Genomic DNA, 115,343 nt, shown 5'->3' with positions numbered 1-115,343 from the left:
TTAAAGTAACAGGTCAAGATGACAAGTTCATGAGCAGTATTGTTGCTTTTAATAATTATAATATATAAGTTTATAATTAATATAAAAATCCCCTATTTTTTGCCAAAAACAGGGGATTTTTTTTGAAAGAGTTTTAAATCAGTTTAAGCGATTTTAAGCCGTGTGTTGCAACGCTTGAATGAGTTTTTGATGTAAACCACCAAATCCACCATTTGACATAATCACCACTGCATCGCCCTCACCTGCTTGGCTCACGATTTTTTGAATAATTTCATCCAAAGTATTGGCCACCACCGCATGATTGCGAGCAGCCGCAACCACAGGCTGTAAATCCCAGTCTAAACCTTCAGGTTGATACCAAATCACAGCATCCGCCAAACGTGCTGAATCTGCCAAGCCCTCTTTATGACTGCCCATGCGCATGGTGTTGGAACGTGGTTCAATAATCGCCCAAAGCTTACGCTCACCCAAACGCTTACGTGCGCCGTCCAGTGTGGTTTCAATTGCGGTTGGATGGTGGGCAAAGTCATCATAGACTTCAATGCCGCGTATGGTGCCTAATAACTCCATACGGCGTTTCACCCCACCAAAATTGGACAGCGCTGCACATGCGGTTTCAATTGCAACCCCAACATGCTCTGCTGCGGCGATGGTTGCCAAGGCATTGGCGACACTGTGTTGCCCAGTCATATTCCAGCGCACTTCACCTTGTAGCACACCATTTTTCAGAACTTTAAAATGTGAACCATCTGCTGCAAGTTGTTCTGCATACAGTTCCGCTTGTGGATCTGCATTGAGCGAAGTACGTAGCACAGGTGTCCAGCAACCCATTTCTAACACTTCATCAATATGGGTTTCTGTAATTGGGGCAATAATGCGCCCTTCACTTGGGATGGTACGCACCAAATGATGGAATTGTTTTTGAATTGCGGCCAAATCATCAAAAATATCGGCATGGTCAAATTCAAGGTTATTTAAAATGGCGGTTTTAGGATGGTAATGTACGAACTTGGAGCGTTTATCAAAAAACGCAGAGTCGTATTCATCGGCTTCGACACAGAAATACTTGCCTGCACCCAAACGTGCACTTTCACTAAAGCCTAAAGGAACGCCGCCAATTAAAAAGCCCGGTTCTAAGCCTGCCTGATCCAATACCCACGCCAACATGGTGGTGGTGGTGGTTTTGCCGTGCGTGCCTGCAACGCCCAGTACGTGTTTGCCTTGCAAGACATGATCGGCCAAAAATTGCGGGCCAGAAATATACGGTAAACCTGCATTCAGCATGTATTCAACCGCATCAATCCCACGTTTCATGGCATTGCCCACAATCACTAAATCTGGATGCGGTTGTAAATGGCTGCGGTCATAACCTTGCATTAAGGTAATGCCTGCATTTTCCAGTTGAGTCGACATCGGTGGATAGACGTTTTGGTCTGAACCTGTGACGGTATGTCCTAAATCGCGGGCCAAAAGTGCCAATGAGCCCATAAATGTGCCACAAATACCCAAAATATGCAGATGCATTCCGCCTTACTCCACTGCTTTTTATAGACACATCACGTATTTTTGTGCTGTTGTCGTGATTAACTTGATTTGAAGCAACGATAGCAAGGGTTTTGGCGAAAAGATAGTGATTCTTGTATCTCATTTCAGGGATTTTTCTGAGCTGAATCTGCGCCAAAGGATGTAAAAAATTGCTGCTCTTGCATTTTTTATGGCAAATAGCTCGTAAAATAAAACTGAATTTTTAAGATAGTACGACACAATGTCTTCAGCACTTTTACTTTTGGTGATTGCAAACTGTTTTATGACCTTGGCGTGGTATGGTCATCTCAAGTTTTTACCACATGATGCTCCGCTGTGGCAGGCAATTTTATTCAGTTGGGTGATCGCCCTATTTGAATACAGTTTGATGATTCCTGCTACCCGTTTGCTGGCGCAGCATGGCTGGGCGGTAGGTCAAATGAAAATTACCCAAGAAGTTGTGACTTTATTGGTGTTTGTCCCGTTTATGATTTTTCTGTTTAAGCAACCTTTTAAACTGGATTATTTATGGGCAGCCTTATGTTTATGTGGTTGCGTGTATTTTGTATTTCGTGCGCCTTAAAGACGAGTTTTAGCTCGCTTGAATAGCTTTAGGTTCACCTATTTTGTTTAACTGTTTTCAATTCTTTAAAATAACCCGATAAAAATAATCAAAAAAGTCGGTTGAGTCGCCGTGTTCAATTTTAACAAGTCGAAAAATCAGTCTATAATGTGGAGTTCTTATTCAAGCTTGGCTTTCTCGCCTGAATTTCTCTTTCCTTAGTTTCGTTTCTGGAATATTTGTAATGAACGCGGCCGCTGCACAAGACGCTCCTCTCGTTGGAATTATCATGGGTTCTCAATCGGATTGGGCAACTCTCGAACACACTGCCAATATGCTGAAGCAGCTTGGTGTCCCATTTGAAGCGGAAGTCGTTTCTGCACACCGTACCCCAGATCGCTTATTTGAATATGCTGAACAAGCGCGTGATCGTGGCATTCAGGTGATTATTGCAGGCGCTGGTGGTGCCGCACACTTACCAGGTATGTGTGCAGCTAAAACTGATTTACCTGTTTTGGGTGTGCCAGTGAAATCTTCAATTTTAAATGGTGTCGATTCATTACTTTCAATTGTGCAAATGCCTGCAGGTATTGCCGTAGGTACATTGGCGATTGGTCCTGCGGGAGCAACCAATGCGGCAATTATGGCAGCCCAAATTTTAGGTTTAACCCGTCCAGAAATTGCACAAAATGTTGCCAATTTCCGTGCCGCGCAAACTGAGAAAGTTTCAAGCAACAATATTCCAGGTCAGGCTTAAGCGGGACAATTACTATGGATAAGACCATCGGTATTTTTGGTGGCGGTCAATTGGGTCGCATGATGGCACAAGCGGCTTTACCCTTAAATATTCAATGTACCTTTTTTGAAGCCAGTCCAGATTGCCCAGCGGCAACCTTGGGTCAGGTTTTTGCCAGCAAAAGCGAAAATAGCCTACAAGATTTTATACACAGTGCCGATGTATTCAGCCTTGAGTTTGAAAATACTCCGTTGGCTGATGTTGATGTATTGATTAAGCACAAAGACTTGCATCCACCACGTCAGGCTTTGGCAATTGCCCAAAACCGCTTGCTGGAAAAAGGCTTATTTGATGAATTGGCGATTCCTGTTGCGCCGTATAAAGCGGTCAACTCGCTGGAAAGTTTACAGGCTGCTGTAGCTGAACTTGGTCTGCCAATTGTGCTAAAAACCGCAACAGGCGGCTATGATGGCAAAGGTCAGTTTGTCTTGCGCAGTGCAGATCAGATTGAACAAGCATGGGCAGAACTTGGCCCTGCAGGCAGCTTGATCGCAGAAAGTTTTGTTACTTTTTCACGTGAAGTATCTATTATTGCGGTGCGTGGTCAAAATGGTGAAGTAAAAACTTGGCCATTGGCAGAAAACCATCATCACAACGGTATTTTGTCGCATTCGATTGTCCCTGCACCAAACAGCGCTGACTTGCAGCCTGCGGCACAAGACTATATCACTCGCCTGCTCAATCACTTGAATTATGTAGGTGTGTTGACGTTAGAGCTATTTGTCACTGACAAGGGCTTGTATGCCAACGAGATGGCACCTCGTGTGCATAACTCAGGTCACTGGTCAATTGAAGGCGCGGTGTGTTCGCAGTTTGAGAACCATATTCGTGCTGTAGCAGGTTTACCGTTAGGCTCAACTGAAGTGGTACGTCCAACGGTGATGGTCAATATTATTGGTCAGCATCCCAAAACTGAAGATGTGTTGGCATTGAATGGCGCACATTTGCATTTGTACAATAAAACTGAGCGTGAAGGTCGTAAAATTGGGCATATTACTTTAATGCCGAATGATGCTGCTGAGTTGACAGATTTATGCCGCCAATTGGCAAAAATTTTGCCAAATCCATTGGCGCTCAGTGCTGATATGAGCTTGTAAATTTAAAAATGACGCCAAAGCGCTCATCACGATGAGCGCTTTTTTATGCTCTCACATTTTTTATTCTGCCCATTTTTAAGGTGTTCTACCGTTAATCTGTCTAGGATTGACGCTGTAATTTTAGGTTGATTAAGATAGATCAGGCTGAATAAGCAACCATCACCGTAGCAAAGCAATACTTAAAATAAAAATGCGCACAAGTCTGATGGGAAACAGATGATAATTATGAATTCAAAACTTTAAATTCAAATAGCGCGTTTTAAATTTAAAGCGATGCTTCAACTTTGAATTTAAATATCAGAAATGAATTTAAAGATAGATCTGCAGTTTTGAATTTAAATAAAGTAGCGGCTCTTTTGATCTTTAAATTTAAAAAGCTACTTTTAAATTCAAAGTAATACATCGTAAATATGCAGTGAATGTCGTGTTTTGTGGGTAACTTGGGTTGGTTTAATTTGAATTTAAACTTTTAAATTTAAAAGTCTTATCATGTGTTGTGATTTTGAATTTAAAAATGTGAGATGCTGTACTTGTGGATAAGTGTTTTAAATTTAAAACGAGAAAATGAATTTAAAACTGTGTAAATGAATTTAAAGTTACAGATTTTCATCTGATCTCTGTGGCTGAAGGTGTTATGGTAAAGCCAAGATTTAAATTCAAAACACATCAAAGGGTATTATGCATCGTTTCGCTGTGATTTTTGCGACAGCTGCAATGGCAGCTACTCAGGTTCAGGCAGAACTGATTATCAATGGAAAATCTGTCACCGTAACACCAACGGTCAGTACATCTGCAAATTTTCAACCACAAAACCATTTTCAAAGTTGTTTGGCCAATTTACGCAGCCAAGCCATTGCCAAAGGGGTGAGTGGCAGCAGTTATGATCGCTATACTCAAAATCTCAGCCCAGATTATTCCGTCATTGAGCGTTTAAATTACCAACCTGAATTTTCTACGCCAATCTGGGATTATCTCTCAGGCTTGGTCGATGATGAGCGCGTGCAGGCAGGACAGCAGAAATTGGCACAGCACCGTGATGTGCTCAATCGTGTTGCAGCAGCCTATGGCGTACCTGCAGAAACCGTAGTGGCGGTTTGGGGTGTAGAAAGTAACTTTGGTGCGATTTCAGGATCCTATCCATTATTGCAAGCGCTAGGTACCTTGAGCTGTGAAGGACGCCGTCAAAGCTATTTCCGAGGTGAGTTTTTTACCACCATGCGTTTATTGCAACGTGGTGATGTCACTGAATCACAATTAAAAGGCTCATGGGCAGGGGCGTTTGGGCATACTCAGTTTATGCCATCGACCTATGATGAGTTGGCGGTCGATTTTGATGGTGATGGTCGCCGTGACTTAGTATCTAGTATTCCAGATGCTTTGGCTTCCACCGCTAACTTTTTAAAACGTCGCGGCTGGCAAACAGGGCAGCCGTGGGGCTTTGAAGTCAAAGTGCCTGCAGGCATGTCTTTGAGTGGTGAAGGGCGACGCAATAAAAAATCCCTCAGCAGTTGGGTTAATCGTGGGTTGACTCGTGCAGATGGTTCGGCATTAATTCAGGGCAATTTATCGGGCAGTAGTCAGGCAGGCTTGATGGCACCTGCAGGTGCGAATGGCCCTGTATTCTTAGTGTTTAGAAACTTCGATGCCATTTATAGCTATAACGCAGCAGAAAGTTATGCCTTAGCGATTGCGCATTTATCAGATCGTTTAATGGGGCAGTCTGCATTCCGCACCGCTTGGCCAACCGATGATGCAGGTACATCCCGCGCAGAACGCCGTGAAATTCAACGCTTTTTGTTAAGCCGTGGTTATGACATTGGTGAAGTGGATGGTTTAATTGGCGACAAAACCCGTCAAGCGATTCGTCAGGAACAGACTCGACTCGGCTTGGCTGCAACAGGTCGGGCAGGGCAGCAAATTTTAAGAGCGTTTCGTAATGAAGCGGCCAAACAAATGATGCAATAAGTTGTTGTGATTGCATTAAAAAGGTCTGCAAATGTGCAGACCTTTTTAATTTTTGTCTTAAAATAGGGGATTAAGGTTCAATTTTCACTGCTTCAAGCAAATCAAAAATCACAGTCGTGACATCTTGGCTTAATTCTTTGTTATTAAAAATTTCATAAGCTGAAATGGTGATGTCGGTATCACTTGGCAGCAAACGCTGTTCTTCTTCAATCAGGTGTTCAATTGGTAATAAGGTCTGTCTAACCTCAAGATGCAAAATATCTTTGTATTCAATATTTTCATCTTCAAGTTCAATCACTTGCTCATTAAAATACGGCAATAAAATCGAGTGGAGACAAGGTTGAAGCTCAACAATATCAAAAATTTCGATATCACGGCTTTGTTCAATCGTGCTGATGTGGTCATTTACTTCAATCAGGATATGGTAGTAACTCACATGAATCTCCACAGATCGTTCAGGGTTATACAGAGCCTTCACAATAACATGAAATGAGTAAATTTGCTGCCTTTGCACGTGTAATGGATATGCAACTATCGTACAGGGTGAGGGGAGTTTTGTGTTTTAGTCACTTCAGTTTGCCAGATTGCTCAATGCCGTGCATGGAGTAAATCGAGATCGGCAGGGCGCAGTTGGAAATTCTGCAACTGCTGATCTTTTAGCATTGGATACATTAAGGCATAAGGGTCGTTATGGTGTGCTAAACCCAAAGCATGACCAAATTCATGCGCCAAAGTTAGACGTAAATCATCTTTAGATTGAAACTCATAAATCCGAATGGCCTGACCATCAAAGCTGCCTTTATCAAATAAACGTGGTTGAAAACGTGCATTAAATTGCTGGATGGATACATCAATGTCTTGATTAAGTTGATTGAGGGCATCGACTTGTTGATTGAGCTGGTTAATTTGCTGATTAAATTGCGCTATTTCGTGTTCTAAACTCCACATGTGTTGCTGGATTTCTTGTTTTTTGGCTGCAAAAATTTCCTGTTGCGAAGGATGTAGCCCACCACTTTGGTTAATTTGCTGTACTTGACGATTGTATTGTTCAAGTTGTTGTTCAAATAGCATTTTTTTTGCATCAAGTTGTTGATTTTTATCTGCAATTTCTTGTTTTAGTGCTTGAATATTTTGGTTTTGATTGTTCCAGTGTTGTTGGCGTTGTTCAATGGCTGTAAGTTGTTGTTGGCGTTGGTTTGATTCATCTTGACGTTGATCATAAATCAAGTGAATGGCGAGCTTGGCGTTCGGGTCATATACAAAATAATCTTGTCCCGTTCCTTGTTTCCAAATATAGGTGGCTTCCTGACTCAGTTGCAGTAAATCGGCATGGCTTAAGCCAAAACGCGGGTCGACTTCAGCAATACGATAACGTAGGCGAGTATCTAAAGGATATTGTAAACGATTTAGTGCAGTATTGTGCCGTGTGTGCGGATGTTGAATATTTTGATAAATCAGCAAGATAGAAAACAGTATGATTGCACCCAATAGAAACAAACGCATTGCTAGCGGCATCCTTTTTTGGGTTTACTGTAGCCGAAAGTAGGGCAGAAACTCAATCTATTTGCAGTTAGAGCATCATTTTATCTATTGTACTCGGTTGAGCGTCCAATTGTCTGTGCTCTTTCATTTAAATCTTGAAGTCAGTGTATGGATATCGAAAAGAAAAACCGCGCTGCAATTGCTTGCAGCGCGGTTTTTGATGTGCGTTAAAGCGACAAATTATTTTTTATCATCTTTGACTTCAGTGAATTCAGCATCCACAACGCCATCATCGGCTTTTTGTTGACCTGCGTCACCGCCAAATGCATTTGGGTCGAAACCTTGTGCACCGCCTTGACCTTGTGCAGCTTCATACGCACGTTGCGTAATTGGCATGATGATGTTTTGCAATGCTTCAGTTTTTGCTTTGATTGCATCTACATCATTTTCTTTGGTTGTCGCTTCAAGCTCAGTGACTGCAGTTTCAATCGCAGTTTTTTCATCGGCAGTCACTTGTTCACCAAGGTCTTTTACTGCTTTTTGAGCAGAAGAAACTAAAGCATCCGCTTCGTTACGTGCTTTTGCAAGTTCTTCAAACTTACGGTCTTCTTCAGCATTTGCTTCAGCATCTTTAATCATCGCTTCAATTTCAGCATCGCTCAAACCAGAGTTTGCTTTAATTTGAATCGATTGTTCTTTGCCTGTGCTCTTGTCTTTTGCAGACACTTTCAAGATACCGTCAGCGTTAATGTCGAACGAAACTTCAATTTGTGGCACACCGCGTGGCGCTGGTGGAATGTCACCTAATTGGAAGTTACCCAACAATTTGTTTTGTTGAGCCATTTTACGCTCACCTTGGTAAACTGAAATGTCTACTGCAGGCTGGTTGTCTGCCGCTGTTGAGAACACTTGAGATTTCTTCGCAGGAATCGTGGTGTTTTTCTCAATGATTGGCGTCAACACGCCACCCATAGTTTCAATACCAAGCGTTAACGGAGTTACGTCTAGAAGCAATACGTCAGTTTTGTCACCAGACAATACGGCACCCTGAATTGCTGCACCAATTGCAACAGCTTCGTCTGGGTTTACGTCTTTACGTGGCTCTTTGCCAAAGAATTCTTGTACTTTTTGTTGTACAAGTGGCATACGTGATTGACCACCCACCAAAATCACGTCAGAGATGTCAGAAGTTGAAAGTCCTGCATCTTGTAGCGCAACTTTACATGGCTCAATGGTACGAGCGACTAAATCAGCAACCAAACCTTCAAGTTTGGCGCGAGTCACGTTCATCACCAAGTGCTTCGGACCTGTTGCGTCTGCAGTGATATATGGCAAGTTGATTTCAGTCGCATTTGAAGATGAAAGCTCGATTTTTGCTTTCTCAGCCGCTTCTTTCAGACGTTGTAATGCCAATGGATCTTGTTTCAAGTTGAAGTTTTGCTCTTTTTTGAACTCTTCAACCAAGTATTCGATCAAGGCATTGTCAAAGTCTTCACCACCAAGGAAGGTATCACCGTTGGTTGATAACACTTCAATTTGTTGGTCGCCATCAAGGTCTGCAATTTCAATGATCGATACGTCAAAAGTACCACCACCCAAGTCATATACAGCAACTTTACGGTCGCCTTCTTTCTTGTCCATACCAAATGCAAGCGCAGCAGCAGTTGGTTCGTTGATGATACGTTTAACTTCTAAGCCTGCAATTTTACCCGCATCTTTGGTTGCTTGGCGCTGTGCATCGTTAAAGTACGCAGGTACAGTAATCACGGCTTCAGTAACTGTTTCGCCCAAATAATCTTCGGCAGTCTTTTTCATCTTTTTCAAAGTTTCTGCAGAAATTTGCTGTGGTGCAAGTTTCTTGTCATTCACTTCAACCCAAGCATCGCCATTGTCTGCTTTGATGATTTTGTAAGGCACAAGACCAATGTCTTTTTGTACCGCTTGGTCTTCATAACGACGACCAATCAAACGCTTAATTGCGAATAATGTGTTTTTCGGGTTAGTTACAGCCTGACGCTTTGCAGATTGACCTACAAGAATTTCGCCATCTTTATAAGCAATAATAGATGGAGTTGTACGTGCGCCTTCTGCGTTTTCAATTACTTTAACTTTGTCGCCTTCAAGTACCGCTACACATGAGTTAGTTGTACCTAAGTCAATACCAATGATTTTAGCCATTTGGATGTTTCCTCAAAAATTCTTTTGCAATGTTTTCACTTGTTATTCGATATGAGAGCCAATCAAAATTTTTCAAGTTGTTTAGATGAAAATTTTTTATCAACTCTCGATTTTATAAGGCTTAAGCGCCAACCATCACCATTGCAGGGCGGAGTAAGCGACCATGTAAGGTGTAGCCTTTTTGTAATACGTTGCCAATTTCATTGGCTTTTGCATTTGGATCAATCCCTACGGCTTGATGCAGGTCTGCATTGAAACCATTGGCTGTATCAATCACCACCACACCAAACTTTTCTAAAGTGGTCAGTAATGATTTCAAGGTCAGTTCCACACCTTCAGACAAGGCAGTTTTTTCATCACCATTGGCGGCAATAGCACGCTCAAGGTTGTCTACAGAATCCAATAATTCTTTAGCAAACTTTTCTAAAGCAAACTTTTTAGCTGTATCTGCTTCACGTTCTAAACGCTCTTTGGTTTTTTCCGCTTCGTAAACTGCATTGGCAGTACGTGCTTTTTCCAATTTTAGGTTTTCTTCAAGTTTGCTCAGTTGTTCTTGTAAAGACTCAACGGAAACTTCTGCTTGCTCAGTATCTTGCGCTGTTTGTTGTTCCGTCTGCTCTAGCTCAAGGTCTTGAGTTTGTTCGTTCTGCTCAGTTGCCATTGATTTACTCCGTTTAAATGGGTTTTTAAACATGTACAGTCCTTTGGCGTCAGTGCTAACTGCGTTATTGCTGAACTGCCATGGTTAGAGAAGTTCGTAATTAGCTAAGAAATCGGGGCAGGGCAGGCAAAATTCAAGCGTGCCAGTAGATTAATTTTCATTGCCATGAAATTTGGTCAAAAAAATACATTTTGAATCAAGATGTCGGCGGATGAATGAAGCAAATTAAACTTTGAAACTTATAATATTTTTTTGTTTAAAAAAGTATGGTAATAGGGAGCTGATTATTCAGCTAAACCAGTGCTTTTATTACGGAGATAGCTAAAAACACTGTTTTATCAACAGGATTCGACTGGGTGTTTGTTCACTATATTGTGCATGCGTATGATTAGAGTTTTTAAGTTTTGGTTGATTAATCGCTAAAACAGCTTAATCGAGAGTAATTATATATTTTACACAAAACCTAACACTGCTTATTCTTTGCGCATAGATGCTATATCGCTGTAGTTTCTTGTGTATTGCTAAATGTGTTTTCGGGGCTTATCTAACTTCTGAATAAGCCCTTTTTTTACCTCATTTGTTTTGCTTTGCTGCAAGACTCAATCACGATCACGTCGTTGTTCACGGTCTTTACGGTTTTCCTGCCAGCGCTTTTGTTGTGCATCACGTTGTTGTTGCCAGCGTTTACGTGCTTCCTCACGCTTTTTTTGTTCAGCTTCAATTTGCTGCTTACGCTTTTGCTCAAGCTGTTTACGCTGCTGTTCCGATAAGCGTTTACGCTGCTCTGCTAAACGTTGTCGCTCTTGTTCATAGCGTTGTTGCTGTAATTGCTGTTGTCGTTTTTGTTCCCATTCACGACGTTCTAGTTCACGTTTACGACGCTCTAACTCAACCCGATTTTTACCTTGTTGATATTCCCAACGCTGCCGATCATTGTCATAACGTCGATGATCATCATCATAGCGTGGCTCATATCGTCCATCGTAGTAACCTTCGTCAGGCACGACTACGCAACCTACGGCTAAAAAAGCAGTCGCACATGAAAGTAAGATTAATTTTTTAGTCATGCTCTGCCTCCTGAGCTGATGAGGTGAATTTGTCTGAAACATCAAACATAGACTGCAATAGTGTCAATGACAGCGTCATAAAAGCAGGGTAGCGTATAGGTAATTTGAATGTGTATAACGATTGAAGCACTTGTATAACAAAATGGTCACTGTGCTGTTGATCATGAAGAAATTATGAAGCGTTTAGGCAAATCATGCAGACATATAAAAAGGAACAGGCATGCAAATTTTGAATTCATCTCTCAAAAATAAATTGCACAAAGGACAAGGTGCTGCTGCACGTGCATTAAATAAGTTACCAAGTCGAGTACATCATACTTTGGCTCAAGCTTTGGGTTATCCGTATCATTATCCAGACCTTGATCCATTTATTAAATGCATGATGGCGGCACAATTAAAACAAGGGAAAATTGGTTTTATTGGTGCTGACCCTGTACAGTCTAGACAGGCATTTGATCGACAAATGCAATCTATTCTGAGCACTCCAACTGCGGTCAAACGAGTTGAAGAAATCCGTTTAAACTTAGCCAGTGGCAATATCGCAGCGCGTTATTATCATCCTGCACCACATAAAAAATTGCCTTTAATCGTGTTTTATCATGGTGGTGGTTTTGTGGTGGGTGGTTTAGACAGTCATGACGAATTTTGCCGCTTAATGGCGGTACATGCCCATGCACAAGTGTTGAGTGTGGAATATCCACTCGCGCCTGAAGCTAGTCCACAGCAGATTATTCAAGTCTGTGAAGATGCTTTGGCATGGGCATATCAACATCGTCGAGAAATGAAAATTTTAAAAAATCGCATAGCGGTGGCAGGCGATAGTGCGGGTGGTAATATTGCAGCGGTGGTTGCACAGCGTAGTGCTCATTCAGCCTATGCACCTGACGCACAATTTTTAATTTATCCAGCCTTAGATTTTAAGAGTCGCCATCCTTCATTCTTTGCTTATAAAGATGGTTTGGTGTTGACGGGACAAGATATTGATTTTGTCACCCAGCACTATGTCACACAGCATCAGGTCGCTTTGGATGATCCAATCATTTCGCCAACTTTTGGCAAATTGAAAAAACTAGCGCCTGCCTTTGTGGTCACAGCAGGGCATGACGTTTTGCATGATGAAGCTGAAATTTATGCACATAAATTACGTCAACATGCTGTCACGGTAAAATATGTAGAATATTTAGATCAAACACATGGTTTTATTAGCATGACCTTTGTGTCGCGTCGCGCCAAAAAAATCAGCATTGAAATGTGTAAAAACTTTAGAAAATTTTGGGATCGACCACGTAGCTAAACCTTGGGTTGTCTTTGTTAATCTGTTTCACGTGGAACGGTTAAACCAGAGTAGAGATTTCGGCTTCTGGAAAAGTCAGTTCGAACTCAGGCACGTAAAAACCATTGATGAAGCGTGCCTGATTAAAATCAGGAAACAAACTTGGATTCGATTGCCAAGACGCATGTTTGAGTGGGATTAATCTGCCGCGAAAAGAAGGATTAAATTGATAAGATTTCCCTTGCCATGTTTGCTGAATTTTTAAAAGCGCAGCAGGGATGTAATGACTATCAATAAAGCTACGTTGCGTATTGCATTTTTCAAGTTGAATGGCGAATTGCAAATCTGCGTGTTGTATTTTGCAACTCATCTGTCGATCTTGAATATCCCAATCAAAGCTTGCCAGTTCTTTCGGAATACCCCAAAGCTGTTGTCCGTGTTGCACAGAAGACTCAGTTGAAACAAAAATTTTAGGAATGGTAGATAAACGACGCTGCCTAAATAGAGGATGATCTAAAATCAGCAGCTCATCATAAGCGCCAATGGGGCTAGCGTTATAACGTACCCACATGACTTGAACAAGACGCCCTAAAAAAGAAGGTGCTAAGCCAAAAGGCTGTGCCAGATTTAAAAAATGCGGGCTGAGCCAATAATTTAAAATATAGGCTTCACCTTGAAGTTGCCAAGGTGCTGGACACAGTCGGATCTGATCTGAATTATTTTTATCAAATGGAGCGTAAAACTCAGTCCTTCAGGTCAGAGATATAAGCGACACGACATGAAGTGTCGTTTGATTTAACTAAGGGCTATTTTCCTTGAGTTTTGATTGTTAATATAAGTACATGAAAACCCTTAAATTACGTATAAAAGACAAACATTGCAAGGTGTTAGACCAACTAGCATCAGAAGTGAACTTCGTCTGGAATTATGTCAATGATTTAGGGTTTAGGCATTTGAAGCGGAAAGGTGAATTTCTCTCTGCTTTTGATATTGCCAAATATACGAAAGGCACATCCAAAGAATGTAATTTACATAGTCAAACCATTCAGGCTGTAACTGAAGAATTAGTCACCCGAAGAAAGCAATTTAAAAAGGCAAAGCTGAAATGGCGTATCAGCAATAAAAAATCAGCAAGGCGCTCTTTGGGATGGGTTCCCTTTAAAAAGGTGGCTATCAAATATGCCACTGGATATGTCCAGTATGGAAAACACCAATTTAAGCTTTGGGATAGCTACGGTTTAAGTAAATACACGTTAAAAACAGGTTCATTTGTAGAGGATAGCCGTGGGCGTTGGTATGTATGTCTTGTTGTTGAATCGCCTAAGCAAGATAAATCGACAGCAACCAAATCGATTGGTATTGATCTAGGCTTAAAAGATATTGCCACCTGTTCTGATGGCACTGTAATTTCAAATCCAAAATTCTATCGAAAATATGAGCAGAAATTATGTATTGCTCAGAGAGCCAGGAATAAGAAGCGTGTTCGTGCATTACACGCCAAGATTGCAAATAGTCGAAAAGATCATTTGCATAAAGCAAGCACCAAGCTTGTGAATGAAAATGCATTGATTATTGTAGGTGACTTGAGTGCTAAAAAATTAGTAAAAACCAAAATGGCAAAATCTGTTTTGGATACAGGATTTTCGGCACTAAAAACAATGCTCAAGTATAAATGCGAGAACGCAGGCGTATTGTTTGAAGAAGTCCAAGAAGCCTATACCACCCAAATCTGTTCGTGCTGCGGTGAGATCACCTCAAGTAGTCCCAAAGGTAGTACAGATCTTGGAATAAGAGAATGGGAGTGCATGAGCTGTGGTACAGCTCATGATCGAGATATAAACTCAGCTCTAAACATTCTTGCGCTTGGGCATAAGCGTCTAGCTGTAGGAATCACCCTCTTTTAAGGGGGGGAGGATGTCAAACATAAGTTTTCCAGCGTGATAAAAAATAACCACTGATTTAGTCGCATAATCTTATTAATATAACCCCAGTTACGGATAAGCCAAAGATTTAATCACATGAATTTTAGGCTTATTCTTTTGGCAAAGTTGATACGCACATAGTGAAGAAAATACGCTTGCTAAAAAACCAGCAATCGAACGATGTTTACTCGTAACTAAGTGATATTTTTCTTTCAATAATCCTATCAATGTTTCAATTCTTTTACGTTGTCGTAGATGAAATTCATCAGAAAATGGCAATAAGGTCACTCTCATATTTTTTCTTGGATAAGTAATTAAATCAATGCCTTGCTCTTTAAGTGTTTCTTTCAATGGTTGGCTAATGTAGCCTCTATCACCATAGACCGTTGCTGATAAGCCATTCACTAAATCCTCAACTTTTTTAAGATCAGCAATATGTCCGTTTGATAAATCTGAATTTACAATTTCACCCTCTTGATTCATCAGCAAGTGTAATTTGCAACCATAAAACCAGCCCATCGTACTTTTACCACGAGAAGCAATCTCATCTAAAGCATGATGACCTTTAGGGATTCTTTTATTTTTACAAACAGGTAAAGGTGTTGAATCAATCCATAAATATGAACTTTCATCTTTTTGGCTCAACGCATAAAGCAAAGCATGAATAGCAAGTTGGTGCTGATTGATGAGGGTAATCAGGTTTTTATAACAAGGCAAGTCTTTAAAGAGTTTGCTTTCAAACTGACAAAGCAAGTTAAAAAACATCTTAAAATTATGTACTTGAGATGTTTTATAGTAGATGGAGATAGCCACAATTTCTGATAAAGATAGCGTTGCTTGTCTGATACGTTGACGTTTGTTTTCTTGCTTGAGAAATTGCCAATAGATGGGTTCAAATTTTTTGAAAAAATCATCAACAATACAAAAAATTTCTGTAAAATCGTACATGGTAGTTAGAGCCTTTGGGTTGTGTCGTAACTTTCTAAATGGCTCTAACTACCTTTTTTTCAAGGGCTTTTCTTATCCGTAATTCGGGTTAATATAGATGCAATGCAAATACAACACAGATGGATTGGTCAGCAAATGTTAAAACAAAGTGTGTTTACCATGGCAGCAATGCTTATCAGCTTCAATACGATGGCAGCCAACACCGTGGTAGAAATGACAACCAGCATGGGCAATATTGAAATCGAACTGTTTAATGACAAAGCCCCAGTTTCTGCAAAGAACTTTGAAAACTATGCCAAGTCAAACTTCTATAACGGTACGATCTTCCATCGTGTTATCCCAGGCTTTATGGTGCAAGGCGGTGGTATGGATGCCAATATGCAAGAAAAGCCAACCAAAGCGACCATTCGTAATGAATCAAGTAATGGATTGAAAAATACCCGTGGTACCTTGGCGATGGCACGTATGAATCATCCTGATTCTGCCAGCAGCCAATTCTTTATTAATGTGGTAGATAACGATTTCTTAAATCGAAGTCCACGTAACGCAGGCTATGCGGTATTTGGTCAAGTCACTAAAGGTATGGATGTTGTCGATAAAATTGTAAAAGTACCAACAGGCAACTATGGCATGCATCAAAATGTACCGAAACAAGCGGTAAAAATACTCAGTGTGAAAGTGAAAGAGGCTGCCCCAACAAAATAAGCGGATTTAGATTGCAAAAATATGAAAAACATATTTTTAATTTAAAATTATAGGGTTAGTGCGAGTTTTGTGTGTTTTTGAACCAAAATAGTGCGTAAAAATCCAACACTCGTGAAAACAAGCAGTTAAAAGCACTTGCACGTGTAGGAAATTGCCCTATAATGCACCCATCCCGACGCGAAACAGCCTACGAACTTAGCTTACAAGGTTGAGTTGTTAGAAGTGTTTTGCGTTAAAATTTCTGCTGACGAGGCAGAAATTGAGATCATTAAGAGATTATGAAGAACAACTTGTGTGGATTTTTACTGATTGATTGATCGAAAATATTTCATTAATTGATTGGTTTAAATTACTCGAAGTTTATTTGAGCGAAATTTAAGTCAGAAAATTGATGAGCCAGATTTGGAAGTTTAGATTAAAACTTCAAAATGATTTTAACTGAAGAGTTTGATCATGGCTCAGATTGAACGCTGGCGGCAGGCTTAACACATGCAAGTCGAGCGGGCGAGGTTGCTTCGGTAACTGAGCTAGCGGCGGACGGGTGAGTAAAGCTTAGGAATCTGCCTATTAGTGGGGGACAACATTCCGAAAGGGATGCTAATACCGCATACGTCCTACGGGAGAAAGCAGGGGCTCTTTATGACCTTGCGCTAATAGATGAGCCTAAGTCGGATTAGCTAGTTGGTGGGGTAAAGGCCTACCAAGGCGACGATCTGTAGCGGGTCTGAGAGGATGATCCGCCACACTGGGACTGAGACACGGCCCAGACTCCTACGGGAGGCAGCAGTGGGGAATATTGGACAATGGGGGGAACCCTGATCCAGCCATGCCGCGTGTGTGAAGAAGGCCTTTTGGTTGTAAAGCACTTTAAGTGGGGAGGAGGCTTACCTGGTTAATACCTGGGCTAAGTGGACGTTACCCACAGAATAAGCACCGCTAACTCTGTGCCAGCAGCCGCGGTAATACAGAGGGTGCGAGCGTTAATCGGATTTACTGGGCGTAAAGCGCGCGTAGGTGGTTAATTAAGTCAAATGTGAAATCCCCGAGCTTAACTTGGGAATTGCATTCGATACTGGTTAGCTAGAGTATGGGAGAGGATGGTAGAATTCCAGGTGTAGCGGTGAAATGCGTAGAGATCTGGAGGAATACCGATGGCGAAGGCAGCCATCTGGCCTAATACTGACACTGAGGTGCGAAAGCATGGGGAGCAAACAGGATTAGATACCCTGGTAGTCCATGCCGTAAACGATGTCTACTAGCCGTTGGGGGATTTGATCCTTTAGTGGCGCAGCTAACGCGATAAGTAGACCGCCTGGGGAGTACGGTCGCAAGACTAAAACTCAAATGAATTGACGGGGGCCCGCACAAGCGGTGGAGCATGTGGTTTAATTCGATGCAACGCGAAGAACCTTACCTGGCCTTGACATAGTAGAGACTTTCCGAGAGATGGAAAGGTGCCTTCGGGAATCTACATACAGGTGCTGCATGGCTGTCGTCAGCTCGTGTCGTGAGATGTTGGGTTAAGTCCCGCAACGAGCGCAACCCTTTTCCTTACTTGCCAGCATTTCGGATGGGAACTTTAAGGATACTGCCAGTGACAAACTGGAGGAAGGCGGGGACGACGTCAAGTCATCATGGCCCTTACGGCCAGGGCTACACACGTGCTACAATGGTCGGTACAAAGGGTTGCTACCTCGCGAGAGGATGCTAATCTCAAAAAGCCGATCGTAGTCCGGATCGCAGTCTGCAACTCGACTGCGTGAAGTCGGAATCGCTAGTAATCGCGGATCAGAATGCCGCGGTGAATACGTTCCCGGGCCTTGTACACACCGCCCGTCACACCATGGGAGTTTGTTGCACCGGAAGTAGGTAGTCTAACCGCAAGGAGGACGCTTACCACGGTGTGGCCGATGACTGGGGTGAAGTCGTAACAAGGTAGCCGTAGGGGAACCTGCGGCTGGATCACCTCCTTAACGAAAGATTGACGATTGGTAAGAATCCACAACAAGTTGTTCTTCATTGATGTATCTGAGGGTCTGTAGCTCAGTTGGTTAGAGCACACGCTTGATAAGCGTGGGGTCACAAGTTCAAGTCTTGTCAGACCCACCACTACTGACGAAGCAATTATGCAGAAGAAGATACATCGAATCACAGATGATAAGCTGGGGACTTAGCTTAGTTGGTAGAGCGCCTGCTTTGCACGCAGGAGGTCAGGAGTTCGACTCTCCTAGTCTCCACCAAATTTTAAGATCAGAAAAGCACTGTTTTTCCTTAAAATTTAAGCAAACAGCTATGCTGTGCGCAGGCACACATATACTGGAGCTTTAAGCTAAAGATTGCAGAACTTAATAAAAGATCGAATGATTAGATTTGATGGTTTATTAAGTTCTGTGATTTAAATATCACAGTATTTAGTGCGATCTGACGAAGACGCATTAATTCATTAACAGATTGGCAAAATTGAGTCTGAAATAAATTGTTCAACTCATTTAATTCAAGATTGACAGTAATGCTTCGGTGTTACGGTTTAATTACGAATTGAAATGAGAACTAGCAAATTAACTGAATCAAGCGTTTTGGTATATGAATCTAATTGAAGCTGTACAGTGCTTAAGTGCACAAGACATCAAACTGTGAATTAAATAAATATTTTATATTTATTTAATTGTCTTAATCCTACTTGTAGGGATTAACGACTGTTTGGGGTTGTATAGTCAAGTAATTAAGTGCATGTGGTGGATGCCTTGGCAGTCAGAGGCGATGAAAGACGTGATAGCCTGCGAAAAGCTCCGGGGAGGCGGCAAATATCCTTTGATCCGGAGATTTCTGAATGGGGAAACCCACCTACCTTAAGGTAGGTATCGTATGATGAATACATAGTCATACGAAGCGAACGCGGGAAGTGAAACATCTCAGTACCCGTAGGAAAAGAAATCAATTGAGATTCCCTCAGTAGCGGCGAGCGAAAGGGGAAAAGCCCATTAAGTTATGTGTGTTTTAGTGGAATGCTCTGGGAAGTGCAACCATAGTGGGTGATAGTCCTGTACACGAAAGGGCACACATAATGATGACGAGTAGGGCGAGGCACGTGAAACCTTGTCTGAATATGGGGGGACCATCCTCCAAGGCTAAATACTCCTGACTGACCGATAGTGAACCAGTACCGTGAGGGAAAGGCGAAAAGAACCCCTGTGAGGGGAGTGAAATAGATCCTGAAACCGCATGCATACAAGCAGTGGGAGCCACTTCGTGTGGTGACTGCGTACCTTTTGTATAATGGGTCAGCGACTTATATTCAGTAGCAAGGTTAACCGAATAGGGGAGCCGTAGAGAAATCGAGTCTTAATAGGGCGTATAGTTGCTGGGTATAGACCCGAAACCGGGTGATCTATCCATGAGCAGGTTGAAGGTTGGGTAACACTAACTGGAGGACCGAACCCACTGTCGTTGAAAAGCCAGGGGATGACTTGTGGATAGGGGTGAAAGGCTAATCAAACTCGGTGATAGCTGGTTCTCCCCGAAAGCTATTTAGGTAGCGCCTCGGACGAATACCATTGGGGGTAGAGCACTGTTTCGGCTAGGGGGTCATCCCGACTTACCAAACCGATGCAAACTCCGAATACCAATGAGTACTATCCGGGAGACAGACTGCGGGTGCTAACGTCCGTAGTCAAGAGGAAAACAATCCAGACCGCCAGCTAAGGCCCCAAAATCATAGTTAAGTGGGAAACGATGTGGGAAGGCATAGACAGCTAGGAGGTTGGCTTAGAAGCAGCCACCCTTTAAAGAAAGCGTAATAGCTCACTAGTCGAGTCGGCCTGCGCGGAAGATGTAACGGGGCTAAAACTATGTGCCGAAGCTGCGGATGTATACATTGTATACGTGGTAGGGGAGCGTTCTGTAAGCCGAAGAAGGTGGATTGAGAAGTCTGCTGGAGGTATCAGAAGTGCGAATGCTGACGTGAGTAACGACAAAACGGGTGAAAAACCCGTTCGCTGAAAGACCAAGGGTTCCAGTCCAACGTTAATCGGGGCTGGGTGAGTCGACCCCTAAGGCGAGGCCGAGAGGCGTAGTCGATGGGAAATTGGTTAATATTCCAATACTTCAGTGTAATGCGATGAGAGGACGGAGAAGGTTAAGTCAGCCTGGCGTTGGTTGTCCAGGTGAAAGGAAGTAGGCATGCATCTTAGGCAAATCCGGGGTGCTCTATGCTGAGATCTGATAGCAAGCTGTACTTGTACAGTGAAGTGGCTGATACCCTGCTTCCAGGAAAAGTCTCTAAGCTTCAGTTACACTGGAATCGTACCCGAAACCGACACAGGTGGTCAGGTCGAGTAGACCAAAGCGCTTGAGAGAACTCTGCTGAAGGAACTAGGCAAAATGGTACCGTAACTTCGGGAGAAGGTACGCTGTTGATGGTGATAGGACTCGCTCCTTGAGCTGTCGACAGCCTCAGAAACCAGGCCGCTGCAACTGTTTATTAAAAACATAGCACTCTGCAAACACGAAAGTGGACGTATAGGGTGTGATGCCTGCCCGGTGCTGGAAGGTTAATTGATGGGGTTAGCGTAAGCGAAGCTCTTGATCGAAGCCCCAGTAAACGGCGGCCGTAACTATAACGGTCCTAAGGTAGCGAAATTCCTTGTCGGGTAAGTTCCGACCTGCACGAATGGCATAATGATGGCGGCGCTGTCTCCAGCAGAGGCTCAGTGAAATCGAATTCGCCGTGAAGATGCGGTGTACCCGCGGCTAGACGGAAAGACCCCGTGAACCTTTACTGCAGCTTGACATTGAACTTTGACCTTACTTGTGTAGGATAGGTGGGAGGCTTTGAAACTTGGACGCTAGTCCGAGTGGAGCCGTCCTTGAAATACCACCCTGGTAATGTTGAGGTTCTAACTCTGTCCCGTTATCCGGGACGAGGACCATGTCCGTGGGTAGTTTGACTGGGGCGGTCTCCTCCTAAAGAGTAACGGAGGAGTACGAAGGTGCGCTCAGCGTGGTCGGAAATCACGCGTAGAGTATAAAGGCAAAAGCGCGCTTAACTGCGAGACCCACAAGTCGAGCAGGTACGAAAGTAGGTCTTAGTGATCCGGTGGTTCTGTATGGAAGGGCCATCGCTCAACGGATAAAAGGTACTCTGGGGATAACAGGCTGATACCGCCCAAGAGTTCATATCGACGGCGGTGTTTGGCACCTCGATGTCGGCTCATCTCATCCTGGGGCTGAAGCAGGTCCCAAGGGTATGGCTGTTCGCCATTTAAAGAGGTACGCGAGCTGGGTTTAGAACGTCGTGAGACAGTTCGGTCCCTATCTACCGTGGGCGCTGGAAATTTGAGAGGATCTGCTCCTAGTACGAGAGGACCAGAGTGGACGAACCTCTGGTGTACCGGTTGTGACGCCAGTCGCATCGCCGGGTAGCTATGTTCGGAAGGGATAACCGCTGAAAGCATCTAAGCGGGAAGCCTACCTCAAGATAAGATTTCCCCGAGGCTTTATGCCTCCTAAAGAGCCGTTGAAGACTACGACGTTGATAGGTTGGATGTGGAAGCATAGCGATATGTGAAGCTGACCAATACTAATTGCTCGTGAGGCTTGACTATACAACACCCAAACAGTTGGGGTTGTATGCTCAATCGATTCAAATCCAATCAGTCAATTCAGACTGATCTTGATTTAGTTAACGCTAAACAATAAAATTCAGACCCAATACAGCCCAATCTGTTACAGATTCGGAAAACGCAGTGCATCACAGTCGTGAATAAGACCAATGCAAGTCTCCGTAAACAGTTGTGCTGGCGACCATAGCAAGAGTGAACCACCTGATCCCTTCCCGAACTCAGAAGTGAAACCTCTTCGCGCTGATGGTAGTGTGGGGTTACCCATGTGAGAGTAAGTCATCGCCAGCTCATTATTCAAAGCCCCCTTGACATAAACGTCAAGGGGGCTTTTTTATACGGAAAGGAAAATATTAAGAAGAAAAGTAGAAGAAAGAAGTTTAAAACAATATATTTACAATAATAAATTATGTGAAAAATATAGCATATATCAAAATATCATAAATTACTGCAAGTCTATTTAGTCGAATTTATCTACAACTTTAGTCTAGGTTTTTAAGAAAATTAACCAGAGTTAAGTTTTTGCTGTAGACAAAAAGTGAATATTGATTCATTTTATATACAAAAGTGAATAACCATTCATTTTTTATAAAATAAAAAGCTCACAATTGGAGGTGAGGGAAAAATGACAGCAACAACAATGAATGTGAATGCTGTAGTGGATCAAGCAAAGTTTAAACCTTTTCATTTAAAAATTGTACTTTGGTGCGTATTTGTCGTTATTTTTGACGGTTATGATTTGGCGATTAACGGTGTGGCTTTACCACTACTGATGCAAGAATGGAATATGACGGCTGTACAGGCAGGTATGCTTGCGAGTACGGCACTGGCAGGCATGATGTTTGGCGCCATGCTGTTTGGCATGTTGGCAGACAAAATTGGCCGTAAAAATGTCATATTAATTTGTGTGACGTTATTTAGTGGCTTTACTTTTTGGGGCGGCTTTGCATCCAACCCAACAGAGTTTGGTATTTTACGTTTTATTGCAGGTTTAGGGATTGGCGGGGTATTGCCTAACCTCGTGGCTTTAACCTCTGAATATGCACCACAAAAAATGCGTAGTACCTTAGTTACCACCATGTTCAGCGGCTATGCCGTGGGCGGCATTATGGCAGCCTTACTTGGTGCATGGTTGACGCCTAGCTTTGGCTGGGAAGTGATGTTCTATATTGCGGGATTACCGTTACTTATTTTGCCTTTATTGTGGTTTTTCTTACCAGAATCTTTAACTTTTTTGGTGAAAAAACAGCAACATGAAAAAGCGCGTCACATCGTCCAGCAAATTAGCCCACAAGAAAATATCAGCCCACAAACACAATTTGTATTAAATGAAGTACAAACCGCAGATGCCTCAATTGCAGCCTTATTTAAAAATAACCGTGGCATGAGTACTTTGCTGTTTTGGTGCTGCTTCTTTATGTGTTTGTTGATGGTTTATGCTTTGGGCAGTTGGTTGCCAAAACTGATGATGGCAGCAGGTTATTCGCTGGGTAACAGTTTAATGTTCTTAATGGCGATGAACATTGGTGCTGTGATCGGAACCATCAGTGGCGGGATTTTAGCAGACCGTTTCCACTTAAAACCTGTGATTATTGGCATGTTTTTATTGGGCGCATTCTCTCTAGTGGGTCTAGGCTTTAATTCACCACAGCCTGTGATTTATTTATTGGTGGGCTTAGCAGGTGCTTCTGCCATTGGCAGCAGTATTTTATTGTATAGCTTTGTTGCTCAGTATTATCCACTTACGATTCGTTCTACAGGTATCGGCTGTGCTTCTGCGGTGGGGCGTGTCGGTGCGATTGTAGGCCCTATTATTATTGGCGTACTTTTGGGCATGGATTTACCACATAAAATGAACTTTTTGGCGGTGGCGATTCCTGCAGTGATTGGTGCAATTGCAGTAGCACTGATTCGTTTACAAAGTACATCACAGGTGGTGAGTGAGCCAAGCGTGGTTAAAAAAGCCAGCCGATCTTATAGTTAATTGATCGTTAGTGTTTTGGGACTTTGAAATTAAGGAGCATTGCTCCTTAATTTTTTGCCTATTCACTTTGTAGAAGATTTAAGTAAGAAAGTGTGTATCGCTACATTTCTACTGTGCACGAGGTACATTTCATTGATTATGATGTCTTGATTAGCACAAGCAAAGATTGAATGAATAGAGGAGCAATTAGGATGCTCAAGATAAATCGGCAATACTATGGATTTATATGTCTAGTTGTATTGGGTTTAACTACAGGGTGTAATGCGCAAGTTGAGCCGAAACAGAACACGGCTGCTTTAGAGTCAAAATCAACTTCTGCACAAAATTTACAACGCTATCAAATACAGCCAATTGCAGATTTTAATGAGCCGTGGGCATTGGCAGAATTACCCGATGGACGCCTATTAATTACAGAAAAAGCGGGGAAATTAAAACTTTTTGATCCAAAAACAGGTCAAAGCTTAGATGTTCAAGCTATCCCTGAAGTCGCCTATGGCGGACAAGGTGGTTTGGGTGACGTCATTTTAGATCCTGACTTTAAACAGAATCAGCAGATTTATTTAAGTTATGCCGAAGCGGGTGCGGGTGGTTACGGTGCAGTCGTGATTCGGGGCAAGCTTGTATTAGATGCTAAACCCACGCCAAAACTCACCGAAACTCAAAGAATCTGGCAGCAAGTGCCGAAAGTATCGGGACAAGGACATTATGCGCATCGTATAAAGTTTGGGGCAGATGGCAAATTATGGATAAGTTCTGGTGAGCGACAAAAGTTTGAACCTGCTCAGGATTTAAAATCTAATTTAGGTAAAATTTTACGTTTAAATACAGATGGTACAACACCTTTAGACAATCCATTTCAAACACATGGAGAGATTGCCAAGCAAGTCTGGAGTTTGGGGCATCGCAACCCTTTAGGCATGGCATTCGATTCTACAGGGCAGCTTTGGGTTGCAGAAATGGGACCTAAAGGGGGTGATGAGTTGAATCTGATTGCCAAAGGCGAAAACTATGGCTATCCGTTGGTGTCGAACGGTGATCATTATAATGGTTTGCCAATTCCAGACCATGCGACTCGTCCTGAATTTACAGCCCCAGTGCTGGATTGGACGCCTGTCATCTCTCCCTCAAGTTTGATGTTTTATACGGGAGATGTATTTCCACACTGGAAGCATAAAGCCATTCTTGGTGGTTTATCTTCAAAAGCAATTATTGTGGTGGATACGCAAGCACAGCCTGTTCGGGAGTTACAGCGTATCGAGATGGGTCAGCGGATTCGTGGCGTACTTCAAGCACAGGATGGCAATATTTGGGTGATTGAAGATGGTCAATCTGCCAGATTGCTTAAATTGGTGGCTCCATAAAATAAATTTCTTCAGGTCTAAACTTATTTCAAAGTAGGACAAAAAACAAATAGAAAAAAGCCCCAACATCATGTCGGGGCTTTTTCAGATTTATGTTTAGGTATTACTCCTGTTATACCTTTCAGCGTCCTGCCGTTATATTATTTATTATTGTTATTCTTGCTTTTAGAAACATCCTGTTTCTGTATGTGTTAAATATAAAATGAAAGCTGATCTTTGCCTAGCGTCAATTTTCTGCAGTGCATGTAAGCTAAAACGTACAACGATATATCGGTAAAATATAGATCAATAAACTGGATTTATTTAATTTTAAGTGTTTGATTATATTTAATAATTATCTTATTCAATAAAAAATCTCCCAAATTCATTTTCTTGTACTTGGGAGATTTGAACAGCAGAAAGATGCAGTAAGTATGCAAATTGATTACATCAACTTAATACCTTGTTGTCCTGCTGGGGTCACTCTAAAGATTTCAACTTCAAAGGTAATATTTTTACCCGCTAAAGGGTGGTTAAAGTCTACTTCAGTCACATCATCGTTGACAGATTTCACCACGCCATAGAGGCTTTGTTTGGCTTTATCTTCAAACTCAATCATGTGTCCTTCAACTGGACGTTGCTCAAATTTAACCGTATCAAAAGTTTGTACGTTTTCAGGATTCCATGGACCAAATGCTTCTTCAGGTGGAAGACTCACGGTACGACGGTCACCTGCACGTAAACCAAATAATGACTTTTCAAAACCAGGTAATAGGCTGCCATCGCCCATGACCAAACTTACAGGTTCAGCGCGGCTACGGGTGTTGTCAATTTCTACACCATTTTCAATGGCGACAGAAAAGTGCAATTCGACTTTTGAGCCATCTTCAATACGAGTTTCATCATTTGGATTAATAATTTCAGTCATGTTGCGCCTGCGCTCGTTCAATTCGGTGCTTTTCTAGGAAAAACGTATCAATTAACAGCAGAATGGTGCCAAGTGTGATGGCACTGTCTGCAATATTAAAGGCAGGGAAGTGGCTGTTGTTGTAGTACACGTGAATAAAATCGACCACGTAGCCAAGACTGACCCGATCAATTAAATTCCCAATCGCACCGCCTAAAATCAAGGCAATCGCCAAAGGCAGTACGATGACATTTTTTGGCATACGCATTAGCCAAAATACAAAAATTACAGACACTAAACCTGCCAGTGAGGTAAAGAAATAACGTTGCCATCCACCTGCATCGGACAAGAAACTAAAGGCAGCGCCATAGTTATGCAGTAAAGTCCAATTCAAAAAGGGCAATACAGGCACTGGATCTGCGTAATTCAGATGCGATACTGCAATCCATTTGGTCCATTGGTCGAGAATAATCGCGACAATGGACAAGCCCACCCACCATAAATTATGTGGATAGAACTGGAATAAGCCCTTTTTGTGTTGTGGATTAGGCATATTTTCTCTCTTCGCCTTGACCTGTTGGAAGGTTGATAATACAACGTGAGCATAAACCTGGGTGTGCAGAATGTGTATTCACATCAGGAAGTACATGCCAGCAACGTACGCATTTTTCGCCATCTGCTGCAGAAACTTTCACGTTCAAGCCGTCTAAATCAGAGGCTTCACCTTGTGCAGCATCAAAGCCATTCACAATTACTTGTGAGGTAATGAGGACAAAACGCAGCTCATCGCCTAGTTTATCCAATACGGCTTTGAGTTCGTCATTCGCCCAAAGTTCAACTTTAGCAGATAAGTTGGAACCGACTGTTTTGGCGGTACGTGCTGCTTCAATGAATTTATTGACGGCAGATTTCACTGCAATCAGGGTTTGCCATTCCGCTTCTGCCAAGATGTTAGCTTCAGAAGCCACTGGAATGTCATACCATTCTGCAGTGAAGACATATTTTTCTGATTGCTCAGGAATTAGCGGCCATGCTTCTTGTGCAGTAAAGCTTAAGATTGGCGCCATCCAACGAACGAAAGCCTGAACCAAGTGATACAAAGCAGTTTGTGCAGAATGACGTGCTTGCGAGTCTGCTTTGGTGGTGTACTGACGGTCTTTGATGATATCGAGGTAGAAACCACCCAAGTCATTAATACAGAAGTTGGTCAGTGCGCTGGTCACGATATGGAAGTTCATATCTTCATAGGCTTGCTGAATGGTTTTCTGTACTTCTGCGGCACGTTGCAGGATGTATTGATCCAGTGCAATCAACTGATCTACAGGCAGAGCATCTGTAGCGGGTTTGAAACCATTTAAGTTAGCCAACAAGAAACGCAAAGTATTACGGATACGACGATAACCGTCAGAGGCACGGCTAAAGATTTCCTTACCTGCGGTCATTTCATAGCGGTAATCTGCCGATGCAATCCAGAAGCGTAAGCCGTCTGCACCCATGTCTTTAATAATGTCTTGTGGAGTAATGATGTTACCCAACGATTTCGACATTTTGCGACCTTTTTCATCCACTACAAAGCCGTGGGTTAACAAGCCTTTGTATGGTGCGCGTTCATTGATCGCAATTGAGGTGAGCAATGAAGACTGGAACCAGCCACGGTGTTGGTCTGAACCTTCAAGATATAAATCGGCTGGGTCTTGTAACTCTTCACGCTCACGTAGAACTGCATAATGCGTCGTACCTGAGTCGAACCAAACGTCTAAGGTGTCGCGTACTGCATTGTAGTGCTCGGCATCCTCGCCAATGAAGTCTTTGGCTTCACGGTTGTACCAGCCATCAATCCCTTCTTGTTCGATCAGTTTCGCAACTTCTTCGATCAATTCAGGTGTGCGTGGGTGCAATTCGTTGGTGTCTTTATGTACAAAGAATGGAATTGGCACGCCCCAAGTACGTTGACGTGAAATACACCAGTCTGGGCGACCTTCAATCATCGCTTGGATACGGTTTTTACCCCAATCAGGTACAAAGCTGATGTCATTTTCAATCGCATTCAGTGCGCCTTGACGTAAACCTTTGGCATCCATGCTGATAAACCATTGTGGTGTAGCGCGGAAAATAATTGGAGTTTTATGACGCCAGCAGTGCGGATAGCTGTGTTTGATTGGGTGATGTGCCCACAGCTTATTGTTTTCTGCCAAAGTCGCAATAATTTGTGGATTGGCTTTGTAGATGTGTTCGCCTGCAAAGATTGGTGCAGTAGGTAAATATACGCCATTGCCACCGACAGGATTGTCAACTTTTAGGTTGTATTGTAAGCCAACTTTATAGTCGTCCACACCATGTCCAGGCGCGGTATGTACTGCACCTGTACCGCTTGTTGCGGTCACGTGTTCACCTAAAATCACAGGTACTTGGCGTGCTTGAATCAGTGGATGTTGTAAGATCAGGTTTTCGAGTTTGTCACCTGTGAAGTCAGCCAATACTTCATAGCTGCTAAAGCCATAGCGTTCAGTTGCTGACAGTACCAATTCTTTGGCCAAAATAAAGTTTTGTGGTGCTTTTTCATCGGCACGTGCCTTCACCAATTGGTATTCAATTTCGGCATGTAATGCAACGGCTTGGTTCGCAGGTAAAGTCCACGGTGTAGTCGTCCAAATGACGATGTCAGTGGCATCATTCACTTGCACATCCAAACGTGCAGATAAATCGGCTAAATCGACCACAGCAAAACCGACATCAATTGCATCGGATTTTTTATCTTCATATTCAACTTCGGCTTCTGCCAATGCAGAACCACAGTCCAAACACCAGTTCACAGGTTTAAGACCCGGTTCAATATGACCTGCTTTGGCAATTGCACCCAATGAACGCACGATATCGGCTTCTTGCTTGAAGTTCATGGTGAGGTAAGGATTGTCCCAATCACCAAATACACCCATACGCACGAAGTCTTTTTTCTGTAATTCGACTTGGGTGTAAGCATATTCGCGACAGGCTTTACGGAAAGTCGAAGCATCGACTTTTACACCCACCTTACCCACTTTTTCTTCTACTTTAAGTTCAATTGGTAAACCGTGACAGTCCCAACCCGGAACGTAGGGTGCGTCAAAACCATCCATGACACGGCTTTTAATAATAATGTCTTTCAGGACTTTATTGACCGCGTGACCCAAGTGAATTTGACCATTGGCATACGGAGGGCCATCGTGAAGCACATATTTTTTCTTGCCAATACGCGATGCACGAATCTGCTGATAAATGTTGTCGGCATACCACTCTTCTAACCATTTCGCTTCACGTACTGCGAGATTTGCTTTCATTGCAAATTCAGTACCTGGGAGGTTTAGCGTGGCTTTATAATCCACTGCATTTTCAGGAGTTTGCTTATCGCTCATGCAAGTTGTCTTCCAGTTGAATCAGCCCATGGACTGACGCGTTTTACATTAAATATTTAGGGTAAATTAAAAAGGGAAATTTGGATGATCTTGTCGAAATTCAAGAAGTTTTTCAACATCATCATCAATTCCCGCTTTAAGTGCTTCAAGCGAAGGGTAGTTTTTTTCGCCATGTAAATAGTTTAAAAACGTGACCCGCATTAACAAGCCATACAGATTAGCAGAAACATTGGGGAAATGTACTTCTAATCGCCATTCGGGATGTTCTTGCTTGATGGCAGGACGAGTTCCGACATGCCCTGCACCAAATAAACTGTTTGGGCTGTAGCCTGCAACACCTGTTTTGCTAGGATGTGCATTGCTGACTGTGTCGGTTAAGGAGGTGGTTTCGCAGACCACTTCAACGCCATAAATGCCATTTAAGCAGGGTTTATGGCGGTTTAAGCGTACATTAATGGTTGGAAAATCAAGTGTGCGACCAATTTGATCGCCATATTGGACGCGCCCTGTAATGCTATATGGGCGTCCAAGCAGTTTGGCTGCCAGTGCCAAATCACCTGCTTGTAAAGTTTGACGAATACGAGTTGAGCTAACACGCTCACCATTCAGTTCAATGGTGTTTAAATTGGTGACCTGAAAGCCATAGTTGCGTAAAAATTCGCTATTGCCTTGACGGTTTTTGCCAAAATGAAAATCATCACCCAAAACTAAATGTGTGGCATTTAAGCTATTTTTTAAAAGGTGGGCAAAGGCTTCGGCACTTAAACTACGGAAGTGATTGTCAAACTTGGCCACGGCAATATAGTCGATGCCCAATTCAGTCAGATATTCGACTTTTTCCCGCAAAGAACTGATACGTGGCGGGGCATCATAACCTTTAAAAAATTCCAGTGGTTGTGGTTCAAATAGCATCACTACCGTTTTTAGTTGTTGTGCGGCAGCCACTGCTTTGAGTTGTTGAATCATCGCCTGATGACCGACATGCACGCCATCAAAATTGCCAATGGTCACGGCAGTTTGAGCTAAGTCGGTGGTAGAAGATAAAGCATTCAGGCGGAGCAGCTGCATGGTCGAATGAAAGTTGAAAATTTGTAAGAGCTATATATTGCCATATTCTCGCGCTTTCGTCTTGTTGTTGTGTTTTTAACCTGAAAAATTATCGAAAAATCAGGCAAAATCCGACAATTTAATCTGCAAATCGCAATCGGGTTTGCACCGCATTCAAATTTCTTTTCTAATGGGGCGGTTTTAATGAACTGCACGAGTAGATGGCTATGAATTCTGATTTTGCTTTAATTATGGCATTGCCCAGTGAGTCTAAAGGCTTGTTTGAGCAAGCTGGGATTCAGGTGCATTACAGTGGCATTGGTAAAGTGAATGCCGCATTTAAAGCCTTTGAAGTGATTCAGAAAACAGGCTGTAAAACCTTGCTCAATTTAGGCACTGCGGGCAGCTCCCATTTTGATGCGCATGCTTTGGTGGAAGTGAGTCAGTTTGTGCAGCGCGATATGGATGTTTCTCCGTTGGGTTTTCAGGTGGGGGTCACGCCTATGGATCAGGAGCATCCTGCAGAAATTGAGCTGGAACGCTATTTTGAGCATTTACCTAACGGAATTTGCGGTACAGGCGATAGCTTTGAAACGGGGACATCGAAAGTGCCGTGTCAGCTGGTCGATATGGAAGGCTATGCGATTGCCAAAGTCTGTAAAAAACTAGGCGTGCGCATGTTGTCGGTCAAATATATTACCGATGGTGCCAATGATACGGCACATTTAGACTGGGAAGAAAACTTGTTGCTAGGCGCACAAAAATTATTATCGTTATATCAAAGTGTTAAGTAATACAGTTGCCCAAAACGCCACGACCCGAGTAAAAACTAGGGTCGTGAGCTAAATTCGGATATTTGTTCAGGTTGGCGCGATTATTCTTGCGCTTCCTGTGCTGGTTCAGCCGTGACAACAGTTGCTTCTGTAGCATTGATTTCGTCCTGACGAGGCACAATACCGTACAACATCATGTGAACCGTGTGTTGTAAAACGCGTTGCAGCATACTGCGGTTACGCAAGGTTTTACCTGTGACCATTTCCATTTGTGTGGCAAAGTCAGCATAGTTTTGGGTAATGGCCCAAATATTCAAAATGAGCAGTTCAGGGTCAATCTGTTTCGACAGTTTGCCTTGTTCTTGCCACATGGTAATGACTTTGGCTTTGCGTTTTACCAGTTTTTTCAGAGGACCTTTTAAAATTTCCTGAATATGTGGCGCACCTTGAATCACTTCTAAAGCAAATAGACGTGATGCTTTCGGTTGAGTACGGGAAACCTCAATTTTCTGTAACAGATAATTGGTAATCGCTTCTTCTGGCTCAAGTTCGGCTTCAAGCATTTGTAAAGGCGCAAGCCATTTTTGTAGTACTGTGGTCAGTACTTCAACATAGAGCGCCTCTTTATTTTCATAATAATAGAAAATATTCGACTTATGCATTTCTGCAATTTGTGCGATTTCATCCAAACTTGCACCGCTAAACCCGTATAAGGAAAATACGTCGAGTGCAGCATTGAGAAGCTGATGGCGTTTTTGTGTACTCTTTTTTTGTTCCATTCGTAATTTTAAAACAATGAAAAAAGGGAATTATTAATTGTACGGCAAATCGTCAGTCTTGTGCATCATTAAAAGATGTATTTTTAAAATATTTATAATTTATTCTGTAGTTTAGCTATGCAATCAGTCAAAAAACCAATTAGGGTTGGGGAGTATATTTGCTCATGTATTTTTTGACTAAATGATTAGCGTTTGTTGATTTTATTTATAAATGGTAAAAGTGAAGTTTTACGGTGCTTAAGCTTGGGTTTGTTTAAAAAAATTAAAGAATGAATCGAGTGCCTTAATCAAGAGGAATAGATGAGCATTTGTATTGCCCTAACAATGGGAGAATCTAGCCCATTGTTAGCGTCAAGATTATTCAGTTGCCAATACTGCACTTAAGACCTGTTGTTCTAATGTGGCAAATTGCACACTTTTTTGGCGTGGTCGTGCCAGTGGCACCTGAAACTGTTGGGCAATACGTCCCTGATCGAGCAAAATAATCCGATCAGCCAGTTGTACGGCTTCACTGACATCGTGCGTGACTAAAATGGCGGTGAAACCTTGTTCGAGCCAAAGTTGCTCTATCAGGTTCTGCATTTCTAAACGTGTCAGGGCATCTAATGCGCCTAAGGGTTCATCAAGCAATAAAATGCGTGGTCGATGTGACAGAGCACGTGCTAAAGCCACACGTTGACGTTGTCCTCCTGAAAGTTGGCTTGGCCATAAATCGGCCTTCGCTTGCAGACCGACCTTTTCAAGTAAGTTGGCGGCTTCTGCATGTTGAGCGTTGGCCAAACCCAGTTGTACGTTCTGTTGGATATTACGCCAAGGCAATAGGCGAGGGTCTTGGAACATGACCCGTATATCATCGGATGTAATGCCTTCTCGAATATGTCGTGCTGACTTAAATTGAATGGAACCATAGCTGGCTTGTTCAAGATCGGCTATTAGACGCAGCAAGGTACTTTTACCACAGCCACTGCGTCCAACAATTGCCAGAAACTCACCAGGCTGAATATGCAAATTTAAGTCGGTTAAAACCTGAACTGAACCATAAAACTTGTGCAGTTGTTCAATGAGAATTTCTGCACCCATTGTATTGTTGTACTGCGCAGTTGGAGATTGGTGAGGGAGGTCTGTGCTGTGTACATGACGTCCCAAGCTTAAATCTGTCATGGGGATAATCCTTATTTTTGATAGGCTGGATGCCAGCGTAGTAAATACTTTTCTAACAGTACCGCGAACACATCGGCCAGTTTACCCAGCAGGGCGTAAAGTAAAATACCCACCAGTACAATATCGGTTTGTAGGAATTCGCGTGCATTCATGGTCATATAGCCAATGCCTGCCTGAGCAGAAATTGTTTCTGCCACAATTAACAGAACCCACACCAAACCAAGCGAAAAACGTAAACCGACTAAAATAGACGGCATCGCCCCGGGTAAAATAATGTCTTTATACAATTGCCAGCGGGTGAGCCCATAACTTTTACCCATTTCCAGCAACTGTGAATCTACAGAACGAATTCCGTGGTAGGTGTTGATATAGACTGGGAAAAACACCCCCACAGCAACTAAAAATAATTTGGCTGTTTCATCAATACCAAACCATAAAATCACCAGTGGAATCAGTGCCAGTGCAGGAATGTTGCGAATCATTTGTAAGGTGGTGTCAAGCAGCGTCGAGGCTGTTTTAGATGAGCCGTTGAGTAAGCCTAACAGCAGTCCTAATCCACCACCAATCAGCAAGCCTAGCAGGGCACGCCCTGCACTGACTTGAACGTGTTGCGCTAATTCACCACTGCTAAGTAACGTCCAAAAGGCACTGAGTACTGCACTTGGTGCGGGTAAAATGCGGCTTTGCAAAAGGCCTGTGCTTGAGGCCAGTTGCCACAAGGCAATTAAAGCGATGGGGAACAACCACGGCAGCAGTTGTTGTCCAATCAATGTTCCACGTGAAACCTTTTGCGCTTTGCCTAAACTTGAGGGTATTTGCTGACTCATTCGACTTGCTCCAGTTTACGCTGTGCAGATGTATGAGCAGCAGGTACATATTGATTTGCTACAATTTCACCAAAAGGACCAGTTAAATTAGGTTGAGCCAGTTTCTTTTGGGTTTCCAGTGGTAACAGTGGGAAAACCAACTCAGCAAAGCGAATAGACTCTTCCAAATGCGGATAACCAGAGAAAATAAAGGTACTGATGCCTAAGTCTGCATATTCCTGAATGCGAGCTGCCACCGTTTCAGGGTCGCCTACCAAGGCCGTTCCTGCACCACCACGGACCAAACCAACACCTGCCCACAGGTTAGGCGATACTTCCAGCTGGCTACGATTCCCTTGATGCAATGCCGCCATGCGACGTTGTCCAACCGAGTCCATGGCTTGGAACTTAGCCTGTGCTGAGGCAATGGTGGCATCATCTACATATTGAATCAGGTCTTCTGCTGCTTGCCATGCTTCGGCATTGGTTTCACGAACAATCACATGCAAGCGAATGCCGTAATTTAAACTGCGTCCTTTAGCAGCTGCTTTGGCTTTTAATAGTTCAAGTTTTTCTTTGACTGCAGCAGGTGGTTCACCCCAGGTTAAATAGGTATCCACCTGTTCGCTGGCCAGCTCAATGGCTGCTTCAGAGGAACCACCAAACCATAGTGGCGGATGTGGATGTTGTACAGGTGGATATAGCAATTTAGCATCATCAACCTGTAAGCGTTTGCCATGAAAACTGAACGACTCACCTGAATGTGAACGGCTTAAAATTTCACGCCAAATGTGGGTGTATTCTGCCGCAGTTTGATAACGGGTGCTGTGATCTTCATAGAGCCCATCACCTTTGAGCTCTTGTTCATCGCCACCTGTGACCAAATTCAGTAAAAGACGACCATGTGATAGTCGGTCAAAGGTTGCAGCCATGCGTGCCGCCAACGCAGGTGTGGTAATACCTGGACGTAATGCCACCAAAAATTTGAGCTTTTGTGTGGCGTCAATCAGACTGGCTGCAGTAATCCACGGATCTTCACAAGAACGGCCTGTAGGAATTAAAACCCCTTCATAACCCAAATGTTCAACAGTCAGTGCGATTTGTTTCATATAGGCATGATCAACTTGGCGAGCGCCCTTGTTGGTACCTAAATAACGACTGTCACCGTGGGTAGGAATAAACCAAAAAATTTTCATCTTAATATCCTTGTTGTGTATGTTTAAGGTGTAATGCTGTGCTGGTCTTTCCAAACCACACTTTGAATTTTGATAGACTGCGGAATCAGTTGGTCTTGCTGAAAGCTGTTGGCAATGTGTTGTTGTGATTGAATGACCTGATTGTTCAGCGGGTAAATTGGAGATGGTTTTAAGCGTTGCTGAAATACGGGTGTGGCAATATGTGGTGCTAAACCTGTACTTTGGGTGTAAATAGACAAAGCCTGATCTTGATGCTGAAGAATCCATTGATCTGCAGCATTCAAGCTAGCTAAAACCTTGCTGACCGCGTGAGGGTGCTGTTGTATAAACTTAGGATTACCAATATAGAAGGCATAACTTTTTGGGAATGCTGTGCCATCAATCAAGACCTGTGCTTGCGCATCGAGCTTGGCAGCACTTAAAAATGGATCCCAAATGACCCAAGCATCAATGCTGTTTTTATCAAATGCTGCACGAGCTTCTGCAGGCGCAAGCCAAATAGGTTGAATGTCTTTCCAGCTTAGCTGGGCTTGCTTTAATACTTTGCCCAATAATTCATGCGCACTAGAGCCTTTTTGCACGGCAATGCGTTTGCCTTTTAAATCTTGCAACGATTGAATCGGGCTGCCTGATGGAACGACCAAAGCCTGTGAATTTGGGGTCACCACTTCATAACCGACATAGCGAATATCTTTGCCTGCAGCTTGGGCAAAAATAGGCGGGGTGTTGCCCACGTAGCCAAAATCTACAGCACCCACCGCTAAGGCTTCTAGCATTTGTGGGCCAGCAGGAAACTCTTTCCAGTCAACTTTGACATTGGGCAGCTGCTGCTCAAATAACTTTTGCTGACGAGCAACCAGTAAATTTAAAGCAGACTTTTGGTAACCAATGCTGAGATGTTGTAGAGGGGCAGCAGAACTTTTTGCTGAATCAGCATTGGCTGAAATTTTTTCACAGCCTGTGAAGCCTAGACTGAATAGACCTAAACTGAATAATGTGAATGTTTGTAGCGCTTTCATTGAAACTGTCCTGATTTTTTGTTTTATGGCGATGTGCTTGTTGTGGGTTTTAAAATTGCAGCTTGAATGTCAATTTTTTGTGGAATTAACTTTTGTTGATAGAAGGCATCTGCAACTTGCTGTTGTTGTTGAACCACTTGCGCAGAAATGTTTTGCACACCAAAACCCATGCGGGCAATAGAACGACTCAAAATATCGACCGATAAACCCGTTGGTTTTTCTAAGAGTTGTGCCGCCTGTTGAGGATGTTGCTGAATCCACTGTGTGGTGGTATTCAGTTGCTGCACCACTGTGTTTAACAATTCAGGATGGGCTTCGGAAAATTGACGATCTGCCAAATAAAACTGATGATTGCTCACCAAGTTTTGCCCTGTGGCCAGAATACGTGCACCGAGCTGTTGTTCTGCCGCAGCAAAGAACGGATCCCAAATGACCCATGCATCGACAGCACCACGCTCAAATGCAGCGCGGGCATCGGCAGGGGGTAAATACACCACATGAATATCTTCAAGTTTGAGCTGATGCGCTTGCAAAACTTTTAACAGCAGATAATGCACATTGGAACCTTTATTGAGTGCAATACGTTTGCCTTTTAAATCTTGGACAGACTGAAGGTTTGAATTTTTGGGTACTATTAGCGCTTCAGCCAAAGGTGCAGCAGGTTGATTAGCCACGTAGACCAAGTTGGCTTGTGCTGCTTGTGCAAAAATAGGCGGTGCTTCCCCCGCTTCCCCAAAAACCACACTGCCGACATTTAAGCCTTCTAAGAGCTGAGGGCCTGCAGGAAATTCTACCCAATTAATTTTGACGTTCTGATTTTTAAGGGCATTTTCTAGTACGGCACGTTCTTTGACAATTGGCAAAATACCGTATTTTTGATAGCCAATATTTAAGGTGATTTGATTGGCAGCTTGGTTTGGAGTACAGCCTGAGAGCAGCATGATTCCGACCCAAGCCGTAGATGTAAAAATCGTTTTTTTCCAAAAAGATGTCGAAATTGGGTACATGCAAATGTGCTCCTGAAAATAAACCCCAACGGGTGTAGCGGGCTGGATGACACATACGCTAAACAGGTTTGTTTTTTGAAAAAAATAATAAATTGGAAATTTCTAAGCAGAAATTGAGATAAATAAAAAAGTGCAAACCTTATGTTTAAAACTGCACAAATTGTAGGAGGATAGTCAGCAGTATTTATTTTTAAGTTTATGATTTTTATTGCTTATTTTTATTATTGAAGTTGAGAGATAAATATAGTGAATTTACAGCTAAGGCTTTGTTTTCAAAATAGAAGTATTTTTTTGAACTGGTTGCATAAGCTTATGCAAAATTGAGCTATATCGCCTACAGGCAAAAAGTCACTTTATAGTGACTTTTTGCAAACAATGGAGTTGCGTTGATAGTTATATAAGGCCTGACGGGCATCGGGCAGTTCATCGACACTGGCAGGGGAAAAGCCTTGTTCTAAAAACCAATGTGCGGTGCGGGTAGTCAAAATAAACAACTGCTGAATACCCATGGCTTTGGCTTTATCTTCTAAATAATCCAGAATTTGGCGGCCACGGTTCGATTTACGATAAGCAGGATGCACGGCCACGCAGGCAATTTCAGCAGACCTTAATTCATTGCCTGTGGTAGGAATAGGGTAGAGTGCTGCACAGGCTAGAATCATGCCATCTCGCTCAATCACTGCAAATTGCCCAATTTCATTTTCCAGACGTTCACGTGAGCGATACACCAATACACCTTCTTCTTCTAAAGGGCGTAATAGTCGAATCAGACCGCCAACATCTTGAATATTGGCTGTACGTACTTCTTCATAATGTGCATCACTGACCATCGTGCCTGAACCATCGCGGGTAAATAGCTCTTCTAATAATGCACCATCATAAGCATAAGAAATCAGATGTACACGATGCACGCCGTTGAGCGAAGCCTCTTGTGCTGCATTTAAGTGTAGTGCCAATTCAGGATGATGCTGTTGCGCAGCCTGAATATATTGATTTAAGTGTTGTGGGTGAATTTCACGTTGCAATTGCCTTTCGGTATTCACTAATCCGTGCTGTTCGCCTAAGAAAATGAGCTTATCAGCTTTTAAATGAATGGCAGTTTTGGTGGCGACTTCTTCTGCCAAAAGATTAAACACTTCACCTGTGCTGGAATAGCCTGTAGGCCCTAACAACACAATATTGTGGTTTTCTAAATGGCGCTGAATGGCATCGGTATCGACACTGCGGACTTCACCTGTGAGTTGGTAATCGACCCCATCACGGATGCCATACGGTTTGGCGGTAATGAAGTTACCCGACACCACATCGATACGTGCGCCATACATGGGAGAGTTGGCCAGCCCCATCGACAATAAGGCTTCAATTTGCAGACGAATTGAACCCACCGCATTCATCACACAGGATAATGACTCACGTGTGGTGACACGACGTTGCAAATGAAAAGGGGTGTCAATTTGGCTGAATTTCAGATTTTGATTAATTTGTGGACGTGCGCCGTGGACCAAAATCAGACGAATTCCCAGCGAATGCAGCAGGGCAATATCGTGAATAATATGCTGAAAATTTTCATGCAGCACCGCTTCGCCATCGAACATGATCACGAAGGTTTTATTGCGATGGGCATTGATATAAGGCGCAGAATGTCGAAACCAATGCACATATTGTAAGGTTGTGCTGTGAGGGTTTTCTGCTGAAGTCATGCGCTGGCCTATTTCAATGATCGAGTGCTGTCTTTGATTCTAATCAAAAAAATCTGTAGCGGAAGTCTAAATATAAAAAAACACCTGAATGGTGATTCAGGTGTTGGGAATATGCGAACTCATCGTTGAGGCTGAAATATGCTTTTAGCCAATAATGCGAATGATACGATGCGTGCGTTCATTGATCAGGACATAGTCACCATTGATTTTGTACCATTGTTGGTAACGACCTGTATTGGGTAAACGACGTGCTTCACGGTCACTGACTTTATTGCGTGAAATTTCATAGCCACGTGGGAAGTTTTGACCTACACGCCAGTCACGGCTTGGATTCACACGTTTCTGATTATAACGTTTTTGCTCCCATTGCGTATGCTGACGTTGATTGTCCCAGTGGTTGCTGTGATGTTTATAAGTGGCATTTGCTTGATGGCGACGGTCATCATAACGGTGGTCTGGTGCAGCCATTGCAGAAGTTGTCAGGATGGCCGTTACAGACAGGGCAAGAATGCTGAGCGCTTTTTTCATGAATGTTCACCTTCGGTTTCTTTTGAATGTTGAGTTGATGCATTCAAATTAATGCAGAACTCAAGATAAACGATGGTGGATAGTTGGCTGAATTGTGAATTTTATGGAGAAAACAAGGAGAGCTCGAGCGGGATATTTCACAACAATAAGATGAGTGTGAGCATCATCCTATAAAAAAGCCCAAAGTGGACTTTGGGCTATGGATTTAGAGCTTGTGTATGTACAGCAGTAGGTCTATAAACCTGCGATACGCAAAATCTGGTGATTTTCGACATCGACCAAAATGTAGTCTTGGTTGATTTTATACCATTGTTGCTTACGTTCAGGTCTAGGCAAGTCGTGATCTTGATAATCGACCTTATAGCCATTACCACGATAGTGCTGCGGCATGACATAGCCCGTTTGCCACTTATGTTGCTGCAAGCGTTTTACACCACGTTCTTCACGCATACGACGCTTATCTTGTACACGCTCTTCCATATTGGCACGAAATTCACGTTTATTTTGTGCCTGATAACGCGGGTGTTCCGCATCATCCCGATCAAATTGAGGAGCAGCAGTTGCTAAATTACTGCCAAGTAAAGCACTGAAAGACATTGCCAGAACTGTCAAAATCTTTTTCATGTAAACCCCTCATTTCTCATCTCTATTTCACAGTTCATACTTTAGCCATTAAATGCAGAGAAACTATGAAGAAAGCACCTGAATTTTTTAAATAAAGCCTGATGCTACAGTATAGAGTCTATTCTATTATGCGACAAAAAAAGCATTTTGAATGTATGTGCATGCAGAAAATATAGGGGAAGGGGTTGGGGTATTATATTTTAGATCGAGCATGACCATAGCAGCGAGCTGCTATGGGATGCATCAGTTCCACTGATCTGCCAAACCTTGTAAAGACTGCACTGCGCTCGCTACACATTCGGCTTTTTCTTTGTCATCTAAGGCAACAATCAAATGTTGGCTCAGTTGTAAAGTTTCAATACTTTGAATCACGGCTGTTTTTCGTTTCATATCCGTCATCGCAATCTACCTCAATACTGTTGAAGATGGATTTAGAATAAAGGATTTACATTAATTTGAAAAACAGTTTAGTTTTATAATTTCAATCCAATAAATCGATTGATGTATTGCCCCTGAGTTTGGTAGCTTCACTGGATTTTAGTAAGCGTAGTTTAAGTCGGTATAGTCGGTGAGTGATTTTTGAATATGTGCATTAATAAATTCACGTACATCTTCAGCTGTCATCGGTGCACCTTGTTTTGTAATCACGTGTTCAATTTCAGGTTGCCCTTCAATTTTAATACGATAGACAAAGTTTTTAACCACGTGATAGCGATCATCCAACTTTTCAATGCCAGTGACATAGTGGTAAGCGTGTTCAAAATTGAGATCGGTATGTGAAAACACAAACTGATCAAACAATTTGATTTTTTGGCCGTTGTCGAGCGCTTGAATATCATCCACGATGCTAGCTTCAAACTTCATGCCGTATTTTTCAGAAATAGGCTGACCATCAATCAGTAAAGACACCATGCCATCTTCTAGCGGGGTTACGGTGATGTTATTTAATTCAGTCATGTTGTTCTCTGCAGCGTAAGAGTGGGATAGAAAGGCAGAAGCGTAGCGAGTGAATTCTGTTTATGCAAGATGCATACAGACAATTACTGCGGTGGCCTTTAAGTGCTTATTTTACACAAGATGAAGGTCTGAAAACTGGCAGTATGATATGCAACTTGCATAAAAAAGAAAGCTGATCTGAATTTGCTGTAGCACTGGCAGCATGAAGGCTAAGTCATGTGTGGGATAGATAATGTATTTCATATATCTATCCCGTGTGGGTGGGTTGTGATCAAGCTGTGCTATGTGTAGTGGTTATTAAGCCACTTGTGTTTGGGCTATAGTGTACTGTGATTTGGCTGCTTCCCATTGCAAAACTGGAACTGCACGGGTAATGGCCAAATTGATTCGCTCATTAAGCAGTTCACTTTGTACGGTATATTCAGGACTAAAATCGCGGTCTGTGGCATAGACACCAATAGGCAAGGTTTGTGCTTGGAAAAAACTGAATAAAGGGCGCAATTGATGTTCTAAAACCAGTGCATGTCGCTCGCTGCCACCAGACGCAGCCAATAATACAGGCACATCAATCAATGCATTTTGTTCAACAAAGTCAAAGAAATGTTTAAATAAACCTGTAAATGAAGCCCGATAGACAGGTGTTCCTACAATCAGTGCATCTGCATTTTCTACAGTAGCTAAATCGTCTTGCACTTGTTGAGGCAATTGATTGCGGTAAATTGCACCACCTAAAAGTGGCGCAATTTCACTAAATTTAATGAAATGTACCTGAATCGGGATGGCTTTGGCCAAACGCTCTACTAGGGTCTGTAACAGCGCTTCTGTTTTAGAAGGTGCATTGAGCCCCCCGGAAATGGCAACAATATTGAGCGGTTTTTGCTGAGAATATGACATGTGCTGAACAACCTAAAAATAAATTAATTTGGAATGTCGCTATTAATCATGATTGGGCTGTGCACTGTAAAATAAGCAAAAGCTGTAAAGTTATCTCATTTCTAGATATGCACTCTAGGCATGGATTGGGGCTAAAAACTAAAGCATAAGTTGTTAAAATTTATATTTATATTTTATCTAAATAAGGTTTTTCGTTTATAGATGGCATATATATAAAAAAGTGATGCGTATTCAAGCAATTTAAAAAAGCTGAAAAATGACGATTTTTTGCACAAGCATAGTCATAAAAAACGGGAAGCAGACGCACAGGATTAATCCTGTGCATCAATACTTTGACCGTTCATGTGTAAGCTGTCATCGCCCATTAAATATAAATAGGCAGGCATGATTGCATCGGGTGTTGGTAAGGTTTTTGGATCTTCATCTGGATAGGCTTTGGCACGCATGGCTGTGCGGGTCGCACCTGGATTAATGCAGTTGTAGCGAATATTCGGGTGAACTTGCTCTTTGGCGAATAATTGGCTGACTGCTTCAATCGCAATTTTAGAAACTGAATAAGCCCCCCAGCGTTCACGTGCTTCACGACCTACACCTGAACTGGCAAACACGACTGAAGGATGTTCCGATTTTGCCAAAAGTGGTAATAATTCCTGAGTGAGTACAAATGGCGCACGTAAATTTACCGCCATGACATCATCCCAGACATCTGCAGGGTAATTGGCCAGCTCGGTGCGTTCACCTAAAATGCCCGCATTGTGCAAAATACCGTCTAAACGCCCGAATTGTTTCTCTAGAGTATCGACCAGCAACTCATAGTCACGTGGCGAAGCGCTAGACAGTTGCAGCGGTAAAATAGCAGGTTGTGGTGCACCTAAACTTTCAATTTCATCATAAATGACTTCAAGTTTATTGAGGGTACGACCATGCAATACCACAGTGGCCCCATGCAGGGCATAACTGAGGGCAGCGGCACGTCCAATACCATCTCCCGCACCGGTAATGAGGATAATGCGATCTTTTAACAGATCGGGGCGAGGTTGATATTCTGAGTATTTCATGGTCATCCCTCCTATATTGATTTTTTATTGGTCATGTTTTAAAGGTGATATTCGCGCTTTGACAGGTGTTATAGAATCAACTCAGGCATTGGCATTCAGGCTGCTTGATAATGTTGCGGCTTGCAGCACCAATTTGTCTAAAACCGTATGTAATTCAGCGACTGAATCCACTATACAATCTGCTTGCCACGCTGTTAAGTCATCTTTGTGTTGTAACGGTAAATAACCGTAAGCGGCCAGAATGGTGTACATATTGGCATTGCGGCCTGCATCAATATCACGTGGATGGTCGCCCACATAAATACAATCTTCAGGGGCAATTTCAATCTGTTTGGCTGCCAAATACATGGGTTCTGGGTCAGGTTTGGTGTGGCTGACATCTTCAGGGCAGACCAAAACCGCACAGCGGTCAGTTAAATTCAGTGCCTTGAGTAAGGCTTCACTGAGCCAGCGCGGTTTATTGGTGACAATTCCCCACGGAATTTGATGCTGTTCCAAAGCTTCGAGCAGTGGATACATGCCCTCGAACAAATCGGTTTCTACCGCAATATCAGCGCCGTACAGGTCTAAAAAGCGTTGTCGATGCGCAAGAAATACAGGGTCATCTACTTCAAGTTCTGGATAGACCAGTTTTACCATAGCCCGTGCACCTTCAGACACCTGCGTGCGAATGGCTTCTGCTGCCACAATCTCACAGCCTTTATCGTGGCACATGTCTTGAATGATGCGAATAAAATCTGCAGCGGTATCAATTAAGGTGCCATCGAGGTCGAATAAAACGGCTTTCATTCTGTTGCCTCATTGACCGTGTAAACCATGTAGTTCACATCAACATTAGGTGCCAACCAATAGCGTTTAGTCAGTGGGTTGTAGTGTAAACCCGTCATATCTTTAAGTTTTAAACCCGCTTGGCGAATGTCGTGTGCCAATTCAGACGGTTTAATAAATTTATGATAATCGTGTGTGCCTTTGGCTAACATGCGCAGCACGTATTCTGCCCCAATAATGGCAAATAGGTATGATTTAGGGTTGCGGTTAATGGTCGAGAAAAATACATGACCGCCCGGCTTGACCAGTTTTTGGCAGGCTTGAATAATCGAGGCCGGATCAGGTACGTGCTCTAACATTTCCATGCAAGTCACCACATCGTATTGACCAGCTTGCTCATCTACCAATTGCTCAACAGGAATTTGGCGATATTCAATATTGTGTACGCCTTCTTGTTCTGCATGCAGGCGTGCCACGTTTAAAGGTGCTTCGCCCATATCAATTCCAAGCACATTGGCACCGCGACGAGCCATGCTTTCTGCCAAAATACCACCACCACAGCCGACGTCTAGCACTTTCTTGCCTGCCAAGCCGCCTGCGTGCTCATCAATCCAGTTTAAGCGCAGTGGATTAATCATGTGCAGGGGACGAAACTCGGAATGCTGATCCCACCATATGGCTGCAAATGCTTCAAATTTGGCAATTTCTTGTGGATCAACATTCAAATGCGACATGGGTGCCACCTCAATTGGGTCGTGATAATTGGAAAAATAGATATAAACCCTAGTGTAGCGTTAATTCTAAAAAAAGCGATAAAAGCTGTAAAAAAGTTCACAGAAGGAAAACGAAATCAGCATAATTGATTTATAGTGTTGCCATACACTAAACAGAATGATTTAGAGGATTATAAACGCAATGAAAAAATTCCTTTTAGGTAGTTTGGCAACTGCCATCTTTGCTATTTCTGGTAGCACTATGGCGGCAAATTTTGTAGCAGGTAAAGATTATAGCGTTGTCGCCAACCCGGGTAAGGTTGATGTACCAGGTAAAATTGAAGTGCGTGAGTTCTTTTGGTATGGCTGTGGTCACTGCTTTACTTTAGAACCATATATGCAAACATGGTTACGCCAGTTACCTAAAGATGTGAATTTTGTGCGTACTCCTGCAGCCATGAATCCTGTTTGGGAAATGAATGCACGTGGTTATTATGTGTCTGAAGCTTTGGGTGTGCGCAAGAAAACTCACTTGCCACTTTTCCATGCCATTCATGACAAAGGTCAGCAAATTTTTGACCAACAATCACAAGCTAAATTCTTTGTGAAATATGGTGTACCTGAAGCGAAATTTAACAGCATGTTTAACTCGTTTGCGATCACCTCTAAAATTTCACAAGCTAAACAATTGGCGCGTCAGTACCAATTGACAGGTGTACCTGCGGTGGTGGTGAATGGTAAATATATCGTTCAAGGCGATAACGGCAAAGTGATTCAAGTAGTGAACTACTTGGTTGATCAAGAGCGTAAAGCTAAGAAATAAGCAGATGCAATAACAAGATGATGCAAGGCTGAATCAGCAGCGCATCGCTAAAAACCGCAATGATTGCAACGTCATTGCGGTTTTTTTAATGCAGGTTAAAAGTGTGTTGTATGTTTAATCTGCGACAGGCTGCGGACGTTGCCAGTGGCAAATGCCACGAAATAATAAATGTACTTGAGTAATGGTTTGTTGAATAAAACGCTGCTGTTGTTCAGGTAATTTTTCGGCTTCAAATTGGCGTTCTAAACCAATCCAGCTCATTGCCCAATTTAACGATAAATTAATTAAAATATTGGCCAGAATGTGAAAATCTTCAGCATGCTGAAAATGTTGTACGCTTTCGACCCGTTGTAAATCATTAGCTAAATCTTCAATTAAAAAATCAATTTCACGGGCGATGGCTTGCCGTAAAATGGTCGAACCGCCCCAGCGTTCGGCAATTAAAAAAATCCATTGTTGTGGATGTTGATCGACAGATTTAAAAAATAGGGTCAATGCCTTTTCGGTCTGTGCATCGGGTTGGTATAAATAAGCTTGTCCCAACTGATACAAAATACCTTTAATGTGCAAGGCAACTTGATCGACCAAATCTAGCCCCAACTCATCCATATCTTGAAAATGCCGATAAAATGCGGTGGGCACCAGTCCAATCTGTCGTGAAATTTCTCTTAAGCTAATGCTGCTAAATGCACGTCCTGCGCTGCTGAGTTGCAGCACTGCATCCATAATTGCCTGACGACTTTGTTGTTTTCGTTCTTCCCGAATCGACATTGTATTTCCTGATTCTGCCAGTGCCGCGCAGTCTAACAAAAACCTGTGTTTCACGATAATACTAAAAGATGAATGAAGCCACTTTGTAAAAATACAGGCAAAATTTACCGAAACAGCACACGTCAAGCTTTGGAAAAGCGACCTGCGCTGTGGCATCTGTTATACTTGCGGGCAATTTATTTGAGCCAAAAATAAGGACACATTATGCGTATTGACCAACGAGCTTTAGATCAATTACGTGAGGTAAAAATTACCCGTAACTATACTCGCTATGCTGAAGGTTCAGTGTTGGTAGAGTTTGGTCATACCAAAGTTTTGTGTACCGCAAGTATTGATAACTCTGTACCGCGCTTTTTAAAAGGGCAGGGACAAGGTTGGGTAACTGCAGAATATGGCATGTTGCCACGTTCAACTCATACCCGTAGTGACCGTGAAGCGGCGCGTGGTAAACAAAGCGGACGTACACAGGAAATTCAGCGCTTAATTGGTCGTAGCTTGCGTGCCATGGTCGATTTGAAGAAACTGGGTGAAAACACCATTACCATTGACTGCGATGTGATTCAGGCCGATGGCGGTACCCGTACTGCAGCCATTACAGGTGCAGCAGTGGCATTGATTGATGCTATGAATGTGTTGCTGGAAAAGAAAAAAATTAAGCATGACCCATTAAAGGGTTTGGTGGCTGCAATTTCTGTGGGCATGTACCAAGACCAAGTGTTATTGGATTTGTGCTATGAAGAAGATTCAAATTGCCAAACTGATTTAAACGTGGTGATGACACAAGCAGGTGAATTTATTGAAATTCAGGGTACTGCTGAAGATAAGCCGTTTAATCGTGTGCAATGTAATGCCATGTTGGAAATGGCAGAAAAAGGTATTCAGGAATTGGTAAAAAAACAGCAACAAGCTTTAGGTTGGTAAGCTAAGCTTTTTGATGTTTTTCTGCTGTTTAAGAGCGCATCTTCGGATGCGTTTTTTATGGATGAGATTTAGATTGCGATAGGAAGCGTGAAGCAAAAAGCTACAATATTGCAGGATGCGTTCTTTTAAGATGGAAAACTGTATGCAAAGAGCCTGAATGAAAAGAGGAGGAAAGCATGAAACTATTGATTATTTTAATGTCTGCCATGATGTTGTTTTTAACTGCATGTGATTCACGTACTGAGCGTGAAAATGAAGACAATCGTAGTGTACTCGGTCAAGCTTCTGACAACGACAACGACAACGACAACGACAACGACAACGACAACGACAACGACAACGACAACGACAACGACAACGACAACGACAACGACAACGACAACGACAACGACAACGACAACAAGGACGATGATTAAATTCAAAATTGAGGCATAAAAAAAGGAGGCTCATTTGCCTCCTTAAAATCAATTTTTGGAAAAAATTAAGGGTGCAGATTGCACCCTTAATTTTAAAAGTAATCGTTTACGCATTAAAACGCATTGATAAATCCACAGCTTTGACATCTTTGGTTAAAACACCCATCGAAATATAATCTACGCCTGTACTAGCCACTTCACGTAAATTTTCAATGGTGATGTTGCCCGACGCTTCAAGTTTACAACGACCTGCCACATGCTTGACCGCATCAATCATTTGTTGCTGGCTAAAGTTATCCAACATCACAATATCAGCTTTGGCTTCAAGGGCTTGATTTAGTTCATCCCAAGTTTCCACTTCAACTTCTACAGGTTTGCCCGGAGCAATGGCATGTGCTTTGGCAATTGCCTGAGTAATGCCGCCTGCTGCCATAATGTGATTTTCTTTAATCAAAAAGGCATCAAATAAGCCTAAACGATGGTTTTGTCCACCACCGACCGTGACAGCATATTTTTGTGCAATGCGTAAACCCGGTAAGGTTTTACGGGTATCTAGCAGTTTGGTATTTAAGCCTTCAAGTTGTTGCACATAGGCTGCGGTTTTAGTCGCAACAGCAGACAGGGTTTGCACAAAATTCAGCGCAGGGCGTTCTACCGTTAACAGGCTGCGTGCAGAACCTGCCAATTTCAAAAAGGCTTCATTGGCAGCAACGTGGTCGCCATCATTTTTTAACCACGTGACTTGCACATTGGCATCGTATGCTTGAATCAGGGCATTTACCCACGGTTGACCTGCCAAAATCATGTCTTCACGGCTAATAATGGTGGCAGTGGCCTGCTCATCTTCAGGGGTCAATAATGCGGTAATATCACCATCGCCAATATCTTCTTGCAAGGCTTGCTGAATATTGATTTGGATGGATTGTTCAAGCAAAGCTGGAGAGATGCTCATAAGATTTTCCGTGTCGATCTTGCCCATGAAAATTGCGCGTTATATTAACACTGTTCTGCGTCAGGATGTGTTTTTTAGCCACGTTCGGGTGTAATTTAAGATGTTCATTGTCACGCGTTGGCATTAAACTGAAATTTCTGTTCTATTTTTCTATTCTAATGGTTTGGGGATTGCCTTATGCAGCATGTGCCGTCGTTTCAGGTGGTTGAGGGTCAATTACAAGGGGCAAGACAAGTCCCATCTCCGAATTTCAACGCCCGTCCGACAGACCAAGAGATTCAATTGCTGGTCATTCACAATATTAGTTTGCCGCCGTCACAATTTGGTGGTGGTTATATTGAGCAATTTTTTCAGAACCAAATGGATTGGTCGCAGCATCCTTACTTTCAGACCATTCAGGGCCTGCAGGTTTCGGCACATTTGTTGATTTTAAGAACAGGCGAGGTGCTGCAATTTGTTAATTTTGCAGATCGGGCGTGGCATGCGGGGCGTTCTAGTTATTTGGCACAGCCTGAATGTAATGACTATTCAATTGGGATTGAATTAGAGGGCAGTGATGACTTGCCTTTTGAAACAGCGCAATATCAGAGTTTGGTGCAGGTGGTACACAGTTTGCAGCAGGCCTATCCGAGTATTCAACAGCATATTGCAGGACATTCCGATATTGCACCGGGACGTAAAACTGATCCGGGGCCGTATTTTGACTGGCAGTATTTTCGTGAACAGTTATCTCAACTTAAAGCTTCGACATCACAGGAAAAATTGATCAATCAATAACAAAACTTTGTTGATGCTTTGATTACAATAGCGACTAAATTTTTAATTGGGTGGTAACGATGGCGCTTTGGCGATCGACCTTTATTGTCAGTGCAATGACCATGCTGTCACGGGTGCTAGGATTAGTCCGTGATGTGGTATTGCTGAATGTGTTTGGTGCAGGTAAAGATTTCGATACCTTTGTGGTGGCGTTTCGTATCCCCAACTTTTTCAGGCGACTGTTTGCCGAAGGGGCGTTTTCGCAGGCATTTATTCCTGTATTGACCGAATATAAAACCAGCCGCACTCATGCCGAAGTACAAATTTTAATTAGTCGGGTTTTTGGCTGTTTAATGACGGTAATGACAGGGCTAACCTTTACCGCCATGGTGGCTGCGCCTGCGGTGATGTATATCTACGCACCAGGTTTCCATAGCGACCCTGAAAAGTTTGCGCTAGCCACCGATATGTTCCGCCTGACCATTCCTTATTTGTTGTTTATGTCGCTGACGGCATTTGCCAGCAGTATTTTGAACAGCTATGGCTCATTTACCACGCCTGCCTTTGCGCCTGTATTGCTGAATGTGGCGATGATTGCAGGTGCATTATGGCTCACACCGTACATGGCAGAGCCGATTATGGCACTGGGTTGGGCGGTGATTATCGCGGGTGCTTTACAACTTGCGATTCAAATTCCAGAACTATGGCGTAAAAAGCTGCTGATTCCCCCTAAAGTTGATTTCAAGCATGAAGGGGTGGATCGGATTATGAAGCTGATGCTGCCTGCTTTATTTGGGGTATCGGTCACGCAAATTAACCTGCTACTCAACACCATTTGGGCATCTTTTATGCAGGATGGTTCGGTGTCGTGGTTGTATAGTGCGGAACGTATGACAGAGCTACCTTTGGGCTTAATTGGTGTAGCGATTGGGACGGTCATTTTACCGTCACTGTCTGCGCGTCATGCAGAACAAAATATGGATAAATTCCGCGGCATGATGGACTGGGCTGCACGGGTGATTATTTTGGTAGGTGTCCCTGCCAGTATTGCACTGTTTATGTTATCAACGCCTATTATCCAAGCCTTGTTTGAGCGTGGTCAGTTTAGTTTTAAAGATACGCAAATGACCGCTTTGGCCTTGCAATGTATGAGTGCAGGGGTGATTTCATTCATGCTGATTAAAGTCTTTGCACCGGGTTTTTATGCACAGCAAGACACCAAAACACCAGTACGTGTGGGTTTAATGGCTGTGGCTGCCAATGCGATTTTAAACGTGGTGTTTATTGGCTTCTTTAAACTGATTGACTGGCAAGCTGAACACATGGCATTGGCACTGGCATCATCAGGTTCGGCTTTGGTGAATGCAGGCATGTTGTATTTCTATTTGCATCAACGCAAGATTTTCCGTTTTGGTGCGCACTGGAAAAAACTCATGGTGCAGTTTGCAGTGGCAAATGCCGTGATGATTGCTGCGTTGTGGTATGCCTTAACTTGGTATAACGGTGATGTATCACAATGGATGCGTGTGGCAGAAGTCACTGCGCTGTGTGTGGTGGGCGTAGTGGCCTATGGGGTTGGATTGTTGGCAACGGGTTTTAGACCACGTCATTTAAAACCTTAATGAAGCGAAGTTGATCTGAAAAAATACCGCAATTTAAATTGCGGTATTTTTTTGTTTAAAGATGATGCGGCTTTGGATTATTTTACAATTTCTAAAAGTTCCACATCAAAAATAAGCGTGCTGTTTGGCTCAATTGCATCGCCTGAGCCAATTTGACCGTAGGCTAGAGCAGCAGGAATAAAGAAGCGATATTTGGCACCAACTTTCATGAGTTGTAAGCCTTCAGTCCAACCTTGAATGACTTGGCTGACCTGAAATTCTGCAGCTTGATCGCGGGCGATAGAACTGTCAAATACCGTACCATCAATTAAACGACCTTCATAATGGACTTTAACGGTAGAGGTGGCTTTGGGTGATTTGCCCGTACCTGCCTGTAAGACTTGATATTGCAAGCCAGACTTGGTGACTTTGACCCCTGCCTTTTTGGCATTATTGTTTAAAAAGGCTTGCCCAATTTTAGCATTGCTATCGGCTACTTTTTTAAGCTCAATCAGTTGTTTGGCTTCGGCTTGCTTTTTGAATTGAGTCAGCACTCGTGCCATTTCTTCATCGCTTAAACTGGCGGCTTGGTCTTGTGTTGCCATTTTTAAGCCAGCAATGAAGGCTTCGAGATCAATATCTTTTAAGGTTTCCGCATTGCTGCGCCCCATTAAATAACCAAAGCTATAACCGACCTGATCTGCAACAGGACTTTTATTGGTCACGGTTTTGGCAAAACTGCCACTGCTGAGCAGTGCGATACACACAAGGGCAAGGTGTTTTTTCATTCTTTTCGTCCTAAGACCATACAGGAGAGCCAAGCTCTCCTGAAAGGGTGATGTTGTTATTTCACTTCAATCAGTTCAACATCAAAAATTAAGGTGCTGTTGGCAGGAATCATGCCTGGTACACCTTGTTCGCCGTAGCCCAGTTTCGATGGAATATACAGCGTAGCTTTACCGCCTTCCTTCATGAGCTGTAAACCTTCAGTCCAGCCCGGAATGACTTGATTCAGTGGGAATTCAATTGGCTCACCACGTTGTACCGAGCTGTCAAATACTTTGCCATCGACCAGTTTACCCGTGTAGTGCACTTTGACCACAGAGCTTGCCGTTGGCTGTTTGCCTGTGCCTTCTTTAATCACTTGATATTGCAAGCCAGAAGCTGTGGTTTGTACGCCTGCTTTTTTGCCATTTTCAGTTAAGAATGAATCACTGGCTGTTTGTGCAGCTTGCGCCTGAGTGGCTTGTTTTTGTTGCAACTCTTGCTGGAATTGCTCATAGGCTTTTTGTAATTCTTCTTCGGTGTAGGCAGGTTGTTTACGCGCATGACCTTCACGCACACCTGTTACAAAGCTGTTGATGTCTAGCTCTGGTGGGGTTTGATGTGCCACTTCATAACCCAAAGCGTAGCTGATTTTTTCAACCGCAGAAGCATTTGCCGACGCTTTAGAGGTCGCCACTGCTGGGTTTTGAGAGGCATAATAAACAGGAACAAGTGCAGCACCGCCTAAAATTACAGCAACAGCGATGGGTAAGGCTTTACTCATAGGTTTTCTCAAATTCATTTTATAGTTAAAAAAGCAGCATTCATCTTAGCAGACTTTTTCACAGACTTTTCTAGTTTGGCACGTGGCTTTGCAGCCTGTGTCGATTCAACTTTTTAATATATGCTGCTTACGCAGTTTATTCTATAACAGACTGAATATCTAAAACATTTTTTATACATAAATCTTATCAATTCAGGACTAGATGTGGGTCATTTAAGAAAAGTCAGATTGCGTTTGGGCTGTAGGTAAATTTTTATTGTAATCGCATAAATGATCAAGACAGCGTCCTGATGGGTTGTTGTCCAATAATAGGATTAACCTTCGGTTCGACCCACTTTTGTTTCGGCAAAAGTGGGCAAAACCATTGTCATCCACAAAACCTGTTTAATTCTTGTATCTCATTCATTATTTCGCAGAAACAATAATGGTCTAATGCTACGCAGGTTGTGGATGACACTTCCGAGTATCCTCATGTGATCTAGGTTTTTAGATGAGCGGTTTTACCTAAATAAAGATAGAAATATATTTGACTATCATGACTTATCTTAAAAGTCAGTCAAAGTCGGCCTTTAACACAACCCGATAGCGTGCCTTGCCCTGATGCAAATGTTCAATTGCCTGATTGATTTGTGACATCGGAAAAACTTCCACCTGTGGGGCAATCTGTTTGCGTGCGGCAAATTGTAGTAATTGACGCAGCGCTGCAGGCGAACCTGTCGATGAACCAGTAACCGATTTTGCACCGCCAATTAAGCTGCCCGCCTTAATTTGCATGGGTTCTAGCGCTACACCTAGCATGTGAATAGTGCCATGTGGTGCAAGCGTACTTAAATAAGCATTCCAGTCCAAGCTTACGTTTACCGTACTTAAAATCAGGTCAAACTTGCCACGCTGGGTTTTAAGGGCAGCAGCATCACGGCTGTTCACTACATGGTCTGCACCCATAGCCAGTAATTCTGCGGTTTTGTCTGGATTGGAACTGAACGCCGTAATTTCACAGCCCCATGCTTTTAATAATTTGATGGCGATATGCCCCAAGCCACCAATACCAATCACCGCAACATGATGTACTGCCTGAATTTGATGTTTCAAGATCGGATCAAATACGGTAATTCCACCACAGAGCAAAGGCCCTGCACTGACAGGATCGACCTCATCGGGTAATGGAATGACCCACTGCCAACCTGCACGGACTTTATCGGCAAAACCACCTGCATGTCCCACAATGGTTGCGGTGGTGCCATTGCTGCACAGCACTTGTTCGCCTGCAATACAGGCATCGCAGTGTTGGCAACTGTCTGCAGTCCAGCCAATGCCTACACGTTGCCCCACGGTTAAACCTTTGGCTTCACTGCCCAATTGAGTAATCGTGCCAATAATTTCATGTCCTGCCACCACAGGATATACTGAGGAATGCCAGTCATTTTGAATGACTGAAAGATCGGAATGGCATAAGCCACAATATTCGACTTTGACTTCTACCTGATGCGCCTGCAGTTCACCCGCATCAAATTGATAGGCTTGCAGGGCTTCACCTGCCTGCATTGCGGCATAGGCTCGAATGGTATTACTCATATTGCACCGTCCTTGTCATAAGGCTGACTGTATTGATTGGTGATCTTGCTATTATGGGTTGAGCAGTTTTGAATACTAAAGCTTGGATGTTGCTTTAAGATGTTGTTTTAAAGTGACAGTGATTTTCATGATCATCGACCATGCCTACAGCTTGCATAAAAGCATAGCAGGTGGTCGGGCCTACAAATTTAAAACCATTTTTCTTTAGGGCTTTCGACATGGCAACACTAGCGTCGGTTTGTGCAGGCGCAAGACGATAGTCAGGTACATCATTCCTAATAGGTTGCTGTGCAACAAAACCCCAAAGCCATGTCACGACGTTTATATCGGCGTCTTTTAGTTTTTGCCATGCACGTGCGTTGTCACGAATTGCTTGTAATTTACCTCGATGTCGAATCAATCCAGCATCTTGTAATTTGAGCGCAATATCATCATCACTGAAGGCGGCAATTTCAGCAATGCTGTATTGAAAAAAATGCTGACGATACGCTTCACGTTTTTTTAATACAGTAATCCAAGACAAGCCTGCTTGCTGTCCCTCTAAACACAGCATTTCAAATAAATGCACTTCGGCAAATACAGCTTGTCCCCACTCTAAATCATGATAGGCAATATAGAGCGGATCATCGGAACACCAACCACAGCGTTGTATCGTCATGGGTCATGCTCCTTGTTGAATAGATAGCTGAATAGATGTGAATGGGACGGACTTAAAGCTGAAATGCTGCCCATTGGTCATGTTGGTTATCCCAATAATATAGTTCTGCCTGTTGCAGATCGTGAAAGGAAATCCAGTTGTCTTTACCAACTTTATCTGAATAACCTGTGCTGATGAGCAGGGCATCTTCAGTAATTTCCATGACCCAGCCTTGATGGACTTGTCCTGCCAATACAATTTTTTGTTGATTGCCAGATTCTGCAAATTCCACCAATCGATTTATCAAGGCTTCAGACATGAAATGTTCCTAACAAAATTAACGTAAATAAGGATAAGGATTGACCGCACCGCGTCCTTTACCATTTAAATAAAGTCCGTAATGCAAATGTGCGGCAGTGTGTCGGGCGTTGCCTGTATTGCCGACATAGCCAATATGCGTTCCTGCCTTGACATAATCGCCCACGTTTAAACCGCGTTTATGTCCATCCAAGTGTGCATAGTAATGCCAAGTGCCTGCAGGCCCTAATATCCAAATTACTTTACCACCTAAGCGATTATCGCGTAAGTCTGCAATTAAACCTTCTGTAGCGCTATACACTTTGCTGCCTTTGGCGGCAAGAATATCAATGCCTTCATGCAAACGTCCGCTACTACGAGATGCACCCCAAGTGTCATTCAACTGATGCGCTTTAATGCCCTGCACAGGAATGGGCAAGCGAGTTTTTAAACTCATTTGATTGAGTTTTTGCACCAAGGCAGGCGGGAGTGGGGTACTAGGACGTTTCGGTGCAGAACTACAGGCCGCAATCAATAAGGTAAAGAGTGACAGGCTTAAAACAGCAATCCATCGAAACATAAGACATCCTTGTAATGGCAGTGAAAGCAAAGATTTCATTCATCACGATGCTTGACTATGTCACAGATTGATTGCCGAGATCAATTTTTTCATGGCCGTCGGAATGCCCAAATCGCTGGCTTGTTGCGGACTATACCAATCTGCATTCAGTTCTATTGCCAAGTGTTCTTGTAGATCAGCATCGACCTGAAAACACAGTGCTTCAAGCTGCCAAGTGAAATGGGTAAAGCTATGTGAAATCTGTGCGCGTTGCTGTACCTGTTTAAGGCTCAAGCTTTGACACAGTTGCTCAAAAGCCTGTGCATCTTCAATGACAGGCAAACACCATAGTCCACCCCAAAGTCCTGTATTGGGACGTTGTTGCCATAACCACTGATCTGCGCATTGCAGTACTAAGACCTGTGCAGATTTAACGGGTACGGCTTTTTTCGGTTTTTTAAAGGGCAATTCCTGCTCTAAACCTTGTTGATGTGCTTTGCAGTGTTGTTGCATTGGGCAATATAAGCACAGTGGTTTTTTGGGGGTACAAATGGTGGCGCCCAAATCCATAATAGCCTGCGTATAGTCGTGATTACGCACTTCGGGGCAGAGCTGTTCTGCCAGTTGCCACATGGCACGTTCATGTACAGGTTTGGATAAATCATCTTCAATAGCAAAAAAACGTGCTAAAACCCGTTTGACGTTGCCATCCATAATGACGCCGTATTGGCGTAAACCCAGCGACATCATGGCACCACCCGTAGAGCGACCAATGCCCGGCAAAGCCATCCACTGTTCGAGCGTACTTGGAAAATGTCCTTGCTGTGCCACAATGGCTGCGGCTTTATGCAAGTTGCGGGCGCGGGCGTAATAGCCTAAACCTGCCCAATACGGTGCAACTTCATCCCAAGTTGCACGTCCTAAATCTTGCACTGTCGGAAAGCGCTGCAAAAAACGCTCAAAATATTGCAATACGGTTTTGACCTGAGTTTGTTGCAGCATGATTTCAGACACCCACACCGCATAGGGATCATCGGCGACTTGCCACGGCAGGTCATGGCGTCCGTGTTGATCGAACCACGTGAGGAGAGCATCGGAAAATGAAAAAGCAGTCATGCGAACCCAGTTTGTAAAGTAGCGGCTTAGTATAGCCAAACTGGCGTGGGAATTACGTGCATAAAAAAAGAAGATGAGCGTGCATCTTCTTCTTTAGGTTTGGTTTCACTTGGTTTGGGATAAAACGAGTCGTGGTTTAAATTTGACCGCTCATACCCCAACGGTTATCCAATTTTAAGGTCTGACCTTCATAGCGTGGAATAATGTGGATGTGTAAATGCTCAGATTTAGCATCAAACACATCGCCATCATTAAAACCCACATGGAAACCTGCAGGTTGATGACGCAATTGCAACTCATTGCGCGCCAATTCTAATAAAGACAATAAACTTTTACGTTCTTTGTCTGTAATGTCAAAAAAAGAGCCGACGTGACGTAGCGGAATGATCACGCAATGTCCTTTAGACAGGGCATTGGGTTCAGGCAAAATTACCCCAAATTCATTTTTTGCCAAAACATCATAATCATCAAAATTGCAATAAGGGCATTGCTCAGTCATTGTTATATCCTCTTCTTTAAAATTTTCTTGGCTTGCGTTGAGTATATGCTGCGTAATGTGAACAGCAGATTAATCTGCTAAACGACGATCCAACACTTCATACATGGCAGCTAAACCTTGTTGCTCTGCCGATGCGTTATAGCCTAAATCGACCCCATTGGCTTTGGCACGTTCATCGGCTTGAGGGTTACTAAAGCCGTGTTTGGCATCTTCAAAAATAATCACTTCATGCTCTACTTGAGCCGCGTGCATTTCTTCACGGAAACTTGCGACGTCGTCTAAAGTCACCATGCTGTCCAGTTCACCATGCAACACCAAAATCTCGGCTTGTACCTGACCTTGTTGTGCAGGGGCTTTCGGGCTGAGGTTGGCGTGGAAGGTCACCACTGCTTTTAATGCTGCGCCAGAACGAGCCAAATCCAGAACGACTTTGCCGCCATAACAGAAACCAATTGCAGCGAGTTTATCGCGATTTACTTCAGGTTGGGCAGCTAAAGTGTCCAAAGCTGCAGACGCACGAGTCACAATTGTGTCAGCATCTGCAAAAGTTTGCATCATCCATTCATTGGCTTGGGCTGCGGTGGTGGTGACTTTTTTATCGCCATACATATCAATCGCTAAGGCTGCAAAACCATGTTCAGCCAATTCACGCGCGCGTTGTTCGGTGTATTCGTTACGTCCCCACCATTCAGGTGCGACAATCACCCCCGCGACAGCTTGTGCTGTTTCTGGTGCAGCAAAATAACCGATCAGTTTGCTGCCATCTGCAGCCGTATATTCAATTTCGCGAGTTTTGATTGCTAAAGCCATGCCTTATTCCTTATCGTTTTCAATGCCATGATTAAAGCATAATAATATGGCACGCATTTTTAAAAACAGGGTAAATACTGCCTATAAATGTGAGAAAATATTTTTAAAATAGCCAAATTGGCATTTGTTGCGTAAAAAGCGGACATAAAAAAAGAAGGAAAAATCCTTCTTTTTTATCTGATTTTTAGGAATTTATAGACGAGGTCACTAGATTTTTCCGCGAGAGAGGAAACCAACAATTGCCAAAATCACAGCAATCACCAATAAAATAATGGCAAAGTCTTTGGATAAACCTGCGACACCACCAAAACCAAGTAAACTCGCGATTAACGCAATCACTGCGAAGATTATAGCCCAACGAAACATAATTGTTCTCCATGTGTTTTTATAGCTTCTGAATTTAGTATAGGGAGCTGAACGCAGCACACTGTTTTGTTTTTGTGTATTAAATGTTCAGTTGTTTGAGTTAAGTGTTTGATTCATTTAAAGACTAAACAAAAGCAACAAGTTGAAACAAGGCTGTTATAATGACGCAGTTTTGTTATTTTCTGTGCGCTATGTCTGATCAATTACGACCTGAATTTTGGAAAAACTATCCGCTGAATGCCTTAAATACTGCGGAATGGGAAGCCTTGTGCGATGGTTGCGGTTTATGCTGTTTGGTCAAACTAGAAGATGAAGACACGCAAGAAGTGGCCTATACCAAAGTGGCGTGCAAGTTACTGGACTGTAACACAGCACGTTGTTCAGATTATGCCAATCGCTTTGACTTTGTGCCCGATTGCATTCAACTTTCCCCCGAAAAACTAGAAAAAATTCACTGGTTGCCGCCAAGTTGTGCCTATCGTCGTTTAAAACAGGGCAAAAATTTGCCATCTTGGCATTACTTAAATACGGGCTCACGCCAAAGTGTGATTAAAGCCAAAAAATCTGCGGCAGGGCGTTGTATTTCAGAACTGGATGTTGCAGAAGAAGATATAGAAGATTATGTGGTGCGTTGGGTGCGTTAATTCATACTGCAGAATAAACTTTGAATCGTGTTTTAGCGATAAATCGGTACGATTAGAAATACTCCAAAGCTTGAGATCATAGTAGACTAGGTTGAAGTCAAGTATAGAAATAACAAGATGTCAGAGAGTCATATTCCACTGCCTGAGCGTTTGCGTCCACGCGATTTATCGCAAATTATTGGTCAAGATCATCTTTTAGGTGAGCAAGCGCCGTTACGCCAAATGATTGATCAGGGGCATTTGCCTTCAATTATTTTCTGGGGGCCACCAGGGGTGGGGAAAACCACCATCGCTTTGCTGTTGGCGCAGGCGGTAGATCGTCCTTTTATCAGCCTTTCTGCCTTGAATACTGGGGTCAAAGAGCTGCGTGAAATTATTGCCGAAGGCGGCGATTTGCTCACACCAGTGGTGTTTATTGATGAAATTCATCGCTTTAATAAGTCGCAGCAAGATGCCTTATTAAATGCGGTGGAAAAGGGCAAAATCACCTTAATTGGTGCGACCACTGAAAATCCATCTTTTGAAGTCAATAGTGCGCTGCTTTCACGTTGTCAGGTCTATACCTTAAAGGCTTTAGATGCCGATTCGATTCAGACTTTGCTTACTCAAGCCATTCAGCAAGATCAATTCTTAAAAGACCGTTATATTCAGATTGAAGAATTTGATGCTCTGATTCAGTTTGCTGCAGGTGATGCACGCAAGGCTTTAAACCTACTGGACTTGGTGGCAAGCACCTTTGAACCCGAGGTGGAAAATATCATCACCAACGCGATTGTGGTCAAGGTTGCGCAACAAAACATTGCCCGTTATGACAAGTCAGGCGAGCAACATTATGATTTGGTATCGGCTTTTATTAAGTCAATTCGTGGCAGTGACCCCGATGCTGCATTGTATTGGATGGCGCGCATGCTCAAAGGCGGTGAAGACCCGAGCTTTATTGCGCGTCGCATGTTGATTGCTGCTTCGGAAGATATTGGCAATTCAAATCCGAATGCCTTGTTATTGGCAGGCGAGTGTTTCCGCTCGGTACAAGTGCTGGGTATGCCCGAAGCGCGGATTATTTTAGGACAATGTGCAGTATATTTGGCAACCAGTGCCAAAAGTAACAGTACTTATTTGGCAATTAATAAAGCCATGGATTTGGCTGAAAAAACCGCCAACTTACCTGTGCCACTGCATTTGCGTAATGCACCGACCAAACTGATGAAAGAACAAGGCTATGGCGTAGATTATTTGTATCCGCACAATTACCCAGAGCATTTTGTGCTACAGGACTATTTGCCGCCTGAACTGAAAGGCACAAAGTTGTATGAGTCGGCACGTAATAAACGTGAAGTGGAAGGTGAGCGTTTACAACAACGTCGTTGGCAGCAGACTCAATCCTAAGCGATTTGGTATAGCTGAAAAGATATTTGTAAAAGTATTGGCATAAAAAAAGCTCAAGAATCAACTTGAGCTTTTTTAGATTTGTTTGCAGCCTTGAGTGCTGCATTCAAAGGTTTAAAGCGGTTTGATGTTTACAGCATTCGGGCCTTTTTGACCTTGCGCAATGCTGAATTCAACTTGCTGACCTTCGTGTAAAGTCTTGAAGCCTGAGTGTGCGATTTCGCTGAAATGCGCAAACACATCTGGACCAGATTCTGGTTGAATAAAACCAAAACCTTTAGTTTCGTTAAACCACTTTACCGTGCCTTTCATTGTCGGATTTGACATAGGGAAATATCCTGCTGAATTTTAATATGTTGCAATCTAAAAAAGATTTGGAATAACTGGGAAAAAGATGCGACTTAAAATCTGAACAAACGAAGGATTACAAAATAAAACTACGGACTTAGACGATTAAAACGAACTTCATATTTTTCTAGTATGACAACAAGCATACACGGAATTGCAGAATACACAATTTAAATTCAGATAAATTTAAAAATAGGCAGACAGACTGGGCATTGTGGATGGGGCGATTTTTTCAAAGATTTGGTTTGTAAACCCTGTTTGGTCTACAGCAAAATACAAAAAACCGAGCAATGTTGCTCGGTTTTGGGAATTCAGCTTTTAAAATTGAAAAGCTTGAATTAGATATTGTCTAAGTCGATGCCTAAACGTGCAGCAACTTCTTCATAAGCTTCAACCACACCGCCTAAACCTTGACGGAAACGGTCTTTGTCGAGTTTCTTCTTGGTGTCTTTGTCCCATAAACGGCAACCGTCTGGAGAGAACTCATCACCCAACACAATACGGTCGTGGAATACACCAAACTCAAGTTTGAAGTCGACCAAAATCATGTTACCTGCATCAAACAATGCTTTTAATACATCGTTGACTTGGTAAGTTAATTCTTTCATTTTTGCCAATTGTTCAGCATTGGCCCAACCTAAAGCAATCGCTTGAGATTCGTTTACCATTGGGTCGCCAAGAGCGTCATCTTTAAAGAACAATTCAAATGTAGGTGGGGTCAGTTCTTTACCTTCTTCTACACCTAAACGACGGCAGAGTGAACCTGCAGCGTAGTTACGAATAACGCACTCTACAGGAATCATGTCTAACTTTTTCACCAATACTTCGTTTGGTGTAAGTAGTTTTTCAAAGTGAGTTTCGATACCCGCTTCAGCCAATTTTTCCATGATAAAGGCGTTAAAACGGTTGTTCACCTTACCTTTACGATCTAGTTGTTCGATTTTTTCGCCATTGAACGCAGAGGCATCATCACGAAAGACTAAAATCAGGTGGTCTGCACTGTCTGTGGTATAAACAGATTTTGCTTTACCAGTATAGAGCAAGGTTTGTTTTAACATGAGGGAACCTTTTTCAAAAAAAAATGCCTAGTACGGCTAGGCTGGCCAATTTTGGTAAATCTGGGCCAACAGATCTGCAGCTTTTTCTTGATCTGCAAAGCTGTTATCGGCATTGAATACAGCTAGGTTGTTGCTCGAACCGACAGAGGTCAATCTTAAGACATAAATCTGTTGATCGACCTTAATGGTTGCCTCGTAACGGTTCTTACTTTGACCAACAATGCTGTAATTCAGACTGCTGAGGGTGGCAAGTGTGTATTGCCAAATTGTAGCAGAATTTCCATCAATTTTGAGCAACGGATTTTGGTTTCCGTCAACTACGGGTTGAGGACGTCCAATTTGCGTACTGTCTTGAACTGTGTTGCTGCTGGCTTGCATGGCTTCAGGACGTGGCATCGCAAAACGGTTGCCACGTGCATTTTCAAGCTTAGGTGCATTTGCCGTTGCTAAAGGGTCAACGCTTGGTGCAGGATACAACGGTGTTGCAGGTCGAACCACAGAACCTTCTGGATATTGAGGTGGTGCTAAAGTAGCGGCGTCTTTATAGTCCAATGAACCATTATTGATGGCAAGAGAACTACAACCAGCCAAACTCAATACTGAAAGTGCGGCGATAAAACCAAAACGTAATTGCATCATACTAAGCTCTTTTATTGAATGACACCCGCAGCCTGAAGGGCTTCGCGTAACGGTGCACGATATTGTTCTGCAAGCGGAGTTAATGGCAGGCGAATTCCTGTACCAATTAATCCCATTTCATGAAGTGCCCATTTCACAGGAATTGGGTTCGATTCACAAAATAGAATATTGTGTAAATTTGCAATCGCACTGTTTTGTTGCTCTGCACCTGCAGCATCACCTGCGATTGCAGCCGCGCAAACTTGGCTCATGGCTTTTGGTGCAACATTGGCAGTTACAGAAATATTGCCTTTTGCACCGTGCAGCATCAATTGATATGCCGTAGCGTCATCGCCTGAATACACCACCATGTTTTTGCCTGTTAAGCCAGCCAATAATTGCTGACCACGTGGCACATCGCCCGTTGCATCTTTTACGCCCACAATATTTGGGATGTCTGCAAGACGGATGACCGTTTCATTTGACATATCTACACCAGTACGACCCGGTACATTATATAAAATGATAGGTAAATCAACTGCTTCTGCAATTGCTTTATAGTGCTGGTATAAACCTTCCTGAGTTGGCTTATTATAATAAGGCGTTACCAATAAGGCCGCATCTGCGCCCAATTGTTGTGCTTCTTTGGTCAGTTCGATGGCTTCATGCGTTGAGTTTGCACCAGTACCAGCAATGACAGGAATACGCTTATTTGCGACGCGAATAATTTCTGCGATCACTTTGGTGTGCTCTTCCATACTTAAGGTCGATGCTTCACCAGTTGTACCTACAGCAACAATACTGTTGGTACCTTGTTCTATGTGCCACTCAACGAGCTTCTCGAGACCTTTCCAATCTACGCTGCCATCTTCTAACATTGGGGTGACAATTGCGACAATTGAGCCTTGAATGGTCTGTGCTTGCTGAGTCATTTTTTAAAAAGATCCTATTTTTCCATCCACAGAGGTGTAGAAAAGGTAGATGTGGATGGTTGCAGTATTTTGATTTGGGTCAAAATTCAATCAAATTGATTAAATAATGCTTAGCCAAATTATGACTGATTCAGTGTGTCAGAACAATATGCTTTCGTCAAAGCAATCATAAACTTTGTTTAATTTAGTATTTTAGGATCAGCAGCTTGTTGTTCAAAATAAAAAAATAATAACCATCTCCTTTGTACCCAAATTTTCATTGGTATGGCGCAACCCTCATCAGCACTTTTTTAGCCTCAAGTTTGAAATACAACGCTGAATATAGGGTCTGTTGACATTTCATAAATGGCTTGCGCTGTAGGCTAAAACTGAGCAGATCAGGCATGAAACGCAGGGAATAGCGAGACTATTGCCAAGTTTCATAACGCAATCTGAGAAAGTTTTAGCCACAGCCTTTCAGGGCGAGCATATTTTTTGCTGCTATTGCGTTATGTGCCAGTCATTTAGAATGACTAAATTTCCTGTCTCATGCCTTATATCAGCTAAAAAATCTTGCGAGATATATCTCTCACGTCGCAAACATAGATGAATTGTCAACAGCCCCTAGATATTTATATAAAAAAACGCTCAATTCAGACCTTATAGCTCTTATATCTGACTGTTTTAATCGGGATATTTTGATTTTTGATTCTTAAGAATAATAGCTTTTAAGTCTACCTATGTTGTCGCTGACTTCTTAAATGGTGAGAAATCTTGCGCTGAATTTACTGCTTTAAGCGGGAAAATAGCGTGTAATTTGCCAGATTTATTGTTTTTTTCGCTATGTTTTTTTCTACATGCTGCGCAACACGTTTGCGCTGATCTGAAAAAATTCACTTTGGTCTAACACTTATTGATAGCTATTGCTGCAGTTTAAAACTGCGCAAGATGCAGGCTTTCACATGGCTATCTAATTCTAGTAGAGGGACCCAATGGATAGATCAACACAACATAGCGATCAGCGGCATGCGGTTATTACCGTCGCGATCTGCTTTTTAATTGCAGTGATTGAAGGTCTGGATATTCAGGCAGCAGGTATTGCTGCGGCAGGTATCCGTGAGCATTTTGGTTTAGACAGCTCGCAGCTTGGGGTATTTTTTAGTGCGGGTATTTTAGGTTTATTGCCAGGTGCTTTGGTTGGCGGACGTTTTGCAGACCGTATTGGTCGTAAAAAAGTATTAATCTGGTCTACAGCAGTCTTTGCTTTATTTACCTTATGTACGGTGTGGGTGAATAGCTTTGAAAGCCTATTGGCGGTGCGCTTCTTGGCAGGTGCGGGTTTAGGGGCAGCCATGCCAATTTTAATTACTTTGGCATCTGAAGCTGTTTCGCCACAAAACCGTGGTCGTGCTGTGGGCTTGATGTATTGTGGTATGCCTGTGGGTGCAGCCATTTTATCTTTAATTGCCAGTACAGATTTTGGCTCAAACTGGAAAAACATTTTCTATTTGGGTGGTTTGCTGCCATTTATTGTCATTCCATTGATGATGTGGTTATTGCCAGAATCACGTGAATTCTTAAAAGCACAAGCGGCAGGTAAAGATGTCACAGCACAAAATGCTGCGCCAAAAGCATCTTTTAAAGATTTGTTTAATTCACAAAACTTATTGCGTACCTTATTTATTTGGGTGAGTTACTTCTTTACCTTGATGGTGGTTTACATCATGTTGAGCTGGTTACCATCTTTATTTATGGAATTAGGTTTCTCGCGTAAAGAAGGCAGTACTGCACAGTTCTATTTCATGGTGAGTGCGACAGTCGGTACTGTAATTTTGGGTATGCTGACCGACCGTTGGAAAAAAGCCTACGTGATTTTATTGATGTATGGTGGTATTTTGGCAGGTTTATTTGCTCTAAATGCAGCGGGTTCACTCATGCAAATGTATATGGCTTCAGCTTTGGTCGGTGCTTTTGTGATTGGCTGTCAGGGCGTGTTATATGCTTTTGGTAGTATTGTCTACCCAACCGAAGTACGTGGTACTGGGGTCGGTGTTGCCTCTGCTGTTGGTCGTGTAGGCGCAATGCTTGGCCCTGCTATTGCAGGTCAGTTGTTGGCAGCAGGCTTTGGTGCGGCTGGGGTTATTTCAGCAGCCATTCCATGTATTATTATTTCAGCCATTTTCATGTTGTTATTGGTACGTCGTATTCAAACTGTTTAAAAGGATGAGAACAGTTGAAAGACCAAATAGCCTGCACCTGCAGGCTATTTTTTTGTATGTTGATCGCTGATTTTTGAGAGAAAATGCTCGAATGAAGTGTGACAAGTACTGTCGCAAAGCTGCCTGTTCTACTGGGTGGCAATGACGCAAGCAGGGTATAATAAGTCCTAAAAAACAGTAAATATAAGAGTATCATTTGAAGCAGAAAAAATTGATTGCAGAATTTCAGTTGGATCAACAGCAGTTTTCGCTGTATCTGATTGAATATGAATTTATTTTAGAACTGAAACGCCATTTTCGAGCAACACGGACTTCTCCAAAACAAAACGCGTGGCTGGCATTTGCCGATCAAGCTACTTATGAAGATGTCAACGCAGGTATTGATGCCTTTCAGGTGATGCGTTTAACCCGACAGCATTTGGTCAATTATTTAACTCGGCATCCACTGCCTTATTTTTATTTTCATGCCGCGACTGCACGCAAAGCCAAAATCTATCCACGTTTTGTACGGCAATTATTGTTACAGCTACCGAACTATCAACATTGTGCCGAAAACGATTCTTTTTATTTTTATCAAAGCGATACAACTCAGACTTAAATTTCAGCTATGCTGAGGGTAGCGTTTAAGATGGGAAAGGAAACAGCATGCAGCAGCTGAATAATGCCTTGATTGTGGTTGATGTGCAAAATGGTTTTTGTCCAGGAGGTAATTTGGCGGTTGCAAATGCCGATCAAATTATTCCCTGCATTAATGCGTTGGGACGTGTGTTTCAGAACATTGTGATCACCCAAGACTGGCATCCTGCAACGCATGTGTCCTTTGCTGCCAACCATGCAGGCAAACAGGACTATGAGCAGATTCAGCTCAGTTATGGCGAGCAAGTGTTGTGGCCTGTGCATTGTGTGCAAGGCACAGCTGATGCTGAATTACACCCAGATCTAGATTTGCCTACAGCACAATTGATTATACGCAAAGGTTTTCACGAGCAAATAGACAGTTATTCTGCCTTTATGGAAGCAGACCGCAAAACCACCACAGGCTTGGCGGCCTATTTAAAAGCCCGTGAAATTGATACGGTTTATATTGTGGGCATTGCCACCGACTTTTGTGTGGCGTGGACGGCAATAGATGCCTGTGAGTTGGGTTTTAGCACCTATGTGATTGAAGATGCCACCAAAGCGATTGATTTAAATGGCTCTTTAGAACAAGCATGGCAACAGATGTTGGCACAAGGAGTACAGCGAGTACAAAGTCAGCACTTACTTGGCTAAAACTAGATAACGAACTGGCCGCGAAAGGGAAGGGCGAAATCTTCCTTTTTGCTATAAAAATAGATTAAATGTAAAATAAAATAAATAAAAATCAATTTTTTACATATACCCAATTTTGACGAAATGTTCTGCGATTGATTGTGGGTGTAACATGATTGTCATAATCTCTACCTACCATGCCTTGCACAGAGGCGAAATAAGCAGACTGTCTTAAAAACAGCATAGAGAAGATATGGAACACTTTCAGCATTCATCTGATACTTATTTTAATCGTGAACTCTCTTTAATTGAGTTTAACCGTCGGGTCTTGGCGCAAGCTTTAGACCCAGAGTTACCTATTTTAGAGCGACTCAATTTTTTAATTATTTTTTCACGTAATTTAGATGAGTTTTTTGAAATTCGCGTTGCAGGTTTAATGAAGCAACTCGATTTGAATGCCATTACCCGTACCCCAGATGCCATTCCGACTGAACAGGTCTTGGTAGAACTGTCTGATAAAGTGCATCAGGCGGTGAAGCAGCAATACGACACTTTAAATTATGCCATTTTGCCGCAGCTGCAAAGTTTAGGGATTCACTTTATTCAATACCATGACATTGTGGATAAACATAAAGCGTGGATTGCCGATTATTTTGCCCGTCAGGTACAGCCTGTTTTAACGCCAATTAGCCTAGACCCATCGCATCCATTTCCGCGTTTGGTCAATAAAAGTCTGAACTTTATTGTCAGTTTACAAGGCAAAGATGCTTTTGGACGTGAAATTGAAATGGCGATTGTGCCTGCGCCACGCTCTTTGCCACGTTTAATCAATTTGCCAAAAGAAGTGGCAGGTAGTGCGACTGAACATATTTTCTTGACTGCGATTATTCAGCAGCATATCAATGATCTGTTCCCAGGCATGAAAGCCACAGGTTGCTATGCGTTTCGAGTGACCCGCAATGCCGACCTGATTTTGGCCGAAGATGTCGATGATTTGGCAGTTGCCTTAAAAGATGAATTATCGTCACGTCGTTTTGGGCGTGCGGTACGTTTAGAAATTGAAGATGATTGCCCGCAAGATATTATTGATTATTTGCTCAGAGAGTTTGATTTAGATGAGCAGCAATTATATCGGATTAGCGGGCCGATTAACCTGTCGCGTCTGACCAGTAGTTTTGACCGACCTGAATTGAAATATCCACCTTTTGCACCTGTGATTCCAAAAATATTTCGGAAGCAAAAACCGATGTTTGAGATTCTGAAAAAGCAGGATGTGTTGCTACATCACCCATTTGACTCTTTTCAGCCGGTGATTAATTTACTCAAAGAAGCGGCGAAAGACCCAAATGTGTTGGCGATTAAGCAAACGCTGTATCGTAGTGGCCCAGATTCTGAAATTGTGCAGGTACTTGCAGAAGCCGCACGTAATGGCAAAGAAGTCACTGCCGTGATCGAGCTACGCGCACGTTTTGATGAAGAATCCAACATTATGGTCGCCAACGTCTTGCAAGAGGCAGGCGCAGTGGTGGTGTATGGCATTGTCGGCTATAAAACCCATGCCAAAATGATTTTGATTGTGCGTCGTGAGCAAGATCAGTTGGTGCGCTATGTGCATTTGGGTACAGGCAACTATCATGCGGGCAATGCACGTATGTACACCGACTATGGTTTGATGACCACACATCCTGATATTTGTGAAGATGTGCATCGGGTGTTTCAGGAACTCACAGGCATGGGCAGATCGGCAAAATTAAAAAACTTGCTGCATGCACCATTTACCTTGCACAGTGAATTGCTCAAACTGATTGAACAAGAAATCGGGTTTGCACAAGCAGGCAAAGCTGCCCGAATTATCATTAAAGTCAATGCATTGACTGAGCCTGAGTTAATTACGGCTTTGTACCGTGCTTCGCAGGCAGGGGTACAGGTCGATTTAATTATCCGCTCGATTTGTTGTTTGATTCCAAAAGTGAAAGGTATGTCTGAGCGTATTCATGTCCGTTCGATTGTGGGACGCTTTTTGGAACATACCCGCGTGTATTATTTTGAGCATGGTGGTGCAAAAAAATTGTACTGCGCCAGCGCAGACTGGATGGGGCGCAACTTATTTTCACGGGTGGAAACTTGCTTCCCTATTTTGGATGAGAAAATTAAACAGCGTATTGTAGAAGATGGCTTGCTGAGTTATTTGCATGACAATCAAAATGCGTGGGAGCTACAAGCCAATGGCGAATGGCAGAAAGCTGCTGTGGTGGGGCAGGCTGCTGTACACAATGCGCAAATGTATTTGGTCGAGCAGAAGCAGTTGAATGTGTAAATTGGGCTGCAGTAAATGGATGTGATCTAGCATCTGTGAGTATAAAAAACCTGAGTATGTGTGCATACTCAGGTTTTTATGCTTTTAAGGCATCTCATGGATTATTTTAAGAAGCTCTTGAATGTTTGCCTTTTAGAATTTCAGTTCGCAGGCTTTGCGCCAACTCAGCCGATTGGCTGTCCATGCCATTAACCATAAAGGCATGGCGCATCAGCACATTGGTCGGATTTGGCATACTCACTAATTCATAATGCGTAGACAGTTCATCTAGTAATTCATTCGGTAAATGCACTGCATTTTCACGAGCAGATAATTGATGCACCAAACGCTCTGCTGCCTGCACTGCAGATAACTGCATGGCTTCGACTGCGGTTGATAAACCACTGCGAGTTTGCAACACAAAACGCTTTTCTTCACGATAACGCTTATACAGCACTTCAGACAATAACTGGAACACCGTGCCAATCATGGCCATACAGGCTGCTGCATTTGGTGTATTGGCTGCAATACTGAGTGTTGCGCCATCTTCATGGAATGGTTGTACTGTTTGAATGTCGGAACGGTTTAACTTGTAGTGTTGTACGCACAGTTCAATGCTTTTGTTCAGGAAAATCTGACATAAGCTAAAATAAGGCACAGACACACTTTGCGTGACCGTGTCTAATAATTGTTTCGGGTCATAAAACTGAATATTCAGCGCAATGTTGTTTTGCTCTTGGCTTTGCTCAATGGCTTTGTTTGCTTTAGGCGACATCACAGGTTTAGGCTGTTGCTGTGCCTGCGCAAGTGCCAAAGCCGTTTGATGTTTTTCTTGTTCAAGGGCTTGCGTCAATAATTGTAATTCGTGTTTAAGGCGAGATTCATTATTAATGCGTGCTAAATATTCACTACGACTTGGACGGGCAATCGCGCGATAAGCCAACCATAACAAGCCATGAACCAATAATGATAAAAGTGTCGCTAACCATTGGGTACGCAGAATTTCACCAATACTTGGCTGAATTAAGGTAATTTCAATGCTGCCGACTTTCTTTTCATTGATGATTGCATCGCGGACAAAGACTTCACCTTCACGGGTACGTGACTGTCCACCTGTCGCCAAGACCTGATTTTGCGCATCTAAAATACGAATAGAAGCAATGCTTGGATTGGTGGCATAACGATTCACCAATAATGCCAGTGATACTGTATTGGCAGGTTCCAGCTCAGAAAGGCTGTCTGTGACCAGTTGGCTGGTCATTAACTGCCCCTGATTGGCGCGGTTTTCATTTAATTGGTGTGTTGTTGCAAGCACCAATAAAAAGGTGTGAAAAGCAAAACTTACAATCAATAGGCTAGCAAATAGCCCTTGTCTAGGCGCATTCAAGGTAAAACTTCCAAGGCATTTATATTCAATTTAGATTATGATTCTCACAATAGTTGTAGCTCAGACCCGAGTCAATTCATGCGAGAAATCATTCTTATATCATTTTTAGGACCTGACCAACCTAATCAGTTTACTCGATTAATGCAGGTATTGTCCGCTCATTCCTTACAAATCTTAGATGTTGGCCAAGCTGTTATTCATAATCAACTGACTTTAGGTATTGTTGTTGCATCAGAAGACCAGACTGCAACTGCTTTAGCCATGAAGGAGATTCTGATTTTAGCACATGATATTGGCTTAACTGTGCGTTTTAAACCAATCTCTGCAACTGAATATGAGCAATGGGTCAGAGAAGGCGGTCGTACCCGTTATATCGTGACTGCACTGGCACCAGAGCTGAATGCCTCACATTTACAGGCGGTCACGCATATTGTATCTAGCCAAGGTTTTAACATTGAAACTGTAACCCGTTTGTCGGGTCGCCCACAGCTTAATGTAGCCGAAGATGAACCTAAACGTGCTTGCATTCAGTTTGGATTAAGTGGACAAATGCTAGATGCAGTTGCCATGCGTGCTGCGTGTTTAAGCCTGTCGAATGAACTGAGTGTGGATGTCGCGGTACAAGAAGACAATGCCTACCGTCGTAACCGCCGTTTGGTGTGTTTTGACATGGACTCAACGCTCATTGAACAAGAAGTGATTGATGAGTTGGCGATTGAGGCAGGTGTGGGCGATCAGGTGGCGGACATTACCGAACGTGCCATGCAGGGTGAACTGGATTTTCAGCAAAGTTTCCGCGCGCGCGTAGCATTGCTCAAAGGTTTAGATGCTGCTGTGTTGCCTAAAATTGCCGAACGTCTGACCGTGACCGAAGGTGCTGAACGCCTGATTTCAACCCTGAAATCTTTGGGTTATCGCACCGCTATTTTGTCGGGCGGTTTCCAATATTTCGCAGAATATCTGCAGGAAAAATTGGGGATTGATGAAGTGCATGCCAACATTCTAGATGTGGAAAATGGCATGGTTACAGGCGAAGTAAAAGGTCACATTGTGGATGGTGCGCGTAAGGCATTATTGCTACGTGAACTGGCAGACAAAATGGGGATTTCTTTGGAACAAGCCATTGCGGTGGGTGATGGTGCGAACGACTTACCAATGCTTTCTATTGCAGGTTTAGGTGTGGCGTTCCGTGCTAAACCGTTGGTACGTCAAAACGCCAATCAAGCCATTTCAAGCGTGGGCTTAGATGGTGTGCTGTACTTATTGGGCGTGCATGACAAAGACTTGAACCGTGCCTAATATGACAATTCAATGAAAAAAACGCAGCAGTCATGCTGCGTTTTTTGTTTGTATAATCAGCAGATAACGATGAACGGTAAACAAAAACTGTCGATAAAAACCGCAACAGCATTGAATGAAAAAAATATTTTTTAAGGCAAAAAAATAAGGTGTTTTTTTGTAATGACACGCGAATAAAGAGCTAGCTTAGCTTCCCGAAAACTACAAAATTTAAAAAATGTAATGACAATATAATATTGCGACAAGGTGTGTCGCTTTATAAAAATACAAGTCTTTTTTTATCTAGAAAACGCAGCATAATGCAGACATAGAATTTAAATCGACATCCATTATTTATTTAAACGGTATTTGAAGTCGCAGACCAATTCAAAAAGAGGCTGCATCTTTAGACGGAGGTTTTTATGCTAACAGCGAATTTAGCGACCATTGTAGGCTTAAGCCTCGTCGCAGCTGCGTTGATTGCTGTTTTCTTTTCGCCTTATCGTCGCTGGTTAAACTTTATGTTGGCAGGTATGGTGTTTTGGGGTTTATTGGAAGTGGTGCGCTACAGTGTGCAAAGCGTATTTGAACTGCCAATTACCTACAGTTACTTGTCGGCAATTTTCTTGGCGATGACTTTGGTGACTTTATTATTATTACGAGAAGACCGTCGGGCAGAGCGTGCTTTGGCAAAACGTCGCTATATCGAACATACCCCAGTCTATGAAGACGATCAGCAGCAGTGCTCAAGCCGCTAAATCGTACAGACTAAATTCAAAAACTTTAAAAAGATGCAACTGGTTTGCATCTTTTTTGCTTTATCTGTACGGCAGTTTGCGCCATCCAAACAGCGACAAAATTTTAACACCCTCCTAAAGATTGTTATACAAAGCCTTGCAGCAAAAAGCGGGAGTTGTGATAGGATGAGTCTGTTCATTATCCAACAATTACAATAGGCTTCACTGTCATGAAACTTTCTGCAATTCCTGTGGTCAAACTTCCTTTGGTTGATGTCAGCACCGATCCACTTGACCTTCTCGTGGCAGGTTTGGCATTGCGTATGAAACAACTGGCACGTACCAGTCCAAAATTTATTGAGTTGGTGCATGAACGCCAGTTCCGTATTCAAATTGGCACAGACTTGGGTATGGCGCGTCAAATTATTGTCAACAATGGACATATTGACACTGTGGCAGGCGATGCAGAAAAAGCGGATTTTATTTTGCAGTTTGCAGACAGCGAGCAAGGCGTAAAAACCTTAATGAAAGGCGATCCAACTGCGTTTATGACAGGCATGCAAAACGGCAGCATTAAAATGGAAGGTGATTTTGGCTTATTGGTGTGGTTTAACCAAGCAGCGAAATTGATTCCACCTAAACTGCCAAAACCTGTGAAAGAAAAAATTAAAATGGCACGCCAGTTTATTCAACAAAAAACGGGTAAATGAATTCAAACTTATTGAAATATTTTGAATTATTCATAATAATGCACCCGCTTAAAAGGGGGCATTATTATGAAAAAACTATTTACAGCATCAATAATTGCAACAACTCTTACATTTACAGGTTGTGCAAGTATTTTTTCTGGTTCTACACAAACATTAACTTTTAAATCAGTACCTGATACAGCAAATATCAGCATTACAAATAAAGCTGGTGAAAAAATCCATACAGGTTCTACTCCAGCTACTGTTACTTTAAAACGCGGTAATGGCTTCTTTCAGCCAGCTGGTTATGAAGTAACTTTTACTAAAGATGGATATCAGCCAAAGAAAATTCAAGTAACTGCTAATGTGAACGGCTGGTATATCGCTAATATTATTTTTGGCGGTTTAATTGGATTGCTTATTATCGATCCTGCAACAGGTGCAATGTATACGCTTTCGCCAAAAGATGTAAATGCAGTACTTGATTCAACTCAATCACAAACTGCTCAAAATAAATCTAAACAAAGTTTAACTGTAATGTTAGTGAAAGATGTTCCAGTTGATATCATGAACCGCGCGAAATATATCACTACTTTATAAAGTAAGTTTAGAGCTCTCATTTGAGAGCTCTATTTTTAGTTAGTCAACTTCCAAACAAAAAGTCACAGGCCCATCGTTTACCAAATGCACTTTCATATCAGCAGCGAAAATGCCTGTTTCCACCTTGTCAAACTGACTTTTGGCATAGTCTACCAATTGTTCATACAGCGCTTTGGCATCATTTGGCGGCATCGCAGGGCCAAAATCAGGACGTAAACCTTTTTGGGTTTGTGCCATGAGGGTAAATTGTGAAACCAATAACACACCGCCGTTGGCCTGACTGACATTCCAACCCATTTTGCCTTGTTCATCATCAAAAAAACGATATTTCAAAATTTTATCAATCAGCTTTTTGCCTTTCTCAAAATTATCGTCTTTGCCTAAGCCCAAAAACACCAAAATACCCTGTTGAATCTCGCCAGTGATTTCACCATCGACCACGACTTTGGCTTCAAGAACTCGTTGTAATAATGCGCGCATGGGGGACTAATTTTCTCAGTGTGGGGGATGGCTGCAGATTGTAGCAAACTTAGGCACTTTGGCGTGCATTAACATCAATCACGAAAGCATCACAACGGTAGCTGCCCGCAGAGAGGTAAAATATCTTGGGAAGGCTACACTTCAGCAAAGTTGTAACAAGATTGTCGATAAAAGCCCTTTTTTGCTGAATAAAGTATGCTTTAATGCAAGAAGTACCGCGAAATGATGATCCCTATGACCCCCATTATTCAATCTCTGCTCGATACTGATTTATATAAATTCACCATGTTACAGGTGGTGCTGCATAAATTTCCGCAAACGCACAGTGTGTATCAATTCCGCTGCCGTAATCTTGAAGATACCGCGTATCCACTGAGCGATATTTTAGCTGAGTTGAATGCGCAGCTTGATCATTTGTGTCAGTTGAAATTTAAAGAAGATGAATTGCAGTATTTGCGTAATTTACGCTTTATTAAAAGTGACTTTGTCGATTATTTAGAATTATTTCAGCTCAAGCGTCGTTTTATTCACGCCAGTATTGATGCGCAAGGTCGTTTGGATATTCGGGTAGAAGGCCCGATGGTACAGGCCATGATGTTCGAGATTTTTGTCCTGGCAATTGTCAATGAACTGTATTTTCAGCGCATCCGTAATGATGAGGTTTGGGCAGAAGGTGAGCGCCGTTTACAGCAAAAAATTGCCCTGATTCAAAGTTACCAACAGCAGCAACTGCCTGAAGATCCACCATTTTTGGTTTCAGATTTTGGTACGCGCCGCCGTTATAGTTTTGCATGGCAAAAGCACGTGATTGCGGCTTTTCATCAAGCTGTACCTGAAGTGTTTCGTGGTACTAGTAATGTACTGTTGGCTAAAGAATTAGGCATTACCCCAATTGGGACAATGGCACATGAGTTTTTACAGGCATTTCAGGCGCTAGATGTACGTTTACGTGACTTCCAAAAAGCCGCACTAGAAACTTGGGTGCAAGAATATCGGGGTGATTTAGGCATTGCCTTGACTGATGTGGTCGGGATGGATGCTTTCCTGCGTGACTTTGATTTGTATTTTGCCAAGTTATTTGATGGCTTGCGACATGACAGTGGCGACCCGTATGTGTGGGGCGATAAAGCTTATGCACATTATAAAAAGCTAAAAATTGACAGTAAAACTAAAATGCTGACCTTCAGTGATGGCTTAAATGTCGAAAAAGCATGGGCCTTGCATCAGTATTTTAAAGACCGTTTTCAGGTTAGTTTTGGGATTGGTACCAACTTAACCAATGATATGGGGCAAACTGCGCTAAATATTGTGTTGAAATTGGTGGAATGTAATGGTCAGTCGGTGGCGAAATTGTCCGATAGTCCGGGTAAAACCATGACCGATAATGACACCTTCTTGGCATATTTACGCCAAGTTTTTGAAATACAAACGCCTGTTTAAAACCTGAGCACATTGAAAAAACCGAAGAAAATCTTCGGTTTTTTTCTAGATTAAAGCATGTGATTGTTAAAATTCTGCGAAAGTTATGAAAAAAACAGCATGCTATCAAAAATGACCTATACTAAGTTAAAGTTGATTGCCAAACAGACTGAACCGCATAAAAATGAGCACTTCTCCATTCAATTTTGGACTGCTGATTGAAGCAGAAGATTTAGTTCCCTTTTTAGGGCATGAAAAATTGCGCATTGTCGATTTGAGCCGCAATTCGGTGTACGAGCAATTGCATCTTCCGCATGCTTTACAGGTCAAACCGAGCATGTTGCTACGTCAGGATGAAGATACATCGGGTTTATTGCCTGAACCCGAGGCTTTACAAGACTTGATTCAGTATTTGAGTATTTCCCCTGAGCATCATGTGGTCGCCTATGACGATGAAGGTGGCGCATGGGCAGGGCGTCTGATTTGGAATTTACACTGTTTAGGCTTTGAAAATACCAGTTTACTAAATGGTGGGATTCACGCATGGTTGGCAGCAGGTTTTCCAACTACTTCTGAGGTTGAATCGCTAACACCCGTCAGCATGCTTGTTCCTGTTGCCGAGCAAAATCAGTATCGAATTCAATATGATGAGCTATTAGAAAAGTGCCAAAACCAGTCGGTGCAACTTTGGGATTGCCGCACCATAGATGAATATACAGGGCTGCGTTTGGCTGCACGACGCGGCGGTCACATTCCTGGGGCATTGCATTTTGAATGGAGTACTGCCCTTAATCGTGAAAATCATTTAAAATTGCATCCCTTAGAACGCACACGACAGCGTCTGGAACAACTCGGATTCAATTTAAACGAACCTGTAGTGGTGTATTGTCAGTCACATCACCGTTCAGGTTTGGCCTACATTTTAGGGCGTTTATTGGGTTGGAAAATTCAGGCCTATGATGGTGCGTGGAGTGAATGGGGCAATCGCCCTGACAGTCCTGTTATTACTGGAGAGTTGCCGTCTTGAGCCTCACATCACGTTTAAAAAAACAAATTTTCATTCAGGCACAACGCGTTGTGCCACAACATCAATTATCACGTGTTGTGGGTAAACTTGCAGCCAGTGAGCATCCTGTGCTCAAAAATGCGGTGATCACTGCATTCAAGGCGCAATACGGCATTGATATGTCTTTGGCAGAACAAAGCAATGCCTTGAAATATAAATCTTTTAATGAATTTTTTACCCGTTCTTTAAAGCAGGGTGTGCGGGAAATTGACAGCAATCCGAACAGCATTGTATCGCCTGCAGATGGGGCGATTTCACAGTTGGGTAAAATTGAAGATGGGGCAATTTTTCAGGCCAAAGGTCAGCAATTTACTGTTGAAAACTTAATTGCCGACCCGCAATTGGCTGAACCATTTAAAAATGGTCAATTTGCAACCGTGTATTTATCTCCGCGCGATTATCACCGTGTACACATGCCTTTTGCAGGCACACTCACCGAAACTTTATATGTGCCAGGTGAGTTGTTTTCTGTCAATCAAACCACAGCCGAAAATATTCCGGGTTTATTTGCCCGCAATGAGCGCATGGTGTGTTTGTTTGATACCGAATTGGGTCGTATGGCGGTTGTTTTGGTGGGTGCCATGATTGTGGCGGGCATTGAAACCGTGGCGACAGGCAAAGTGAAACCATCAGGGCGTTTGGAGCTGAATCAGCACCAATTATTCCTTGAAAAAGGTGCAGAATTAGGACGTTTTTATTTGGGTTCAACCGCGATTGTTTTGTTTGAAGAAAATAAAATGCAGTGGGATGCTGAATTCAAAGCCAATTCTGTAGTGGAAATGGGGAAAGCCCTGGGACATATCGTTTCTGCTGAATAAAATATGTGAATAAAGAAATAAAAAACGCCAAAGTAATTTGGCGTTTTTTTGTTTTTTAAATCTGTAATTTATTGTCTATTTTAGCTCAACCAGCGCTTAAGTTTCGTAATACAAACGCTCTTTTGGGAACACGACTTTAAATATAGAGCCTTGATTTTCTTTAGATTCGACTTCTAAGTGTGCATTATGCTGCATCAAAACGTGCTTCACAATTGCTAAACCTAAACCAGTACCGCCTGTTTGTCGGCTACGTGCGCTGTCTACACGATAAAAGCGTTCGGTTAAGCGTGGTAAGTGTTTCGGATCAATCCCGATGCCTGTATCTTCCACAGTAAAATAACCTTGATTGCCATCATCATGCCAGCCAATGGTAATCGTCCCACCTTTCGGGGTATATTTAATCGCATTGGTGATCAGGTTGCTAAAGGCACTGGCCAATTCTACATCTGAACCAATCAGATCATAATGACTGTCAATATTTAAGTTGAGCGTATGTCCATAATCGACGTTATAGGCATGTGCATCGTCAAATAATTGATTCATTAAACTTGGCATTTCAATAATTTGATTTTTGGCGATGGTTTTTTCATTTTCCAGACGCGACAGCAGCAGCAGGTCATTTACCAAAGCGTTCATGCGTCGGGTTTGTGACTGCATTTGCTCAAAAGCACGTTTCCAACGCGGGTTAATATCTTCCTGATCGGTAAAGGTTTCGATATAACCACTCAGCACCGTTAGCGGAGTGCGTAATTCGTGTGAAATATTATCGACAAAGTCTTTACGCATTTGTTCTAGGTTATGCATACGCGTCATGTCGTAAGCAAATAACAAACGGCTATCGCCACCAAACTGAGTCATTTTGACTTGCACATATTGCCCTTCATGCACGCTAGATTTCATTTTTAAACCGTCAGGTGCTTGATCAATATGATTAAAATATTCAATAAAACTAGGTTGGCGCAAAATAGTGAGGATGTTGCGTCCACGGTCTAAAGGCTGAATACCCAATAGCTTTTCAGCAGCAGGGTTCCACCATTCAATTTGATGATTTTCATCAATCAGCATCACGGCTTCATCCAACGCCACCAATGAAGACTGGGCGCGATCAATCAACCCGACCATTTCGGCCTGAACGATACGTTCCTGACGTTGTGAGCGATAAACATTGAACAGTAATGCACCCCAAATACCATGCAGATTTGGCGGCACATCATAAGGACGATTGGAAATCCAATCATTAACTAAATAGAGGGAGCGCATTTGCTGAAGAAAAAACAGCAAAAAGGCGAGGCTAATACAAATCCAAAAATACCCAATCCCAAAACCAATCAAGCTTGCAATAATTAGGAAAAAGGCCAATAAACGAAAATCTTGTTTGGCAAAAGTCCATAAACTGCTGTAACGAACTTGTTTGAGGTCACGGGCGAGTTCAGGGACTGGGTAAGGTTCGTACATAAAATAATTTTAGCCTAAAGCAACATCCGCACGTGTCGAGAAGCGATAGCCTGTACCACGTACCGTTTGTACAAAACGGTCTACGCCATACGGTTCTAAAACTTTACGTAAACGACGAATATGCACATCAATAGTTCGGTCTTCAATATATACATTGCCGCCCCAGACTTGATCAAGCAATTGCGCTCGGGTGTAAGCGCGCTCTGGGTGCGTCATAAAGAACGCCAATAGACGATATTCGGTTGGGCCCATTTCTAAAATATTGTCACCAAAACTGACACGCTGGCTGACTGGGTCCAAAATTAAACCGTTGGCATCAATAGTTTTTTCACCGCTTAAGGCATTGGCACGACGTAAGACCGCTTTAATACGTGACACCAGTTCACGGGTCGAGAACGGCTTAGTCATGTAGTCGTCCGCGCCAGCATCTAAACCTTGAACTTTGTGATCTTCTTCGCCACGTGCAGTGAGCATAATCACAGGAATTTCAGCAAGGTTGTCATCGCGTTTTAGGCGACGGCACAAGTCTACACCGCTGACACCGCCTGGCATCATCCAATCAAGCAAGATAAGCGCTGGACGTTGATCGACAATCATCTGATGAGCTTGTTTTGCATCTTCTGCTTGTAAGCACTGAAAGCCTGCCATATCTAAAGAGGTATGGATCATCTCCCGAATTGGAAGTTCGTCATCGACGATTAAAATGTAGTCATCTTTCACAACGCAATATCCTATAGATGTTAACGGTGGACCGTTTTATTTATGACAGGCTTATTACAAAGATTAATTATGACAGTATCATTGCAGAAAGGGTTGAATGGGCTATTTTTGCAATAATTTGTGACAAAATAGTGTCGATTTGATGAAAAAACTGAACAGATTCAGTCAAAGTAAATAGGGTCTGCTGACACTTCGTCTATGTTTGCGACGTGAGAGATATATCTCGCAAGATTTTTTAGCTGATATAAGGCATGAGGCAGGAAATTTAGTTATTCTAAGTGACTGACTCATAACGCAATAGCGGCAAAAAAATATGCTCGTTCCGAAGGACTGTAGCTAAAACTTTCTCAGATTGCGTTATGAAACTTGGCAATAGACCCACTATTCCCTGCCTGATCTGCTCAGTTTTAGCCTACAGCGCAAGCCATTTATGAAATGTCAGCAGACCCCTCTGAATTTGAAAAATATTATGAATATTTTTCGATTTTATGACAATGTCGAAGAATCTTTCACAAAAGCTTGCTCTTTTTCCGAAAAGGTCTGTAATAACGATAAAAATACAATACGGCAAGAAGACAAGACATCTTCCATGGATTGTTTGAAATCGCTCATCACCCAGCGAATCGCAATTTGGGTGACATAACCATTTAAGCCTGTCGCTACCAGTGAAATTTCTCGGTTGGGGCGGTCTAAATGCGGCATCATCAGCATGACAAAGGCCTGAATCATGCGGTCAAAACGCGACATAGTTTCGTGAATGGTGGCTTGGTTATGTAGTTCTTGCACCAGCATGGCATCAATATAAATAATACGTGCCATTTGCGGGTTATTTTTTAGCGTGGTCAGTAAAGCAGTCAGTCCTGCATCAATCATTTTTTTAGGATCAGCCGAGGCTTGCATAATGGCTTGCATGACATTTTGCTGTAATTCATCAATCAATTTTAAAAAAATGGTCTGAAACAGTTCTTCGCTTTTTTTAAAGGATTCGTAGAAATAGCGCTCGGTTAGTTTGGCTTCGGTACAAATATCTTTTACGGTCACGGCAAAAAAACCATGCGTGCCATAGGCTTGAATACCTGCCTCAATCAGTTTTTCACGACGCGCCTGTTTGCGCTCAGTTAAAGACAAGCCTTTAAACTGACGTTCTTTTTGTTGTTTCTGGGTGGTTTTTTCTGTTTCTGCAGTCACGGGCAGTTGTTCTGTCATGTTCAGTTAAGCCAAATAAGAACCGTAATTAGGCTTTATACTAGCAATAATTATCTGTTAAACCTATGTTTTCAGATTCATTTGCGATATTCGTACTGGCTTATATTGACAATACTTATTGTCAAAATTATATTTAAACCACAGCGCATCGCACAGCCCTACAAAACAACAAGCAGGTCTGAACTGTGCACGCCACATACTCAAGGAAATCACATGAAAAATTTTAAAAATAAAGTTGCCGCAATTACAGGCGCAGGCTCGGGTATTGGGCAGCAATTGGCTGTTCTATTGGCGAAGCAAGGCTGTCATTTATCGCTCAGTGATGTGAATGAACAAGGTTTGGCGCAAACAGTGGATTTGCTCAAAGACAGTAATGTGCGCGTGACCATTAAAAAGGTGGATGTTTCTAAATTAGAACAAATGCGCGAATGGGCAGCTGAAACTGTGCGAGACCACGGCTCGGTCAATATGATTTTTAATAATGCAGGCGTGGCGTTGGGTTCTACCGTAGAAGGTGCAAGTTACGAAGAGTTGGAGTGGATTGTTGGTATTAATTTCTGGGGTGTGGTCTATGGCACCAAAGAATTTTTGCCTTTAATCAAACAAACGGGAGATGGTCATATCATTAACATTTCCAGTTTATTTGGTTTAACTGCACAGCCAACGCAGTCGGCTTATAACGCAACCAAATTTGCGGTGCGCGGTTTTACCGAGTCTTTGCGTCAGGAATTGGATTTGGAAAATTGTGGTGTGAGTGCGTTGAGCGTGCATCCAGGCGGGATTCGTACCAATATTGCCAACAATGCTAAAATGAACGACAGCATGCGCACTTTGGGCATGAATCCTGAAAAATCGGCACGTGCTTTTAATAAATTATTGCGTTGCCCGCCTGAAGAAGCGGCGCGCCAAATTTTAGGAGCGGTACAAAAAGACAAGCGCCGTTTATTGATTGGTAATGATGCCAAAACTTTGGATTTAATCCAGCGTATTGTTCCAACGGGTTATCAGAAAGTTACCGCATGGGCGACTAAGTTGGGCAAGAAACGCGGTTAATCTAACTTACAAATATAACAGACCATTCAGACCAAAACCTGAATGGTTTTTTTCTTCCAGACAAATTGATAATACGCACCTTGACCGATGCACAGACTCACAAATGCCAAGGCATAGGCATACCAAATTCCTTGCAAACCCCACCACTGACTGAAGAAATAAGCACACGGTACTTCAATTAAAACAATCGCTAAAATATTGATGATCATTGGAACATTGACCGTGCCACTGGCGCGCATAATGGAGGCAAAAATTGCACTGGCACTAAAAAATAAAATGGCCCATAACACAATAAATAAGAGCTGCTGACCCAGTACCACCACCGCCGGATCGGTAATAAACAACGCCATCAGATATTTAGAAAATAAATAACCCAAGGTGACTAAAATACCTGTAATCAGCAAATTCATGCCTAAGGCTGTACGGGTCACTTTAGCCAGTAATTCGGCTTTGCCTGCACCAATGGCTTGTGCAGCAAAAATTGAAGCGGCAATTGCAATAGATAGCGCAGGAAATTGAATATAGTTCAACACCTGATTAACTGCGCCATAGGCGGCAGTGGCCTCAGCACCATGCCGGTTGACCAAACCGACAATCACCAAACCTGCCATAGAGGTAGTGACCATTTGTAAGCCTGTGGGAATCCCTAAGCGTAAAATCACCTTGCTTAAATTGGGTTGATGCCGAATTTGACGTAGTAGATGCACATCCATTTTTAAGGGATGATTCTTTTTATTCAGGTAAATCACCAAAAAAATTAAAACAGCCAGATAGCCCAGAATGGTGGCAATTGCAGGGGCAATAATGCCCAAGCGAGGAAAGCCAAAATAACCTGCAATCAGGATGGGGGTAATCACCAATCCCATTAAACTAGTCAAACTCAGGGCAATGAGTGGCGTAAGGCTATCGCCCACTCCACGTAAAATAGAGGTATAAATAATATAAACAAACAGCAGTGGGCTGCCTGCCAACATCCATTGCACATACGGCAGGGATAGATGCATCACTTTAGGGTCTGTGCCTAATAATATTAAAATTTGTTCGGCAAAAATCACCCCCAAACAGGCAATGAAACTGCCGCCAATTAGGGTCATAAATAAAGTCGAACCGACAATACAACGCACTTTTTCGACATTTTGTGCGCCCCACGCTTGCCCGACCAACACGGTCGATCCTGCCGAAAGCCCAATCACAAAGGCCATCAGGCAAAAAATAATGGGAAAAAATACCGACACCGCAGCAATGGCTTCCACACCGAGCATTTGCCCGACAAAAATCGTGTTAATGGTGCCCGAAAGATTTTGCAAAATATTGGTGGCAATCAGTGGCAATAGAAACACCAAAAAGGTTTTCCAAAGCTGAGGGTGATCGACCAGTGCCTGAGGTCTTGCCATGCCAAATCCTGCGCTTCAATATGCGGTTGTTTGAAATTTCACCCTAGCATGATTTGGTCATAAAAAGCCTTAGCTTTTCAGTAACTCAGTGACATTTCAGTGGAGCTTCATCGCTTAAATTGCCGATAAAATTTCACCTGCACGCAACAGGGTTTCGGTTTTTTTAGCAAAGCAGAAACGGATTAAACGTAAATCATCGGGTGGGGTTTGATAAAATGCAGACACAGGAATACCGACAATGCCGTGCTGCTCGGCTAGAAAATGGCACATATCGACAGCATTTAAGCTGGGACGGATATTGCTGTAATCTAAATTTTGAAAATAAGTGCCTTGTGCAGGGCTGAATTGAAAGCGTGAATTGGCAATGCCTTGATTAAACAAATCACGTTTGTCCTGATAAAACTTTGCCAGTTCTGCAATATGTTCAGGGTGCTGCTGCATATAATTTGCCAAAGCCACTTGCACAGCGCTAACTCCGCAGAAATTAATAAATTGATAGGCTTGGCGAAAGAGCTGCATTAAGGCAGGTGCAGCCGCACAGTAGCCTGTTTTCCAGCCTGTGACATGAAAAGTTTTACCAAAGGAACCCACGACAAAACTGCGTTCCCTAAGCTCAGGAAAAGACAGTGCAGAGCGGTGTTGATGCGCATCAAAGACCAAATGTTCATAGACTTCATCGGACAGCACCACAATATTATGTTCCTGAATAACATCAATTAAATGCTGCCAATCTTGCGCTGACCATACTGTGCCTGTGGGGTTATGTGGTGTGTTGATGATGATCATGCGGGTTTTGGCATGAATCACATCTTTGACCATATTCCAGTCCACCTGAAAATGTGGAGCTTGCATTGGAATATGAATAGCTTTTGCACCCAACAATTTTACACAGGGTGCATAACTGTCATAACTTGGATCAAAAAGAATGACTTCATCGCCTGCCTGCAGCACGGTTTGCATAATGCTAAAAATAGCCAGTGTTGCCCCAGGTGTGATGGTAATTTCACTCATCGGGTCAAGTGTTAGCTGATCACGTTGTAAAAACTGCTGTGCCAGTTGTTCGCGTAGTGGCAAGTAACCATCGCCCGAAGGATATTGATTGAAGCCTGCGTGTGTGGCTTGGCTTAAAGCATCCAGTAATGCTGCAGGTGGGGGAAAGTCGGGAAAACCCTGCGATAAATTTAAGGCATTCAGTTGTTGTGCCAAGTTAGACATGGTACTAAAAATACTCAGACCTTGAGCAGGCAGTTTCGCGTGAATATCGAGCATAGTGGGGTTCTGGTTGTGGCAGCAGCTTATTTTACATCGTAGCGTTTTCAGGGGGGAATGCAAATGGGGTAAAGGGTGATGATGTGGCTTGAATAGATCGTTCGAGGCGTTATTTTTGATTGAACACCTCAAGATCGACTTATCAAAAAAATTTCATCTCAAATCAACTCCACCAATGCCCGAATAATCCCCAATCCCAGACCAATAAATGCACCTACCACTACACCATTGACCCGAATCATGTGTAAATCACCACCGACTTCGTTTTCAATTTTGCCAATCATTTCGCGCGAGTCCCATTCATGAATGCGCTCACTAATAAAGCGAATCACTTTTTCACTATATTGATCTGACAAGTTCACCGCAATCGTACTCATTTTTTCATTCAGTAATTGACGTACTGCGGTATTGGCAATGATATTTTCACCGACTTGCTGAATGGCAATACGCAGGTTTTGCGCAATTCCCGAATCAGATTTTTGTAAATCTTCCTTAATCGCATTGCAGAGAATCACCACTGCACCACTAATAAAATTCAAGACTTGCGGACTGTCTAATAGGGCATTTTTAGTGTCATTTAGACGTAGACTGGCACTGCTGTTGTTATCTGCCAGTTGTAACATCAGTTGTTGCCCAGCATCTTCAATTTTTTGTCGCCAAGGGTGTTCAGGGTCTGCCAACATAGATTCGACCCGTTGCAGTAAAGAATCTATGGTGCGTTGCTGCACATCAATTCCAATCCAGCTCGCACCTTTGGCCAGTTTCCACACGCCAAGCTCTTTAAACAATTGACGGGTCAATTCACGGCTTTTTTCAGGATGTTTCAGCATCCAGTCATGGGCAAGGTCTAAACCGCGTTGCAGCACATCCTGATGAAAGTCATTTTCCAAAACCGCACGCAGCATTTCACTGGCCAAGTGGTTGACCTGAGTATTGCGAACCCATTGCACACTGTTGCTTTGAATAAAGCGCCCAATTTGTTCTTGCCCGACAAATTCAAAAATTTTCGGTACAGTTTGCTGAATGACTTGGGTCACTTGCGCATTATTTTGCGGATTCGCCAACCATTTACCCACGGCTAAGGATAAGTCAGTGCTATGCAGGCTTTTTTGTACCACTTGGGGCGATAAAAAGTTTTCCTGCACAAAGCGCCCCATCGACTCGGCAATACGGTCTTTGTTGCGTGGAATAATTTCGGTGTGATCACGTAAGAATTTAGGAATTGGCATTTTGCCAAAAGGATTGCGAAACAGCACCGTAATCGCATACCAGTCTGCCAGACCACCGACCACGCCTGCTTCGGCAGACAGCATTAGAATGTGAATCAACCACGTATATTCAGGCAGTAATTTTGCGGTTAGCATTAATGCCAGCCATGCCAGCACGGCAATCACTAAAGCAATGGTGGCAAAGCGTTTACTGCGTTGCAGGCTCGGAGAGCTATGCTGCGAGCTGCTCGCTAAAGTGTGGTCAGACGCTGTATTCATGCAGGCATCCTTATCTCATTAGGGCGCGGCAGGGGCAGAGGTTGGTGGGGGTAATGGTTGTCCTGTGGGACTTAAACCATATTTTGCCCCCAGTGATTGTAAAATTAGGCTCGCATCAAAGGCATCTTCAGGTGCAGATTTTTGATCTTTAAAACACTGAATGGTGTAAGACACTTGAGTCGGATCGAGGGTCACCACTTGCGGCATATCATAGAATGGGTCAGGCCAGAATGGTGCGCGACGATGATAATATCCATACGGCGAATAGCTATACGGATAGTAACTTGGTGCAGGGTAAACCACGGCTTGTCTAGGTGGTTTCTGGCTACGGTTACTCGGATCATCTAAAACTTTAAAAAAGCGAAAACCGTGTTGCAGCGTGGTTTGTGCTGCTTTCACCAAAGTAATTTCTTCTGCAGTGCCAAAACTCATGTTATGACCCGCTAAAAAACTAATCCGATAGGTTTGCGCATTCAGTGGTGTGGTGCTGTATTGCCCCAACTGCTCAAAGCTGAGAGGTTTAGAGGATGTCGTGGCACAGCCTGTAAACAGCAAACTGCTGGCAAGGGCAAGACCGAGTAGGGAATATTTCATGTGAAAGCTCCTGTACACATCAACCAGCCAAGACAAGCTCGCCAGTTAGAAACTGCTATTGGGTTGGGTTAAAAACTCAAGTTCTTCTGCACTCGAAGGACGTCCCAACACCTGATTCCGATGTGGATAACGTCCAAAACGGTCAATAATCACTTTATGTTTCAGTTCATAGCCCAACACGGTGGGGTCATTCAAACTTTCAAACAACGTTAATGCGACTTCGTGAATACGTTTGGATTCACTGTGCATAAACGGCATATATAGAAAACGACGTTCGGTTGGGTTTAAGTCCTGATCCAATTTTAAGTGAATCATTTCTTGTGCCAACACCAAGGCCATTCCATCTTGGGCAAAGGCACGCGGGTCATTACGGTATAAATTACGTGATAATTGATCTAAAATAATGATTTCAGCCAAACGACCTGCAGGTGTTTCGCGCCATGTCCATAATTCTCCTTGTGCCGCTTGTTGCAGTACATCGGTAAATTTTTCTGCGAGCAGGGCATCAAATTCTGCGCTTTTGACAAACCAATTCGGTTCTGCAGCAGGAGAAAACCAAAAATCTAAAAAATCTTGATAATTCATACGCTTTATTATTTACCTCTGTTCTTTTGATTATAAAATCACAAATTTAGCATGTCTTATAGTGCAACTTTGTGATAAAAAATTGCCAAATTAAAATTTATTGACGTTGACCACTTTATAAAATGTCAGCATGCCCCAAAATCATCATTTTGTTAGAAAAAACAGCCCAAGCGCATGTGCTGATGCCAAATCAAGTTATACTTGAACGGTAGCAATTTCATCTCAGATCATCTGCATGATAGAGAAAATTGCCACCGACCCAAAATCAGCCTGTGGTTTATGTCGTATTTGTAGTGTATTGGATTAAGCGAGAGTGTAATGAGTCAACCCGAACCAAATGCGCAAGATGTTCTACCAACATGGGTAGACGCTGCGTTGCTTCAAGGGATGTTGCGCGGGATTGAACGCGAAAGTCTGCGTATGCAAAGCGATGGCTTCTTGTCGCAGCAAGCACATCCTCAAGCCTTGGGTTCGGCACTCACACATCCGCATATTACTACGGACTATTCCGAAGCGTTGATGGAGTTCATTACTCCACCGCAAAGCAGCATTCAACACGCGCTTGATTATTTGCGAGATATTCATAGCGTGGTGCATCAGCACTTAGGCGAAGGTGAAAAACTTTGGCCGCTGTCGATGCCATGTATGCTTGATGAAACCGATGACGGTATTCCACTGGCGCAATATGGCAGCTCCAATATTGGGCGCTTTAAAACTTTGTATCGCCGTGGTTTAGGTGTGCGCTATGGTCGCCGTATGCAGACCATTTCAGGGGTGCATTATAATTTATCCTTCCCTGAACATTTATTTGCCGCCTTGCAACAACATGAAAGTGATGAGCAGCTCAAAGCACTGAGTTTGCAAGATTATCGTAGTCATCGTTATTTAGGTTTAATTCGTAACTTTATTCGTTTAACACCATTGGTGATGTTTTTAGTCGGTGCAAGTCCATCGGTTTGTCAGTGTTTTATGACGGGGCGTGAACATCATTTGCTGCCGTTGTTAAGAGGCACGTTGTATTTACCGTATGCGACTGCGTTGCGTATGGGTAACTTTGGCTATCAAAACTCGGCGCAGAAAAAACTTGGTATTCATTACAATGACTTAACAGGTTATTTAGATGGTTTGCAAAAAGCCGTGAAAACCCCGTACTTGCCATTTAGCCGCTTAGGTTTAGATGATGCTACGGGTGAGCCAATTCAAATTAATGACCATGTGCTGCAAATCGAAAATGAGTACTACAGTTTGGTGCGCCCAAAACAAGTACCACAAGAAGGTGAAACCCCATCTCAAGCACTTGCCAATCGTGGTATTGGTTATGTCGAATTACGTGCGGTAGATGTTAATCCGTATAGCCCAATTGGGATAGATGAACATACCGCAGGCTTTTTGGAAGTCTTAGCATTGTATTGTTTGTTGCAAGACAGCCCAGCCTTGTTAGATGCGGAACAAAGTATCATCGAAAAAAATCAGGCCGAAGTGGTCAATCGTGGGCGTGCGCCAAATGCGCACATTCAAGAGAGCGATGTTAAAACCCCAATTGAAGCGTGGGGACAGCAGTATGTCACCGCCATGCAACCTTTGGCTGCTTTACTCGACCAAAGTTATGCGACGCAGCTGTATTCTCAAGCTTTAGAACGCATGATGGCGCGTTTACATGAAGTCGATGAAACCCTGTCGGCACACATGATTGCCGATACTATTCGTCATGGCGGTACGTGGGGCTTTGGCAGTTATATGGCGCAGCAACATGCACATGCGTATGAGCAACATGCGCTGCGTCCTGAAACACAAACATATTTTGATGAAATTGCAGTGCAATCTATTCAGCAACAACAACAACTTGAACAAGCACAGGGTCTGAGTTTTGCAGACTATGTCGCACAATATAGATAACAGCTCAGAGATTTAAACATGCAATTGAGTTATCGTCTGCTAAGTGGTGTTTTATTTTTAGCCAGTGTCATTGGGATGACATTTGCATTGTATTTAGAGCATGTGCAAGGTTTAGCGCCGTGTCCACTGTGCGTTTTTCAGCGGGTGGGTTTAATTGCATTGGGTTTGGTTTCACTGATTGCTTTTGTGCATAACCCTAAATCTAACGTGGTTAAGCGTATTTACGCGCTGTTCGGCAGTATTGGAATTTTATGGTCAGTGGGTGTGGCAGCACGGCATGTGTGGCTGCAAAACTTACCGCCCGATCAAGTGCCAAGCTGCGGTCCAGGGCTAGATTATTTGGTAGATGCCTTACCCATGAAAGCCGTATTGCAACAAGTACTGTCGGGTTCAGGTGAATGTGCTGTGATTGACTGGACGTTCTTAGGGCAGTCTTTACCTGTGTGGTCATTGCTGTTCTTTAGCGTGTTGGCGATCATTAGTTTATGGCAATTGCTGCGTAACTATCCTTTTGTGGCATCGACTACATTTGGCAAAGTGAAGAAAAAATAAATTCCGGGAGCCTACCCACTGAATTGATAAAAATGCGCCATCTCAATGTAGATGGCGCTTTTTTATTTGTGTATTTAGGGGCTGTTGAAAATCCATCTAAAAATCATCGTGTTGTAGCGTATTTTGAACTGTTTAGACTATGTTAGGTGAGCGCGATGCCTTCTAAGCTTGACCAATCACCAATAAACTCACGAATTTGCTGCTCTGGCACTTCTTCATGCGCAGGATAAAACCATTTCACCAATTGCTCTGCCACACTTGGATGATATTGTAACTGAAAGTGGTTCAGACCATAGAACACAGCTTTGTGCGATTCAGGCAGTTTTAATTGAAAACGTGGGTTAGGATGTTCCCCCAAAGCACTTTTTATACTGACTAAATAATCGCCAATGACTTTGCGAGTCAGGTTCTGCTTTTTCTCAAACTCAATGCTGCCTGCCACGAAATAAGCATTAATATGGGTCGGCAAAGGTGCGGGTTTGCGGTTGTCATCGACCTGTCCAATTCGTGCCTGATTATGTTCCCAGTCATCATCTCGCACACTGCCATAGCGCAAATCTAAAATGCCGTTGCTGCGAATATTGACCAGATGCCCGACAATTTTCACAATGGGAAAGCGACCTAATTTTTCCTGTAAATGGAAACCAAAACGCTCCAACACTGCTCCGTGATGTGGTGAGCCTAAACAGACCAGATTTTCGACCAAGTGAATCCAGTGCTGCAAATTTTGCTTGCCGTAAAACAGCGCACTGCGCGACACCAAGCCACCCATGCTGTGCCCAATTAAATCAATACTGGTAATTTTAGGATGACGCTGAATTAAATCATCTAAGGTATTGGCAAGACTGCGGCCATTGGCAGAAATGCGACGCCCTGTATTGTAATTCAGATATAACATGGTGTTATGGTCACGTTGTGCCAGTAATTTTTCACCAAAACCACCAAATTGGTGTGTAGTCCAATCGAGGTGATTGCGGCATAAACCGTGCACAAAAATTACCACACGTCCAGACAAATCGCCTTGTTGGACTTCGCCATAATGGTCATAGAGCACCATAGGTAAGGCGAGCGGATTTTGCTGTTCGAGTAGATAATCTCCCAGTACGCCATTCAGTACACCGACTAAAAAATGCAGGCTTGGCGTGAGTGCTTTGTCATGTAAGTTGGGAAATTGCGCAATGATTTGACGTAAACCTGGTGCAACAAAGTGATAGCCGTATTGTTGTAAGCTGTGGAAGGCAAACTTATACAACTTTTGAAAAGTCGCGGTTTTTTGAAACTTTTGCGAGCGTTGTTCGCTCATGCCAAATACGCTGAGCAAAACTTCACGCTGAATGGTTTGAATCACTTCGCTCATCACGGCATTCAGGCGCGTGCTGACCAACTGTGCCAAGCCTTCTAGGATATCGGCCTGACTTGGAGGTGTACGATCCCATCTACAATAGGTTTCATGCAGCGGTGTTAAACTTGGCATACTGTGTTGCCCCTTGTGTTCCCATATACCGAACGCTTTATTTTTACTTGGGTTCGCGGTATAAACTCAAGGGTCTGCTGGCATTTCATGAATTTACAGAACTGCAAATTTTTAGATGAATTGTCACCAAACCCGATACTTTTATTTTATCGTGTTCATCTTGAACTACTTGTAAAATACCGATGAATGCCAAGATGTTCGCATCTTTTTGTCTAACAATTGCATTTTTCCATGAAAATTAAATTAAAAACGCAAAATAAGTGCTGTATCAGCCAAAAATTGAATGGTGTTACTTAGAAATGTCACGCATGAATTTAATTTATTTACATGGTTTTCAGAGCAGTCCTTTGTCCATGAAAGGGCAGCTATTGTATGCCTATGTGCAGCAGCATCGCCCTGATATTCAGATGCATTTGCCCGATTTAAATGCTCCACCTTTAGCGGTTTTGGCAAACGTATCGGCATTGATTCGACGTTTGCCCAATGTGGCATTGGTGGGCAGCAGTCTAGGCGGCTTTTATGCGACACAACTGGTCGCACAGCATCATGTGCCTGCTGTTGTGATTAACCCTGCTATGCGACCATGGCAATTGTTTCAGGACTTGTTTGGCGATGTGCTGCCCTATGTGGTACATCCGAACTGGAGCTTAACTGCAGCGCAATTGGATGACTTAGCAGACATTGCGTTGCCAGTTGCGCAAGATGCAGACAAAATATTGGTGTTATTGCAACAAGGCGATGAAGTTTTGGATTATCGTGAAGCGCAGCGTTATTATAGTGCTGCCTCACCTTCGGCCATGATCATGACTGAAGCGCACGGCAATCATGCCATGGATGATTTTGCAGACAAAATTCCGATGTTACTGCAATTTTTATCGGATTCCCTAGCTTAAGGAAACAGTACAACGTGTCTCAATATACCGCTCAATCTCTTGAAGTTTTATCTGGTTTAGATCCAGTACGTCGTCGCCCGGGCATGTATACCGACACCACACGTCCAAACCATTTGGCGCAAGAAGTTATTGATAATGCGGTGGATGAAGCACTTGCAGGGCATGCCAATAAAATTACCGTAAAAGTCTATAAAGATGGCTCTTTGTCGGTAGAAGACAATGGCCGTGGTATGCCTGTCGATATTCACCCAGAATACGGGCAAAGCGGGATTGAAATTATTCTGACCAAGCTGCATGCAGGCGGTAAGTTCAGCACCGACAACTACCAATTTTCGGGTGGTTTGCACGGGGTCGGTATTTCTGTAGTGAATGCCTTGTCCAGTCGGGTTGAAGTGACCGTACAGCGTCAGGGCAACCTGTATAAAATGGCTTTTGATCAGGGCGAAGCCGCTGCACCTTTAGAAGTCTTGGAAGGCAAAGCGCCAAAACGTGCTTCGGGTACGTTGGTACATTTCTGGCCTGAAGCTAAATATTTTGATTCACCTAAATTTGCGCTAAAAGCCTTAAAGCACAATTTAAAAGCCAAAGCGGTACTGGCTGCAGGTTTAGAAATTCATTACATTGATGAAATTAACGATGAAAAAATTGTCTGGCAGTTTGAAAATGGTCTAGTCGACTATTTGATGGATGAGCTGGAAGATCGTGAGATTGTACCTGCTCCTGCTTTTGTGGCGACAGGTGAGGCAGAACGTGCTAGTGCAGAATTTGCAATTTGTTGGAACGTAGAAGGTGGCGAGCAAATTCAGGAAAGTTATGTCAACTTGATTCCGACTGCGCAAGGCGGTACGCATGTCAATGGACTACGTTCTGGTGTGACCGATGCTTTACGTGAGTTCTGTGAATTACGCAATTTATTGCCGCGCAATTTAAAGCTATCTGCCGAAGATGTTTGGGATGGGGTTAACTACATTTTATCGTTAAAGTTCCAAGAGCCGCAGTTTTCTGGGCAGACCAAGGAGCGTTTATCGAGCCGTGAAGCGGCAAGCATTATGCAGAATATCGCCAAAGATGCTTTTGCCTTGTGGTTGAACCAAAATTCTGACATTGCCATGCAATTGGCAGAAATGGCAATTTCCAAAGCAGGTCGTCGTTTAAAAGCAGCGAAAAAAGTAGAACGTAAAAAAATCGTTTCAGGCCCAGCCTTGCCGGGTAAATTAGCCGACTGCGTGGGACAAACCCGTGAAGAATCGGAACTGTTTATTGTAGAAGGTGACTCTGCAGGTGGTTCTGCTAAGCAAGCACGTGATAAAAACTTTCAGGCGATCATGCCAATTCGCGGAAAAATTTTAAATACGTGGGAAGTATCTTCGGACGAGGTTTTGGGTTCGCAGGAAGTACACGATATTGCAATTGCGATTGGGGTTGACCCAGGTAGTGATGATTTATCTGAATTGCGTTACGGTAAGGTTTGTATTTTGGCCGATGCCGACTCAGATGGTTTACACATTGCCACTTTGCTGTGTGCTTTATTCGTGAAACATTTCCCAAGTTTGGTGGAAGATGGGCATTTATACGTCGCCATGCCGCCGTTATTCCGTATTGATGACGGTAAAGATGTGCATTATGCGCTGGATGAAGATGAGTTAGAAAACACGCTGAAAAAAGCCAAAACCAAAAATCCGCAAATTACCCGATTTAAAGGTTTGGGTGAAATGAATGCCAGTCAGTTACGTGAAACCACGATGGATCCAAATACACGCCGTTTGGTGCAACTCGATTTGGATGATAGTCATTTTACCGCAGGTTTATTGGATAAATTGCTGGCTAAAAAACGCTCTGCAGACCGTAAAGTGTGGTTAGAGCAAAAAGGTAATTTAGCCGATTTGGCGGTTTAAGCTGATTTAATTTAGAAAAAGCATCCATTATTTCAAAAAAGTAATGGATGCTTTTTATTGTAATTTTGATTGGTGTTTATAATTCAATATTTTCAGGCCATAAAAAATATCCACCATATTGACTGGTTTTAAATTCTGCACCTACGTCTTTGCCTTGTTGAGTGAGTATGTGCTTTCCAGCATCATTGATATTTAATAAGCCTTTTTCGGTAAAATGAGCCAACAATTCATTGGTTTTCATTTTATGTTTTGCTGCAAGTTTAGATGATGTTAATTTACCAACATTATTGTCATTGGTTTCTTCAACAGATTCATTTGTTGGTTCGGCTTTCACTTCATCTAAACTAATTCTAACTTCATCACTAATACGAATAATACGTTGCGCTTCTTCATAAGCATCTTTAAAGACATCTTGATCTTCATATTTGCGAATCAAAATGCCCATTTCGTTATTATTAATTTGGCTAAATTCATAAAGATTTAGACTAGAAATAATACATTCAGATTCATTGAGATAGCATTTAGCATGTAAGTTTTTACAAAAACTGAGCCGAACAAAATCAAGTTTTTGCATCCATTTTATTTCATCAGGATGTAAATCACTTTTTCCATAAACGATTCGAATATCAATTTTGAGTCGATCTTTATCTTCAAGTAACTCTTTAATACGGTCATTTAAACGTAAATATGGGCTAATTAAAATTAACCTTTCTTTGGCATTTTTTATCAGTTCTTCTAAGAAAAAATTGGTCGCGCTCGTATTTAAAAACTTAGCCATTTAACCCTCCTCATTGTGTCTAAATTATTATGTCCTGAGTATAGCGAATTTATTTAGGTAATGATTTGATGATTAAAAATATTCTAAAATTGAGGCGAAAAAAATGGAGCATCTTGTGCTCCATTTTTTATTGATCCTTAACTAAAGAACCAATATACAAATAATGAAATAATAAATACGCACATGACGTTCAACACCATGCCCACACTCATCATTTCACTTTGTTTAATTTGACCTGTACCAAATACAATCGCATTTGGTGGCGTTGCCACAGGTAACATAAAGGCACACGATGCACCAATACCAATAATCACCACTAAAATTTCTTTTGGAATACCCATTTGGTCTGCAATTGCAGCAAATACAGGAACCAATAACGCAGCAGACGCTGTATTACTGGTAAATTCAGTTAAGAAAATAATGAAGATGGTCACCGCAAAAATCACTACCAATGGCGAAGTATCACCAAAGGTATTGGCAAGGGTTTGACCCAATACCAAAGATGCGCCTGAATCTTTTAAGATCGCACTGAGAGTTAAACCACCACCAAACAGTAATAACACGCCCCAATCGGTATTTTCAGCCACTTGCTTCCAAGACGCAGTACCTAGCATAACCACTAAACATGCAGCAGTTAATGCAGTCCATGTATCGGGTTGGCTAATACCAAAGGTTTCGCTAAGTTTCTTGCCGAAAATCCACGCCACTGCAGTACATACGAATAAAATCATCGTTGCAACACGGGTTTTGGTCCAAGGAATGACTTCAGTTTCAAAATGAATTTTTTGATTTAAATTTGGACGCAATACCAAATATAAGCTGACCAACATTGCTGGTAGCAAAATCAGCATCATTGGTAAACCAATTTTCATCCAGTCAGCAAAGTCATAGTCTAACGCTTTGGCTGCAATAGCGTTTGGTGGCGAACCTACCAACGTACCCAAACCACCTAAACTGGCAGAGTAGGCAATCCCCAATAAAATGAAAACGAAGGTTTTACGCTCTTTAGTGGCATCGAGGTGTGATAACAAACCCAGCGCCAACGGTAACATCATCGCCGCCGTGGCTGTGTTGGAAATCCACATCGACAACGCAGCAGTGACAATAAAAATAGATAAAACCGAAATCCCCAAGTGACCGCCCGACATGGAAATAATCCACATCGCAATTTTACGATCCAGTTTCTGAATGTGCAGTGCAGTCGCTAAAGCAAAACCACCAAAGAACAGGAAAATAACAGGATCGGCAAAAGTCGCCAATGCCTTGCTGGTGCTAATTGGCTCAAGCACTTTGCTGGCATTTTCAACAGGCATGCCCAAAATTACGGCAAGCACCGGCACCAAAAGCGCGGTAATGGTAATGTGTACAGCTTCGGTGAGCCATAAAATACCAATAAAAAGCAACAGACTTAGACCCTTATTTGCATTTTCATCATAGGGCAAGACATTGTATAAACCGAAAGAGAGCAGGGCTGCAATTGCAACAATCACCCAGGTCTTGATCAGTTCTTTTCGCTTAATATTGGCTGGCACTTCTATATGGTTATTTTCCATAGAAGTTCACTCCGTCAAAAGGAATTAAAAGAAAAGAGGGAAGATTGGTCGATGCAAACGACCGAAGCAGTCTGAATAGACTGTTTTTTAAGCTGGTCTTAATTATAGGTGTAAATAATTATTTAAGCCAAAAAAAATCTAAATAATTTTCCATTTGTTATGTTTATTGGTCTGATTTATATCAATAAAGCAGGTGATGTTTGGATGATGAATAATCCTTGAGCAATCGCGTAAAGTGCCATAAAACCCAATAATGTAAATACAATCTGCTTAAATAATGTCTGGGAAATTTGTTTACGAATCAGACTGCCGATATACACCATCAGCATAGAGATGATGCAAATCAGGGCTAAAACTTTTAATTGTATGTGGCTAAACTGTTGAATGACTGGATATAAAACTGCCAATTGAATGAGTTTGGAAATAATAAAGTTTAAGTTGCTAATCACCACAATATCGGTTTTGCTGTGTTGAGTGCTGAGTAAATACATCATTAGAAATGGTGCCATGGCATTGGTCGCACCACCAATCACACCTGCCAGCAAACCAAAAATCAGCATATTTTTGAGTGAGGCAGAAATTTGCAAAGGACGTTGTCGAAATTGATCGGCCACGTACAATAAAATCAGTACGCCCATTGCCAATTTTAAATAACCTTCGTTCAGAATGAGCAGCAAACTGACGCCCAAATAGCTGCCAATCAGCGCACTGAAGATTAAACCCCAATATTTTTTGCAGTAGCCATATAAACTGCTGAATATAGATTGTGTGGCATCGCCCCGCAGCATGTAGATATTGAGAAGCAAACAGGGAATCAGAACCAAAGCAACCGCAGTACTGAGTGGATATAACATCGCCACCGCAGCCGTACTGAGCATAGGAAAACCAAAACCGCTCATGCCATGCAAAATTGCAGCAATCGCACAAAACAGCAGAATAATGAAATCGGTTTTTTGCATGTGGGCTTCACAGTGCTTTTTATTTGAAATTTAACTCAATGTAGCGGAGTTTTGCGCTAAGTACAAATGGGTTGCATGGTTATGAGCAAAGCATATTTATTGGAAACTATTTTAATGACCAATAAAAAAGCAAGACCGAAGTCTTGCTTTTTTGAACAGAGAAAAATACAGCTTAGAAATGGTATTTGACCAATGCGCTGACATCGTTTTGATCTACGCCTTTAATACCAAACTTGTTGTTCCAAACAGAGTGTTCGATACCGACATATAAACGTGTATTTGGCGAAATGTGTTTGCCTGCATTCCATTTATATTGTGTAGTCCAGTTGAGTTCGCTAGCGTGGTCATCTTCTGCAGTAGACCAGTCTAGGAAGGCATCAGCCAAGAACTCTTCTGAACCAATTTTAAATGGTACAGCATAAGTGATGGTCATTTGATAATCATCTTCTTGGCCATCATTTTCTACTTTATAGAAGTTGATGTTTGCATATTGGGTATATGGGATGTCTAAAGCAAAACCAATACCGTACAGGTAGTTGTTAAAGCCTTCACCACCTTCCCAAGTCGTTGCAATCAAAACGTCTTTAATTGGGCCGACTGCCAGTTTTTGGCCTGAAACAGCACCCAAGCTTAAACGTGGTGCAACTTCAAAATAAGTTTCGTTGCCACTTAGATCATTATTGGTACGGTCAGCAAAGGCAAAAAAATCACCGTATTTCAATCCAGCAGCATATTCAGCAGTAATAGTGGTTTGCTCTAAATCATCAACCATGCCAACAGGATGAGCATAATTCTCACCATATAAACCTGTAATGCTAAAATCTTGCCAAACTGGCGCAGCTTGCGTAAAAGTTGCAGCAGTAGAGAGAGCGCATAGCGCAGCAATATGTGTAAATTTCATAAAATAAGACCCCAAGAAAAGCGTTTCAAGGATACAGATTCTTAAGCAAAAATAAAGCAAAATTCGATTATTGACAGGTCATTTCTTGGTATTTTTTGCCAATTCTAAAAGCGCTGCATTTTTTGCAGGATTTAAAACCAATGGTAAAAATAATGTCTAGCTTTTTGCATGCCATGCTAAGCCCCTTAAAAGCATCAAGTTTCTGTGTTGAAAAACCAATCACATCTGCTTGAACAGTCAAATTGGTTGCTTATTGAACATCTGAGCGAAAACTTGTCCTAAAAGGGTTATTCTTTTGCTGCTTTTCTATAAATATTGCTTGCATATTTTTCAGATAGGCCCGATATTCAAGGTATAGGGACACGGTTCTGCAGAATTAAAAGTGTTCATCATTCACGTAGGAGGAAGTGATTCCAAACTAAGTTGAAGATGTACTTTATGCTGTAAAAACAGCACATTATAAACACGCCAAAACATATATATAAAATTATGTGTAAGATTTTGGCACAACAAGATTCAGAAATAACGAACGCAAGAGGATGAAATCATGAACATTGAAATCCGTACCGATAAAAACATTCAAAACAGTGATCGCTTAATTAGTTACGTTCGTGAAGAACTGAATAATGAATTCCAACGCCACAGTGAGCGTATTACCCATTTTTCAGTGCATTTTAGTGATGAAAATGGTGAAAAAGGCGGTGATGACGATATTCGTTGTATGATTGAAGCACGTCCAGCAGGTTTAAAACCAGTGGTTGTGAATCATCGTGGTCATAACATTGATACTGCAATTCATGGTGCGATTGACCGTTTAAAACGCAGCCTAGAACATGCGTTTGAGAAAAATGAGAATCCTCGTGGTGCTCGCCCAGAATTTGTAGATACAGATGTTGGTGGCGACGACGAATAAGGATCAGACAGATTCCAAGAGCCTCGCAAATTTTGCGGGGCTTTTTTGTGTTTGCATGCAGCCAATGCACTAAATTCACGATTTGCTGACATTTATCTCATACAAATGTCGCTTTATTGGGCATAATAGTTCTAAATTAAACATTGAATAAGAGAGCTCTCTGCATGTTAACTGCGCAACAACAAGTCTTGGTGCAAGCAATAGAAGAATTAGACCTTGCCCAAGTGCAACGCCTATTGGCAGACGGTTTAGACCCTAACTTTATGGATGCCGAAAAAGGCCCTGTAATTTCAGTCTGGTCAGATGGTTTATTTCAATGGTGGGAAAAAGTCTGCGAAGCATATGAAGCAGGTCAGCCACTCACAGAGCAGCAAAAACAGCAAGATTTGCAAGTGCATTTAGATATTTTAGAGGCCTTGATTCAAGCCAAAGTGAATTTGCATTTATGGGATGCCGAAGAAATTTACGGCCCATTGTGGGATGCGGCTTCTGCAGCATGTGTTCCTGCGGTACAGCGTTTATTAGATGAAAAAGTCGATCCGAACAGCAAAGATGAAGATGGTTTAACGATTTTATCTTCAATTAGTGATTTATTGTTTGATTGTGATTTTGATGAAATTCAGTGGTCGGATGCTTTGCTAGAAGAACAGCAGACTTTAGAATTGTTGCGTCGTTATGGCGCAAAAATGAGCAAAGAATTGGCCTAAGAGCAGAGATAAAAATATGTCAGCATTAAAAACAGTTGGGTTAATCGTGGCGGCAGGCATCAGCATGCAGGTGAGCGCGGCAGATTTTGAGTTTGATCGTCCTGGTGCAGGAATGAGTACGGGTATTACACCTGTAGGGAAACTGGCTTGGGAACAGGCTTTGCCAAGTGCAAGTTATCAAGAAAGTAACGATGCTTCGGGCGAAAAAGTTAAAACTACTCGCCTTAATGCTGACATGCTGTTACGTACAGGTTTGGCGCAAGATTTAGAGTTACAGCTGGGCTGGCAAGGGCCTGCATGGAGCAAAAGCAAAACTGCAGGTCAATCGGTTGAAGATGATGGTTTGGGTGATGTCAGCATTGGTTTAAAACAAGCCATTGACTTAAATGATGACAAACTTTCTATGGCCGTGTTGTTGCAAGCGCTAATTGCCACAGGCAATGATGGCTTTAGCGAAGAAGATGATATTTATAGCTTGGGTACGGCAGTCAGCTATCAATACAGTGAGCTGTTAAAAACAGGCATCAACATGCGTTACGATGTACAAAATAGCGATTGGGCGGTTACAGCAATTCCCAATATTCAGTACCGTTTAAGCGATCAATGGTCAGGTTTTTCAGAATTGGTCTATCGCAAAGCTGAAAGTCAGGACAATGAATATGGCTTAATTTCGGGAGTGATTTACGCACTGAATGAACGCACTCAACTGGATGCCAGTGTCGGTGTAGATTTAGACGGTGCAGATAAAAGTTACCGTGCAGGTTTAGGTATGGCGTTTTTGTTCTAAGCCATTTAAACCATTTAAAGCTTTAAAATACGTTGTATGCTGCAGCAGGCCAAAGTTATTAAGTATTAAGCTTGCTGCAGATTCGTTTTCATCCTAATAAAGTTCATGCCGAGGCGAGCAGAACATGAAGCAGTCCTTATTTCAGACCTTTTGGCAAGCTGCTGTTGATCTAATGGCTGATATTTTTCGCTATATGAATAGGGGCTTATCTTGTCTGCTCGCAAGTCTACTTTTATTGTGTTCGCTAAGCCTACACGCAGAAGCACCTTTACTCCCACCCGAACAAGCCTTTCAGTTTAGCGTTGAATCGGTCAATCCCCAACAAGCCGAACTGCGCTGGAACATGCCTGAACAGTATTATTTGTATCAGCATCAATTTAAGGTTGAGCATGGACAGCAAATACTGGCTTTAGAGTTGCCTCCCGCAGAAGATGTTTATGATGAAAACTATGGACATACTCAGGTTTATTATCAACAAGTCAGTTTTAAAATTCCCACGCAGGCTGCACAGCGCTATCAAGTGAGCTGGCAAGGTTGTGCGCAAGATCGACTTTGTTATCCACCACAGCGCATTGAATTTCAGACAGACAGCACTGGTTTGGTGATTTTAGACAATCAAAGCGCAGCACAAAAAAATCTGTGGGGTGGACACAGTAACCCAACCCAGAATGTGTTTTCGACAACACCTGCCAACTCCACGCTAGCATCCTCAACAAGTGTTGCGACAGCGCAACCCATCACTGCACAAGATCAAATGTGGTCAGAAAAACTGGCACAGAGTTCATTTGCTTATGGCTTGCTACTGTTTTTTGGTTTAGGGGTTTTATTGGCCTTTACTCCATGTTCTTTGCCGATGTTGCCCATTTTGACCTCCTTGTTGGTGCGTGAACATAAAGGTGTCAAAGCGTGGACGATTACTCTGGTTTTTGTCTGTAGCATGGCAATGGTTTATGCCATATTGGGTTTAATTGCGTCATCCGCAGGTTTGAATTTTCAGCGTTGGTTACAACAACCTGCGACTTTAATTGCCTTTAGTTTACTGTTTGTGTTGTTTGCCTTAAATTTGTTTGGACTGTTTGAGATCAAGTTACCACGTGCTTGGGTCAATCGACTCGATCAGGTGCAATCTATGCAAAAAGGCGGCAATTTGGCAGGTGCTGCACTCATGGGCATGTTGTCGGCACTTTTGGTCGGCCCATGCATGACTGCGCCATTGGCAGGGGCGTTATTGTTTATTTCACAAACCCAAAGTCAGATGCAGGGGGCGTTGCTGCTATTTACGCTCGGGTTTGGCATGGGTTCGCCGTTATTGTTGGCTAGTGTGCTTGGGGCAAAAGCTTTGCCACGCGCAGGTTTGTGGATGCATCAAGTCAAAGTGCTGTTTGCCTTTATTATGTTGGCATTGGCATTGTATTTTATTCGTCCGTTATTGGGTGAAGCATGGATGCAATGGCTTAGTTTGGCACTTGGAGTGGGTTTTGTCGGCTATGTGTTGCATCGTTTGAGTGGCTATCATGGTACGCTGCGGGCGATTTATCTGAGTGCGTTATTGGTGGTGGTGCCGTATCTGATTTATAACCAATATCAACACAGCCAGCGTTTTTGGCAGCAGGAAAACGATGCGGTTTTAGAATGGCACCGTGCAACGACTGCAACGGAATTACAACAGTTACTTGCCCAAGCTCCGAAAAATCAGCGCATGATTATAGATGTCTATGCCGATTGGTGTGTGGCGTGCCGTCCGATTGAGCAACAGGTATTGACATCTTCCACTGTAAAACAGGCACTTGCAGAATTTTATTTAATTAAACTCGATTTAAGCCATTACGATGCCAGTCATCAAGCTTTGCTGAATAAATGGGAAATTTTAGGGCCACCTACCTTTTTATTTTTGGATGCACAACAACAAGAAATTCGCAGTCTGCGTTTAACGGGTGCGTTTAACGAAAGCACCTTGTTAAATCAACTGCAGCAACTTCAAACCACACAGGAGTCATCGCCATGATGCAGCTGTATATTGCCAATAAAAATTATTCGAGCTGGTCGATGCGCCCGTGGTTGGTACTGAAGGCGTTTGATTTGGCTTTTGAAGAAATACAACTGAACTTTCCATGCGAGCGTGGTGAGGGCGATTTTAAACAACGTGTCCTAGAAATTAACCCCAATGGTAAAGTGCCTGCCTTGTTAGATCAGGGCATGTTGATTTGGGATTCTCTCGCCATTTGTGAATACTTGGCAGAGCAATATCCTGAACAGGCACTTTGGCCGCGTGATGTACAGCAACGCGCTTGGGCGCGTAGCATCAGCGCAGAAATGCACAGTGGTTTTACCGATTTACGCAGTTTATGTGGCATGAATATTCGCGCCAATTTAGCAGAAGTGGGTACAAAATTATGGCAAGAACATTCGGGTTTAAGACAGGATGTGGCACGCATTGAACACATTTGGGTGGAACGTCCTGCTGTAGATGGTTTCTTGTGTGGTGAATTTAGCATTGCCGATGCGTTTTATGCTCCTGTGGTGACGCGTTTTATGACTTATGCCTTGCCTGTAAGTGCCAACAGCCAACACTATATGCAGCGGGTGATGCAGCATCCTGCTATGCGCGCTTGGGTACACGCCGCATCACAAGAAGCAATGTGGGTCAATTATTTAGAGCCTTATCAAAAACCAGCAAAATGACTTGGAAAAAGCAGGATTAGGAAAAATACTGCGGAAGTTTTTGTGCGGTAAAGTGGTCTTTTTTGTTCCAAAAATAAAACATAGTGTCTTAGTTTTCCCAATTATTCTATTTACGCTGCACGATTAAAATAGCGTTATTAAATGAATACAAGATTGGAACATCCCCATGAAAATTTTACACATCGACTCGAGTATTTTAGGTGAAAACTCAGTTTCACGTCAGTTAAGCCAAGCGATTGTGCAACAATTGACTGCAAAAAATAGCAATGCACAGGTCGATTATTTAGATTTGGCACAACAGCCGATTCCGCACTTAACTGCCGAAATTTTAATGGGGCAGGATGCAGAACAAGCGGCTTTGGGTGAAAAAATCATCCAACAATATATTGATGCCGATGTCGTGGTGGTGGGTGCAGCCATGTATAACTTTGGTTTGACTTCAACTTTAAAAGCATGGATTGATCGCATCAGCGTGGCAGGTAAAACCTTTAAATATACCGAGCAAGGGCCTGTAGGTTTGGCGGGTGAGAAAAAAGCCTATATCGCCAGCAGCCGTGGCGGTGTGTATGGTGATAATAGCCCTGCTGATTTTCAGGAAGATTTCTTGAAAACCATCTTCAACTTTACAGGGGTGAATGATGTAGAAATTATTCGCGCTGAAGGGGTGAGTATGTCGGAATTTAAAGACCAAGCTGTTGCCAATGCGATGCAAAAAATTCAGGCGATTTAACCCACTATTTCAATAAAAAAAGCTCAGTGCCTTGAGGGTGCTGAGCTTTTTTTATATAGATGGATCGGCTAAAAGGGTTGGTTAGCAAAGCCTTGTTATGGTTGAACTTAGCTCTGATCTTGCCGATGTGCAAACTCTGCTAAATCTGCCAATGCACGTTTGGCTTCTTCAAACCACGGTGAAAACATTTGAAAATTGTGCCACATACCCGTGTAGAGTTTGTAATGCACTTCTACGCCTGCCTGTTCGGCTTTTTCTTTAAAACGTGTTGCATCATCCAGCAAAATTTCTTTAGAGCCAATTTGTACTAAAACTGGTGGTAATTCATGTAAATCATCAAACAATGGCGAAATTTGCGGGTCTGCCCGATCAAGTTCAGGCGGTACATAGTAATCAATGCCTGTTTCCAGCGTTTCAATTGACAGCAGGGCATCATGCTTGCTGTTATAACGCAAGGATTCACTGGTGAGGGTTAAATCTAAAAATGGTGACAGCAGCATTAAGCCACTCACTTGCGGCAATTGCTCATCACGTATTTTTAAAGCTAGCGCCAACGCTAAATTTGCACCGCAAGAATCTCCTGACAAAATAATATCTTTGGCGTGTATACCTTGCGCCAACAGACTTTGATAGACATCAAACACGGCTTCCAAAGCATGTGGAAAAGGATGCTCAGGTGCAAGCGGATAATCGACATGAATCACTTGCATTTGGGTGCGTGCCGCAACTTGACTCAAAAATGCTCGATGGGTATTTAACGAACCCAGAAAAAAAGCCCCGCCATGAATATGAAAAATGAGCTGTGTTGCAGCATTCTGTGGTTTTAATTCTTCGGCATGCAGACCTGCTAAACGCAGCGCGCGTACCTGCACCGACTTTTGCATGGGAAATAAACGGCACATTTGTTCTAGTGCAAAACGTACAGAATTGGGGGGTAAATTAAATTGGCTTGGTTTGCGAATGGTGGTTTTTAAAAACTGCTCTGTAATAATTTGTTTCCACATGGGGTTAATCTTCATGATTTTTCCATCTTGTTCTTTATTTGATCGGATATTTGTGTATTTACCAACATAATTTACAAGGGTACACTAAACGGTCACATTCAAAAATTGCAAATTTGTTGTGACTTTTTAATAATAAAGTTGTCTGATAGTAGACCAGGGAAACAAAACAATGAAAAAAATTGCACTTGCATTCGGGCTGTTAGGTTTAAGCGCTTTGGCCAATGCTGCAGATCCGCTTAACGGCACAGTTTGGAAAACAATTGACGACAAAACCAAACAACCCAAAGCCACGGTAAGATTTACTGAGCAAAAAAATGGAACTTTAACCGCAAGCATTCAGTCAATTTTAACGCCTGGTGAAGAAAATGCCTGTACAAAATGTGAAGGTCCGTATCACAACAAATCACTCAAAGGTTTGACCATTGTTCGCGGTCTGAAAAATACAGGCGGCACGAGCTACGATGGTGGTTCAATTCTTGACCCGCAAACAGGTAAAACCTACAAGCTAAAAGGTAAACTTGCCGATGGTGGTAAGAAACTGGAATTGCGTGGTTTCATTGGTGTAGCGGCATTGGGTCGTAACCAAACATGGATTCGTGCGAACTAAGCATGTATTCCACCTGTGCAGTTGAAATCATATTGCACAGGATATAAAAAAACCTGCTCCATGTGAGCAGGTTTTTTTATTGGTATTTTTTTAAACTTAACCTAAAGCACGATAAGCCGCTTCATCAAAACCCGCAATAAAGCCTGATTCAGTTTTTAAGACAGGACGTTTAATTAAACTGGTGTGAGTGCAAAGTGCTTCAATTAAGTTGGCTTCACTGGCCAAAGCAGCTTGCTGTTCTGCTTCGCTGAGTTTGCGCCAAGTGGTGCCTTTTTTATTCAGTACTACATCTTGCCCAAGCGCATCTAACCAACTTTTGACAGTGTCGGCATCGATCCCTTGTTTTTTATAATCGTGAAACTCATAACTTAGCCCCAATTCATTGAGTAAATCGAAGGCTTTTTTCATTGAATTGCAGTTCTTAATCCCATAAATTTTTAACATATTTTTTTCACGTTAATATCATCAAACTGGCTATAGCCTAGCCCAAAACAGCGCTAAGTGCTAGAAACTTGCAGTGAACAATGATTGGCTGTTTAAATGGTATGTGTCATCAATACGTCATACCGATGTCACCAAATTGACACTTGATCGCTCTAAAATGGGACGCATAAACAGAAAAAAATGAAAAACTTGATAAGAACAGACTCTAGTGAAAATAAAAAATACAGTGAAGAACAACAGTAACAGCGCAAAACAGAAAATAAGATGATAAAAAGAGAAAACCCGCATTTAATCATCCTGATTATGCGGGTCTCATTTTAACGTCCATTGTTACATCCTTGAAACTAACCAAAACCAGTTAGTTTATTTTCCATCCTTCGGCTTCCAATCCTTTTGTGTCATCCTGACTGTCCCTTTGCCGTTATGCAATAATGCGCTGAATCGACTTGAAGATAAATACACAAAGTCGACAGATTATGTGCGAATTGAACCTCAGTTGAGTGAACAACTGTTCACTCGTGTAGGCTGTGAAATTTGTGTGAATATTAGATCTTATAATCAATAATCACGGGAGCATGGTCACTAAACCATTCTTCTTTATACACCCAAGCATTGACAGTGCGTGCTTTCCAGTCGGGTGAACAGGCATGATAATCAATCCGCCAACCAACGTTCTTGGCACGGGCTTGCCCGCGATTTGACCACCAAGAATACAACTCTGCTTCATGGCGTACTTCACGGAAGGTATCGACATAGCCCAAGTCATTATAAATATGATCTAACCATGCACGTTCATGCGGTAAGCAACCTGAAGACTTTTGGTTACCTGACCAGTTTTTAATATCAATGCGCTTATGCACAATGTTGTAATCGCCACAGACAATGATCGATTTATTGTCTTCACGCCACTGTTTTAGAATTTTTTGATACTCTTCTAAAAAGTGATCTTTCCGCATTTGGGCTTCTTCACCTGAAGAGCCAGAAGGCAAATACAGTGAACAGATGTAAATTGGGTGATCCAGTCCTACATCAAATTCAGCACTGATAAAGCGACCCTGAGAATCGGCCAATTCAAAGCCTAAACCATTTTGCACAGAAACAAACGGCAAACGGCTATAAATAGCTGTCCCTGCGTAGCCTGCGCGTTCTGCAGGGAAAAGATGCGTGTGCCAGCCTTCTGGCTTAAATTTATCGGTCCATTGGGCGTGTGTGATGCGGCTTTCCTGCATGCAAATCACGTCTGCTTCAGACTTTTCCAACCATTCGAGTAAGCCTTTGCTTACCGATGAACGCAACCCATTGACGTTAATTGAAACCACTCGAAGAATTTTTTGATCACTCGGATAGCTACTCTTTGGTATCATGCTCAGGTCTTACCTCAATGTATTAATTTGGAGCACCTCATGACATCGCCAGCTCAATTTAACCCGCAAGCTTTTATCGAACTCGCCTTATCACGTGGTGTGCTTAAATTTGGTGAGTTTACTTTAAAATCGGGTCGTGTGAGTCCTTATTTTTTTAACGCAGGTTTGTTGAATGATGGCGAAGCTTTATCGCTATTGGCTTCGGGCTATGCAGATCAACTCATGCAATGCAAAAATGTAGATGTTATTTTCGGGCCTGCCTATAAAGGTATTCCATTTGTGGCAGCTACAGCAGTGGCTTTATCGCAAAATCATGGCGTAAGTGTGCCGTGGGGGTTTAACCGTAAAGAAGCCAAAGATCATGGCGAAGGCGGTGTGTTGGTGGGTGCTGCGGTTGAGGGCAAAAAAGTTTGGATTATTGATGATGTGATTACTGCGGGTACGGCTATTCGTGAAGTGGTGACTATTTTGAAAAATGCAGGCGCACAAATTGCGGGCGTATTGGTGGCTTTAGACCGTCAAGAAAAAGGTCAGGGCGATTTGTCTGCTATTCAGGAAGTGCAAAAAGAGTTGGAAATTCCTGTGCATGCTTTAATTACCATGAAAGATTTAATGAATTATTTGGATGCTAAAGGTGAAAAAGATGCCTTGGCGAAAATGGAAGCGTACCGTGTGAAGTATGGGATTTAAGTTGTTTTGGAGAAGGAAGCGAGAGCTTCCTTTTCGCTTTTATTCAGTTTGATTTTTAATAATATAATGAAATGTAATAAATAATAAAAAAGCCCGACTGAGGGGTGAGACAAATTTTGTATTTTTAAATCACATTAAAATTTAATATGAGAAAAGTACTATGATTTTTTACTAATTTAAAAGTTTGTTATACTTCGCATTATATAATAAAAACATATACGAACTCAAAAATGACAAGATCAACTTCGTTATACAAATTATTTATCAAAACACTAGAACAACAGATGTTCTCAAAAGAGATTGAGCAAATCTTAAAAGTTGTTGAAGGTATCACTGCTCTATTGGTCAGTAGTCAATTAAAGAATGGCGATGAAATTATTGATACTTTTAACAATTCGGTGGCAATATGCATTTTTAAAGATCAATTAACATTTCAGAACTCTCTTAGTCATGACTAAACTATAAGGATTAAGATTATGAGAGGTTTTGCTATTCATAATGCACCAACTAATCATGGTGGTCGTATTCTAGCTACTCAGATAAGAAATTCTCAAATGGGCAATTCTTTTGTTAGAGCGGGCGATGGGCATTTCTGTCCAAGATGTAAATGTTGGTCTTCAGTGATTAAAAGCCATGACCATATTATCTTTGATGGTAAGCCAGTTGCTTATGTCGGGGATAAATTAACATGCGGTGCTATTATTCAGCCGCAACAGTCGCATGTTGTTGGTGGGAGTAATGCTAATTATCATATAGTTTCTAATCCTCAAACTGAGCAAACTCTGCCTATAAGTGCTCAACAGAATTTAATAAATAGTTTTACAAATAAGAGGAAGTATGAGAACTATTATATTGAGTTTAATAAAACCGATTATGTAAAATTTAAAACAGGAATTCCTCCATAAGTTGACAAAAATAACTAATCATGCGAAAAAGTTTTTTTAGTTAACAGATGTTCACACATGCCTCGAATTGTTTCTGTACCACTTAGTTTAGAACAGCGAGAACGACTCATTTTTCTGGCCAAGCATGCAAAACATTGGCGTGAAAGACAACGTGCCCAAACTATTCTCTGGCTTTCTGAAGGTAAAAGTGTTGCGGAAGTTGCCACTCTACAAGAACGTATCCCAGAAACCATAAGGCTACAACGCCGACGTTGGGAATTGTATGAGTTTGAATCGATTAAAGAAGGTCATCGCTCAGGTCGGCCCAATACATTGATCTCAGACTATCAGGCGAAAATCCTAGATTGGGTCAATACAAGTCCACTCAATGCAGAACAAATCCGAGTCAAACTACATGAAGAATACGAAGTGTCCGTGTCTGTTGAAACCATTCGTAAGTTTTTACGTGATTCAGGTATGGTCTTCAAGCGTACCCGTCATAGCTTGAAAAAAAAGAGATCCGATTGCATTTGAACAAGCAACACAGCAGATTGAAAAATTACGAGAGCAAGCGGCACGTGGTGAAATTATATTAGGTTATGTTGATGAAACAGGGTTTTCATCTACACCTGATAACCGCTATGCGTGGACAAAGATAGGTGATGTTCATGCGGTTGATGCAATAAGATTAAAACGAGTTAATGTCATGGGGTGTTTGCTTTCAACGGGGAAACTGGTGACAAGTTGTTTACAAGAGTCAGTTACAAGCACTTGGTTTTATGCCTATTTAACTGGAATAGCTCAACAAGTAAAACAGACTTATAACCTTCCATTGGTTCTTATTGTTGATAATGCCTCGATTCATAGAAGTAAAAAGATGGCTGATTACAGAGAGCTACTTAAAAGTAACTTTTCGACGAATTTGTATTTTATTCCAGCTTATAGCCCTGAGTTAAATCGAATCGAGATGGTATGGAAGCAGATGAAATATTATTGGCGAGATTTTCAAGTCATGACAGCTGATAAAATAGAGCAATGGGTGGAGAGAGTATCAAACCAATTCGGAAAAGAATACATGTTTACTTTTTGATGACAGCTTACGATGAAGATAAAAAAGGGCTATTTGGGAGTGTTTTACAAATAGTTTCAGGAGCATGTGATTTTATCGTTACATCTATTTTAAAGAAAAAGAATCTGTTTATAACAGTTTCATATCACCCGCCAGTTGTAAAACATGATGCAAATAAAATCACTCCTTATGCAACTCTAAGACTCTATAAAGAAAAAAATAGAAAATCTGAATTATTAAAAATACAAGAATTGAAGTCTGATGGTGGGGTTTGGAGTATTGAGCGAGGAAAAGAACCAGTAGGTTTCTGTAACATTACCTTACCTGAGCCTGATTTACTCCTATTGAGGGTTGAATTAGATCTTGGATATGTATTGACGTTTAGCGGTGGAGTTGTTACCCCGATACCCAGTTTTACAACCCACAGCTTTACTTTAAATTCCGCAGCAAGGGAAGTTAGATGAAGAATTTTCTTATTTTTTTAACAGCCTTCTTGATATTCGGAAGCACTGCCTGCTCATCTAATGGACATAATACACATCATGGTGAAGTTGAACTCACTCAAGATAGTGAAGCTGCCCAGAGTCTTTCTGCAGAAGATCAATCTATTATAAAAAAATATAAAGATACGATTCATAATTTGAATTTTAGGGAAAGAGAACATGCGAATAAGGTAATGAAAGATAGTTTGTCTGAAATAAGCAAAATTAAGAATGATTCCGAGCGAGAAAAGTTGCAAATGCAGATTTACTTAGCCACAGCCATGTATAAAGAAGCTTATGATTTAAATAGTAAAATGTTAAAAACTAGGTTTAGCGAAGCACGTTTACTGACTCAATGTGAGTTGAGCTATTACGCTAAAAAGCCTAAAAATGAATATGAAAAATGTTATGCCCAAGTAGCGTCATTGCTGGAAAAGACATTGAAAGTCACTCCTAAAAATGACTCTGAATATTTATATGGTGAGTGGGGGTACTTACTCGCGATGTATAAGGCAGGACATGAAGAATATAGACAAAAAATGGAAGATTTTATTCATTCTACTCAAGATAAAACGCTGAAATATCAGTTTGAAAGTTCTTATGAGTTGGCGATTGAACAGATCGCTAGTTACCAGTGATCTTTGTTGTATTGGTTTTCAGGAGTGCGTAAATACATCAACCTAACCCTACTGTTGTGATGTATGCAAAATTCTTAAAATACGAACAGAATCTTTAACGTCATACACGACAACATAGTGCGTGCACCACAAGTTCTCGAGTTCCATGGATGAGACCAGATCGCCCTTTAATGGCAGCGAAGAATGCTATACACGCACGACTTAAAAGGAGACATTTGGGGTATGAAGAGGGTATGAATAACACTGAGTATCTAAGCGTATTCACTCAGTCTCCTCCTCACACTTCTTACACTCCAGCATCACCCCCAACTTTTCCTTGCGCCCTTGCTCTGTGATTACCCACGGGCGGTTTTGCCACGGTGGATTATGCCGCACATGCTGCCCATGACCGCAGGCCAAATCTGCGACCCAATCATTTTCTTCATCTAAATGAAAACCAATAATCGCTTGTTGCATCGCATACTCCTAAGTGCATGATGATCGTGGATAAAGCGTTACGAAAATTGCAGCAAAACCAAAGCCAAACTCCGCTATACTTTTGCTTATTCAATTCTTCAAAAGAGCACCGAAATATGCGCGTACTTGTTGTGATGGATCCCATCGAAAGTGTCAATTTGAAAAAAGACTCAACCATGGCGATGTTATGGGCGGCAAGCCGTCGTGGGCATACCTTGGGCTATGCATTACAGCAAGACTTATATATTGATCAGGGCAAGGCATTTGGTCTGATTGCATCGCTCAAAGTCTTTGAAGATTATAACCATTATTACGAATTGGGCGAAAAACGCAAAGAATCCTTAGCTGATTATGATGTCATTCTCATGCGTAAAGACCCGCCTTTTGACATGAATTTCGTTTATACCACATATATTTTAGAGCAAGCTGAACGCGAAGGCGCATGGATCATCAACAAGCCGCAAAGCCTGCGTGACTGTAATGAAAAGCTGTTTGCGACTCAATTCCCAGAACTACAAGTTCCGACATTGGTCACGTCACAACAAAGCCTGATTCGTGAATTTATTCAGCAACATGGTGATGTGATCGTTAAACCGCTCGATGGCATGGGCGGCATGGGAATTTTCCGTTTGTACCAAGATGGGGTCAATATTGGCTCAACCATTGAAATTCTGACCAACAACGGCACTCAGCCAATCATGGCGCAGCGCTATATTCCAGAAATTGTAGATGGTGATAAACGCATCCTCATGGTTAATGGTGAGCCTGTGCCTTATTGTTTGGCACGAATTCCACAAAATGGCGAAGTGCGTGGCAACTTAGCTGCAGGTGGTTTAGGCGAAGCACGTCCATTGACTGAAAATGACAAAGCCATTGCCGCCAAAGTCGGGCCATTTTTACGTGAAAAAGGCTTGGTTTTTGTCGGATTAGATGTGATTGGCAACTATGTCACTGAAATCAACGTGACCAGTCCAACGTGTATTCGTGAAATTGATGCACAGTTTGGTACATCCATTGCCGATGATTTATTTACCGTACTTGAAGCAGGTCGTCCCAACTAAGTTTGGGCTTTATGCTCACTGTATCAATACAAAAGCCGTTTTCTATTTGAAAGCGGCCTTGTTTTTAGAGACGTGGATACAAAAAACAACTTAAACACTTTGCAAAATAGATCAATCAAAGCAGGTAAAATTGAATAAAACTTAACATTTTCCGTAGATTAATAATAAAACTAGTTTAAACTTGAAAATCTGTAGAAAAAAACAATCAAGCACTTGGTGAAAAAAAGTAAATAACCTTTCAAGCCCATGCGTTTGTGATTACAATTGATAGCTTATACAAGATTTTTATTTGCCTTATTTTGAGTTGAAGAATTAAACCGTGACTGACGCACAGCAACAACAGCCTAAACATGTCATGATGATGGCCGCAGGTACAGGTGGACATGTTTTTCCCGCTTTGGCCGTCGCAAAACAATTACAGCAACAAGGGATTCAAGTGTCATGGTTGGCGACCCCAACGGGCATGGAAAATCGTCTGCTTAAAAATCATAATATCCCAATTTACCAAATTAATATTCAAGGTGTACGTGGCAACGGTTTGATCCGTAAACTGGCTGCACCATTTAAAATTTTAGGCGCAACGCTCAGTGCTGTGCGTTACATGAAGCAATTAAAAGTTGATGCTGTTGCAGGTTTTGGTGGTTATGTGGCAGGGCCGGGTGGCTTGGCAGCACGTGCTTTGGGTATTCCTGTGCTGATTCACGAACAAAATGCAGTTGCGGGTTTTACCAACACTCAATTGTCACGTGTGGCAAAAACCGTGTGTCAGGCTTTCCCAAATACCTTTCCAAACAGTAACAAAATTGTCACCACAGGCAACCCTGTTCGTGAAGAAATCACTGCGACCTTAAGCCCTGCATGGCGCTATCAGGAACGTGAAAAAGCAGGCTTGCCAATTCGTATTTTAATTGTGGGTGGTTCACTAGGTGCACAAGCCTTAAATGAATGTGTACCTGAAGCGTTAAAGCAACTAAATGTCGCTTTAGATGTTTATCATCAATGTGGGCAAAACCATGCCGAAGCGACGCAGGCACGTTATGCACACAAGCCTGACCATTTACAGGTTGAGGTACAGCCTTTTATTGAAGATATGGCCAAAGCCTATAGTGATGCCGATTTAATTATTTGTCGTGCGGGCGCACTCACGGTAACCGAGGTCGCGACTGCAGGTGTTGCAGCAGTATTTGTACCATTGCCTAGTGCGGTGGATGATCACCAAACTGCCAATGCCAAGTTTTTAGCCGATCTTGGTGCAGCAAAAATCTGTCCGCAAGCCAGCATGACACCTGAAAGTTTAACAACATTATTAACCCCGTTAATGAATCGTCAATTGTTGTCTGAAATGGCAGTCAAAGCCCGTCAGCAGGCGCAGCCTGATGCAACTCAACACGTGGTTCGTCTTATTCAAGCATTGTTCGAGTAAAATATGTCTCCATCTACACCCGCTGATCAAGCGAAAAAATTAATCAAAGTGCCTGAAATGCGCCGTATCAAACACATTCATTTTGTGGGTATTGGTGGCGCGGGGATGTGTGGTATTGCCGAAGTCTTGAAAAACCAAGGCTATAAAGTGTCGGGTTCAGACATCAAAGCTTCAAAAACCACAGCGCAATTAGAAGAAAACGGCATCAAGGTTTATATTGGGCATGCGGCAGAGAATATTAAAGGCGCCAATGTGTTGGTGGTGTCTACTGCAATTGACCCAGAAAACCCAGAAATTAAAACAGCAATTGACACCCGTATTCCTGTGGTGCGTCGTGCTGAAATGCTGGGCGAGTTGATGCGTTACCGTCATGGTATTGCAGTCGCGGGTACACATGGTAAAACCACCACTACCAGTTTAATCACCTGTATGTTGGCCGAAGAAAACATGGATCCAACTTACGTGATTGGTGGTTTGCTAAACCGTACTGGGGTCAATGCAGCATTGGGTGCTAGCCGTTATATCGTGGCAGAAGCCGATGAATCTGATGCATCGTTCTTATTCCTAGAGCCAATGGCGGCTGTGGTGACCAATATTGATGCCGACCACATGGACACCTATGGTGGTAGTTTCGATACCTTAAAAGATACCTTTATTCAATTTTTGCACAAACTGCCATTCTACGGTTTGGCTGTGGTGTGTGGTGATGATGCCAATATTCGTGAAATCATGCCGCGTATCGGGCGCCCTGTATTGACCTATGGTTTTAATGAAGAAAACGATATTCGTGCCGTTGATGTTGATCAAGACGGTATGCGCACACACTTTACTGTACTGCGTAAAGACCGCGAACCGTTACGCGTGACGGTGAATCAACCGGGGCTGCATAACGTATTGAATGCCTTGGCTGCAATTGGAATTGCCACCGATGAAGGCGTTTCTGATGGTGCAATTTGCCGTGCTTTAGAAGGCTTTAGCGGTGTCGGTCGTCGTTTCCAAGTACAAGGTGAGTTTGCGGTAGCAGACGGCAATGTGAAATTGGTAGATGACTACGGACATCACCCGAAAGAAGTGGAAGCCACCATTAAAGCTGCGCGTCAAAGTCATCCTGATCGCCGTTTGGTGATGTTGTTCCAGCCACACCGTTTTAGTCGCACCCGTGACTGTTTTGATGACTTTGTGGAAGTGTTGTCACAAGTCGATCAATTGTTATTGCTCGATGTTTATCCTGCGGGTGAAAAACCAATTGTTGGCGCAGATAGCCGTACTTTGGCACGCAGTATTCGTTTGCGTGGTCAGGTTGAGCCAATTTTGGTCGATCCAAATGACGGCAACCTACCGAATATTGTGAAACAAGTGTTACAGGCCAATGACTTGTTATTGACCCAAGGTGCAGGTAATGTGGGGGCGATTTCAATCGAGCTTGCACAAAAC

Annotated in this window: 111 protein-coding genes, 2 tRNA genes, 3 rRNA genes and 1 pseudogene (1 of these 117 running past the window's edge); 54 read left to right on the top strand and 63 right to left on the bottom strand. The window is 42.5% G+C overall.

What is annotated here, in order from left to right; translation table 11 throughout:
* Positions 1–153: 153 nt before the first annotated feature.
* Positions 154–1,524, bottom strand: a complete 1,371-nt coding sequence (mpl, locus tag J4G44_RS02515; protein WP_004969796.1) for a UDP-N-acetylmuramate:L-alanyl-gamma-D-glutamyl-meso-diaminopimelate ligase — start codon at positions 1,522–1,524, stop codon at positions 154–156.
* 241 nt (positions 1,525–1,765) lie between these two features.
* Here mpl and J4G44_RS02510 point away from each other — a divergent pair, with 241 nt between their 5' ends.
* The 4 genes from J4G44_RS02510 to J4G44_RS02495 all read left to right on the top strand — a co-directional run bounded on the left by J4G44_RS02510 (position 1,766) and on the right by J4G44_RS02495 (position 5,944).
* Complete coding sequence (locus J4G44_RS02510; RefSeq protein ID WP_019836196.1) at positions 1,766–2,107, top strand: DMT family protein; 342 nt, start codon at positions 1,766–1,768, stop codon at positions 2,105–2,107.
* Positions 2,108–2,330: 223 nt separating this feature from the next.
* Positions 2,331–2,843: a 5-(carboxyamino)imidazole ribonucleotide mutase gene (purE, locus tag J4G44_RS02505; protein WP_019836195.1), complete on the top strand. Its 513-nt coding sequence runs from the start codon at positions 2,331–2,333 to the stop codon at positions 2,841–2,843.
* Positions 2,844–2,857: 14 nt separating this feature from the next.
* Positions 2,858–3,979 (top strand): 5-(carboxyamino)imidazole ribonucleotide synthase, encoded by a 1,122-nt coding sequence (locus tag J4G44_RS02500; RefSeq protein WP_131261895.1) that lies wholly within the window; start codon positions 2,858–2,860, stop codon positions 3,977–3,979.
* Between the two features lie 678 nt (positions 3,980–4,657).
* Positions 4,658–5,944 carry a lytic murein transglycosylase gene (locus J4G44_RS02495; RefSeq protein WP_004969803.1) on the top strand — a complete coding sequence of 429 codons (1,287 nt, stop codon included), beginning with the start codon at positions 4,658–4,660 and terminating at the stop codon, positions 5,942–5,944.
* Positions 5,945–6,014: 70 nt separating this feature from the next.
* Here J4G44_RS02495 and J4G44_RS02490 read toward each other — a convergent pair whose 3' ends face one another.
* The 5 genes from J4G44_RS02490 to J4G44_RS02470 form a co-directional block, all read right to left on the bottom strand.
* On the bottom strand, positions 6,015–6,392 hold the full coding sequence (locus J4G44_RS02490) for a hypothetical protein (protein WP_162164695.1): 378 nt from the start codon (positions 6,390–6,392) through the stop codon (positions 6,015–6,017).
* Positions 6,393–6,532: 140 nt separating this feature from the next.
* Positions 6,533–7,447, bottom strand: a complete 915-nt coding sequence (locus J4G44_RS02485; RefSeq protein ID WP_180044398.1) for a matrixin family metalloprotease — start codon at positions 7,445–7,447, stop codon at positions 6,533–6,535.
* A 219-nt stretch (positions 7,448–7,666) separates the two neighbouring features.
* On the bottom strand, positions 7,667–9,604 hold the full coding sequence (gene dnaK, locus J4G44_RS02480) for a molecular chaperone DnaK (RefSeq protein ID WP_154321227.1): 1,938 nt from the start codon (positions 9,602–9,604) through the stop codon (positions 7,667–7,669).
* A gap of 121 nt (positions 9,605–9,725) precedes the next feature.
* On the bottom strand, positions 9,726–10,265 hold the full coding sequence (grpE, locus tag J4G44_RS02475; RefSeq protein WP_167846429.1) for a nucleotide exchange factor GrpE: 540 nt from the start codon (positions 10,263–10,265) through the stop codon (positions 9,726–9,728).
* 599 nt (positions 10,266–10,864) lie between these two features.
* Entirely contained in the window at positions 10,865–11,332 is a 468-nt protein-coding gene (locus J4G44_RS02470) for a hypothetical protein (RefSeq protein WP_131261893.1), read from the bottom strand.
* A gap of 220 nt (positions 11,333–11,552) precedes the next feature.
* On the opposite strand from J4G44_RS02470, the gene J4G44_RS02465 reads away from it, so the two are divergent.
* Entirely contained in the window at positions 11,553–12,626 is a 1,074-nt protein-coding gene (locus J4G44_RS02465) for an alpha/beta hydrolase (RefSeq protein WP_131261892.1), read from the top strand.
* Between the two features lie 40 nt (positions 12,627–12,666).
* On the opposite strand, the gene J4G44_RS02460 is transcribed toward J4G44_RS02465, so the two are convergent.
* Positions 12,667–13,311: an acetoacetate decarboxylase family protein gene (locus J4G44_RS02460; RefSeq protein ID WP_167846493.1), complete on the bottom strand. Its 645-nt coding sequence runs from the start codon at positions 13,309–13,311 to the stop codon at positions 12,667–12,669.
* A gap of 136 nt (positions 13,312–13,447) precedes the next feature.
* On the opposite strand from J4G44_RS02460, the gene J4G44_RS02455 reads away from it, so the two are divergent.
* Complete coding sequence (locus J4G44_RS02455; RefSeq protein WP_207973805.1) at positions 13,448–14,509, top strand: RNA-guided endonuclease InsQ/TnpB family protein; 1,062 nt, start codon at positions 13,448–13,450, stop codon at positions 14,507–14,509.
* Positions 14,510–14,596: 87 nt separating this feature from the next.
* Here the strand turns inward: J4G44_RS02455 and J4G44_RS02450 are convergent, their stop codons facing one another.
* Positions 14,597–15,475, bottom strand: a complete 879-nt coding sequence (locus tag J4G44_RS02450) for an IS982-like element ISAba4 family transposase (RefSeq protein WP_167845722.1) — start codon at positions 15,473–15,475, stop codon at positions 14,597–14,599.
* Positions 15,476–15,610: 135 nt separating this feature from the next.
* Here J4G44_RS02450 and J4G44_RS02445 point away from each other — a divergent pair, with 135 nt between their 5' ends.
* The 8 genes from J4G44_RS02445 to J4G44_RS02410 all read left to right on the top strand — a co-directional run bounded on the left by J4G44_RS02445 (position 15,611) and on the right by J4G44_RS02410 (position 25,143).
* A complete protein-coding gene (locus J4G44_RS02445; RefSeq protein WP_004969822.1) occupies positions 15,611–16,180 on the top strand; it encodes a peptidylprolyl isomerase in 570 nt (189 codons plus the stop codon).
* A 435-nt stretch (positions 16,181–16,615) separates the two neighbouring features.
* A 16S ribosomal RNA gene (locus J4G44_RS02440) occupies positions 16,616–18,153 on the top strand.
* Between the two features lie 59 nt (positions 18,154–18,212).
* Positions 18,213–18,289, top strand: a tRNA-Ile gene (locus J4G44_RS02435).
* A gap of 55 nt (positions 18,290–18,344) precedes the next feature.
* A tRNA-Ala gene (locus J4G44_RS02430) sits at positions 18,345–18,420 on the top strand.
* A 472-nt stretch (positions 18,421–18,892) separates the two neighbouring features.
* Positions 18,893–21,783: ribosomal RNA gene (locus J4G44_RS02425) — 23S ribosomal RNA — on the top strand.
* 191 nt (positions 21,784–21,974) lie between these two features.
* Positions 21,975–22,089: ribosomal RNA gene (gene rrf / locus J4G44_RS02420) — 5S ribosomal RNA — on the top strand.
* The 16S, 23S and 5S rRNA genes sit together here with 2 tRNA genes alongside, the layout of an rRNA operon.
* A 334-nt stretch (positions 22,090–22,423) precedes the next feature.
* Positions 22,424–23,782 (top strand): MFS transporter, encoded by a 1,359-nt coding sequence (locus tag J4G44_RS02415; protein ID WP_004974034.1) that lies wholly within the window; start codon positions 22,424–22,426, stop codon positions 23,780–23,782.
* A 191-nt stretch (positions 23,783–23,973) separates the two neighbouring features.
* Complete coding sequence (locus J4G44_RS02410) at positions 23,974–25,143, top strand: PQQ-dependent sugar dehydrogenase (RefSeq protein WP_180061287.1); 1,170 nt, start codon at positions 23,974–23,976, stop codon at positions 25,141–25,143.
* Between the two features lie 424 nt (positions 25,144–25,567).
* Here the strand turns inward: J4G44_RS02410 and J4G44_RS02405 are convergent, their stop codons facing one another.
* The 4 genes from J4G44_RS02405 to ribF all read right to left on the bottom strand — a co-directional run bounded on the left by J4G44_RS02405 (position 25,568) and on the right by ribF (position 30,489).
* Positions 25,568–26,050, bottom strand: a complete 483-nt coding sequence (locus tag J4G44_RS02405; RefSeq protein ID WP_179990202.1) for an FKBP-type peptidyl-prolyl cis-trans isomerase — start codon at positions 26,048–26,050, stop codon at positions 25,568–25,570.
* Positions 26,043–26,582, bottom strand: coding sequence for a signal peptidase II (gene lspA, locus J4G44_RS02400; protein WP_004974039.1), 540 nt, complete (start codon positions 26,580–26,582; stop codon positions 26,043–26,045). Before lspA ends, J4G44_RS02405 begins: the two co-directional genes overlap by 8 nt.
* Positions 26,575–29,421: an isoleucine--tRNA ligase gene (gene ileS, locus J4G44_RS02395; protein WP_179990749.1), complete on the bottom strand. Its 2,847-nt coding sequence runs from the start codon at positions 29,419–29,421 to the stop codon at positions 26,575–26,577. The genes lspA and ileS overlap by 8 nt, the downstream gene beginning before the upstream one ends.
* Positions 29,422–29,487: 66 nt before the next feature.
* Complete coding sequence (gene ribF / locus J4G44_RS02390; RefSeq protein WP_179990748.1) at positions 29,488–30,489, bottom strand: riboflavin biosynthesis protein RibF; 1,002 nt, start codon at positions 30,487–30,489, stop codon at positions 29,488–29,490.
* 206 nt (positions 30,490–30,695) lie between these two features.
* On the opposite strand from ribF, the gene J4G44_RS02385 reads away from it, so the two are divergent.
* Positions 30,696–31,262, top strand: coding sequence for a phosphorylase family protein (locus tag J4G44_RS02385; RefSeq protein WP_207973940.1), 567 nt, complete (start codon positions 30,696–30,698; stop codon positions 31,260–31,262).
* Between the two features lie 80 nt (positions 31,263–31,342).
* Here the strand turns inward: J4G44_RS02385 and J4G44_RS02380 are convergent, their stop codons facing one another.
* The 15 genes and pseudogenes from J4G44_RS02380 to ubiG form a co-directional block, all read right to left on the bottom strand.
* On the bottom strand, positions 31,343–32,020 hold the full coding sequence (locus J4G44_RS02380) for a TetR family transcriptional regulator C-terminal domain-containing protein (protein ID WP_104852769.1): 678 nt from the start codon (positions 32,018–32,020) through the stop codon (positions 31,343–31,345).
* A 357-nt stretch (positions 32,021–32,377) separates the two neighbouring features.
* Positions 32,378–33,100, bottom strand: a complete 723-nt coding sequence (locus J4G44_RS02375) for an ABC transporter ATP-binding protein (protein WP_371971162.1) — start codon at positions 33,098–33,100, stop codon at positions 32,378–32,380.
* A gap of 92 nt (positions 33,101–33,192) precedes the next feature.
* Positions 33,193–34,008 (bottom strand): aliphatic sulfonate ABC transporter permease SsuC, encoded by an 816-nt coding sequence (gene ssuC, locus J4G44_RS02370; protein ID WP_131261248.1) that lies wholly within the window; start codon positions 34,006–34,008, stop codon positions 33,193–33,195.
* Positions 34,005–35,183 carry an FMNH2-dependent alkanesulfonate monooxygenase gene (ssuD, locus tag J4G44_RS02365; RefSeq protein WP_131261247.1) on the bottom strand — a complete coding sequence of 393 codons (1,179 nt, stop codon included), beginning with the start codon at positions 35,181–35,183 and terminating at the stop codon, positions 34,005–34,007. Before ssuD ends, ssuC begins: the two co-directional genes overlap by 4 nt.
* A gap of 23 nt (positions 35,184–35,206) precedes the next feature.
* Complete coding sequence (locus J4G44_RS02360) at positions 35,207–36,202, bottom strand: aliphatic sulfonate ABC transporter substrate-binding protein (RefSeq protein ID WP_179994345.1); 996 nt, start codon at positions 36,200–36,202, stop codon at positions 35,207–35,209.
* Between the two features lie 23 nt (positions 36,203–36,225).
* Positions 36,226–37,209 (bottom strand): sulfonate ABC transporter substrate-binding protein, encoded by a 984-nt coding sequence (locus J4G44_RS02355; RefSeq protein ID WP_131261245.1) that lies wholly within the window; start codon positions 37,207–37,209, stop codon positions 36,226–36,228.
* Between the two features lie 353 nt (positions 37,210–37,562).
* Positions 37,563–38,909, bottom strand: coding sequence for an amino-acid N-acetyltransferase (argA, locus tag J4G44_RS02350; protein WP_131261244.1), 1,347 nt, complete (start codon positions 38,907–38,909; stop codon positions 37,563–37,565).
* Between the two features lie 144 nt (positions 38,910–39,053).
* Entirely contained in the window at positions 39,054–39,437 is a 384-nt protein-coding gene (locus J4G44_RS02345; protein ID WP_179990744.1) for an RcnB family protein, read from the bottom strand.
* A gap of 234 nt (positions 39,438–39,671) precedes the next feature.
* Complete coding sequence (locus J4G44_RS02340; protein WP_207973804.1) at positions 39,672–40,061, bottom strand: RcnB family protein; 390 nt, start codon at positions 40,059–40,061, stop codon at positions 39,672–39,674.
* A gap of 243 nt (positions 40,062–40,304) precedes the next feature.
* Positions 40,305–40,460 (bottom strand): hypothetical protein, encoded by a 156-nt coding sequence (locus J4G44_RS02335; protein ID WP_165492522.1) that lies wholly within the window; start codon positions 40,458–40,460, stop codon positions 40,305–40,307.
* 138 nt (positions 40,461–40,598) lie between these two features.
* Positions 40,599–41,018: a hypothetical protein gene (locus J4G44_RS02330; protein ID WP_178867025.1), complete on the bottom strand. Its 420-nt coding sequence runs from the start codon at positions 41,016–41,018 to the stop codon at positions 40,599–40,601.
* Between the two features lie 327 nt (positions 41,019–41,345).
* Positions 41,346–41,912: pseudogene (gene msuE, locus J4G44_RS02325) on the bottom strand (FMN reductase); the annotation flags it as partial.
* 311 nt (positions 41,913–42,223) lie between these two features.
* A complete protein-coding gene (locus J4G44_RS02320) occupies positions 42,224–42,970 on the bottom strand; it encodes a YciK family oxidoreductase (protein ID WP_207973803.1) in 747 nt (248 codons plus the stop codon).
* A gap of 81 nt (positions 42,971–43,051) precedes the next feature.
* Positions 43,052–43,759: an HAD family hydrolase gene (locus tag J4G44_RS02315; RefSeq protein ID WP_131261238.1), complete on the bottom strand. Its 708-nt coding sequence runs from the start codon at positions 43,757–43,759 to the stop codon at positions 43,052–43,054.
* Positions 43,756–44,472 carry a bifunctional 2-polyprenyl-6-hydroxyphenol methylase/3-demethylubiquinol 3-O-methyltransferase UbiG gene (gene ubiG / locus J4G44_RS02310; RefSeq protein WP_004974063.1) on the bottom strand — a complete coding sequence of 239 codons (717 nt, stop codon included), beginning with the start codon at positions 44,470–44,472 and terminating at the stop codon, positions 43,756–43,758. Before ubiG ends, J4G44_RS02315 begins: the two co-directional genes overlap by 4 nt.
* Positions 44,473–44,653: 181 nt before the next feature.
* Between ubiG and J4G44_RS02305 the strand changes: the two genes are divergently transcribed.
* Positions 44,654–45,274 carry a thiol:disulfide interchange protein DsbA/DsbL gene (locus tag J4G44_RS02305; protein ID WP_004974070.1) on the top strand — a complete coding sequence of 207 codons (621 nt, stop codon included), beginning with the start codon at positions 44,654–44,656 and terminating at the stop codon, positions 45,272–45,274.
* A gap of 114 nt (positions 45,275–45,388) precedes the next feature.
* On the opposite strand, the gene J4G44_RS02300 is transcribed toward J4G44_RS02305, so the two are convergent.
* Positions 45,389–46,045: a TetR family transcriptional regulator gene (locus tag J4G44_RS02300; RefSeq protein WP_004974072.1), complete on the bottom strand. Its 657-nt coding sequence runs from the start codon at positions 46,043–46,045 to the stop codon at positions 45,389–45,391.
* Positions 46,046–46,249: 204 nt separating this feature from the next.
* Between J4G44_RS02300 and rph the strand changes: the two genes are divergently transcribed.
* Complete coding sequence (rph, locus tag J4G44_RS02295) at positions 46,250–46,966, top strand: ribonuclease PH (protein ID WP_004974074.1); 717 nt, start codon at positions 46,250–46,252, stop codon at positions 46,964–46,966.
* A gap of 176 nt (positions 46,967–47,142) precedes the next feature.
* Positions 47,143–47,382 (top strand): hypothetical protein, encoded by a 240-nt coding sequence (locus J4G44_RS02290; RefSeq protein WP_180062232.1) that lies wholly within the window; start codon positions 47,143–47,145, stop codon positions 47,380–47,382.
* 106 nt (positions 47,383–47,488) lie between these two features.
* On the opposite strand, the gene nadC is transcribed toward J4G44_RS02290, so the two are convergent.
* Positions 47,489–48,334, bottom strand: a complete 846-nt coding sequence (gene nadC / locus J4G44_RS02285; protein ID WP_004974082.1) for a carboxylating nicotinate-nucleotide diphosphorylase — start codon at positions 48,332–48,334, stop codon at positions 47,489–47,491.
* 177 nt (positions 48,335–48,511) lie between these two features.
* On the opposite strand from nadC, the gene ampD reads away from it, so the two are divergent.
* Together ampD and murJ are read left to right on the top strand one after the other, a co-directional pair.
* The gene (gene ampD / locus J4G44_RS02280; protein ID WP_004974083.1) at positions 48,512–49,111 is read left to right on the top strand and encodes a 1,6-anhydro-N-acetylmuramyl-L-alanine amidase AmpD; all 600 of its coding nucleotides are present in this window, start codon (positions 48,512–48,514) and stop codon (positions 49,109–49,111) included.
* A 50-nt stretch (positions 49,112–49,161) separates the two neighbouring features.
* The gene (gene murJ, locus J4G44_RS02275) at positions 49,162–50,712 is read left to right on the top strand and encodes a murein biosynthesis integral membrane protein MurJ (protein WP_171287394.1); all 1,551 of its coding nucleotides are present in this window, start codon (positions 49,162–49,164) and stop codon (positions 50,710–50,712) included.
* Between the two features lie 77 nt (positions 50,713–50,789).
* Here murJ and J4G44_RS02270 read toward each other — a convergent pair whose 3' ends face one another.
* The 10 genes from J4G44_RS02270 to J4G44_RS02225 form a co-directional block, all read right to left on the bottom strand.
* Positions 50,790–51,479 (bottom strand): BamJ family beta-barrel-assembly machinery protein, encoded by a 690-nt coding sequence (locus J4G44_RS02270; protein ID WP_004974089.1) that lies wholly within the window; start codon positions 51,477–51,479, stop codon positions 50,790–50,792.
* 56 nt (positions 51,480–51,535) lie between these two features.
* Positions 51,536–52,240: a BamJ family beta-barrel-assembly machinery protein gene (locus J4G44_RS02265; protein ID WP_004974091.1), complete on the bottom strand. Its 705-nt coding sequence runs from the start codon at positions 52,238–52,240 to the stop codon at positions 51,536–51,538.
* 552 nt (positions 52,241–52,792) lie between these two features.
* The gene (ahr, locus tag J4G44_RS02260; RefSeq protein WP_004974093.1) at positions 52,793–53,815 is read right to left on the bottom strand and encodes an NADPH-dependent aldehyde reductase Ahr; all 1,023 of its coding nucleotides are present in this window, start codon (positions 53,813–53,815) and stop codon (positions 52,793–52,795) included.
* Between the two features lie 94 nt (positions 53,816–53,909).
* On the bottom strand, positions 53,910–54,473 hold the full coding sequence (locus J4G44_RS02255) for a DNA-3-methyladenine glycosylase I (protein ID WP_104852759.1): 564 nt from the start codon (positions 54,471–54,473) through the stop codon (positions 53,910–53,912).
* A gap of 52 nt (positions 54,474–54,525) precedes the next feature.
* Positions 54,526–54,771: a hypothetical protein gene (locus J4G44_RS02250; protein ID WP_104852758.1), complete on the bottom strand. Its 246-nt coding sequence runs from the start codon at positions 54,769–54,771 to the stop codon at positions 54,526–54,528.
* A gap of 18 nt (positions 54,772–54,789) precedes the next feature.
* Positions 54,790–55,329, bottom strand: coding sequence for a M23 family metallopeptidase (locus J4G44_RS02245; protein ID WP_131261236.1), 540 nt, complete (start codon positions 55,327–55,329; stop codon positions 54,790–54,792).
* Positions 55,330–55,389: 60 nt separating this feature from the next.
* Entirely contained in the window at positions 55,390–56,424 is a 1,035-nt protein-coding gene (gene mutY, locus J4G44_RS02240; protein ID WP_131261235.1) for an A/G-specific adenine glycosylase, read from the bottom strand.
* 136 nt (positions 56,425–56,560) lie between these two features.
* Positions 56,561–56,923 (bottom strand): HIT family protein, encoded by a 363-nt coding sequence (locus J4G44_RS02235; RefSeq protein ID WP_070155794.1) that lies wholly within the window; start codon positions 56,921–56,923, stop codon positions 56,561–56,563.
* Between the two features lie 69 nt (positions 56,924–56,992).
* Positions 56,993–57,733, bottom strand: a complete 741-nt coding sequence (locus tag J4G44_RS02230; RefSeq protein WP_136144130.1) for a dienelactone hydrolase family protein — start codon at positions 57,731–57,733, stop codon at positions 56,993–56,995.
* Positions 57,734–57,940: 207 nt separating this feature from the next.
* Positions 57,941–58,099 carry a DUF1328 domain-containing protein gene (locus J4G44_RS02225; RefSeq protein ID WP_004974108.1) on the bottom strand — a complete coding sequence of 53 codons (159 nt, stop codon included), beginning with the start codon at positions 58,097–58,099 and terminating at the stop codon, positions 57,941–57,943.
* A gap of 191 nt (positions 58,100–58,290) precedes the next feature.
* On the opposite strand from J4G44_RS02225, the gene J4G44_RS02220 reads away from it, so the two are divergent.
* Together J4G44_RS02220 and J4G44_RS02215 are read left to right on the top strand one after the other, a co-directional pair.
* Positions 58,291–58,743, top strand: a complete 453-nt coding sequence (locus J4G44_RS02220) for a YcgN family cysteine cluster protein (RefSeq protein ID WP_026438343.1) — start codon at positions 58,291–58,293, stop codon at positions 58,741–58,743.
* 117 nt (positions 58,744–58,860) lie between these two features.
* Positions 58,861–60,129, top strand: a complete 1,269-nt coding sequence (locus J4G44_RS02215) for a replication-associated recombination protein A (RefSeq protein WP_004974112.1) — start codon at positions 58,861–58,863, stop codon at positions 60,127–60,129.
* Between the two features lie 114 nt (positions 60,130–60,243).
* Here J4G44_RS02215 and J4G44_RS02210 read toward each other — a convergent pair whose 3' ends face one another.
* The 4 genes from J4G44_RS02210 to dapA all read right to left on the bottom strand — a co-directional run bounded on the left by J4G44_RS02210 (position 60,244) and on the right by dapA (position 63,085).
* Entirely contained in the window at positions 60,244–60,456 is a 213-nt protein-coding gene (locus J4G44_RS02210; protein WP_004974113.1) for a cold-shock protein, read from the bottom strand.
* Between the two features lie 359 nt (positions 60,457–60,815).
* Complete coding sequence (purC, locus tag J4G44_RS02205; protein ID WP_004974116.1) at positions 60,816–61,535, bottom strand: phosphoribosylaminoimidazolesuccinocarboxamide synthase; 720 nt, start codon at positions 61,533–61,535, stop codon at positions 60,816–60,818.
* A gap of 36 nt (positions 61,536–61,571) precedes the next feature.
* Positions 61,572–62,171: a lipoprotein-34 precursor (NlpB) gene (locus tag J4G44_RS02200; RefSeq protein ID WP_180158952.1), complete on the bottom strand. Its 600-nt coding sequence runs from the start codon at positions 62,169–62,171 to the stop codon at positions 61,572–61,574.
* A 14-nt stretch (positions 62,172–62,185) separates the two neighbouring features.
* A complete protein-coding gene (gene dapA, locus J4G44_RS02195; RefSeq protein WP_131261232.1) occupies positions 62,186–63,085 on the bottom strand; it encodes a 4-hydroxy-tetrahydrodipicolinate synthase in 900 nt (299 codons plus the stop codon).
* 971 nt (positions 63,086–64,056) lie between these two features.
* Between dapA and mhpT the strand changes: the two genes are divergently transcribed.
* The 4 genes from mhpT (at position 64,057) to ppk1 (ending at position 68,851) form a co-directional block, all read left to right on the top strand.
* A complete protein-coding gene (gene mhpT / locus J4G44_RS02190; RefSeq protein ID WP_131261231.1) occupies positions 64,057–65,283 on the top strand; it encodes a 3-(3-hydroxy-phenyl)propionate transporter MhpT in 1,227 nt (408 codons plus the stop codon).
* A 196-nt stretch (positions 65,284–65,479) separates the two neighbouring features.
* Positions 65,480–65,881: a hypothetical protein gene (locus tag J4G44_RS02185; protein ID WP_131261230.1), complete on the top strand. Its 402-nt coding sequence runs from the start codon at positions 65,480–65,482 to the stop codon at positions 65,879–65,881.
* Positions 65,882–65,928: 47 nt separating this feature from the next.
* Complete coding sequence (gene pncA, locus J4G44_RS02180) at positions 65,929–66,555, top strand: bifunctional nicotinamidase/pyrazinamidase (protein ID WP_104852749.1); 627 nt, start codon at positions 65,929–65,931, stop codon at positions 66,553–66,555.
* 232 nt (positions 66,556–66,787) lie between these two features.
* Positions 66,788–68,851: a polyphosphate kinase 1 gene (gene ppk1, locus J4G44_RS02175; RefSeq protein WP_131261229.1), complete on the top strand. Its 2,064-nt coding sequence runs from the start codon at positions 66,788–66,790 to the stop codon at positions 68,849–68,851.
* A gap of 106 nt (positions 68,852–68,957) precedes the next feature.
* Here ppk1 and J4G44_RS02170 read toward each other — a convergent pair whose 3' ends face one another.
* The gene (locus J4G44_RS02170) at positions 68,958–70,217 is read right to left on the bottom strand and encodes a hypothetical protein (protein ID WP_004974135.1); all 1,260 of its coding nucleotides are present in this window, start codon (positions 70,215–70,217) and stop codon (positions 68,958–68,960) included.
* Positions 70,218–70,295: 78 nt separating this feature from the next.
* On the opposite strand from J4G44_RS02170, the gene serB reads away from it, so the two are divergent.
* The 4 genes from serB (at position 70,296) to J4G44_RS02150 (ending at position 73,521) form a co-directional block, all read left to right on the top strand.
* Positions 70,296–71,516: a phosphoserine phosphatase SerB gene (gene serB / locus J4G44_RS02165; RefSeq protein ID WP_179997047.1), complete on the top strand. Its 1,221-nt coding sequence runs from the start codon at positions 70,296–70,298 to the stop codon at positions 71,514–71,516.
* 401 nt (positions 71,517–71,917) lie between these two features.
* Positions 71,918–72,253: a ciprofloxacin tolerance protein AciT gene (gene aciT, locus J4G44_RS02160; protein WP_004974137.1), complete on the top strand. Its 336-nt coding sequence runs from the start codon at positions 71,918–71,920 to the stop codon at positions 72,251–72,253.
* 209 nt (positions 72,254–72,462) lie between these two features.
* The gene (locus J4G44_RS02155) at positions 72,463–72,942 is read left to right on the top strand and encodes an SCP-2 sterol transfer family protein (protein ID WP_207973802.1); all 480 of its coding nucleotides are present in this window, start codon (positions 72,463–72,465) and stop codon (positions 72,940–72,942) included.
* Between the two features lie 66 nt (positions 72,943–73,008).
* Positions 73,009–73,521 (top strand): hypothetical protein, encoded by a 513-nt coding sequence (locus tag J4G44_RS02150; RefSeq protein WP_207973801.1) that lies wholly within the window; start codon positions 73,009–73,011, stop codon positions 73,519–73,521.
* A gap of 39 nt (positions 73,522–73,560) precedes the next feature.
* On the opposite strand, the gene dtd is transcribed toward J4G44_RS02150, so the two are convergent.
* A complete protein-coding gene (gene dtd, locus J4G44_RS02145; RefSeq protein WP_207973800.1) occupies positions 73,561–74,001 on the bottom strand; it encodes a D-aminoacyl-tRNA deacylase in 441 nt (146 codons plus the stop codon).
* 234 nt (positions 74,002–74,235) lie between these two features.
* Here dtd and pncB point away from each other — a divergent pair, with 234 nt between their 5' ends.
* The 3 genes from pncB (at position 74,236) to asd (ending at position 77,304) form a co-directional block, all read left to right on the top strand.
* Entirely contained in the window at positions 74,236–75,441 is a 1,206-nt protein-coding gene (gene pncB / locus J4G44_RS02140; RefSeq protein ID WP_131261228.1) for a nicotinate phosphoribosyltransferase, read from the top strand.
* Between the two features lie 163 nt (positions 75,442–75,604).
* A complete protein-coding gene (locus J4G44_RS02135; protein ID WP_207973799.1) occupies positions 75,605–76,447 on the top strand; it encodes a sulfurtransferase in 843 nt (280 codons plus the stop codon).
* Positions 76,444–77,304: an archaetidylserine decarboxylase gene (gene asd / locus J4G44_RS02130; protein ID WP_096901498.1), complete on the top strand. Its 861-nt coding sequence runs from the start codon at positions 76,444–76,446 to the stop codon at positions 77,302–77,304. The genes J4G44_RS02135 and asd overlap by 4 nt, the downstream gene beginning before the upstream one ends.
* 96 nt (positions 77,305–77,400) lie before the next feature.
* Here the strand turns inward: asd and phoR are convergent, their stop codons facing one another.
* From phoR to J4G44_RS02115, 3 genes are all read right to left on the bottom strand, one after another.
* The gene (phoR, locus tag J4G44_RS02125) at positions 77,401–78,759 is read right to left on the bottom strand and encodes a phosphate regulon sensor histidine kinase PhoR (RefSeq protein WP_178867065.1); all 1,359 of its coding nucleotides are present in this window, start codon (positions 78,757–78,759) and stop codon (positions 77,401–77,403) included.
* 9 nt (positions 78,760–78,768) lie between these two features.
* Positions 78,769–79,479, bottom strand: coding sequence for a phosphate regulon transcriptional regulator PhoB (gene phoB, locus J4G44_RS02120; protein WP_004974162.1), 711 nt, complete (start codon positions 79,477–79,479; stop codon positions 78,769–78,771).
* A 486-nt stretch (positions 79,480–79,965) separates the two neighbouring features.
* Complete coding sequence (locus J4G44_RS02115; protein ID WP_004974164.1) at positions 79,966–80,685, bottom strand: TetR/AcrR family transcriptional regulator; 720 nt, start codon at positions 80,683–80,685, stop codon at positions 79,966–79,968.
* A 213-nt stretch (positions 80,686–80,898) separates the two neighbouring features.
* Between J4G44_RS02115 and J4G44_RS02110 the strand changes: the two genes are divergently transcribed.
* The gene (locus tag J4G44_RS02110) at positions 80,899–81,738 is read left to right on the top strand and encodes an SDR family NAD(P)-dependent oxidoreductase (protein ID WP_179990730.1); all 840 of its coding nucleotides are present in this window, start codon (positions 80,899–80,901) and stop codon (positions 81,736–81,738) included.
* Positions 81,739–81,764: 26 nt separating this feature from the next.
* On the opposite strand, the gene J4G44_RS02105 is transcribed toward J4G44_RS02110, so the two are convergent.
* From J4G44_RS02105 to J4G44_RS02085, 5 genes are all read right to left on the bottom strand, one after another.
* Positions 81,765–83,132 carry an MATE family efflux transporter gene (locus J4G44_RS02105; RefSeq protein WP_207973798.1) on the bottom strand — a complete coding sequence of 456 codons (1,368 nt, stop codon included), beginning with the start codon at positions 83,130–83,132 and terminating at the stop codon, positions 81,765–81,767.
* Positions 83,133–83,246: 114 nt separating this feature from the next.
* Positions 83,247–84,401, bottom strand: coding sequence for a methionine aminotransferase (locus tag J4G44_RS02100; RefSeq protein ID WP_207973797.1), 1,155 nt, complete (start codon positions 84,399–84,401; stop codon positions 83,247–83,249).
* A gap of 158 nt (positions 84,402–84,559) precedes the next feature.
* A complete protein-coding gene (locus J4G44_RS02095) occupies positions 84,560–85,888 on the bottom strand; it encodes a DUF445 domain-containing protein (protein WP_154320168.1) in 1,329 nt (442 codons plus the stop codon).
* An 18-nt stretch (positions 85,889–85,906) separates the two neighbouring features.
* On the bottom strand, positions 85,907–86,482 hold the full coding sequence (locus tag J4G44_RS02090; RefSeq protein WP_104852739.1) for a CC0125/CC1285 family lipoprotein: 576 nt from the start codon (positions 86,480–86,482) through the stop codon (positions 85,907–85,909).
* A gap of 45 nt (positions 86,483–86,527) precedes the next feature.
* Positions 86,528–87,067, bottom strand: a complete 540-nt coding sequence (locus J4G44_RS02085; RefSeq protein WP_154320169.1) for a DUF924 family protein — start codon at positions 87,065–87,067, stop codon at positions 86,528–86,530.
* Positions 87,068–87,385: 318 nt separating this feature from the next.
* Here J4G44_RS02085 and gshA point away from each other — a divergent pair, with 318 nt between their 5' ends.
* Together gshA and J4G44_RS02075 are read left to right on the top strand one after the other, a co-directional pair.
* Complete coding sequence (gene gshA, locus J4G44_RS02080) at positions 87,386–88,963, top strand: glutamate--cysteine ligase (protein ID WP_167846414.1); 1,578 nt, start codon at positions 87,386–87,388, stop codon at positions 88,961–88,963.
* An 18-nt stretch (positions 88,964–88,981) separates the two neighbouring features.
* On the top strand, positions 88,982–89,515 hold the full coding sequence (locus tag J4G44_RS02075; RefSeq protein WP_131261221.1) for a disulfide bond formation protein B: 534 nt from the start codon (positions 88,982–88,984) through the stop codon (positions 89,513–89,515).
* A gap of 142 nt (positions 89,516–89,657) precedes the next feature.
* Here the strand turns inward: J4G44_RS02075 and J4G44_RS02070 are convergent, their stop codons facing one another.
* The gene (locus tag J4G44_RS02070) at positions 89,658–90,989 is read right to left on the bottom strand and encodes an alpha/beta fold hydrolase (protein ID WP_154320171.1); all 1,332 of its coding nucleotides are present in this window, start codon (positions 90,987–90,989) and stop codon (positions 89,658–89,660) included.
* Between the two features lie 308 nt (positions 90,990–91,297).
* Here J4G44_RS02070 and J4G44_RS02065 point away from each other — a divergent pair, with 308 nt between their 5' ends.
* Both J4G44_RS02065 and parE read left to right on the top strand, forming a co-directional pair.
* The gene (locus J4G44_RS02065) at positions 91,298–91,882 is read left to right on the top strand and encodes a YqiA/YcfP family alpha/beta fold hydrolase (protein ID WP_026438348.1); all 585 of its coding nucleotides are present in this window, start codon (positions 91,298–91,300) and stop codon (positions 91,880–91,882) included.
* Positions 91,883–91,896: 14 nt separating this feature from the next.
* On the top strand, positions 91,897–93,777 hold the full coding sequence (gene parE, locus J4G44_RS02060; protein ID WP_004974183.1) for a DNA topoisomerase IV subunit B: 1,881 nt from the start codon (positions 91,897–91,899) through the stop codon (positions 93,775–93,777).
* 76 nt (positions 93,778–93,853) lie between these two features.
* Here the strand turns inward: parE and J4G44_RS02055 are convergent, their stop codons facing one another.
* The 5 genes from J4G44_RS02055 to J4G44_RS02035 all read right to left on the bottom strand — a co-directional run bounded on the left by J4G44_RS02055 (position 93,854) and on the right by J4G44_RS02035 (position 98,209).
* Positions 93,854–94,555, bottom strand: coding sequence for a phospholipase D family protein (locus tag J4G44_RS02055; RefSeq protein ID WP_004974184.1), 702 nt, complete (start codon positions 94,553–94,555; stop codon positions 93,854–93,856).
* Between the two features lie 137 nt (positions 94,556–94,692).
* Positions 94,693–96,108 (bottom strand): SLC13 family permease, encoded by a 1,416-nt coding sequence (locus J4G44_RS02050; RefSeq protein ID WP_004974185.1) that lies wholly within the window; start codon positions 96,106–96,108, stop codon positions 94,693–94,695.
* Positions 96,109–96,284: 176 nt separating this feature from the next.
* Entirely contained in the window at positions 96,285–97,067 is a 783-nt protein-coding gene (locus J4G44_RS02045; protein ID WP_004974188.1) for a sulfite exporter TauE/SafE family protein, read from the bottom strand.
* 172 nt (positions 97,068–97,239) lie between these two features.
* Positions 97,240–97,968, bottom strand: a complete 729-nt coding sequence (locus tag J4G44_RS02040) for an outer membrane protein OmpK (protein WP_180160829.1) — start codon at positions 97,966–97,968, stop codon at positions 97,240–97,242.
* 67 nt (positions 97,969–98,035) lie between these two features.
* The gene (locus tag J4G44_RS02035; RefSeq protein ID WP_168417680.1) at positions 98,036–98,209 is read right to left on the bottom strand and encodes a hypothetical protein; all 174 of its coding nucleotides are present in this window, start codon (positions 98,207–98,209) and stop codon (positions 98,036–98,038) included.
* Between the two features lie 306 nt (positions 98,210–98,515).
* Between J4G44_RS02035 and J4G44_RS02030 the strand changes: the two genes are divergently transcribed.
* The 6 genes from J4G44_RS02030 (at position 98,516) to J4G44_RS02005 (ending at position 103,787) form a co-directional block, all read left to right on the top strand.
* Entirely contained in the window at positions 98,516–98,881 is a 366-nt protein-coding gene (locus J4G44_RS02030; RefSeq protein WP_004974190.1) for an HPF/RaiA family ribosome-associated protein, read from the top strand.
* 164 nt (positions 98,882–99,045) lie between these two features.
* Positions 99,046–99,588: an ankyrin repeat domain-containing protein gene (locus J4G44_RS02025; protein ID WP_004974192.1), complete on the top strand. Its 543-nt coding sequence runs from the start codon at positions 99,046–99,048 to the stop codon at positions 99,586–99,588.
* Between the two features lie 16 nt (positions 99,589–99,604).
* Entirely contained in the window at positions 99,605–100,375 is a 771-nt protein-coding gene (locus J4G44_RS02020) for a transporter (RefSeq protein ID WP_179997058.1), read from the top strand.
* A gap of 172 nt (positions 100,376–100,547) precedes the next feature.
* Positions 100,548–102,380, top strand: a complete 1,833-nt coding sequence (gene dsbD, locus J4G44_RS02015) for a protein-disulfide reductase DsbD (RefSeq protein ID WP_180169905.1) — start codon at positions 100,548–100,550, stop codon at positions 102,378–102,380.
* Positions 102,377–103,057 carry a glutathione S-transferase family protein gene (locus tag J4G44_RS02010; RefSeq protein WP_180096280.1) on the top strand — a complete coding sequence of 227 codons (681 nt, stop codon included), beginning with the start codon at positions 102,377–102,379 and terminating at the stop codon, positions 103,055–103,057. Before dsbD ends, J4G44_RS02010 begins: the two co-directional genes overlap by 4 nt.
* A gap of 166 nt (positions 103,058–103,223) precedes the next feature.
* Complete coding sequence (locus tag J4G44_RS02005; protein WP_004974205.1) at positions 103,224–103,787, top strand: FMN-dependent NADH-azoreductase; 564 nt, start codon at positions 103,224–103,226, stop codon at positions 103,785–103,787.
* Between the two features lie 107 nt (positions 103,788–103,894).
* On the opposite strand, the gene J4G44_RS02000 is transcribed toward J4G44_RS02005, so the two are convergent.
* Positions 103,895–104,806: an alpha/beta hydrolase gene (locus tag J4G44_RS02000; RefSeq protein WP_004974206.1), complete on the bottom strand. Its 912-nt coding sequence runs from the start codon at positions 104,804–104,806 to the stop codon at positions 103,895–103,897.
* A 154-nt stretch (positions 104,807–104,960) separates the two neighbouring features.
* On the opposite strand from J4G44_RS02000, the gene J4G44_RS01995 reads away from it, so the two are divergent.
* Positions 104,961–105,398: a DUF2147 domain-containing protein gene (locus tag J4G44_RS01995; protein ID WP_004974208.1), complete on the top strand. Its 438-nt coding sequence runs from the start codon at positions 104,961–104,963 to the stop codon at positions 105,396–105,398.
* A gap of 96 nt (positions 105,399–105,494) precedes the next feature.
* On the opposite strand, the gene J4G44_RS01990 is transcribed toward J4G44_RS01995, so the two are convergent.
* Together J4G44_RS01990 and J4G44_RS01985 are read right to left on the bottom strand one after the other, a co-directional pair.
* A complete protein-coding gene (locus J4G44_RS01990; protein WP_026438350.1) occupies positions 105,495–105,842 on the bottom strand; it encodes a Spx/MgsR family RNA polymerase-binding regulatory protein in 348 nt (115 codons plus the stop codon).
* 545 nt (positions 105,843–106,387) lie between these two features.
* Positions 106,388–107,206, bottom strand: coding sequence for an exodeoxyribonuclease III (locus J4G44_RS01985; RefSeq protein ID WP_096901635.1), 819 nt, complete (start codon positions 107,204–107,206; stop codon positions 106,388–106,390).
* A gap of 39 nt (positions 107,207–107,245) precedes the next feature.
* On the opposite strand from J4G44_RS01985, the gene pyrE reads away from it, so the two are divergent.
* The 6 genes from pyrE (at position 107,246) to J4G44_RS01955 (ending at position 110,969) form a co-directional block, all read left to right on the top strand.
* On the top strand, positions 107,246–107,896 hold the full coding sequence (pyrE, locus tag J4G44_RS01980; RefSeq protein ID WP_096901637.1) for an orotate phosphoribosyltransferase: 651 nt from the start codon (positions 107,246–107,248) through the stop codon (positions 107,894–107,896).
* A gap of 473 nt (positions 107,897–108,369) precedes the next feature.
* The gene (locus tag J4G44_RS01975; protein WP_207973939.1) at positions 108,370–108,801 is read left to right on the top strand and encodes a PAAR domain-containing protein; all 432 of its coding nucleotides are present in this window, start codon (positions 108,370–108,372) and stop codon (positions 108,799–108,801) included.
* Positions 108,802–108,858: 57 nt separating this feature from the next.
* On the top strand, positions 108,859–109,314 hold the full coding sequence (locus tag J4G44_RS01970) for a helix-turn-helix domain-containing protein (RefSeq protein ID WP_004973749.1): 456 nt from the start codon (positions 108,859–108,861) through the stop codon (positions 109,312–109,314).
* Complete coding sequence (locus tag J4G44_RS01965; RefSeq protein ID WP_121533679.1) at positions 109,304–109,870, top strand: IS630 family transposase; 567 nt, start codon at positions 109,304–109,306, stop codon at positions 109,868–109,870. The genes J4G44_RS01970 and J4G44_RS01965 overlap by 11 nt, the downstream gene beginning before the upstream one ends.
* Positions 109,870–110,313, top strand: a complete 444-nt coding sequence (locus J4G44_RS01960) for a hypothetical protein (protein WP_207973796.1) — start codon at positions 109,870–109,872, stop codon at positions 110,311–110,313. Before J4G44_RS01965 ends, J4G44_RS01960 begins: the two co-directional genes overlap by 1 nt.
* Positions 110,310–110,969, top strand: coding sequence for a hypothetical protein (locus J4G44_RS01955; protein ID WP_179996563.1), 660 nt, complete (start codon positions 110,310–110,312; stop codon positions 110,967–110,969). The genes J4G44_RS01960 and J4G44_RS01955 overlap by 4 nt, the downstream gene beginning before the upstream one ends.
* A gap of 261 nt (positions 110,970–111,230) precedes the next feature.
* Here J4G44_RS01955 and J4G44_RS01950 read toward each other — a convergent pair whose 3' ends face one another.
* Positions 111,231–111,425: a DUF3565 domain-containing protein gene (locus J4G44_RS01950; protein WP_070155853.1), complete on the bottom strand. Its 195-nt coding sequence runs from the start codon at positions 111,423–111,425 to the stop codon at positions 111,231–111,233.
* Positions 111,426–111,541: 116 nt separating this feature from the next.
* Between J4G44_RS01950 and gshB the strand changes: the two genes are divergently transcribed.
* The 3 genes from gshB to murC form a co-directional block, all read left to right on the top strand.
* Positions 111,542–112,486 (top strand): glutathione synthase, encoded by a 945-nt coding sequence (gshB, locus tag J4G44_RS01945; protein ID WP_004974228.1) that lies wholly within the window; start codon positions 111,542–111,544, stop codon positions 112,484–112,486.
* A gap of 319 nt (positions 112,487–112,805) precedes the next feature.
* A complete protein-coding gene (gene murG, locus J4G44_RS01940) occupies positions 112,806–113,909 on the top strand; it encodes an undecaprenyldiphospho-muramoylpentapeptide beta-N-acetylglucosaminyltransferase (protein WP_004974229.1) in 1,104 nt (367 codons plus the stop codon).
* A gap of 3 nt (positions 113,910–113,912) precedes the next feature.
* A protein-coding gene (gene murC / locus J4G44_RS01935) for a UDP-N-acetylmuramate--L-alanine ligase (protein ID WP_180043496.1) crosses the window boundary here: on the top strand, positions 113,913–115,343 show its 5' portion. It continues 18 nt past the right edge of the window; the window shows 1,431 of its 1,449 coding nt (coding positions 1–1,431); the start codon lies at positions 113,913–113,915; its stop codon lies beyond the right edge, outside the window.

Source organism: Acinetobacter towneri, assembly GCF_017498585.1.
Taxonomy (GTDB): domain Bacteria; phylum Pseudomonadota; class Gammaproteobacteria; order Pseudomonadales; family Moraxellaceae; genus Acinetobacter; species Acinetobacter towneri.
Note: the sequence above shows the minus strand (reverse complement) of the source record. Positions and strands in the feature narration are given on the sequence as shown.

Bases quoted from the DNA above. Each gene is read 5' to 3' on its own strand.
- mpl (WP_004969796.1), bottom strand. From the start codon at position 1,524: ATGCATCTGCATATTTTGGGTATTTGTGGCACATTTATGGGCTCATTG.
- J4G44_RS02510 (WP_019836196.1), top strand. From the start codon at position 1,766: ATGTCTTCAGCACTTTTACTTTTGGTGATTGCAAACTGTTTTATGACC.
- purE (WP_019836195.1), top strand. From the start codon at position 2,331: ATGAACGCGGCCGCTGCACAAGACGCTCCTCTCGTTGGAATTATCATG.
- J4G44_RS02500 (WP_131261895.1), top strand. From the start codon at position 2,858: ATGGATAAGACCATCGGTATTTTTGGTGGCGGTCAATTGGGTCGCATG.
- J4G44_RS02495 (WP_004969803.1), top strand. From the start codon at position 4,658: ATGCATCGTTTCGCTGTGATTTTTGCGACAGCTGCAATGGCAGCTACT.
- J4G44_RS02485 (WP_180044398.1), bottom strand. From the start codon at position 7,447: ATGCGTTTGTTTCTATTGGGTGCAATCATACTGTTTTCTATCTTGCTG.
- dnaK (WP_154321227.1), bottom strand. From the start codon at position 9,604: ATGGCTAAAATCATTGGTATTGACTTAGGTACAACTAACTCATGTGTA.
- grpE (WP_167846429.1), bottom strand. From the start codon at position 10,265: ATGGCAACTGAGCAGAACGAACAAACTCAAGACCTTGAGCTAGAGCAG.
- J4G44_RS02470 (WP_131261893.1), bottom strand. From the start codon at position 11,332: ATGACTAAAAAATTAATCTTACTTTCATGTGCGACTGCTTTTTTAGCC.
- J4G44_RS02465 (WP_131261892.1), top strand. From the start codon at position 11,553: ATGCAAATTTTGAATTCATCTCTCAAAAATAAATTGCACAAAGGACAA.
- J4G44_RS02455 (WP_207973805.1), top strand. From the start codon at position 13,448: ATGAAAACCCTTAAATTACGTATAAAAGACAAACATTGCAAGGTGTTA.
- J4G44_RS02450 (WP_167845722.1), bottom strand. From the start codon at position 15,475: ATGTACGATTTTACAGAAATTTTTTGTATTGTTGATGATTTTTTCAAA.
- J4G44_RS02445 (WP_004969822.1), top strand. From the start codon at position 15,611: ATGTTAAAACAAAGTGTGTTTACCATGGCAGCAATGCTTATCAGCTTC.
- J4G44_RS02415 (WP_004974034.1), top strand. From the start codon at position 22,424: ATGACAGCAACAACAATGAATGTGAATGCTGTAGTGGATCAAGCAAAG.
- J4G44_RS02410 (WP_180061287.1), top strand. From the start codon at position 23,974: ATGCTCAAGATAAATCGGCAATACTATGGATTTATATGTCTAGTTGTA.
- J4G44_RS02405 (WP_179990202.1), bottom strand. From the start codon at position 26,050: ATGACTGAAATTATTAATCCAAATGATGAAACTCGTATTGAAGATGGC.
- lspA (WP_004974039.1), bottom strand. From the start codon at position 26,582: ATGCCTAATCCACAACACAAAAAGGGCTTATTCCAGTTCTATCCACAT.
- ileS (WP_179990749.1), bottom strand. From the start codon at position 29,421: ATGAGCGATAAGCAAACTCCTGAAAATGCAGTGGATTATAAAGCCACG.
- ribF (WP_179990748.1), bottom strand. From the start codon at position 30,489: ATGCAGCTGCTCCGCCTGAATGCTTTATCTTCTACCACCGACTTAGCT.
- J4G44_RS02385 (WP_207973940.1), top strand. From the start codon at position 30,696: ATGAATTCTGATTTTGCTTTAATTATGGCATTGCCCAGTGAGTCTAAA.
- J4G44_RS02380 (WP_104852769.1), bottom strand. From the start codon at position 32,020: ATGGAACAAAAAAAGAGTACACAAAAACGCCATCAGCTTCTCAATGCT.
- J4G44_RS02375 (WP_371971162.1), bottom strand. From the start codon at position 33,100: ATGGGTGCAGAAATTCTCATTGAACAACTGCACAAGTTTTATGGTTCA.
- ssuC (WP_131261248.1), bottom strand. From the start codon at position 34,008: ATGAGTCAGCAAATACCCTCAAGTTTAGGCAAAGCGCAAAAGGTTTCA.
- ssuD (WP_131261247.1), bottom strand. From the start codon at position 35,183: ATGAAAATTTTTTGGTTTATTCCTACCCACGGTGACAGTCGTTATTTA.
- J4G44_RS02360 (WP_179994345.1), bottom strand. From the start codon at position 36,202: ATGAAAGCGCTACAAACATTCACATTATTCAGTTTAGGTCTATTCAGT.
- J4G44_RS02355 (WP_131261245.1), bottom strand. From the start codon at position 37,209: ATGTACCCAATTTCGACATCTTTTTGGAAAAAAACGATTTTTACATCT.
- argA (WP_131261244.1), bottom strand. From the start codon at position 38,909: ATGACTTCAGCAGAAAACCCTCACAGCACAACCTTACAATATGTGCAT.
- J4G44_RS02345 (WP_179990744.1), bottom strand. From the start codon at position 39,437: ATGAAAAAAGCGCTCAGCATTCTTGCCCTGTCTGTAACGGCCATCCTG.
- J4G44_RS02340 (WP_207973804.1), bottom strand. From the start codon at position 40,061: ATGAAAAAGATTTTGACAGTTCTGGCAATGTCTTTCAGTGCTTTACTT.
- J4G44_RS02335 (WP_165492522.1), bottom strand. From the start codon at position 40,460: ATGACGGATATGAAACGAAAAACAGCCGTGATTCAAAGTATTGAAACT.
- J4G44_RS02330 (WP_178867025.1), bottom strand. From the start codon at position 41,018: ATGACTGAATTAAATAACATCACCGTAACCCCGCTAGAAGATGGCATG.
- J4G44_RS02320 (WP_207973803.1), bottom strand. From the start codon at position 42,970: ATGAAATACTCAGAATATCAACCTCGCCCCGATCTGTTAAAAGATCGC.
- J4G44_RS02315 (WP_131261238.1), bottom strand. From the start codon at position 43,759: ATGAAAGCCGTTTTATTCGACCTCGATGGCACCTTAATTGATACCGCT.
- ubiG (WP_004974063.1), bottom strand. From the start codon at position 44,472: ATGTCGCATTTGAATGTTGATCCACAAGAAATTGCCAAATTTGAAGCA.
- J4G44_RS02305 (WP_004974070.1), top strand. From the start codon at position 44,654: ATGAAAAAATTCCTTTTAGGTAGTTTGGCAACTGCCATCTTTGCTATT.
- J4G44_RS02300 (WP_004974072.1), bottom strand. From the start codon at position 46,045: ATGTCGATTCGGGAAGAACGAAAACAACAAAGTCGTCAGGCAATTATG.
- rph (WP_004974074.1), top strand. From the start codon at position 46,250: ATGCGTATTGACCAACGAGCTTTAGATCAATTACGTGAGGTAAAAATT.
- J4G44_RS02290 (WP_180062232.1), top strand. From the start codon at position 47,143: ATGAAACTATTGATTATTTTAATGTCTGCCATGATGTTGTTTTTAACT.
- nadC (WP_004974082.1), bottom strand. From the start codon at position 48,334: ATGAGCATCTCTCCAGCTTTGCTTGAACAATCCATCCAAATCAATATT.
- ampD (WP_004974083.1), top strand. From the start codon at position 48,512: ATGCAGCATGTGCCGTCGTTTCAGGTGGTTGAGGGTCAATTACAAGGG.
- J4G44_RS02270 (WP_004974089.1), bottom strand. From the start codon at position 51,479: ATGAAAAAACACCTTGCCCTTGTGTGTATCGCACTGCTCAGCAGTGGC.
- J4G44_RS02265 (WP_004974091.1), bottom strand. From the start codon at position 52,240: ATGAGTAAAGCCTTACCCATCGCTGTTGCTGTAATTTTAGGCGGTGCT.
- ahr (WP_004974093.1), bottom strand. From the start codon at position 53,815: ATGAGTAATACCATTCGAGCCTATGCCGCAATGCAGGCAGGTGAAGCC.
- J4G44_RS02255 (WP_104852759.1), bottom strand. From the start codon at position 54,473: ATGACGATACAACGCTGTGGTTGGTGTTCCGATGATCCGCTCTATATT.
- J4G44_RS02250 (WP_104852758.1), bottom strand. From the start codon at position 54,771: ATGTCTGAAGCCTTGATAAATCGATTGGTGGAATTTGCAGAATCTGGC.
- J4G44_RS02245 (WP_131261236.1), bottom strand. From the start codon at position 55,329: ATGTTTCGATGGATTGCTGTTTTAAGCCTGTCACTCTTTACCTTATTG.
- mutY (WP_131261235.1), bottom strand. From the start codon at position 56,424: ATGACTGCTTTTTCATTTTCCGATGCTCTCCTCACGTGGTTCGATCAA.
- J4G44_RS02235 (WP_070155794.1), bottom strand. From the start codon at position 56,923: ATGACTGAGCAATGCCCTTATTGCAATTTTGATGATTATGATGTTTTG.
- J4G44_RS02230 (WP_136144130.1), bottom strand. From the start codon at position 57,733: ATGGCTTTAGCAATCAAAACTCGCGAAATTGAATATACGGCTGCAGAT.
- J4G44_RS02225 (WP_004974108.1), bottom strand. From the start codon at position 58,099: ATGTTTCGTTGGGCTATAATCTTCGCAGTGATTGCGTTAATCGCGAGT.
- J4G44_RS02220 (WP_026438343.1), top strand. From the start codon at position 58,291: ATGTCTGATCAATTACGACCTGAATTTTGGAAAAACTATCCGCTGAAT.
- J4G44_RS02215 (WP_004974112.1), top strand. From the start codon at position 58,861: ATGTCAGAGAGTCATATTCCACTGCCTGAGCGTTTGCGTCCACGCGAT.
- J4G44_RS02210 (WP_004974113.1), bottom strand. From the start codon at position 60,456: ATGTCAAATCCGACAATGAAAGGCACGGTAAAGTGGTTTAACGAAACT.
- purC (WP_004974116.1), bottom strand. From the start codon at position 61,535: ATGTTAAAACAAACCTTGCTCTATACTGGTAAAGCAAAATCTGTTTAT.
- J4G44_RS02200 (WP_180158952.1), bottom strand. From the start codon at position 62,171: ATGCAATTACGTTTTGGTTTTATCGCCGCACTTTCAGTATTGAGTTTG.
- dapA (WP_131261232.1), bottom strand. From the start codon at position 63,085: ATGACTCAGCAAGCACAGACCATTCAAGGCTCAATTGTCGCAATTGTC.
- mhpT (WP_131261231.1), top strand. From the start codon at position 64,057: ATGGATAGATCAACACAACATAGCGATCAGCGGCATGCGGTTATTACC.
- pncA (WP_104852749.1), top strand. From the start codon at position 65,929: ATGCAGCAGCTGAATAATGCCTTGATTGTGGTTGATGTGCAAAATGGT.
- ppk1 (WP_131261229.1), top strand. From the start codon at position 66,788: ATGGAACACTTTCAGCATTCATCTGATACTTATTTTAATCGTGAACTC.
- serB (WP_179997047.1), top strand. From the start codon at position 70,296: ATGCGAGAAATCATTCTTATATCATTTTTAGGACCTGACCAACCTAAT.
- aciT (WP_004974137.1), top strand. From the start codon at position 71,918: ATGCTAACAGCGAATTTAGCGACCATTGTAGGCTTAAGCCTCGTCGCA.
- J4G44_RS02155 (WP_207973802.1), top strand. From the start codon at position 72,463: ATGAAACTTTCTGCAATTCCTGTGGTCAAACTTCCTTTGGTTGATGTC.
- J4G44_RS02150 (WP_207973801.1), top strand. From the start codon at position 73,009: ATGAAAAAACTATTTACAGCATCAATAATTGCAACAACTCTTACATTT.
- dtd (WP_207973800.1), bottom strand. From the start codon at position 74,001: ATGCGCGCATTATTACAACGAGTTCTTGAAGCCAAAGTCGTGGTCGAT.
- pncB (WP_131261228.1), top strand. From the start codon at position 74,236: ATGACCCCCATTATTCAATCTCTGCTCGATACTGATTTATATAAATTC.
- J4G44_RS02135 (WP_207973799.1), top strand. From the start codon at position 75,605: ATGAGCACTTCTCCATTCAATTTTGGACTGCTGATTGAAGCAGAAGAT.
- phoR (WP_178867065.1), bottom strand. From the start codon at position 78,759: ATGTACGAACCTTACCCAGTCCCTGAACTCGCCCGTGACCTCAAACAA.
- J4G44_RS02115 (WP_004974164.1), bottom strand. From the start codon at position 80,685: ATGACAGAACAACTGCCCGTGACTGCAGAAACAGAAAAAACCACCCAG.
- J4G44_RS02110 (WP_179990730.1), top strand. From the start codon at position 80,899: ATGAAAAATTTTAAAAATAAAGTTGCCGCAATTACAGGCGCAGGCTCG.
- J4G44_RS02105 (WP_207973798.1), bottom strand. From the start codon at position 83,132: ATGGCAAGACCTCAGGCACTGGTCGATCACCCTCAGCTTTGGAAAACC.
- J4G44_RS02100 (WP_207973797.1), bottom strand. From the start codon at position 84,401: ATGCTCGATATTCACGCGAAACTGCCTGCTCAAGGTCTGAGTATTTTT.
- J4G44_RS02095 (WP_154320168.1), bottom strand. From the start codon at position 85,888: ATGAATACAGCGTCTGACCACACTTTAGCGAGCAGCTCGCAGCATAGC.
- J4G44_RS02090 (WP_104852739.1), bottom strand. From the start codon at position 86,482: ATGAAATATTCCCTACTCGGTCTTGCCCTTGCCAGCAGTTTGCTGTTT.
- J4G44_RS02085 (WP_154320169.1), bottom strand. From the start codon at position 87,067: ATGAATTATCAAGATTTTTTAGATTTTTGGTTTTCTCCTGCTGCAGAA.
- gshA (WP_167846414.1), top strand. From the start codon at position 87,386: ATGAGTCAACCCGAACCAAATGCGCAAGATGTTCTACCAACATGGGTA.
- J4G44_RS02075 (WP_131261221.1), top strand. From the start codon at position 88,982: ATGCAATTGAGTTATCGTCTGCTAAGTGGTGTTTTATTTTTAGCCAGT.
- J4G44_RS02070 (WP_154320171.1), bottom strand. From the start codon at position 90,989: ATGCCAAGTTTAACACCGCTGCATGAAACCTATTGTAGATGGGATCGT.
- J4G44_RS02065 (WP_026438348.1), top strand. From the start codon at position 91,298: ATGAATTTAATTTATTTACATGGTTTTCAGAGCAGTCCTTTGTCCATG.
- J4G44_RS02055 (WP_004974184.1), bottom strand. From the start codon at position 94,555: ATGGCTAAGTTTTTAAATACGAGCGCGACCAATTTTTTCTTAGAAGAA.
- J4G44_RS02050 (WP_004974185.1), bottom strand. From the start codon at position 96,108: ATGGAAAATAACCATATAGAAGTGCCAGCCAATATTAAGCGAAAAGAA.
- J4G44_RS02045 (WP_004974188.1), bottom strand. From the start codon at position 97,067: ATGCAAAAAACCGATTTCATTATTCTGCTGTTTTGTGCGATTGCTGCA.
- J4G44_RS02040 (WP_180160829.1), bottom strand. From the start codon at position 97,968: ATGAAATTTACACATATTGCTGCGCTATGCGCTCTCTCTACTGCTGCA.
- J4G44_RS02030 (WP_004974190.1), top strand. From the start codon at position 98,516: ATGAACATTGAAATCCGTACCGATAAAAACATTCAAAACAGTGATCGC.
- J4G44_RS02025 (WP_004974192.1), top strand. From the start codon at position 99,046: ATGTTAACTGCGCAACAACAAGTCTTGGTGCAAGCAATAGAAGAATTA.
- J4G44_RS02020 (WP_179997058.1), top strand. From the start codon at position 99,605: ATGTCAGCATTAAAAACAGTTGGGTTAATCGTGGCGGCAGGCATCAGC.
- dsbD (WP_180169905.1), top strand. From the start codon at position 100,548: ATGGCTGATATTTTTCGCTATATGAATAGGGGCTTATCTTGTCTGCTC.
- J4G44_RS02010 (WP_180096280.1), top strand. From the start codon at position 102,377: ATGATGCAGCTGTATATTGCCAATAAAAATTATTCGAGCTGGTCGATG.
- J4G44_RS02005 (WP_004974205.1), top strand. From the start codon at position 103,224: ATGAAAATTTTACACATCGACTCGAGTATTTTAGGTGAAAACTCAGTT.
- J4G44_RS02000 (WP_004974206.1), bottom strand. From the start codon at position 104,806: ATGAAGATTAACCCCATGTGGAAACAAATTATTACAGAGCAGTTTTTA.
- J4G44_RS01995 (WP_004974208.1), top strand. From the start codon at position 104,961: ATGAAAAAAATTGCACTTGCATTCGGGCTGTTAGGTTTAAGCGCTTTG.
- J4G44_RS01990 (WP_026438350.1), bottom strand. From the start codon at position 105,842: ATGTTAAAAATTTATGGGATTAAGAACTGCAATTCAATGAAAAAAGCC.
- J4G44_RS01985 (WP_096901635.1), bottom strand. From the start codon at position 107,206: ATGATACCAAAGAGTAGCTATCCGAGTGATCAAAAAATTCTTCGAGTG.
- pyrE (WP_096901637.1), top strand. From the start codon at position 107,246: ATGACATCGCCAGCTCAATTTAACCCGCAAGCTTTTATCGAACTCGCC.
- J4G44_RS01970 (WP_004973749.1), top strand. From the start codon at position 108,859: ATGCCTCGAATTGTTTCTGTACCACTTAGTTTAGAACAGCGAGAACGA.
- J4G44_RS01960 (WP_207973796.1), top strand. From the start codon at position 109,870: ATGACAGCTTACGATGAAGATAAAAAAGGGCTATTTGGGAGTGTTTTA.
- J4G44_RS01955 (WP_179996563.1), top strand. From the start codon at position 110,310: ATGAAGAATTTTCTTATTTTTTTAACAGCCTTCTTGATATTCGGAAGC.
- J4G44_RS01950 (WP_070155853.1), bottom strand. From the start codon at position 111,425: ATGCAACAAGCGATTATTGGTTTTCATTTAGATGAAGAAAATGATTGG.
- gshB (WP_004974228.1), top strand. From the start codon at position 111,542: ATGCGCGTACTTGTTGTGATGGATCCCATCGAAAGTGTCAATTTGAAA.